We start from the raw sequence: 115,343 nt of genomic DNA on the forward strand, positions 1-115,343 counted from the left end.
TCTTTAAGCTGAATTGATTCGGCGGTTTCCCGAATGTACTCGATCATCCGCATGCTCTCGTCCATATCTTCGTTTTCCTGTGTATAGTATCCGATTTTCACAGTCTGCCCCTGGTCCAGACTGCCGGCATCTACTGTCTCCCGGCCGGCGATAATATTAAGCAGTGTGGATTTCCCGCTGCCGTTGCGTCCGACAATTCCAATCCGGTCCCCCCGTTTAAACAAAAAGGAAAAATCGGTTAAAATCGCCTGGCTGCCAAAAGATTTTTGAATGTTTTGAAGCTCGAGTACTTTTTTGCCAAGACGGGCGCCGCCAAGGTCCATTTGAAGGGATTCGCTGCTGTGCTTCTGTTTCACTTCCGCATCCAGGACTTCAAAGCGCTGAATACGGGCTTTTTGTTTGGTTGTGCGGGCTTTGGCTCCTTTGCGCATCCAGGCAAGCTCTTTTTTAAACAAGCTTTCTTTTTTGCCCTGCTCAAGCGTCTCGTTTTCTTCCCGAATAGCTTTTGATTCGAGGAAGTCTGCATAATTGCCTTTGTACTCATACAACTTTCCGCGCTCAAGCTCCCAAATTTTATCCGCGACGGCATCGAGAAAATACCGGTCATGCGTAACAAACAGCACCGCTTTCTGCGATTTCTTCAAGTATTCCTGAAGCCATTTAATACTGTCATAGTCCAAGTGGTTCGTCGGCTCATCCAAAATAAGCAGATCCGGTGTTTCAATGAGCGTTTTAGCAAGAGCAGCCCGCTTTTTCTGGCCGCCGGACAGTTCAGACAGCTTTTGCCCAAAATTCGGCAGGCCCAGCTTTGTTAAGATCGTTTTGGCTTCCGCACTTGTATCCCATGCGCCCAGGTCAGCCATTCGCTGCTGCTGCTTCATAAGCTCCTGCTGCACCGATTCGTCTTCGGCATTTTCCTGCAGCCGAAGAAGCGCCCGCTCATACTCTTTAATTGCCGAAAAAACCGGTGATTGGCTGGCATATAAATAATCCATAATAGTCAGGTTTTCATCAAAGTCCGGATTTTGGGACAGGTAGGAAATCGAATAGTCATTCGGATGGTCCTTTTTTCCTTCGTCCCAGTCATCCAGGCCGGCAATCACGTTTAAAAGTGTTGTTTTGCCAGTTCCATTGATACCGAGAATACCAATTTTATCTCCTTCTGTGATCGAAAAAGAAATATGCTGAAACAGCTCTTTTTCCCCTACTGTTTTTGTTACGCCTTCCATTGTAAAAACGTTCATGGTTTTCCCCTTTTCATGCTGGTCTTTTTTCATTTTACCATTCTTACCTGTATAATGGACCCGAGGTGGTTGAATTGGTTAAAACGATTTTGCTCTCCGGCTACAAAAGCCATGAGCTTGGCATATGGGATCAAAAACACCCTGGCATTTCCGTGATCAAACTTGCCCTTGAGGGGCGGCTGCGTACGCTTATTGACGAGGGGCTTCAGTGGGTGATTATCGGAGGACAGCCCGGCGTGGAGCTGTGGGGAGCGGAAGTGGTTTTTTCCTTGAAAGAAGAGTTTCCGGACTTAAAGCTCGGTGTTCTAACCCCTTTTTTAGAGCAGGAAAAAAACTGGAAGGAAGAACGGCAGGATTACTATAACAGCATTATCGACCAGGCCGATTTTGTAGATGCCGTATCTAAAAAGCCGTACATAGGGCCCTGGCAGTTCAAAGCGAGAGATGAGTTTTCACTCGACAATACGGACGCGCTTCTGCTCGTTTACGATGAAGAAAGAGAAGGGTCGCCCAAGTTTTTAAAAGCAGCAGCGGATAAACGGACGGAACAAGGCGATTATGCGGTTTTCATGATCACGATGTATGACCTGCAGACAGCAGCGGAAGAGCTGCAGGAGCGGGAGCGTACCGACTTTTATTAAATCGGCAGCATGACCCGTAAAAAAAGGAACCTGATTCAGGTTCCTTTTTTGATTGCATCGTTTTATTTATATTCCACTGTAATATGAGCGGCAGCGTTCTCTGCCTGTTCACGCGCTTGCCCGACTGTTTCAGCACTGTTTAGCACAACAGCCATGCGGCGGCCTTTTTTTGTTTCCGGCTTTCCAAACACACGCACCTGCGTGTCGGGTGCTGCCAGTGCTTTTTCAACCCCTTTAATTTCATAAGAAGACTGCTCTTCCCAAGCTTTGATCGTACGGCTCGCGCCAGGTGAAAGAAGGCGGATTCCTGGAATCGGAAAACCAAGGACAGCCCGGATGTGGATGGCAAACTCAGATAAATCCTGGGTTACCATGGTCACCATTCCGGTATCGTGCGGACGCGGTGATACCTCGCTAAAGTAAATGCCGTTTTCGGTAATAAACAGCTCCACGCCAAATAAACCATAACCGCCAAGCGCATCTGTTATTTTTTGAGCAATTGCTTCTGCTTCTGCGATCTGGCCCTCCGTCATGTGATGCGGCTGCCATGATTCGATATAATCGCCGTCTTCTTGAATATGGCCGATTGGCGCACAGAAGGCCGTGCCGGAAACGGAACGGACGGTTAACAATGTAATTTCGGATTCAAACGTAATAAACTCTTCTACAATGACCCGTGTTTTTTTCGCCCGTCCTCCTTCAAGCGCGATATTCCAGGAAGACTCTATCTCTTCTTTTGAGCGGCAGACGCTTTGTCCTTTGCCGGATGAACTCATAATCGGCTTAATCACACATGGTGTACCGATCGTCTCTACCGCTTCCTGCAGCTCTTCAAGCGTATTGGCAAAAGCATATTTTGCAGTAGGCAGTCCCAGTGTTTCGCTGGCAAGACGGCGGATTCCTTCGCGGTCCATCGTTAAATTTGCGGCTTTCGCTGTTGGCACGACATGATATCCTTCTTCCTCCAGCTCGATTAGTGTCTCAGTCGCAATGGCTTCAATTTCCGGAATAATAAAGTCGGGCTTTTCCTGTTCAATTAGGGCACGCAGCGCTACCCCGTCCAGCATATTGATTACATGGGAGGAATGGGCAACCTGCATGGCGGGCGCCTGCGCGTAACGGTCTACCGCAATCGTTTTTACGCCAAGCCGCTGTGCTTCAATCACCACTTCCTTACCCAATTCTCCCGACCCGAGCATCATAATCGTTTTTGTTTTTAATCCAGTCATCTTCATATTCTCCTTAACATCCGCCATTGGTGGCTTTTTCTCTTCTTTTTCTGTTTCCGAATCCATTATAACACGCAAATAACGAACATATTCATTTGAATGCCAATAAATTATTCGCCTGACGGAACACGTTAACTTTTTAAAAAAGAGGGAAAACAGAAAACAGAATAAGAAAGCGGGTGACGGAATGATACAGAGCGATACAAATACATGCCTGTTATGTGAAAACGAGCAGTCTTTAATACCAATCAAACAGCACTTTATGTGCAGCGAATGCCTGGATGAAGGAAATGACTGGCGGCTGGCACAATGGGAATCGTGGTTTCAAAAGCGGATCAGCCGGTATTTGCATTTATGCCATAAATGCTTAAAAACGGATGATATCGAAGCAGTTCATCAAGCCCGGGTAACAGGAAGAAAGATCCTGGCTTTACTCCAGTTTTTAAACGTACCTAAAAATCATTCTGTTATAAAAGGGTTAAAAAACATCCATTCTTTGCTTAACCCGGTGCGTGAAGCCGATGTGTTTTTAGAGGCATTTGAGAGCCGGAACCATAAGGTTCACCAGCAGCTTTTTAAAAAGGTCCGCAAAAAACGAAAAAAGCTGCAAAAAAAGCTGCAGCAAGGCCTGCCTCCATTAATCGAAAAAGCGAGCCGCCGGCTGTCAGCTTTTGCTGCGGAGGAAATGCCTTTTTACGCATTATCCATTGACCCGGAGGCCCAAATCCTTTTGTTTGAAAACCAATTCAACGATAAAATTGAGCGATACAAGCAGTCCGTGGACGCATATGGGAAGCGGGCACCTGAATCCATTAAAGCTCTTCACAAAGTACGAATTCAATCTAAAGCGCTCCGCTACATGTACGCAGAGCTCGGCAGCTTGCTGGGACAGGACTTTTCAAAAAAAGAAAAGCATTACAAAGACATTCAAAGCCAGTTTGGCGAGATTAACGATGTGCAGGACTGGCTGAATAAGCTGGATCGTTACCAAAACAAGCTGGATGCTTCTGAAGAAGAAGTGGCTGCTGTCGAAAAAAAGTGGCAGAACCGATTAAAAGTGCTTCTCGAGGAAGTCGAACTTATACTCGTAGAAAACCGGGCAGGCTAATGTATGCCAATCCTGCCGCGCATTGAAATAATGATAAAAAAGCCGCCAACAGGCGGCTTTTTTATCATCCCTTATTTCGTATACGGGCAACTTCATCCGCCACAAACTGTACATTCGTGCCGACAATGACTTGAATACTGTTCGGGCCTACAATATGGGTGCCCGGCACACCGGTTGATTTGATTTTTACTTCGTCTACTGCTTTCATATCTCTGACTTCAACGCGCAGACGGGTCACACAGTTATCAATGGAAACAACATTGGCGTCACCGCCCAGCCCTTCGTAAATGACGGCTGCCATTTTCACGAATCGGCTTCCTGAAGCAGTATCTTCAATTTGTGCTGTTTCTTCTTCCCGCCCCGGTGTTTTCAAATCAAACTTTTGAATTAAAAACCGGAACATAACGTAATAAATCAGGCCAAAGACAAGACCCTGTAAAAGCAGCATATACGGCATGTTGGCGAGCGGCAGCCTTGAACTGAGTACAAAATCAACAAGCCCTGCACTAAAGCCGAAGCCTGCGGTCCAGTGGAAAAACGCAGCTACTGCAAGAGACAGCCCGGTCAATGCCGCATGCACGACATATAGCGCCGGTGCTAAAAACATAAAGGAGAATTCCAGCGGTTCTGTCACACCAGTGAAAAAGGACGCGAATCCAGCCGCAAGCAATAGAGACGCAGCCTGCTTTTTCCGCTTCGTTTTGGCTGTATGATACATCGCCAGCGCCGCAGCCGGAAGACCGAACATCATCACCGGGAAAAATCCCGCCTGGTACATCCCAGTTACACCTTTTTCACCAGTTCCGGACCAAAAATTGCCGATATCATTAATCCCCGCTACATCAAACCAAAAAACAGAGTTTAAAGCGTGGTGAAGACCGGTTGGAATCAGGAGACGGTTGAAAAAGCCGTACAAGCCGGCACCAATAAAATCAAGCTTGCTGATCGCCGTTCCAAATGAGACGAGTGCTGTGAAGATAACAGGCCAGACAAAAAACAATACACCGGAGATAACAAGCATCGCCACCGCCGTCATAATCGGCACGAGACGTTTGCCGCTGAAAAAAGCAAGCGCATCATGAAGCTGCACATGACTAAACCGGTTATACATCACAGAAGCCACAATACCCGATAAAATACCGATAAACTGATTCCCGATTTTTTCAAATGCCGCATTGACGTTTTCAGGGTCCGTCCCTTGCAGCATGGCCACCGAATCGGTTGACAGGAGTGTAGTAACTACGAGATAAGCAACCAGCCCGCTTAGCGCTGCCGATCCATCTTTGTCTTTTGACATGCCAAGCGCAACCCCGACTGCAAACAAAATCGCCATATTATCAATAATGGACGATCCCGCTTTAATTAAGAAAGCGGCGGCCGCATTGTCTGCTCCCCATCCGGCCGGATCAATCCAGTAGCCGATTCCCATCAAAATCGCGGCAGCCGGAAGTACAGCTACCGGCAGCATTAACGAACGGCCAATATTTTGCAGATATTTCATCATGAATATCCATCCCCCTTAAAAAGTAAATTAGAAAACGGTTTCGTTAACAGCACTTTATCACGCGTTAAGTATAGATGTCTATACCAATTAATGAAATTTTAAAAGTATAACCCCGTAAATTTTGAGAATAAAGCTGACAATTGGTATAGACAACTAGTTTTTAATCGGTTACACTGAAATTAAACATATACAAAATGAGGTGCTGTAAAATGAAGGAATATGTGATAAAAGGCGGCTCCGTTTATGCAGAAAACGAAGTATTTTCTCCTGGATTTGTTCATATAACAAACGGGAAAATTGCTGCTGCAGGCCCCTTGTCAGCGTGTCCATCTGACGTGCCGTCTATTTCCACTTCTGCTGAGTCAATGATTCTGCCTGGAGCCGTTGACATTCATATTCACGGTGCAGCCGGTGCCGATACAATGGATGCCACACAGGCTTCCCTGCATAAAATGGCGGCGTATCTTCCATCCGAAGGCACTACCACTTTTTTGCCGACGACTATGACACAAGCAAAAGAAGCAATTGAACAAGCGCTAAACTGCTTTTCACATTATGAACAAAAGCCGGGTGAAGCAGAAATAGCGGGTATTCATTTAGAAGGCCCTTTTATTTCTCCAAAACACCCTGGCGCCCAGCCGCGTGAAGCGATTCAGAAGCCGGACGTAGAGCAGTTTCAAAAATGGAATACGCTCTCCGGTGAAAAGGTCCGCCTCGTTACACTGGCACCCGAAGAAAAATACGGAATGGACCTTGTCGCTTATTTAACACAATCAGGTGTTACCGCATCCGCCGGCCATACCGATGCTACATTTGATGAACTCTGCAGGGCGGCCGAAGCCGGACTGACCCATATCACCCATCTCTATAATGGAATGCGGGGCATGCACCACCGTGAACCCGGTACTGCCGGAGGTGCCTTGCTTCACAGCGGGCTTTATGTGGAAATGATCGTGGACGGCATTCATATCCATCCGCAGATGGTGCGTCTTGCCTTCGAACAAAAAACAGCGGACCGGACTATATTGATTACGGATTCTATGCGCGCTAAAGGCGTACCGGACGGAGAGTATGAGCTTGGCGGACAGGCGGTCACCGTCCAAAACGGGAGGGCTGTTCTTGAAGACGGTACCCTGGCCGGCAGCACGTTATCTATGCAGGGAGCCATTCAAAACATGCGGAAGTTTACGGACTGCACGATACGGGATATTGTTAAAATGACCGCTGAAAATCCAGCTAAGCAGGTACGGCTGTTCGAGCGAAAAGGAAGTATTGCACCAGGAAAAGACGCCGACCTTGTCGTGTACGATGGACAGTTTTGTGTACAAAAAACGATTTGCCGCGGCGTTGTGGCATTCGAAAAGGAGAGGGAAAAATGAAGATCATCCGCGTTTCCGACTATGAAGCAATGAGCAAACGAGCCGCAGATGTTTTAATAAAAAAGATCAAAAAACTTCCCGCTCCTGTTATCGGCCTGGCGACAGGATCTACACCGAAAGGGATGTACGAGCAGTTCATTTCTGCACATCAAAATGAAGGCATTTCCTTTCGGCATGTGACGACCTTTAATTTAGATGAATATATCGGACTGCCGCCGTCTGATCCGAACAGCTACCATTCTTTTATGCAGGAAACCTTTTTTCAGCATGTTGATATCCCATTTGAAAATATCCATATACCTAATGGAGAAGCGTCTCTTTTAGAAAATGAGTGTACCCGGTATGAAGCGCTCATTGATAAAAAAGAAATCGATGTGCAGGTGCTCGGCATCGGCGAAAACGGGCATATTGGCTTTAACGAGCCAGGCACATCCTTCGACCAAATCACCCATGTGACGACACTGACCGATTCTACCCGGCAGGCAAACGCCCGGTTTTTCCAATCGGCAGAAGCAGTTCCGAAGCAGGCGATTACAATGGGAATTGCATCTATTATGAAAAGCCGTGAGATTCTTTTGCTTGCCTCAGGCTTGCGAAAAGCAGAAGCAGTCGCGCGCTTGTTTTCAGGAAATATCTCAGAAGATTTCCCGGCGTCTGTACTGCACCTTCACCCATGTGTTACAATAATAGCAGACAACGAAGCGCTTTCATTGTCGAATATGGAAGGAAAAACGATATGATTGACAAACGCTCGCCTGTGCCAATTTACTATCAGCTTGAACATGTGATTCGCCAGCAAATCGATACGGGTGAATTACAGCCTGGTGACCTCATTCCTTCTGAACGGGAGTATGCCGAGCAGCTTGATGTCAGCCGGATGACCGTACGGCAGGCCATTACAAACCTCGTAAACGAAGGACTGCTGTACCGGCAAAAAGGCCGCGGCACGTTTGTGGCAGAACAAAAATTAGAACAAAACCTTTCTGGACTCACGAGTTTTACCGAAGATATGAGATCGCGGGGAATGGTCCCTGGCAGCACACTGCTTGCATTTCAAATTGTGCCGGCGGACAAAAAAGTGGCAGACCGGCTGTCGCTCGCTGAACATGCGCCTGTGTATGAAATCAAACGAATCCGGCTGGCTGATGAAGTGCCAATGGCCCTGGAGACTGTATATATGTCTGCCAACTTAATCAAAGGCTTAAGCGAAGCCATTATTACGGCTTCTCTTTACCACCATATAGAAGAAGAACTCGGCCTTGAGATTGGGCGTGCCGTTCAATCAATGGAGTCTGCGATCGTCAGCGAAGCAGAGCGGCCGCATCTGCTTGTGCCAAAAGGAGCGCCTGTTTTGCTCATTGAACGGCATACCTTCTTAAAAGACGGTACACCCCTTGAATATGTGAAGTCATCCTACCGCGCGGACCGCTACAAGTTCACGATCGACATAAACCGGTAAAGGAGCGGGATATGATGATGTACTTAAAATATGTTCACAGAGTTGCGGATATGCTTGTTGATGCAGCGCATAAACAAACAAGCCAGGCGGATATTGCTGCTGAATGGATTGTCAAAAGTGTCCGGCGAGGAGGTATTGTTCACGTATTCGGCTGCGGGCATTCGCACATGCTGGCGGAGGAACTGTTTTACCGGGCTGGAGGGCTCGCCTGCATTCAGCCGATTTTTTTAGAAGATGTGATGCTTCATAAAGGAGCCGTGCGCTCTTCGACATTTGAACGCCAAAACGGCTATATTGCTTCTTTGGAGGACCAGCTCGATATTCGGCCGGAAGATGTACTGATTGTCGTATCCACATCAGGCATTAACCCGGTTCCGATCGACATTTTGCTTCGCGGCCGAAAAGCAGGCGTGAAAACAATCGCTATTACTTCCTTAGAATATAGCCGAAGAGCCCAGACCCGGCACGAGGAAGGAACGACCCTGCGTGATGCCGCTGATCTTGTCATTGATAACAGCGCTCCTTATGGAGATGCGCTGTTATCAGACAAAAAAGCGCCAGCGCCGTTCGGGCCGGCGTCCACCCTGCTCAGTGCCGCCCTGTTAAATGGCATTATGGCTTCTGTGATCGCCAAAATGATTGAACGTGGATTGGAGCCGCCGATTTTTTTAAGCGGCAATCTGCCGGATGCCGATGAACATAACCGTATGCTGGTTGAACAATATAAAGAACGGATTCCTCTGCTTCGTTAAAACGCCCTTCCCTGCGGAAGAGCGTTTTTTTAACGATACTGTTCCCGTATTTGCAGGACGGCAAGCTCCTTCATTTTTGCTTCCACCATCACATCAATGGATGAATTCGGCAAATGCTCGATAAAATAGCGCCAGTCATCTTCTAAAATATAATTATGGTGAGCGCGATCTGTTTTCCCGTCCCGTCCGGAACTGATATGCATTTTCGGCGGGATTTCTTTATGCTGCCACGTGTCGACGGCACGCTGGATTACTTCGTCAATTTTCGCGTCTTCTTCATGGTTACATGCATGATGATGAATATCAAAACAAGCCGCTGCACCGGTTTCGCCACACACATCAAGCACATCATGGATGGTAAAAATCTTATCATCATTTTCAATCCGCATTGTTTGTTTGATCGCTTCCGGAAGCTGATTAAACGTTTCGGCAAAACGTTTCTTTGCTGATTCCTTATCTCCATACGCACCGCCGACATGCAAAATCATATCGCGTCCGCCGGTAAGATCCAAGAGTTCCTGATGGTGAATCAAGTCTAAAATCGACTTTTGCACCACTTCCTCGTTAGGAGAATTGATTAATGTATACTGGCCTGGATGAACAGATAAACGAACATCGTATTCAGCTGCCAGTTCCTTGATTTCATCGGTAATTTTTAAAACATCTTCATCTTTCCCCCACTCCCATGTCACCACCGGATGGGTGGCGAGCGGTATAAGGTTGCTGCTCATCCGGTAAAAATAAATCCGGTTGGCCACATTCCATTTTATGATTTCCAGCGTTTCATTTAAGTTATGAAGCGCCAGTTCTTTTATTTTGGCCATTCCTTCAGTTTCGGCTGTTTTCAGCCGGCACGTTTTAAATTTGGATGGCATCGACATATTGATGCAAGCATATCCGATTCGCATAGATAAACTCCTTTTTGGTTTCGTTTCTTTATCTTTTCCCTAACCGCCCGGGGATGAACCGCTTCACTATACATGAATTCACGCTTTTCCGACAAGAAAGAATTGGCTATACTATAAGTGAAGATAACTTTAAAATATGCATAATAGATTTCAGCTAATTTCATCGTTCTGAAGCACACTCAATAGATGCTTTTATATAAACGTTTTTAAGCGATAATCGAAACAACCGTTTCGTTCATTTGATTTATTTTCAATTATCTGGTCACCTGTGATCACCCAGGTCACTTTTGGGATGGCTGTGATTCTGAATCCTGTTTTTCATTTTAATTTATTGTGATCCTATAATAAAAAAGCGCCATTTTCTTCAAATAAAACAGCCCCTTTAAGTTAATAAAGCTTAAAGGGGCTGTTTTTTATCTACACAATTCTCTGCTGGCCAGAGAGTAATTTTTCGAATCCCTCACTAGGCCTTGGTTTTCCGAAAAGATAACCTTGTGCAAACTGGCAATTATATTCAAGAAGCATATTTATCAGCTGTTCTTCTTCAACTCCTTCCACAATCACCTGGAGGCCCGGACTCTTGCCTATTCCAATAATAGCTTTTAACAAATCTTGATCAGCCGGATCACTCAGACTATCAATAAACGATTTGCCTATCTTGATCATATCAATCGGTAAAGTCTTTATGACGCCCAGTGAAGAATAGCCTGTACCAAAATCATTAATTGATGTTCGGGCACCCAGCAGTATGCGCTTAATTCTCATTATTGTGTGGAATGTCCGTTTCTGTCTATGTGCAGCCAGCTTGAATAGGACTGTCCAAACCCATAAAAAAGATAAAGCGGTTCCAGAACCACTTTGTCTACAGTCTGTGACCAGTTAAAACAGGTCTTTTTTAATTTTTTTTTCAAAAAAATCAAATTTTTTCATACAATAGTAAAAAGCATTATAGATGGAATTGGAAAGTTAGTCTCAGAATAATTTAAGGTAAAGAGGTTAAATAAGTGGATAGAATAGAAATTTTTAAAGAAAATTATCATAAAGAGCTTGAATTGAGAGAGTATCTGCAAAACCGTTTCTCCACAAACGTTACAATTGTGACCTTATTAGTAGCTGCTTTGCTATACTGCATTAAAAATGCCGGCTCCATTGAATATACTAAATATTTTTATTCTGATTTCTTTTGGATTTTTTACACCTCCCTAATCTTTTCGGTAGCTACTTCTATCTATATAATTGTGATTTTGTTAATACACTTACTTGGAGCACCTTATAAAAGAATACCTTCTTCTCAGATACTAAATTCTTACTATCAAGATTTAGTAAAGTATTACAATGATTATCCCGAAGCCGAAGGAAATCCTGATAGTGAGTTCGAAAAATCTATGACTGAATATTATATTGAGATAGGTACATATAATATGGAGGTCAACGAGAAAAGAACAAAAAATATGGGCAACGCACATATTGGTATAATTGTTTTAGCGGTTACTATTTTAATTTCTTTGATGTTCTATGTCCCCACCTTTCTTGAAAAGGATGCAAATGTTCAAAAGTTTGAAATTGTTGATCCGAGTACACCCGAAGATCCAGCGATACCTAAAGAAAAAGATATAAAGGAGAATGTTAATGATCCAAAATAACTCTAGAAAAACCGGTCCGCAAAACAGTAAAAAAACCCCTCCTCCGCCTAGAAAACCGGATCCTTCGATTTTTAAAGAGAATTCCGTTAAACCTGGCCGTATTAACAGTAAAAAAAAATAACTTTTATTTGTAAAGCCCCAAAGCCGACATTGCCGACAGCTTTGGGGCTTTTTCAAAAGTATTTTGACAGCGCCCTACAATTTATTGTAGGGTTTTCTCATAGGGATGACCGTTTAGTACATGAGAGGAGATGTCCTTATGTCGAGTTATATTGTTTTAGATAAGAAAAATCCAAACGACAAGTCGGAACTTCCCCGCATAAAGATAACCGTTGAATTAGGATATGACGAGCGTGGTAAACGAATCCGGCGCAAAAAGACTGTTGCACTGAAAACTCTTTCGGATCGTGCTATTAAAAAAGCAATCACCGAATTTGAAATTGAAGTAGCAACCAGCGGCCCGATTGATACAAATAATCTTAAATACCGGGAAGCAGTTGCATTGTGGCTCGAGAACCATGTATCACATCTTTCCTTCCAATCGCAAAAGACGTATGAGCAGAACATTCAGCCTGCTGTTGAGTTTTTTGGAGATATTAAACTGAAGGATTTGAAGAAATTCCACATTGTCGAGTTCATGAATCATTTAACGGCTTTAGATGAGAAATCTGCTGATTACAAAATGAAGATGAACCGCTTGATGCTCCAGAAGATGGTTGAATGGGATTTGATGCCTGAAAACGTTGCGGCAACCATTAAAAAGAAAAAGCAGGAAAAGAAAGAAATGCTCTTCTATAGTGAGCAGGAAGTAAAGCAGCTGTTTGAACTGCTTGAAGAAGCAATGCCAAAACACCGGCTGGTTATTAAGATGGCTGTTCTTTCCGGAATGCGCCTTGGAGAGATTCTGGGCTTAACGATGGAGAATGTAAACTTCTCGGATAATACGATTACAGTTAAGCATACGCTGGTTCACGATACGAAAAAAGACATCTATTACCTGGGCGCCCCTAAGAATAAAAAGAAACGTGTAATCCCGATGTCAGCTGACTATATGGCAGAGCTGCGCGGATATATGAAAGAAGTGAAAAAGAACCGGATGATGTATGGATCCGAATGGCGTGGGATTGAAGGAATGGATTTAATTTTCTGCCGGCCGGATGGATACCCGCATCTTCCGCAGTCATTCTTAAAATATTTTCACAACTTTACAGAGAACCATGGCATGAAGCGGATTCGATTCCACGATCTTCGCCACACCCATGCTTCCCTTTTATTATCGAAAGGTGTTAATATTAAAGTCATTCAAGAACGGATGGGTCACAGTACAATCACATTGACTATCGACACGTATTCGCATTTAACGAAGGAAAACGAGCAAGAAGCGGTAACGAAATTAACGAGCATCTTTTAAAGTTTTAACTTTGTTAGTGCAAAAATTTAACCGTAATCAATTTTAGAATAAATGAACCAGAATGAAGAGGAAAGTAATGAAAACAAAATTACTTGCAACCCTTTTTTCTCTCTCTACTTTGGCGGGCTGTACCTTTAATGATGCAACAAATGATATTTATCTGATACCAGAAGGCTATGAGGGGTATGTTTATGCATTTTATAACGTAAAGAACGCCCCCGAAGTTAAAAAAGAAGGCGATTACGAGATTTATACTATAAATAAGGAGGGGTACTTCGTCACCTCTACCCCGGATATGGATTATGGGACAATAACAGATAAATACTATTACGTGGATACAAACGGCCAAAGAACCAAGATTGACGAAGAGTGTATTAGAGGAATTGGAACTGGCGGATATGAAAGTGATCCGGATAGTGCGAATAAAATTGACATCAAGTACACTGGAGTCGAGGTTAAAAAAAGTGGATGCAGTCAAGAATTTGCAGAATTCGGTAAAGGGATGGGTACTGAAAATTTAGATTTAGTTCTTTCGGAAGTAACAGAAAAATACTATGGAGTAAATTGACCAATATTAACATTAAAGGAAGCCAACGTTTTTTATATTTCGGTCCCCTTTTGGTCACCTAAAACAAAAAATAACGCAAAAAAACACCAGAAACCCTTGATATACAAGGGTTTCTATTTTTATATCCAGATAATTATAAATTATACGGACTTCACATAATTATTTTACAGTAAACAATTGAAAAACATGAATCTGCCGGCGATTTCAGCCTTACATGAAGCGTTATTACAGCTGCATCAATCAAAAGAGCATATGCTTGATAAAGAGCGCAACTTGTCTCTTGCCCACTGTAGAGACGAAGAATCTTTAGAGTGTTTTTTGGCGATCGGCCTTTTAAAAGAAAACCGGACCGTCATGCGCAAGCTATCTTCACAAGAAAGGAAGCGCGCTATATTATCGATTGTTTTGCCAAAACGATTAAAACAATGAAGAATACAGAAGCGATTGAAGCCGGCAGCCGGAGGATGATTTATTGGTGGATGTGATAGAAAAAGGCGGAAAAGAATGGACTCTTCCGATTATGAGAGAAACCGAGTCTCTTCTTTTTCAATATCGAAGTGTATGCGGCGAAACAACAAAAGTAATATATTTCCATTACCAATCTTTATTTAGAGCGAATTCAAGAAGATCGCATGCACCATCATCTCCAAAATATCCGTTTTTAAGCATGCTTGAGATTCGCTCTCTCGTGCATCGAGAAATAGCTAGTTGAACAACCGTACATCTCGATGCAAATAAAAACAGCACTCATTTTGAGTGCTGTTTTTCCTTATAATGGATCATTCCCTGGGCGCTGACTCTGAGATCGATAGTAAGCAGTTCATACACTGGATGATCCTTCTCAACTCCGGCCCGTTCGAGCTGTTCTCGGACTTTTTGCATGAGTACCGTTTCAATTTCTTCGACTGTGCTGTTTTTTTCCAAAACCTGCATATACACATCAAGCCAGTTCAAAACCATGCTTGCAGCTTGCTTCGGCTGATCGCTCATTCCATAATGACTAAAGAAAAATCGTTCCGGATGAAGGGCCATCATTTTATCGATAGACTGCTTCATCAAATGTGGATCAAATTGATTCGGTGAGGTAGTCGGCATAAAAAGCTCGGTTTCTTTGTTTTTTAGCTGGGCATATTGAATACCTGCTGTGTCGCCGGTAAACACACCAGCCGATTTTTCATCCCAGATCGAAAAGTGATGGTTCGCATGCCCTGGAGTATGAAGAAACCGCAGAATGCGGCCGCCAAGATCCAGCTCGCCTCCGTCTTCCATTTCAATGATTCTTTCTTTCGGCACCGGCACAATCGGATCGAATAATTCATCGAATTTTTGACCGTATACCATTTTTGCACTGGCAATCAGCCGGCTCGGATCTGCCAGGTGGCGGGCGCCTTTCGGATGCACAACCAATTTTGCATTCGGGCAGGATTCCAAAAACAAGCCGGCGCCGCCCGCATGATCAAGATGAATATGCGTGACAATCACATAATCAATTTCTTCAGGCTGTATTTGAAGTTCCTTCAATCCATCGAGCAAAAACGGAACAGATGGGCTGGCACTTGTTTCAATAATCGCTTTTTTCGACTCGTGAAACACATAGCAGCTCGTCCGCTCTTCAAACCCGGAATCGTGTAAATCAATTAACGATAAGTCAAACCCTAATGAAACCGCCGTCATTTTTTTGCCTCCTTTTGAAACGAAACGAACTGCCCCAGGGAGCAGTTCGTTCCATCCGTACAAGTATAGGAATTATTTTGAAACAGGAACGTCCGTTACCCATCCAAACTCGTCTTTGATCTTGCCTTTTTGAATGCCTGTAATTGTATCGTAAATACGTTTTGACAATTCACCTGTCTGGCCGCCGTTCAGCACCATTTTTTCTTCTCCCCATAAAAATTCACCAATTGGAGAAATAACCGCAGCGGTGCCTGTTCCAAAGGCTTCTTCCAATTTCCCGTCACGGTAAGCCTGTGCGACTTCATCGATTGAAATGCGGCGTTCTGAGACCGGTACATTCCAGTGTTTTAAAAGCTGAATGACTGAGTCACGAGTAACCCCGTGCAAAATGCTGCCATTTAGCGCAGGTGTCACCACTTCCCCGTCAATTTTAAAGAATACATTCATGCTGCCCACTTCTTCGATGTATTTTTTCTCCACACCATCAAGCCAGAGCACTTGTGAGTATTCTTTTCCTGTTGCTGCTTCCTGCGCTTTTAAGCTGGATGCATAGTTCCCGCCTGTTTTCGCTTCACCTGTTCCGCCTTTTACCGCGCGGACAAACTCATTTTCCACGAGAATTTTAACCGGCGCAATTCCTTCTTTGTAATACGAACCGACCGGCGACATGATAATCATGAAAATATAATTTTTCGATGGAGCAACACCTAAAAACGGTTCTGTAGCCACAATAAATGGACGGACGTATAGAGATGTGCCTTCCGCTGTCGGAATCCATTCCTGGTCTACCTCAATCAGCTTTTTCAACCCGTCAATCACAAAGTTACCATCAATTTGCGGAATGCAAAGACGTTCATTGGAGCGGTTTAAGCGTTCCATGTTTTTTTCCGGGCGGAATAAAAAGACTTTTCCTTCATCCGTCAAATAAGCTTTCATTCCTTCGAATACCGTTTGTCCGTAATGGAACACCATAGCCGACGGATCAAGGGTAATCGGCTGGTATGGAACGATGCGCGCATCATGCCACCCTCTGCCTTCCGTATAATCCATCATAAACATATGATCGGTAAAAAAACGGCCGAATCCAAGGTTGGATTGATCCGGTTTTTCTCTTTTTGTGTCAGCTAATTGTACGGTTAATTCTTGTGTCATCTTCAAGGACTCCTCATGTGTAAAAATTCGTCAGCACAGGGGCTGATGTATGTACTTCTTCTATCATACAATTTTTTAGAATATTTTCACACTATAAAATCAAATTTTTTCAATATGCTCTGCTTTCTACTATAATAGATAAGAAAGAAAAGGTGAACTGATGTGCCTTTGGGCATCATGGCCGGCTCATCAGGGGCTTGAAAGAAAAATGGAGCTGGTTAAATGAATATAAACGATCTAAAAGCTTTGTTTGGAGAAAGAACTCCGGATATATTGGGCGGTGAAAACCTAGTCAAGTTTTCAGTCATGCTGCCGCTTATTCAAAAAAACGGCGAACTCCATGTGCTTTTTGAAGTCCGTTCCCTTTTAATGCGGCGGCAGCCCGGTGAAATTTGCTTTCCGGGCGGCAAAATCGATCAAGGTGATGAAAGCCCCGCTCATGCAGCCATTCGTGAAACCAAGGAAGAGCTGGGAATTTCGGCAGAACATATAGAAATCCTGTTTCCTCTTGATTACATGATTTCGCCGTTCGGGACAGTCATTTACAGTTATGCCGGCTTCATTGACATATCCCGTATGCAGCTGAACGAAGCGGAGGTCGGTGAAATATTTACCGTACCGCTTTCCTTTTTGCTGCAAACGGAGCCGGAGCTTCACTACGTGGCACTTAGGCCGGAGCCGGAAGAAAATTTCCCCTATCATTTAATTGCACAGGGAGAAAACTATGACTGGCAGACGAAGAAAATGGAAGAATATTTTTATCTTTACGAGAACCGGATTATATGGGGGCTGACCGCACGAATTTTAAAGCATTTCCTTGATATCCTTCGTTCTCATCCACATATGCTTGACAAATAGTTAGAATATACGATAATAAAAACAAATATATCAAAATGATGGGACTAGTATACAGACAGCTGCCGGATTAGAGAGGGAGTTCATCGGCTGAAAAACTCCTGCGGAAAAGCACTGTAGAACCTGCCCTAGCCAACATTGCTTATGGAAACATAAGCCGGTCTTTCCCCGTTATGGATGCAGAGTGGGCGCAATTTCGCGTCAAAAAAGGTGGTACCACGGAAAGCATACCCGTCCTTTATGGACGATTCGGTATGCTTTTTTTTATGGAAAAGGATGAGATAATCGATGAAAAAGCAACGTATTGTCGTAAAAATTGGCAGCAGTTCTTTAACAGATGACAGCGGAAACATTATGGAAGAAAAAATCGCAGATCATACATCTGCGATTGCGGCGATGAAGCAAGCAGGACACGAAGTCATTGTTGTATCTTCCGGTGCTGTAGCAGCCGGCTTTCGGGCGCTTGGCTATCCCGCGCGGCCGAAAGTAATGGCCGCGCGCCAGGCCTCGGCGGCTGTCGGACAAAGCTTATTGATTCAGCGGTATATTGCCCACTTGTCGCCAAAAGGCATTACAACCGCCCAGATGCTGCTTACAAAAGGCGATTTTTATTCAAAAGGAAGGTTTCAAAATTTCTACACGTCGATGAGTGAACTTTTAAGCCGCGGGGCTGTGCCGATCATCAACGAAAATGATTCTATTTCGATTGAGGAATTAACGTACGGAGACAATGATATGCTTTCGGCACTTGTCAGCGGCTTCCTGCAGGCGGACGGCCTGGTCATTTTAACGGATATTGACGGCTTGTATGACAGCAATCCGAAAACAAATCCAAATGCAAAACGGTTCAACTTTGTTCCCTCTATTACGGAAGAAATGCTTCAGGCAGCGGGCGGAAGCGGCTCGTCTGTCGGCACAGGCGGCATGAAATCAAAATTGCTGGCTGCAGATAAAGCCCAGTCTCTTGGCGTTTCTGTTTTTATTGGCAACGGAACGGGCGAACGAAAGCTGCTTGATATTATTGAAGGAAAAGGGGCCGGCACCTATATCGGCTCGCCGATGCAGCCGCATATGCAGCGAAAAAAACAGTGGCTTGCTCTTCATGCAAAGCCAACCGGAACGGTTACGGTAGATGCAGGAGCCGAAAAAGCAGTGTTAAAAGGAGGGAAAAGTCTTCTTCCTGTCGGCATCCTGGCTGTAGAAGGCTTGTTTGACGCATTGGATGTAGTAGATATACGCAGCCAAAGCGGTGAATTAATCGGCCGCGGCCAGGTCTTTTACTCATCGGTAGATTTGGAAAAAGTAAAAGGGCTGCCCGGTCCTGAAGCGAAGGCTTATTCCATCAACGAACGGGCTGAAGTGATTCACCGCGATAACTGGGTAACATTAAAAAATGAGAGCTAGGAGTGGAAAACATGAGTGAACTATTACAAAAAGCAGCACGGCTGAAAGAAGCATCTTTTGATATGGCCATGAAATCAACAGCCGAAAAAGACGAAGCACTTCTGCTGATTGCGGATGCTTTAATCGAACAGACCCCTTACATTTTAGCGGCAAATGAGCAGGACATGGCTGCTGGGCGTGAAGCCGGCTTTACCGATTCTCTGCTTGACCGGCTTCAGCTGACGGAAGAACGTTTAACTGCTATTGCTGAAGCGGTGCGCCAGCTGACAAAGCTAAACGATCCAATTGGTGAAACGGTCGAATCGTGGACGACTGAGCATGGCCTTGAGATAGAAACGATCCGAGTGCCGCTCGGCGTGGTCGGCATGGTATATGAAGCGCGTCCAAATGTAACAGTTGACGCAGCTACCCTTTGTTTAAAAGCAGGCAATGCCGTTCTGCTCCGCGGCAGCACTTCTGCGCTCGAATCCAATAAAGCGCTCGTTTCGGTGATGAAAAAAGCACTCGAGCAGTCTGCTCTTTCCGCAGATGCGATTCAGCTTTTAGAAGATACAAGCCGCTCCACTGCAGCTCAAATGTTTAAGCTGAATGAATATTTAGATGTATTAATCCCGCGGGGCGGCGCCGGCCTCATTCAATCAGTGATTGAACAGGCAACTGTCCCAGTTCTTGAGACAGGGGTTGGAAACTGCCACATTTTTATTGATGAGTCGGCTCAGAAGGACATGGCTATTGATATCGCGTTAAATGCGAAAACACACCGTCCTTCTGTTTGTAACGCAGCAGAAAGCCTGCTTGTTCATCGAAACTGGCCTTATCAGCGCGAGTTGTTTGCGGCTCTTCAGGAAGCCGGCGTAGAAGTACGGGGCGATGATAACCTGGCCCATTCCTATGAGTATATTAAAGAAGCATCCGAAGAAGACTGGGGACAGGAATACTTGGCTATGACGCTGTCTGCAAAGCTTGTTGACAGTACAAAAGAAGCGGTGGCTCATATTAACCGTTACGGCACAAAGCATTCAGAGGCAATTGTGACGGACAATGAAGAAAGTGCGGAGTTATTTTTCCGTGGAATTGATGCAGCAGTTTTATACCGGAATGCGTCTACCCGGTTTACGGACGGAGAACAATTCGGTTATGGAGCAGAGATTGGCATCAGTACCCAAAAACTGCACGCACGTGGTCCTATGGGGCTGGCGGCCATTACAACCGTAAAATCCCTTGTTCGCGGATCCGGGCAAATACGTCAATAAAAAAGCGGCGAGAGATTTCTCTCGCCGCTTTTTTATTTTGTTTATACTCTCAAACGACAGGGAAAAATCCTGCTGCTTTTTACATAAACGCTTTGTCAATATAGTTGCTTTGTTTTAAAATCAATCCATCTTCTACAAGCGCTTCCCATAATACGCAATCAAGCGCGTAAGGCGCTTTTACCTGAAGCTCCTTCAGCCTTTGTTTTGTTACCGTAAAAGAGTGCGAGAAGCCGTCTATAATAAACAAACCGGAAACGTAATCCTCCTGTTTGTCCCAATTGAATAAAAGAAGCGTGTCATAATTCCAGTCTGCCAGCTGTTTTTCCATGCAGTTGATTACGTGAAAAAAGAAGCTTTCCTGATCCATTACTTTAGCCAAATACCCGCGAAGCATTCCAGATGTATTCATATCTCCCATCCCCCTATAATCCTTGCTGTCTTATAGTTTTTTCTTCCCTTTGCCTATTCCTTTTAAACGAGAAAAGCGCATCATGTTTTGATGCGCTTTTCACTTTATTTTACCTCATTAATAACAAGCTGTTCACCGTTTTCTTCATAAACAAATGTTACACTTTGGCCAGGTTCCATGGATTCAAATTTTTTCATCGTTTCACTTTCAGCTTCTACTTGGTAAGCATTTGGTACGCCGTCTACTTCAATTTCTACTGTATGCGGATCGGCTACACCGTTAAATGTCCCCGTTGCTTCTTTTCCCTGCACCGTTTCAGTCACTTCTTCCGTCGCATTTTCTGTAGCCGTTTCAGCTTGTTCCGTCAAATCGCTTGCGCCCTGTTCAATGGCTGCGCCGGCATCAGCCGCTTTTTCTTTTACCGTATCGGCAGCTTTGCTGGCTTCATCCTGCACACCCTGTGTAGCTTGATCCGCTTCCTCAACGGCTTTTTCGGTTGACTGGGCTGCATTATCAGCTGCCGTTTCGGCATCGCTGGCCGTTTCATCTGCTGCTTGCTCTGTTTCTGTTGTTGTTTCTGTTTCTTGCTGCTCGGTCTGCTGCTCGGTCTGCTGCTCAGTTTGCTCTGTTTCTTCCTGAGGCGCCGTTGTTGTTTCTTCGGCTGTGTTTTCGTTCTCCTCCGGTGATGCATTCTCAGAATCAGCTGAACAGCCGGCAAGAAGTCCTCCAGCCAGTAAAGCGGCTCCCATAAAACCTGTTGCTTTCCTCATTATGTAGCTCCTCCTCATATATTGTTACCTCACACTATACTTGTTTTTTGTTTTGAAGAAAAGTAATACGATAATAATAGAGGAGAAATGGATGATTTTTACTATTCTGATGGTCCTGCCAGTCAAGGCGGATTCGGCCGGTAACCTTTTTTTAATGGTACAAAAATGGAGTTCATCTGTCTTTGAAGGTTGAACGGATGCAGCTTTCTTTGGTTTTTCCTGTTTCGGTTCATGCTGTTGCGTTCAGTTTGTTCAATCAAGACAATGCCTCTTCTTTTGCCCATTCAAGCACCTCTTTCAATTTAGGAAATAGTCATGCCGCTTCTCTTACTATCATACGGTACAAGTATGAAGAATATGTAAATATGTTATTAAAGATTGTAAATTTATCAATCACCTACCTTGCTTAGCCGATCAGTGATGTACCTCTCAACTTTCTTTTTCATTTCCGTGAAAAAGCGGTATAATTATGTGTTGAAAGATTAAAGAGGTGTTTTTAAAATGAAAAAAACCATTTCACCCGCGTTTGATCCGTGGGAAAGCTATATGGATATTGATCAGTCCGGCTCTGCCCGGCTGTCTAATATTGAGTTTACAACGACGACACTCTGCAATATGCGCTGCGAGCATTGTGCGGTCGGCTATACTCTTCAAACAAAGGATCCTGAGGCTCTGCCTCTTTCGCTGCTCCTGTCACGCCTGGAGGAAATTCCACATTTGCGCGCGATCAGCATCACAGGCGGCGAACCGATGCTTTCCAAAAAATCAGTTGAACAGTATGTAAAACCATTGCTCAAATATGCCCACGGACGCGGTGTTTATACCCAAATGAATTCCAATTTGACGATTGATGCCGGGCGTTATGAAGAGATTGCGCCTTTTCTTGATGTTCTTCATATTTCCCATAACTGGGGCACTGTAGACGATTTTGTGGAAGCCGGGTTTGCCAATATGGAACGCAAACCTTCCTACAGCCAGCGTGAAAAGCTATTTGGCCGAATGATCGAAAACAGCCGGATTTTATCCGAGGCAAATGTGATGGTATCGGCCGAGACTATGCTGAATAAACGGACTCTTCCCCATCTTGAACACATTCACAAACAAATTGTCGGGGAAATGAAATGTGCCCGCCATGAGGTTCATCCGATGTATCCAAGTGATTTCGCCAGCGCGCTTGAATCTTTGACGCTTGACGAAACCCGCAGCGCGATCCATCACTTGCTTGATGTTCGTGATCCAGGTGTGTGGATGCTGTTCGGAACGCTTCCGTTTTTTGCGTGCAGTTCGAATGAGCGCGATCGTGAACTTCTGACCCGCCTGCACCAGGAACCACTGGTGACCGTGCGCAATGATCCGGATGGACGCTCGCGATTAAATGTGAATATTTTTTCCGGTGATGTGATCGTAACCGATTTTGCAGATGCACCGTCGCTTGGCAATATTGCAGACAACTCTCTTCAATCTTCTTTTGAAACGTGGAACCGTTCTGCATTGGCAAAGGAAATTGCCTGCCATTGCTCGTCCGTACGGTGTTTAGGCCCGAATTTACTTGTTAAAAAAGCTTATTATCCAGATACAGATTTTACAACACAAACAGCTTGGACAGAAAGAAAGGGAGTACAGCAATGAAAAAAGAAAAAGCGATTTTTGCCGGTGGATGTTTTTGGTGCATGGTCAAGCCTTTTGACCAATGGGACGGTATTGAATCCGTCATTTCCGGTTACACAGGCGGCCACACGGAAAACCCGACGTATGAGGAAGTAAAGGCCGGCGGTACCGGCCATAAGGAAGCAGTTGAAATCATCTATGATGCCGATATTATTTCATATGAGCAAATCCTTGAGGTATACTGGCAGCAAATCGATCCAACCGATGACGAAGGACAGTTCCAGGACCGGGGTGACTCTTACCGGGCCGTTATCTTTTATCTGTCTCCTGAGCAGCAAAAAGCGGCCGAGGAGTCAAAACGGAAACTGGCAGAGAGCGGTATGTTCAAAAAGCCGGTTGTGACGCCTATTTTACCGGCCGGTCCGTTTTATCCGGCGGAAGACTACCATCAGAATTTTTATCAAACGCACGAGGAAGAATATAAAGCGGACCGGGCACAGTCCGGCCGCGATGAATTCCTAAATGAGCATTGGACAGACCATGAAACGAAGCATTAAGTCAGATGCTGTTGCCGGCTGGATTAAAGATCAGATTGTGCACGGCAAATGGGCGATTGGCACGAAAATTCCAAGCCAGCGTGTTTTGGCAGAAGAACTGTCTGTAAACCGCAGCACGGTCGTGGCGGCGCTCGAACAGCTGAAAGCGGCCGGGATTATCGAGGGCGTAATGGGAAAAGGAACGATTGTAGCGAGCAATACATGGTCGCTTCTCGCCTCCCTGCCTGCAGAAGATAAAGCACAAGCTTTACCAGCAGATACCGGGATTATTGACTTGAGTAAAGGTGAGCTTGCCGAGGATGTGTTTCCGGAAAATTATTTAAACGACGTGCTCAGCCGGCTGTCTGGAAAAATCCATTCACTGGGGTATGAAGAAAGGGGCGGGTATGAGCCGCTTCGCGAGGCTATTGCCGGTTATATGACCCGGCAGGGAACCAAGGTAGCGCCGCCTTCTATTTTAATTGTGTCCGGTGCTATGCAGGGGTTTGGCTTGATTGCGTCCGGCCTGCTTGAGCGGGGATCTTCTGTTTTACTCGAAGAGCCTTCTTATCTGTACTCCATCCGTACTTTTCAGTCGCTTGGCATGTCACTCAAAGGCATTGAGATGGATAACGAAGGAGTAAACCTGGATTCACTGCAGAATACTTGGACGTCCGGCCAAAAAGGAGCGCTTTATACCATTCCCTGCTTCCATAACCCGACCGGTATTTTGATGAGCGAAGCAAGAAGAAAAGAAGTTCTGTCTTTTTGCAGCACGAACCGCCTGCCTGTAATTGAAGATGACATTTACCGTGATTTATGGCTCGATGAACCGCCGCCGCCTTCTTTAAAATCAATGGATGAGACCGGTAACGTGCTTTATATTGGCAGCTTGTCAAAAACCTTGAGTCCCGGCCTGCGGATCGGCTGGATCGCCGGCTCTGAGTCCGTTATTGAGCGGTTGGCAGACTTGAAAATGCAGGCTGATTACGGAACGAGTTCACTCTCGCAGCGTGTAGCAGCTGAATGGCTTGGTGAAGGGCTTTATGAGCATCACCTTGAATTTGTCCGGAAAGAGCTGAAAAAGCGGCGGCAGGCGGCTTCTGAGTCACTTCAGCGACACCTGTCAGATGTCGCGCAATGGACAATGCCGACCGGCGGCTTTTTTGTCTGGCTTCGTTTGAACCAGCCTATTTCTTTAAGAGAGTTATATACAGAAGCACTAAATGAAGGGATTTTATTTCATCCAGGAAGTATTTATACAGAGGGTACGTCACGGGCGATTCGGCTGTCATACGGATATGCCCGCCCTGATCAGTTTGAGGAAGGCATCAAACGGATGAAAAAATGGATTGTTGCTTTATCAAAATAACTAAAGGAGTATCACACATGGTCATTACAGAACATACACTTGAAAAAATAGAAGATCCATTTGGAATTTTGGAAGGAGATCGATACGAATATCGCCTTTTTGCTTCCGTAGATGAAGAAGATGAGCTGTATTCACCAGAAGGCTTTTATATCCGCGTTTTGTACGCAGTAACGGAATCTGGCCAGCACATAGCCGGTTTGTTTTTGCATAACCGCACAGATGACAGCGTATTGGATTTTGAACTAGAAGAAGATGAAGTGGAAATGGTTCGCGAATACTGCGCTGCCCACCTTTCCTAAACAGTAAAAACCCCGTTCGCTCTATCAATGCGGACGGGGTTTTTACATAACTTCACTAACAGCCGTTTCCGTAACGATCAATCCCTTCCTCCTTATTGGGCTTTTTGAATATATAACTTCATCTGCTCTTCTGTTAAGTTGTGCATAAAACGGTAAAACGGAATTTTTTTAATGCCAAACGCCTTGCACATTTCCAAATAATATTCATATGCTTCCCGGTACATCTCCATATTTGCCACCCTTTCTGTTATATAACAATTTGTTTTTGTGTTAATTAATATATAACAGAATGAAAGGGTTGTCAATTTCTTTCGATAAAAAAAAGCAGAAAGATTTCTGCTTTTTTAACGAATCATCACTTCGTCTTCATCCTCTGGATCTACGGCCTGATCAATAAAAACCTTTGTGCGTAGGAACCATTTATGTGTTTCATCGGTTTTAGGGCTCTGTAAAGGAATCTTGATAGAAAATGGAATCCTATGTGCCTCGCTTGCTTTTATATTCCGTTTAAATGGCAGGATCACTTCTTGAAAATGCTTCTCATGCCATGAAAAATCACTGTCTTCCTTTACTTCTTCATACTGAAGATAAAGCAATAGTTGAACTTTATCAATCGGCTCTTCCACTTTTCCTCCCTTTATGTGGACATAACCGTTTATTGTTTCTCCCGGCGATACCGTTTTTTGATCTATCATCGTATCTACTTTGACGCTTCCTATGCCAATGCTTGAGAAAAAATCTTTCCACATGTACAGTTCCTCCTGTTTTTAGTTTTCTTTTCCCTGAACAGGATGTTTTTATAACTTTTTTTATTTATTTTATTTGAATTTTGCACATAATGCATTATTAATAAAATAAACGGCAAGCGGTCAAAATTCTTTTTTCCATATTGGATAAAAAAACTTGGTTCCTTTTTTATTGTATGGAAGCAGTTTCATGTCGGCGATCAAATGAGATAAGTATGCAAGCATTAAAACAGTTTGAAGCCCCTGAATCGGGAACCTTTGGGCAATTTCAGCGGCAACGAAATAAAACAGAATTAATCCGATAAAAGAGTGCGTCCATGTCCGATGAGAAACAACAGAAGCAAATATAATGAATAACCCATTGTAAACAATCCATGTTTCCTGTATGTACCATCCTGCATATGCGGCGGCCGCGCCTGTTAAAAACAATGATGTTCTTTGCTTAATAAACAGTCTTGGCAGAAGCAGCAGTCCAAGACTGACAAGAAAGCCGGTTACCTGTTTTACACCGAACAGCATAAAGTAACTGTATAAAGCCAGCAGCACACCGGCTGCCGCAAAAAACAACACGAGCCATTTCTTTTCTACCGTAATTTTATTTGCCAGCTTTCCGTTCACATCCAGATCGGGAACTAACGCGGCAACTGCTCCGGCAAAACCGAAAAGAGCTGTTTCAACGATTGAAGACTGAGACCAGACAGCTATGCCTACCCCTGTAGCAGCCCCAATCGCCATATGAGAAGATCCTTTCATGATTCCTCATCCTTTCATCATATAAAAAGCCGCCCTTTTACCGGACGGCTTTTTACTTTTATAAATTGTCCATAACTTGAAGCATCCAGTCTTGTACTGCTTCAATATGCTCTGTAGAAATTTCCATTTCGCATAATACAGTGCCCTTGCCGATAATTTTCAGCACTGGAACAATAGCCGGCTTTTTAGGGTTGTAAGAATAAACAACCGTATCGATGTGTTTGATCGGTATCCTTGTATTCGTTACCATCCCTGTGCTTTTTAAGTACCCATTTTCTACTTTCACGCAGTTTTTCTTCCAGCTGTAGGATGATTCGGTTACAACTGCCTGCGCCTGCTCGTCTGTAAAAATTGCCATCTTTATTGATAACTCCTTTTTGTTCACCGCGACTACTTAAAAATAACAGCTTCTATTCCATTTGTAAATACCATTCTTAAGTTTACATAATATTATTACGGTTCATTTTTACACAAAAAAATAAAACGGAACTTATTCCGTTTTACATTACTTTTGCTTTGATAAACACTTGTGGATTCTGCGCTTTTATCGCTTTTACGAAACGGTTTGGGTTGCGCAGGATAAAAAAGTAAGAAACATTTGAGCGGGTATAAACCGCAATCCGTTCCTTTTTGACGTAAGGACGGATAATATATTTTTCAAAGAAGGATGCATCCTTTGATATTTCACCCATTTCAAACACTTCCACAATCTCATTCGTTGGAATAGAGGTTTCCTGGGTGCCATTTTTAACAACAAGCACTCCTTCTTCTACTTTATGTCCAGAGAATACACGGCTTGCCCATACTATTCCAGCAATCATTGCAACGACAGCTGCTGCCATATAGATCATACTCATCCTCCTGATCTTTCATTATTCATCTATTTGCCACCCTTATTTTACTCGTTTTTTCTAAAAAAACACCTATTTCCTTCAGAAAAATGTAGCATTTTTGTGACAAATAACCATAATGATATTGACAGCGCTTGCAATTTGTGCTTTTAAAAAAAGACTTTAAAAATGTAAAACAGGTGAAGCATTTGCTTCACCTGTTATGGTTTCATTCAGAATTATTGTTTTTCAACGTTAGCAGCTTGTGGGCCACGTGGTCCTTCAACCACTTCAAATGTCACATTTTGACCTTCTTCAAGTGATTTGTAGCCTTCACCTTGAATAGCTGAGAAATGAACGAATACATCGTCCTGTCCTTCAACTTCGATAAAACCGAAGCCTTTTTCTGCGTTAAACCATTTTACTTTACCTTCTAGCATGTTATGTCCTCCTCGCGCTTAATACGCAAATCTTTTCTTGCTGTTTGCTGCTATTTCAAGATGAAGCACGTAATGTGATATCATTTGAAACGAACGAACAACTGTCTTTACTATATCATCTTTTTTTAGGCGGTGCAACCGCAATCTTTCCATTTTTCTCAATTTCAAGCATCCTTGCTATCTGCAAAAGATGTGCTGGAATATCCCACTTTATCGTACGGTCCGGGTAGACCCACATGCGGATGATATCAAGCTTATCAAGACCGGTCTCAAGCTTTGACACAACCCATTTCATTCGGTCAAGCCCTGGATTTGCCATAATAAACAAGCTTGGGTTTTCAGCTTCTCCCTGAGCACGAATCAGCTTTTCAATCTGGTCTCCTGTATTGCCCCGCAGCTGGTTGTTGTCATAAACCATGCCTTCCTGCTGGCGTTTTCCGCGTGAACCTTTACACTTTATGTAAGCGTACCAGTCCCCTTTAGCGGCGATTAGATCATGGCTCCCGGCTGCGGCTTCAAGCTGGACCGTCCATCCTTGAGCCATTAAATGCTCCGTTACGGCTTCAAGTACTTCTTCCTGTGTTAGAACAAATTCATCCGGCACTTTTAATCGTTCAAGACTAATCGGCACACGTTTCCCCCCTTTTTCTTTTCATATTACATTCCACCTGCATGCCTGGTTTCCCTTCTCAGCGCAGAATTTTCCGCATAATCTGCACGCGATTTTCATAAGGAGGATACAAAAATGGCATGGAAAGCGACGATTTTTTGCGCAGAATACTTTTTTTATGGGAAAAAAGATCGAAGCTTGCTTTTCCATGATAGGCATTCATGCCGGAAGATCCGACGCCGCCAAACGGAAGATGCGGACTTGATACGTGAAGAAGCGTATCATTGATCGTAGCACCGCCAAACGGAATGGAAGAAATAAGCTTTTCTTCCATTGCTGCCTCTTTTGTAAACGCGTAAAGCGCCAGCGGTTTAGGAAGCTGTTTGACTCTCTTAATGGCCTCATCGAGCTCCGCATAAGTAAGGACAGGCAAAATTGGACCGAATATCTCTTCTTCCATTAATACATCGTCCCACTCGGCTTCAACCACAGCAGGCGCAATAAACAAGTCTTCCCTTTCTGCTGCGCCGCCCATAAGAAGGCGCCCGTTCGTCCGCTCGAGCATAGCGTGCAGCCGGTTAAACTGCCGTTCATTCACAATACGCGCAAAATCAGGACTTTCCTGCGGCGCTGCTCCGTAAAAATCATGCACAGCAAGCTGCAGTTCTTCCAAAAAAGCGCCCTTTGCATTTTGATGTACGAGTACATAATCCGGTGCTACACATGTCTGGCCGGCGTTTGTAAATTTCCCCCATGCAATCCGGCGGGCGGCTTGTTTTAAATCAGCTGAATAGTCTACGAAAGCCGGACTTTTGCCGCCGAGCTCCAATGTAACGGGAATCAGCTGCTTAGCTGCTGCACCCATTACTACTTTTGCTGTTGAGGCACTTCCGGTAAAAAATATATAATCAAAAGGAGCCTCTAGCAAAGCGGTAACCGTTTCTTTTCCACCTTCCTGGACACCGATAAACCCGGGCTCAAAAAGTTCTTCTAAAAGGCTTTTAATCACAGCAGAGGTGTGCGGGGTGCTTTCGGAAGGCTTGACCACAACGGTATTTCCAGCTGCAACGGCACCGATCAGCGGTTCAAGGACCAATTGAAACGGATAATTAAACGGGCCGATGATAAGAATACTCCCGTACGGCTCCGGAATAATATAGCTTTCCGCCGGCTGCTGGTATAAAGGTGTAGCGACTTTTTCCGCCGCTGCCCATTCCTTCAGATGATTCTGCATGTATCGAATGCTTTCATATAAGAAACCGATTTCTGTTGTATACGCTTCAAAGGCACTTTTGCGTAGATCTCGGTGCAGTGCTGCTGAAATCTCGTTTTCATACTTTTTTATCGCTTGCTTTAACTCTGTTAGGCGCTCGATTCGCCAATCGATACTTTGGGTGACGCCTGAATCAAAAAAATTCTTCTGGGCCTGCATCATATCGGCCACATTCATGCTTATCAACCCCTGTATGTATATTTCTTTTAGTTTAACAGTCTCCTATAGGAGCGTCAAAAAACACCTTCAAATTTGGGGTAAAGTGCGCTATGATGACACAGAGGGGTGAAGGTTGTGAACATATTGCTTTGGACAGCTGGTGCCGCCATTCAAGCAGCAGCAATGTCGATTTTTTTATTTCCGCACGCCATTTCTTCCGGCGGTGCAGCAGGTATCAGCATTATGATGAATCATGTGCTTCATACTCCCTATGCGGCAACAATCTGGGGAGTGAACGCCATCATGATCGTCCTGGCCTTTAAATGGCTTGGCTTGAAAACAGCGGCCGGCACCATGTATTGTGTATCGGTTACAGCGATCATTATTCATTTTTTAACACCGGTTTTTATTGTTCCACCCGCAACAATTTGGCTTGATCTTCCGGCCGGCGCCCTTTTGTTTGGAATTGGGCTTGGCATCCTGTTTAAAGCCGGTGCTTCTTCCGGCGGCATGGATATCGCGGCGCTTATTCTGTCAAAATGGCGGAACTGGGCACCGGGACGAACATTATTCTACATAAACACGCTGATTTTAATTGCAACGGGAATCGTGGTTGATGTTAAAACCATCCTTTATGCGATTGTCTGTCAATGGATTGCATCACGGGTGATTGATTTTATTCAATCTGCTGCGGTTCATCCTGTGCAAAAAAAGGCACTTCCGAAGCAGTAGCTTCGGAAGTGCCTTTTTTATTTGTCGTTCATCGCTGTTTTTAACGTTTCAATATTTTGTTTCATAATCGACATATAATCCTGTTTCTGTTCAATATCTTCTTCTGTCAGTGTAGCGAGGTTGTGAAGGCGGAGAGAATCTGCCCCAATTTCGTCTTGAATCACCTCAGCAATTTTAGGCGTTACGTTTTGCTCAAAAATCATGTAGTGAATATTATGCTCTTTCGCTGTATCAGCCAAATCTTTCAGCTCTTTCTGTGACGGCTCATCCGTAGACGATATGCCGGCCACACTCAGCTGTTCAATACCGTATGATTTTTCCCAGTAGCCATACGCTGCATGAGACACGAGAATTTCCTTATGTGCTGCTGTATCTGCCATTGTATGGAAATCTTCATCCAGCTGCTCAAGTTCGGCTGCCAGCGCCTCATAGTTTTTTGTATAAAGAGCTTCTTCATCCGGGTTTAGTTCAACCAGTTCTTCCTTTACAATCTCGGCCATTTGTTCTGCTAACAGCGGATCCAGCCAGATGTGCGGGTCCACTCCACTGTGGTTATGCCCATCTTCTGATTCATGGCTGTGCTCTTCTGCTGCTTCTTCTGATTCATGATTATGCTCTTCTGCTGCTTCTTCCGATTTACCGCTATGTTCTTCTGGCCCGTGGTCATGTGCCGAATCAAGGTCCACCTGCTCACCTACATTTACCACATGCACATCTTCAGAAGAAAGGGTCTCGGTTACCTTATCTGCAAACGGCTCCAACTGAAGGCCATTATACAGGAATAAATCAGCTCCAGCGATATCTAATATCGTTTTGGATGTTGGCTCATACGTATGCTCATCTGCTCCGGCAGGCAGCATGCTTTCTACTTTCACCGTATCACCGCCGATACGCTGGGTAAAATATTGAAGCGGATAAATCGTTGTATAAACCGTCAATGTGTCATCCGCTTCTTTTTTTGTATCCGCTGCTTCATTTTCTTTATTTCCGCAAGCTGCCAGCATTAAAAGCAAGCCAGCTGCCGCTGCTGTCCATTTTTTCACTTGTATATCCTCCAGAATCAAATGTTTCTTTAATAATATAGTAATCATTCCGATTTGTAAACAGTAATTGTTACGATTTAAAAAAGCACCCGCCAAAAGGTGGGTGCCTGCTCGTTATTTCGTTAAAATAATCGGCTCGCCTCTCGTGACAATAACCGTATGTTCTATTTGCGCTACCCGGCTTCCGTCTGGTGTTACAAACGTCCATCCATCTCCTGACTCTTTAATCATATCGGCTTTTTCTGAAACGAACGGTTCAAACGCAATCACCATTCCTTCTTTTAAAAGCGCATTATCCCACGGATCAAAATAGTTTAAAATATGATCAGGTGCTTCATGGAGTGATTTGCCGATTCCGTGCCCGGTTAAGTTTTTAATGACCTCAAATCCATTGCGGCGCGCTTCATTTGCGACTGCTTTCCCAATTTGGTTTTGCTTTGCGCCTGCTTTGATTTTCATTAAGCCTCGCTCAAAAGCCTGCTCTGCCGTTTGGCATAATTTCGTTAAAACAGGATCGCCCTCGCCTACCACAAAGGAAATACCGGTGTCAGCAAAGTAGCCGTCAAGTGACCCGGAAACGTCAATATTTACAAGGTCTCCTTCTTGAATCACACGGCTTCCAGGGATACCGTGGGCCACTTCGTTATTTACACTAATACACGTAAAGCCTGGAAAATCGTATTCCCCTTTTGGCCCTGAAATCGCACCATGCTGCGCAAACAGGCGGCCGCCCAGTTCATCTATTTCTTTTGTAGTCACGCCTGGTTTTGTGAAAGCGCGCATTTCATCGCGAATCGACGCGACGATTTTTCCAATTTTTTGGAGTGCTTGAATATCTTCATCTGTTTTTACAATCATTAAGTCCATTCCTTCACTTTTAATTTTCCATTACTTATTATAGCAGAATGTTAAGAATCTGTTGAAAATATGTATGGATCATGTTTGATGCACCCATGCAATGTTAAACTAATACTATAAGCCGATACCATCCCGACTGAAGGAGTGATTTCGATGACGAAATGCATCATTTTTGATTTTGACGGTACCCTTTCTGATTCTATTCAAATATTTATAAAGGCATACAATGATTTTGCCGAAAAAGAGGGTTATAATCAAGTTTCGATTGAAGAACTTGATGATTTAAAAAAAATGAGCATTCCTGAGCGCTGCCGCCATTTAAATTTCCCAATGCGCAGCATCCCATTTGCGGCTCCGAAGCTGTACCGCTTTATACGTGAATCAAAGGCCTCTCTTCCGCTGTTCCCAGGCATTAAACAAATGCTTGATGAGTTAAGCAGCCGCGGCATTCACATTGCGATCATTTCATCTAATGCATCAGATATTATTAACCACTGCTTAAAATCGAATGGGATTCATTACATTCATGATATCTTTTCTTCCAAGTACATCTTCAGTAAAGATAAAATGATCAAAAAATTATTGAAGCAGTACAATTATTCACAGGAAGAGGTTTTTTATGTAGGCGATGAGCAGCGTGATATTGATGCCTGCATGAAAAGCGGACTGCGGGCCGTCTGGGCGTCGTGGGGATATGACCATGAATCTCTCATTTCCGGCGAAGCGTCCAAAGCGGCTGTCCCAGACGATATTGTTGATTTTGCGCTGCGGACATAAAAAAGGTGCGGATCTTTAGTCCGCACTTTTTTAATGAACTGAACTTGCGGTGCTCTGCTTTCTTCCTCTTGCCCAGTGGATGCAGATCAGAAGCGTAACACCGATAATGACAGCCCCAAAAATATAAGGAAGCCCCATATTTACGTCAAACAGGGTACCTGCAAGAGCCGGCCCAATCATATTGCCAATGCTCATATAGGCGTTGTTCATACCGGCTGCAAATCCCTGCTCGCTTCCTGCCATTTTTGAAATGGTTGTGTTAATGGAGGGGCGCAGCAGGGAAGCAGCGGTAAAAAACACAGCTGAAATAAGTAAAACGGACGAGAAGCCGGTTGCAAATAAAATACCGAGCATCGAAACTCCTGCAACAACGAGCATCGTATTCATGACACGAACTTCCCCAAATCGTTCCAGCACACGGTCAAGCACAAACGCCTGGACAATCACACCAATCAAGCCGCCGATTACCATTAAAATTGAAATGTCTGACGGGCTAAAGCCGAACTTTTGGTCGGTAAATAAGCTGATGGTAGATTGATAATTAGCCAGTCCAAAAGAGAGTGTAAACATCATAACAAGCAAAATAAAATAAGGCTTTTTCAAAGAAAGCGCAAGCTGTCTCACAAGCGGATCCCGTTTTTTTACAATGGCTTGTACATGTTCTTTCGCTGGTTCACTCAAGAAAAAAACGGAGATCAGCGCTGCCAATGCCGCTACCGCACCGGCAATCAGAAACGGCGCCCGAAGCCCGAATGCTGCCAGGAAGCCGCCGACACCCGGTCCCACTACAAATCCAAATGACATGGCCGCTCCAAGGCGCCCCATCCCTTTCGCCCGCGTTTCAACTGTTGTAATATCAGCTACAAATGCCATCATCGATGGAATCATAAAAGCGCCTCCGATACCGCCAATCACGCGGGATGCATATAAAAGAGCAAGGTGATTAGAAAAAGCGAATAAGAATTGGGCGGCAGAAAACAGCAGAAGACCAAAAATAATAGATTTCTTTCGTCCGTATCGGTCTGATAAGTCTCCAGCCAGCGGTGAAAATAAAAACTGGGCAAACGCAAACGTTGCAATTAAAAATCCAAACGTTTTTCCGCCGGCCCCAAATTCATGAATAATGGTTGGCATGATCGGAATCACCAGGCCAATTCCCGTCATGACGATAAACATATTCATCATTAAAATCAGCAATGGAAACTGCTGAATATCTTGTCTTGACATGTACATCCTTCTTTCTTGTCTTAATAAATCGTTTTAGGCATTTTGCCGACTGCCTGTTCAAGCTCTTCAGCCATCGCTTTCATATGCGGCAGGCTTTTCAAATTAAAAATCATCCCTGTCAGGACGGCGGCACGCGGGTTTACTTCAAGTAATTCTTTTTCTAAAAGCGCGATCGAGTCGAGTGCAAAAGAAGCATCCTGTTCCCCTTCCGCCAGGGCTTTCAGTTTTTTAATAAAATAAAGGGGATGAACACTTTCTGCATACAAACCGGCTTCCTTATCAGACCCGGAGGCTTTAAAAAACGGCTCCGGCTTGTTCTGAAGCATCCAAAGAGCTGAGGCGTTCAACTGGTGAAATAAATGCCGGGCCAGGCGGTCAAAATCGTGCTGGACATCCTGTTCAATAATTTCTCCTAAGTACGATATCATCATTCCCTTTATGGAAGTGTTCAAATCTGGTGCATATGGAATGATTTCTTCTCCGTAGATAGCAGCAATCTGTCCCTCCGTCCGCTTTCTCAGCTGAATACTTTCCTGGCGGACAAAATCATGTAAAGATGAATCTTCAAGGCCGCGTATTTCTTTTAGCTGCATCATAAAAAATTCCTGAAAGGCATAATAATGCCGCGCTCGAATGGCCATCTCCCGGATAAAATGTTCTTCATGGCTGTCTGACTCGTTTTTCGCCGCTGCAATTTGATCGTGCAGCACCTGATAGTAATACTCGAATATATCGGATAACAGCTCTTCTTTTGATTTAAAGTACGTGTATAAACTTCCCTTTGACAGCCCGCATACATCCGCAATCTGCTGCATGGACGTTTGCTGAAAGCTTGTTGTTGAAAAGAGCCTCATCGCCGTCAGCAGGATTTTTCTTTTTTTGCCATTCATTTCTCCACCAACCGAATAGTTTTTTAATTGACCGCGAAGTCAATCTTAGCATAGGCTGTCCTAAAACACACGAAAAATGTTTCGTAAAACGAAATAAATATTAAAAAGATACCCGGACGGTTTGTCCGGGTATCGGGTCACTGCCTGCCTGACTTCAGCAAGTCACGTATTTCCGTTAAAAGCTCTTCTTCTTTTGTTAAAGAAGGCAGTGCTTCTTCTTCTTTTTTTTCTTTTGTGTAAAGCTTATTAAATAATTTAACAAACAAAAAAATGGAAAATGAAATAATAACAAAATCCACAACAGTTTGAATGAAAATACCGTATTTCACCTCAGCCTTGCCAAATGTAAAAGACAAGCCTGAAAAGTCGATTCCGCCAACTAACAGCCCAACAAGCGGCATGATCACATCAGCCACAAGCGAAGAAACGATTTTACCAAAAGCGGCTCCGAGGATCACCCCGACGGCTAAATCCATCACGTTGCCCCGCATCGCAAATGATTTAAATTCCTTCAGCATGGTTCTTCCTCCTTTCTGCTTCACTGTTTTATATCCTGCAAACAGGCATAAAAAACATTTTAGCAGAAAAGGAGCTTATTTTTCAGCAAGGTCGTCCTTTTTCATTTTTTCCCTTCTATTCCATCTTTGCTCGGACTTAAAAAGCTTAATAAACAACGTAATAAAAAAAACTGGGACTGCATAAACCAATACATACAGAAAACCGGCCAGCCATTGCATATTCCCGCCCCCTCTGTTGATTGACTTTCAGTTTTTATATTATATAAGGTTTTTCTGTTTTATTGCAATCTGATTTGAATTTTGCACATAATTAAATAAACACATTAAGAAACTTAAAAAGCTTCACGCTGTGAAGGCGTGAAGCTTTTTAGTCAGGCTTCTTCTTTTTCCGTTACAAGAAGCTGTTCTACAGCGCCCTGTTCCTTTTCGTCTACAACAAAGGAACCATTTGAATAACGGTCTACTTTTTTCAAAGTATGGACAGCCACTTTTACATCCGGTCCTTTTTTCATCCGTACATAATAGTCCCGGTCTTCATCAAGCTTTGCTGCACCGACAATACGGTGTGGATTTGTTTTCAACTCACGAAGCAGCACGACGCCGCGCTTGGCACGCGTTGTCTGCTCGAATTGATCGAGCCCGCCCCGTTTTGCCGATCCGCGGTTTGTAACGGCGATAAACGACGATTCCTCTACGCTGTCCGATACAATAACCGCAACGGTATAATCTTCATCCTTTAAGCTGATTCCTTTTACGCCGGCTGCACGCGGTCCAACCACAGGTACTTCTTCTTCTGGAAACCGCAGGCCATAGCCGTAATGCGTAATCATTAAAATTTCACTGCTGCCGTCTGTAAGGGCCGCTGCACACACTTCATCGTCACCCTTGACATTCATAGCCGTCAACGCCCGTGAATAGCGCTGTACGCTCAGCTGCGAAAGCTCTGTCCGCTTAATCATGCCGTCTTTTGTGGCCAGCAGTACATATCGCTCGGCAGAAAAATCACGTACAGGAAAAGCCGCCACAATCGATTCATCCTTAAAGCCGCTGACCATGCCCGATGCATGCTGGCCGGCGTCTTTCCAGCGAATATCCGGCAGCTCGTGTACCGGTAAATACAAGTAGCTGCCTTTATTTGTGAAAACGAGCAGTACATCTGTTGTATTCATTTCGCGCTTAAATAACAGCCCGTCCGATTCTTTCATGGCCGGAAGCCCGCCAGAAGCGGAATAAGAGCGCGTACCGGTCCGTTTAATGTATCCTTCCCGCGTAACAGAAACGATTACATCCTCACTTGGGATCATTGCTTTTTGATCGATTTTAATTTCCTGGATCTCTGCTTCGATCACGGTGCGGCGCTCGGTCGCATAAATTTTCTTCATGTCTTTCAATTCACGCTTAATAACCGATTCAAGCTTTTTCGCACTTCCTAAAATGGCTTCCAGCTGCTTGATCGTTTTTTCAAGCTCAGCCGACTCTTTTTGAAGCGCGGTAATGTCTGTGTTGGTTAAGCGGTAAAGCTGTAATGTCACAATTGCTTCAGCCTGCGGCTCCGTAAATTCAAATTGATCCATCAAGCGGTGCTTAGCATCCTGTTTATCTTTTGAAGAGCGAATGCAGGCAATCACCTCGTCCAAAATAGACAGTGCTTTGATCAGCCCCGCTACGATATGGTGGCGGGCTTTTGCCCTCTCTAAATCATAAGCTGACCGGTTGGTTACAACTTCTTTTCTATGTTCAATATAAGCATCGAGAAGGCGGTGCAGCCCCATCAAAACAGGACGCTTATTGGCGATTGCAACCATGTTAAAGTTATACGAAATCTGCAGGTCCGTCGCTTTAAATAAATAATTTAAAATCAGCTCTGCATCTGCTTCTTTTTTCAAATCAATCACGACCCGCAGTCCGGTCCGGTCAGTCTCGTCCCGAACCTCGGCGATACTGTCGAGCTTTCGATCGATGCGCAAATCATCCATTTTCTTTACAAGTGATGCTTTGTTTACTTCATATGGTATTTCTGTAATGACAATCCGCTGACGTCCTCCACGCATATCTTCAATTTCCGTTTTGGCGCGGACAATCATTTTTCCTTTTCCGGTTTTATACGCTTTTTCGATGCCGTCTACACCTTGAATGATACCGCCGGTTGGAAAATCCGGACCCGGAAGAACAGTCATTAACTCCTCCACTGTGCAATCCGGTTTTTCCATCCGCATAATCACAGCGTCAATCACTTCATCAAGTCGGTGGGGAGGAATTTCCGTGGCATATCCTGCTGAGATCCCTGTTGATCCATTCACAAGCAGATTTGGAAATCTTGCCGGCAGCACAACCGGCTCATTGGTTGTTTCATCGAAGTTTGGAATAAAATCAACGGTTCTTTTCTCAATATCTGTCAGCAATTCACCGGCAATCGCTGACAGTCTTGTTTCCGTATACCGCATCGCCGCAGGCGGATCCCCATCGACTGACCCGTTGTTGCCATGCATTTCAATGAGCGGTGTCCGCATTTTCCAGTTTTGACTCAAGCGTACCATTGCATCATACACCGATGTATCACCATGAGGGTGATAATTACCGATTACATTTCCGACCGTTTTGGCGGCTTTCCGGAACGGCTTTTGGTGTGTATTCCCCTCTGTATGCATAGAAAACAAAATACGGCGCTGTACCGGTTTGAGTCCATCCCGGGCATCCGGAAGCGCCCGTTCTTGAATAATATATTTACTATACCGCCCGAATCGGTCGCCAATGACGTCCTCAAGCGGCAAATCTTGAATGTGTTCACTTTCCAATTCGTTATTCCTCCCTGTTGCCAGCCAGCTGCTCATTTTCTAAAAGCGCGGCTTCCTCTTCCAATCCGAACGCCACGTTGGATTCGATCCATTTTCTGCGCGGCTCTACTTTATCCCCCATCAAGACGGTTACACGACGCTCCGCCCGTGCGGCATCATCAATGGTTACCCGGATCAGCGTTCTTGTTTCAGGGTTCATCGTTGTTTCCCATAGCTGGTCGGCATTCATCTCACCAAGACCCTTGTAACGCTGTATGGTGGTTCCTTTGCCCATTTTTTTGAGCAGCGCATCGAGTTCACGCTCAGTCCACACATATTCTGTTACTTCTTTTTTTCCGGTTCCTTTTGATACTTTAAAAAGCGGCGGCATGGCAATATACACCTTACCGCTGTCAATGAGCGGCTTCATATACCGGTAGAAAAACGTAAGCAGCAGCACTTGGATATGAGCGCCGTCTGTATCGGCGTCTGTCATTATCACAACTTTATCATAATTGGCATCATCCACGGCAAAGTCCGGGCCAACCCCGGCGCCGATTGCATGGATAATAGTATTAATTTCCTCGTTTTTAAAAATATCCGCAAGCTTTGCTTTTTCTGTGTTAATAACTTTTCCACGAAGCGGCAGCACCGCTTGAAACTTGCGGTCACGTCCTTGCTTTGCAGAACCGCCGGCCGAGTCTCCTTCAACCAGGTACAGCTCATTACGCTCAGGATTGCGCGACTGGGCCGGCGTCAGCTTTCCGGACAGCACCGATTCCCCTTTTTTGCGCTTTTTGCCGTTCCGGGCATCCTCCCGGGCTTTGCGGGCAGCTTCTCTCGCTTGCGCCGCTTTGATCGCTTTTTTGATCAGAAGCGCACTTACATCCTGGTTTTCTTCAAGAAAATACAGCATTTTTTCAGATACGACTTGATCGACTGCCGAGCGGGCTTCCCCGGTTCCAAGCTTTCCTTTTGTCTGCCCTTCAAACTGGAGAAGATGCTCAGGGACGCGCACCGATACGATGGCCGTCAGCCCTTCTCGAATGTCCGTTCCTTCAAGGTTTTTATCTTTTTCCTTCAGCAGACCGTTCTTGCGCGCATATTCATTAAATGTACGCGTCATAGCTGCCCGTGCACCCGCTTCATGTGTACCGCCGTCTTTCGTGCGCACGTTGTTGACAAACGACAGCACGTTCTCAGAAAAACCATCGTTAAATTGAAAAGCGAATTCTGCTTCGATCTCGTTCTGTGTTCCTTCAAACGACACAACTGGATGAAGCGCGTCTTTTTCTTCATTTAAGTATTTAACAAACTCTTCAATCCCGTTCTCAAAAAAGTATTCTTCTTTTTGTTCACGGTCTTTTCGCTTATCTTCTAACGTAATTTTCAAGCCCTTTAACAAAAATGCTGACTCTCTTAACCGTTCGCTCAGCGTGTCAAATTGAAAAACGGTCGTTGAAAAAATTGTTTCATCCGGTTTGAAATGAATTTGTGTCCCGGTTGATTTTGCTTTCCCTTTTTTCTCAAGTGTCGTAACTGGACGGCCGCCTTTTTCAAAACGCTGCTCGAATTGAAAGCCGTCCCGCCAGATTGTAACCGTGAGCGATTCAGACAGGGCATTGACAACAGAAGCCCCTACCCCGTGCAGGCCGCCGCTTGTTTTATAGCCGCCTTGTCCAAATTTTCCGCCTGCGTGAAGCACAGTTAAAATCACTTCCGTTGTCGGCTTGCCCGTGCGGTGCATGCCCGTTGGCATTCCGCGCCCGTAGTCACGCACACTGATTGAATTGTCTTTATGGATCGTAACGTTAATCTCGGTTCCATGTCCGCCAAGCGCTTCATCAACCGAATTGTCAACGATTTCATACACCAAATGGTGAAGCCCACGGCTGTCTGTCGACCCTATATACATTCCAGGGCGCTTTCGAACCGCTTCAAGTCCCTCAAGAACCTGGATGGAGTCTTCATTGTAAGTTGATTGTTTTGTTGCATCCGCCATGAACTAAATCTCCTCTCTTTCCAACACCCGTACATAAAACGTATGTTCTTAACTATGATATCATAAAAAGCAGCGGTTCACCAATCTCTTTGCTAATTCCGTTTTAAAGAGTACGTTACTTTTCCTCGAGAATCAACCGAAATAATTTTACCGCCGCCGTAACCCTCATGGTAAAATGAATGAGAATGTCATGCACATGATTATACAACACAAAAAGGGAGAATGAGAAATTGATTCCAGCACTTGTACTTATTATCGCCTACTTACTGGGCTCGATTCCTTCCGGTTTAATTGCAGGGAAAGCGTTTTTCGGCATAGATATACGGGAGCATGGAAGCGGGAATTTGGGCGCAACCAATTCGTTTCGCGTTCTCGGAAAAAAAGCCGGCGCTTTTGTGACAGCGGCAGATATTTTAAAAGGAACAGCCGCTGCCTCTATTCCGATTATGTTTGATGATACAGGGGTTCATGCCCTTTTAGCCGGCCTTGCCGCAGTGATCGGACACATCTTTCCCGTATTTGCCGGATTTCGCGGCGGCAAAGCAGTTGCCACATCAGCGGGTGTGCTCCTTGCGTACGAACCGCTTTTTTTCCTGCTTTTAATCGCGATCTTTTTAGTTGTTCTGCTGACCACAAAGTATGTGTCTGTCGCATCCGTAACTGCTGCTCTAGCTGCCTTTATTTATGCGGTCGTCCACACTTTTTATACGCAGGATATTCCGTTTTTAGCGGTTGTGGCCGCTCTGGCTTTTTTCGTTGTTTACCGGCACCGGGCAAACATGACACGCCTTCGTAATGGGACAGAGCCTAAAATCCCATTAGGCGGGCGCAAATAAAAAACGGCTTGACTGTTGAAGTCAAGCCGTTTTTTGCCGAAACAATTCAAAAACAGCGAACTATTTTGAGTCCTTCTCTTTCCATGCTACACTATGAAAAAAGAATGGAGTGGTAACAGTGAACATCGATATAACAAATGAAGCTTTAAATTGGTTTAAGGAAGAAATGCAGGCGGCAGAGGGAGATACCGTCCGCTTTTATGTGCGTTACGGCGGCTCAAGCCCTCTTCATGAAGGGTTCTCACTTGGCATGACAAAAGACGAACCACTTGAACCAGCCGTAACCGTTTCTCATGAAGGTGTGACCTATTTTGTTGAAGAAAAAGATGTCTGGTACTTTGACGGCCACCATTTAAAAGTCACTTATGATGAAAAGCTGCAGGAGCCTGCTTTTGAGTACATAAAAGATTCCGCTGCTAAAGATCAAATCGTTTAATATGGCCAAACAGTTTTTCATTTTTTAAGACAACAAGCTGCTTTTCACCAAGCAGGTCGAAATGAGGCCGGGATGGATTTCGCATATCGATCCATTCCGGTTTTAACCCATACTTTCTTCCCCACTCCGCCAATTTCTCAGCATCGGTACAGCCCGCTTTTGTTACGGTCCGGCAACCCGGGAACCGATCATCCTTCCAATAGTGGGTTAAAAAGGCCACTTTGCCCCGTGCAATCTCTTCTTTCCACTTCTCCACTTCTTCCCGCTTTACTCCGAATGCCATTACTTTTCCTTCTTTTCTTTCTCATACACTTCATGCCACTCGGGAAAAGCTTTTTTAAATTTGATGGGGCGGAATGTTTCCTTGTCTACGACGGTATGTACACTTGAGCCGGTTACACAAACGTCGCCTGCTTCGTTCACAATTTCGTAGCCATATGTCGTGCGGATGCCTGTATGTGATTGGATCCATGTTCGAACAAGCGCCCTCTCTCCGTAACGAAACGGCCTCTTATAGGAAAGCTGGATATCGGTTACCGGGGAAACAAATCCGGCTCTTTCCATATCGGCATAATGAAAGCCTAAATCTTTAATGAGCTGGGTTCTTCCAATTTCAAACCAAACAACATACTGGCCATGATATACAACCTGCATGGCATCGGTTTCCGCATATCGGACTTCTACTTGCGCTTCTGAAATAAACAAAATCAAAACTCCTTAGTAAATCAAATTCTTTACCTATTTTACCATGTTTTGAACGGGCGTTTATTGATTTTGCTTTTACGGGTACAGACAAAGAACGCGTAAACAAGTTTTTCTGCGTCACACAGTGTGTAAAATCCTGTTTAACGGCGATGAAGAGATCAGCCTCCTTCCTGATTAAAGACGCGGCGTAAGGGAAAAGATACAGCCTGACAGCGGAATGCAGGTGTCCTGGCAAAGCATCGGCCGTTTTCATATACATGTTTCCAGTAAAAGTGACCATGCCGGCGTCGAGCCCGAGCTTATCCCGAGTGCCATTGAAGAAATCGCTCGTAGAGTGATTAAGGTCCGGCAGTTGAGCGATCATTCAAATGGGCCGTCTGTCGATATGGGATTAATCAGAGGCAGAACGTCCGCCCATGAAAAAACGATGGCTTCCGCCCGGCTTTTAAAAGAAGCAAAAGAAACCAGCAGGCATATTGTACTGAACATTCACGATGAGTATACAGGCAGCGCCTTAGACGCTTTTTTTACTGCAGACAAGCGCACTCTGATGGAGCTTGTCGGTGAATTCTCATATAGTGAAAGCAATGAGTCTCCCCTGACCGGTTCACTGATAGAGTGGACTGTTTTACTTTTATAAACGATTACCTTAAACGGACGGAGGATAACTCTATGACAATAGACCACATTTGGAAAAATCAACGAAATCATGCGAACAAGCAGCGCGCTCACGGATCAAAAGGAATGACAGCGAGCGCTACTGAAGAATCGTCCTTTATTGGTGCAGATGTGTTGGCGAAAGGCGGGAACGCCATGGATGCCCTGGTGGCTATGCAGTTCGCTTTGGCCGTATCTGAACCGTTTAACACAGGGCTTGCAGCCAGCGGCTTTATTCTTTATTACGATGCCGAAACGAAAAAAACGTCCGTTGTAAACGGACACTCGATTTCACCGAAAAGAGCGCATAAAAATGTTTTTGTAGATGAGCACCAGGATGTGATTCCGTTTTTAAAACGCTCCACCCCTGGTACGGCTGTAGCAGTTCCCGGGATTTTAAGAGGAATAGAAAAAGCGTTAAATGAATTTGGAACAATGTCCTGGCAGGATGTCATTGCTCCAGCCATTGATTTGTCCGAAAAAGGAGTCCGTGTGAATTTAACCTGGAACACAGGGCTGCAGCGCTTCAGCGGCCGGCTTGGAGAGAAAGCAAAAGACTTTTTTTATCCAAATGGCGTGCCGCTTACTGAAGGGGAAATTGTCGTGAACGAAGACTTAACGAAAACCCTTAAAATTTTGCAAAAGCATGGAGCAGATGCTTTTTATAAAGGAGAAATTGCCGATAAAATTGTTCAAACCGTTCAAGAGTTTGACGGTTTCATGATAAAAGACGACTTGTCCGCTTATGAAGCAACTGTGTCTGAGGCGATCACCGGTACTTATAAGGATTATACGGTTACGGTTCCCGCTCCGCCAAATGGCGGCGGCTTTGCTCTTCTTTATATGCTTAAACTGCTTGAAAAGCTGGATATCGGCCAATATGGCCTTCGTTCGTGGGAAAAATATTATCTTCTTGCTGAAGTGATGCGCATTATGACGGCTGATAAGCTTGCGTTTATGGGTGATCCTGCTTTTTATGATATCCCGTTAAAAGGCCTGTTAACAGAGGAATATTTAGAGGAACGGTTGAAGCTGGTAAACTTTAAATTCCGGAATGAGGATGTAATGGAGGGTAATCCGTGGCTGTATGACGAAAAAAAACCTCATGATAAAAACGCCAGTACGACAGATCCCGGATACGATACCACTCACTTTATAGCTGTTGATGAAAAAGGCAACATTGCTGCCTGTACCTCTTCGTTAGAGCACTTCTTCGGCTCTGGTATTATGGTGCCTGGCTGCGGATTTTTATTAAATAATGATATGACTGATTTTGATCCGGATCCAGCCGGTTTAAATTCCGTTGAACCTGGCAAATATCCGGTCAGCATGAAGACGCCGACAATTGTTTTTAAGGATGGCGAGCCGATTTTAACACTTGGCTCACCCGGCGGGCCAACCATTCCAGCATCCGTGTTACAGACGATGATCCATGTGCTTGATTATGGGCTTGATTTAAAAGAAGCAATTGAAGAACCCCGCATTTATAACGGCACAGGCCCGCTTATTTGGCAGGAAGAAGGCATCCCTGAAGAAGCAAAGCAGACGCTTGAGCGCATGAACTATCAATTTGATTCCATTGCGCTGTCTATAGGAAACGTTCAAGCAATTTTACTAAACCCCAAGACGGGTGAACGCATTGGCGGCAGTGATTCCTCTCGTCCAGGAATTCCCGCTTCCCAGAACCCTGAATAAAAAATTCCCGGCGTATCAGCCGGGAATTTTTTTGTGGCAAGAAAACAGCCCAAAAAGCCGCCAAGAGCAGCCGGTTTGCACCATACTTTTTCTTGTCTATATTTGTCCGGCTAACTGGGCAGATTCAATTGCAGCCATTTCCTTAAGCATTAAAACCGCTGATTGAAGAATCGGAAAAGCAACAGCGGCACCTGACCCTTCTCCCAGTTTCATTTGAAAATCAAGAAGCGGTTCTTTTCCTAACAATTCAAGAATAGTGGAATGGCCGGGTTCAACCGAGCAGTGAGCCATGATCATATAATCCTTTACATTGTTTGATATTTTCGATGCAGCAAGTGCCGCCGTCGATGCAATAAAACCATCTACAAGAGTCGGTGTTCTATTCGCTGCAGAAGCAAGCATTGCCCCTGTCATACCGCATATCTCCAATCCCCCTCCTTTCTCTAATACGTCAATTGGATCATCTGCATTCGGCTTTCTTCTTTCAAGTGCCAGGCGGATCACCTGTTTCTTATGTTCTCTTCTGTTCTCTTTAATTCCGCTGCCTGCACCTTTCATCTTTTCGATGCTGAGCCCGCTGAGCGCGGCAACCGTACTGCTTGCGATTTGCAAAACCGATCCCCATCTCTCCAAGGATTAGACATTTACCGCCGCCGTGAATCATTGCTTCTGCCTGCTGACAGCCTGTTCGATTGCTTTGACCGCTTCATCCCGGCTCGCGTTTTCGTTTAAAAAGTTAGCCGCCTCGTATTTAATCTTCTTGTTTAACAGCTTCTCCTCTTCCATATCTACTGCTATCCCGATATCCACTAAACACATTTAGGCCCCAATGAATTTACCGAAAATATTGATAGCCGCTTCCCCATTTAAAAAATTGCCTATCATTTGAATCGTCACTTTCTGCGGAAAAGCAGACACCCCTTTAGATACGACTCCATGATCGGCCGCAAATACAATCACACCCGGCGGTGAAACAACAGGAACCGATTCTCCCGCTCTTTCGTCCAGGCTCGGTATATGTACAGCCATTATCTTGCTTTCCATCAATCCAAAAACATTCTTTCTCCTTTTTATCTGCATACAGCTTCAACAAAAAGCCGCTAGCAGCCAGAAACAGCCTTGCCACATTTATTTTACAATGTAGGTGGAGACCAAGAAAAAGCCGGCTCCTGATTGGAGCCGGCTGCATTCAAATATTAGTTGCCTGCTTTAACACTTTGCAATTTGCCGCGAAGGACCATCTGCAAAATACCGCCATGACGGTAGTAGTCAACATCTACTTCAGAATCAAAACGGACAAGCGCTTCAAATTCTGTTTTCTTGCCTTCTTTATTTGTAGCTGTTACTTTAACGATTTCGCGTGGTTTTACACTGTCTGTAATCGCCACTTCGAATGTTTCTTCTCCTGTTAAGCCAAGAGTATCGGAATTCTCGCCTTTTTTGAACTGAAGCGGAAGCACACCCATCATGACAAGGTTGGAACGGTGAATACGCTCATAGCTTTCCGCGATAACTGTTTTTACGCCAAGAAGGTTTGTACCTTTTGCTGCCCAGTCACGTGAAGAGCCCATGCCGTAGTCTTTGCCTGCCAATACAACGAGGCCTGTTCCCTGCTCCTGATACTTCATGCAAGCATCATAAATCGGCATTACTTCGCCTGTCGGCCAGAATGTTGTGTATCCGCCTTCTGTGCCTGGAGCAATCTGGTTGCGAATACGGATGTTCGCAAATGTACCGCGCATCATGACTTCATGGTTTCCACGGCGTGAACCGTAAGAGTTGAAGTTACGAGGCTCTACGCCTTTTTCACGCAAGTATTTGCCTGCTGGTGTATCTTTGCCGATTGCACCCGCTGGTGAAATGTGGTCCGTTGTAACAGAGTCACCGAATTTACCCATCACACGAAGGCCGGCAAGTGCCTGGATCGGCTCTGGATTTGGTGAAAGATTTTCAAAGAATGTTGGGTTCGCAATGTACGTGGATTCAGAATCCCAGCTGTAAAGAGCATCATCGTTCGTTTGGATTTGATTCCATTTTGCATTGCTGTTAAATACTTGATCGTATTCTTTGCGGAACAATTCAGGTGTTACCGTGCGTTGTACTGCTTCTTTTACTTCTGCTGTACCCGGCCAAATGTCTTTAAAGAAAACATCTTGTCCGTCTTTTCCTTTGCCAATCGGATCTTTTTGAAGATCGATGTTTACGTTGCCTGCAAGCGCATAAGCCACAACAAGCGGCGGAGACGCAAGGTAGTTTCCTTTTACAAGCGGGTGAATACGTCCTTCAAAGTTACGGTTTCCTGAAAGAACAGACGTGACAAGAAGGTCAGAATCAATAATCGCTTTTTCAATTTCTTCTTTCATTGGACCTGAGTTTCCGATACATGTTGTGCAGCCATAGCCGACAACGTTGAAGCCGATTTTCTCCATGTATGGAAGAAGGCCGGAATCACGCAGGTAGCCTGTTACAACTTTTGAACCTGGCGCCAATGAAGTTTTTACATACTTCGGCACTTCAAGACCAAGTTCAACCGCTTTTTTCGCAACTAGACCTGCTGCCAGAAGAACATATGGGTTTGATGTATTTGTACAAGATGTGATCGCTGCAATACCGATCGCCCCTGTTTTCATTTCTGCTGTTGTGCCATCTGCAAATGTAACGGTTGCTGTACGGTCAAGCTCTTCCTTTGTTAAGCCAAAACCATGGTTGCCTTGCGGCGCGCTTACAGCTTCCTGGAATGATTTTTGCATTTGAGAAAGCGGAATTAAGTCCTGCGGACGTTTTGGTCCAGACAAGTTTGGCTCAATTTGGGCCAAGTCTAGCTCTACTACTTGTGTGTAAACAGGATCTTCGTTCGCTGGCGTAAAGAACATGTCGTTTTCTTTCAAGTACTGCTCAACGACTTGAATGTGTGCTTCATCACGTCCAGTTAAACGCATGTAATCAAGCGCTTCTGAATCCACTGGGAAGAATCCGCATGTTGCACCGTATTCTGGCGCCATGTTTGCAATCGTTGCACGATCCGCAAGCGGAAGCGTAGCAACACCTGCACCGAAGAATTCAACGAACTTACCAACTACGCCTGTTTGACGAAGCACTTGTGTTACTTTTAGTGCAAGGTCTGTCGCTGTAGCGCCGTCTGGAAGCTCACCTGTTAGTTTTACACCTACAACCTCAGGAATTGGGAAGTAAGATGGCTGTCCAAGCATACCTGCTTCTGCTTCAATTCCTCCAACGCCCCAGCCAAGTACACCGATACCATTGATCATCGTTGTATGCGAGTCAGTTCCAACCAATGAATCAGGGTATGTTTCAAATTCACCGTTTGCTCCTTCTACTGCATGAACAACGCTTGCGAGGTACTCAAGGTTTACCTGATGGACGATACCAGTTGCCGGCGGAACCGCACGATAGTTATCAAATGCTTTTTGGGCCCAGCTTAAAAATTCATAACGTTCTGCGTTACGATCAAACTCAAGCTCCATATTGCGCTCAAGTGCTTCTTGTGTACCGTAAGCATCTACCTGAACAGAGTGGTCGATAACAAGGTCAACTGGAATCTCAGGATTGATCACTTGTGGATCGCCGCCGATATCTGCCATTGCTTTACGAAGTGATGCCAGGTCAACAACAACCGGTACGCCTGTAAAGTCCTGCAGGATAACACGGGATGGCTTAAATGGAACTTCTGCTTCTGCATCCGCATCTGCTCCCCATTTAGCCAGGTTTTCAACATGTTCTTTTGTAATGACATAACCATCAAATTGACGAAGAACAGATTCAAGTAATACTTTAATTGAGTAAGGAAGACGGGATACGTTTCCGATACCTGCTTCCTGAAGTGCTGCCAGACGGTAGTAGTTATAGCGCTTACCGTTTAAGTCAAAGCTCGCACGGGCGTTAAAAACATCAGTAGTCGCCATTTTGGTTCCCCCTCTTAACTAGTTGAATATGTACTAAAACGATTGGAAAATAAATTTTTTGTTTTTTCTAATTTTCCACCCCCTTTATCTTAGTACATTCATTAACATAAGTAAATAAAAAGAAATTTATTGCTTCCGATAAGAAAAACAAATCACTTAAAAAATGATTGTTGCCCCGTCCTTTTAAAGTATCCCCTACCCAGCCGTGTTTTTTCAAGAAACAACTAGTTATATTTCCAGTCAAGCGCGGGCATATGCTTAAAATTCATTCCCTAAATGGTGCTCAGTGCCCAGCGCTGGTGGTCTGCTTGCCGTCCGGTCGAGTGTTTTCACATTGTTTCGCTCTTTTATTTTCTAAATTAATTCCCGGAGCTTTATTTCGAACTTATCAATCTTATGCAGTTTGCATGTATAATGAGGCCGGGCAAGCCCTTCTGCCAGCTTTTCACCTTCTACATTAATGTTTCTGGGAAGAACAAAAAACATTTGCCATCATCCCTGTCTCTCCCGCTTCATCAGTCACTTAACACATCACTGTTACCCCATTTTTGTGTGGTTAAACTGGCAGCTGTTTCTGAATACCGCGTTTTGAAAAACAGGGCTGCGGGTAAAATTATTTATAAGCAGGCGCCCAAGCGGCAGCTTCTGTAAGAAGGAGGATTTTCGTATGTATACTAGCAACGTAAATAAAAAACAAAAAAGCGGCGGACTCGGCTATCTTTTAGTGGGGGCAGGAGCCGCAGCATGGTGGCTGTCCAAAGAAGGAAATCGTTCCAAATTAGACGGCTTGATTTCCCAGGCGAAGCAAAAGTTAAGCAGCTCTCCATCTTCTAACGAGCCATCTCCGCTTCAAAAAGCAGGCGATTCACACTCAATTGATGTCTCTGATCATAAAATGGTTGGAGAAGGACCCCAATTTGCTGTTGATTACTACAACAAAAAACAAAAATAAGCTGTTTAATTTGTTTCATTTCAATGAAACGAGTTGATTTATCAGCGTTCCTACGAGGGTAGATGATTTTTTGCTTTTCAGTCTCCCTATTGTTCCCCCACTACTACAGGTGAACAATAGGGGAGACTTTAAATTTAGGACAGATACTCTAGACCTTTTTATTTTTCTTCTATGGATCTTTTGACCAACCTTCGCGGCTTTTTAATGTACCCAGTTTTAGATCATGCTTTTCCGCTAATGCAGTAAGCGTGATTTGATTGTTTTCCATTCTGATCTGATATCATCCCAGTTCGCCACTTCACATCACCACTTGTTTTTAAGCAAAGAAAAAAGCAGCCCGCAGGCTGCTTCCTTCCACTCTGTATTTAGCTAATTACTTCCTCAAAAACTGCTTTTAGATATTCATCAAACTTATGTTCATTAAAGAATCCACCTTCGTGACATACCCAATTACCTTCGGATACTAAGGGAGATATAATATCAATTCGCTGACGGTCTTCTCCAATAATCTTAAAAACCTCAATAGAGTTTTTGTCTCTTTTGAACCCAAGAACGTGTCCCTGGATTCTTATTTCCGAGAAAAGTTCATCTTCTGGATAATCACTATATACTTGGATATCTCCATAAGTTGCTGGTATAAAGTCCTCTACGCTTTCACCAAACTTTTCGACGCGATCATTGATAAAAGATACAGCACGATCTGTTAACTCTTTCCTCTTTACATCATTTGCATACTGCTCTCTTAAACTCGCTACGAATCGGCTTTCAAAACTCATACAAGCACCTCCCTTAGTTTATTATCATTATTTCGACAAAAGGAGATATTTTCCTGCATCAAACATATCTGATTCCGTGAAATGGCTGCTCAAGCGAGATAATCTCATGCAAACCAAACAGGAAATCGATTTAACCGCGGTTTAAAACATTAGAGAGTATCCTGGTATCAAAAGCGGCCGTTGCGGCAATGCTTATTTTAAGAGTTCCATCAAAATATGGCCTTTCTTTGAATCCCTTAACTGTGGGAGAAACCAATTAAACCCGGCCAACTGGCAGGGTTTAATAATATCTGCAATTTAATTGAGTCAATCACATCCTTCGTTAACTGTCACACCCACTAGTTGATGAAAAACGATTTAAATTTATTTTTAAATAAAATGTAATGGAATAAAAAAGAATAACCCGTGCAGGCTGCTTCATGATAAAAGCAGTTCCTATAGGTTTTTAAAAAGACATTTTACACTTATCTTTCACAAAATTCTCTTTCCATCATTTTCAGCTTTCTTTTCATCTCTCGAATATCTTCTTTCATCTCTCGAAGATCATCTTCCATCCGTTTAAGCTCGTCTTCCATCCGTTCACGCCGACTTCTACGGTCGCGGTTACTGCAGTTAGAGCACATACCATACTCTCCTTTCATTTTTTATTGTCTTACACCATTAGAATATGAAAAAATGCTAGACATGCTTGGGAGATTATCCACAATTTAAGTAATAAGTAAAAGAAAAAGAGGACTGACTAAAACTTGCAAAGATCGCATTTAAGCACAAAAAAGATTTAGCCCTAAAATCAAATCCCGAAAAGCAGACTGGGTTGCTCTTCACTTCTGCATGCCGGCTTTTATGCTAGAAAAACGGTTGGGCGCCGGTAAGGCTGTAGGCGCTGTTTAATGTTGAGTATGCTTTCCCGGAAGGGCGCCTTGCTCTATGGAAGATCCCTTAATCGATTCATCTTCAGACTACAATAACTTTGCCTGATCTATATCTTTATAATCAATAGTGACGTTTCATCCCAAAAAACATAACGGTACTTGGCACCCTATCCCCCTTCGGAAATGAAAACTTTGAAGAGAAAAGTATGTTGCTTCAAACAAATAATTCATCATAATTTATATAAAATAATTAAGTATACCCCCGAATAATAAAGTGCTGTTTTTAAACCGGAAAGATACCTAACAAAGATTAAACTTGCAAACAGTGGTAAGATTAAGATTGAGGATTTATCCTATGGACAAAATTTCTAAAAGTGGCTTGGAAGAAAGGTGTCACCTTTTGTCTAAAATAGATTTAAAAGGAGCGTTTGTAAATGAAAACAATGACTAGACTCACTTTCGCCAATAGCCAAAAAGAGCTGGATCATAAAATTGAACAAATTACACAAAATCATGAACAACGAAATCCCGAATGCAAAGTCGAGATTTCTTACTTAGACCCGGAATTAAAGGATATTCGTTTTCTAAAGGACCAAACCACACAATTATTAATTGGAATACGAATAGTTGAAAAAGCAAATGGCGATAAATAAGCAGTATTAAACATGTTTATTTATTTTGAAAAAAAGAGGTGTAAAAGTATGGCAGGTAAAAACAAGTATCATACTGGAGAAATAGTGAAAATAAAAACAACGGATGAGTTAGTAACCATAAATAAATGGCATTATGTACAAAATATGAAGCAATACTCTTATACCGTAAAAGAGTATCCATTAACTTTTTATTTCGAAGATGAATTTCACAGCCATAATTAAATTAATCAGTGCGGTTGACGAAACCGCAGCCAAGTCGACTCTAGAAAAAAATATTTATGAACATGCATTGAGCCTCAATGAGCCTCAAAAAAGCACCCAAACGGTGTGAAAAAAGCCACCTAGCGTATGATGATAAATATAAACGTAATAAAGGTGGCTGCTTTTGTGATAGAAGTGAAAGATCTCTTTCTCAACCAGCCTGTCCCTTTCTGAGACAGGTTTTTTATTTTACACTATAAAGGAACGTATATTCTTAAAAAACTTTATTTATCTGCAAACCCAATCAACTTCAGACAATTTGAGGACGTGACCGGGAACCTTCTTACCCTCTCAGAATTGCGTTTATTTCTGACCGGAGCTAGAGGCCATGAGAGAAATAACTAACTATATCCTAATCCTCCTCCCAGGTTATACAGGGATCCGTAGAGGCCAGGGCCTAGGTCTTACATGGAATGAAGTTGGTGTAAAGAACAAAACAGCCCTTATAAAAGGACAAGAGAGACGTATGGGTCTCGTCCACTCAAAATCAAAAATAATTATCGGACCGTTTTGGTAGATGATATTGTTTTTCAGCAGCCGGAAAAGTATAAAAGATGGTGTGAAGAAACAAAGCTAAAAAATAGAGCACGATTAACGGACGATGATTATATTTTTATCTCTATCAAGGTAATACCCCAACCAGACCTGTGACCGTCTATACTCTTTTGAACAGCTGCATCAAAAAAATAGGGGTAAAGCGAATTACCCCACATGGGTTACATCATACTCACGCGTCTATCTCAATTAGCCAGAAAGTGCCGGTAAACGTCATAGCTGCTCGTTTAAGATGGTCCTCTCTACTTACACTGTTCATCATACCTGCAGCTCTGTTTTCATGTTGGCTGCTCCTTATAGGTAAATCAAAAAAGGCATAAACACAGGACACTATTTCGCGTCTTTTTAGTGCCCTCTGCTTTTATAAGGCGGCAACTAAAAAAACATGTTTAATGTTCTTCAGGCTTAAACCGTTCATCCTTTGCTTCATTGTGCCCTTCCTTAAATAATGGTTGTGTGTTTGAAGAAGACTTTAAGGATTTTATCCCATTTTCAGATAAGGTGTCTAATATTTTTTGAATATTCCCTTTCGTGGCAGGAGCCTTGCCTGGTTTTACGGTAATTGAAAATAAGCAGTTCCCTGAATTCAGGAAACCGTATTTGAATTTTCATAAGCAAAACAAGCCCTATAATAAACAAAGTACCGCCATAAAGCGCCTGCTATTCCGTTTTATCACTAACAGATCAATTGATGATTGTACCAACTGCAATCCTCATAACCGCTTATGCAACGGGCATAAGTGATGATTTTGAAATTTACTGCTTGTTCAGCCCCATTAAACAAAGCATTAGTCGCCAAAACAAGCAAATAAGAACAGCAAAAAGCCGCCGGAAATCCGGCGGCTTTTACTGTTCTCTTTTTGTGTATTCGCCAACATAATATAAAATGTCAGATACATACTGGTCACTTTGATTATAAGCGAAGATCGCCCGTTTCATATCACCATCGGCAGCACCGTTTTCACTTAAATAATGGGCAGCACTGTAGATCGCATCTTCCACATTGAAAGGATCTGCTTTCCCATCTCCATTGGCATCCACCCCGTATCCGCCATATTTTGCAATGACAGCCGGATCTGTTTTTTCCTCTTCCGGGATATCACCTTTACCGAGGCCGCTGCAAGTCGGGTGCTCCCATCCTACAAACGTGCACGGCATAAACTGCATCGGACCTTCCGCGCCTGCTGGAGAAATCATTGGATCCATCGTTGAAAATTTTGTTTCTACACGGTGGTGAGCAGCAAGAAGCTCCCACGGAATTCCATACTCTTCAGCTGCCGCTTTATAGATCGGCATGTACTCTTCTGGAATCGACTTAGACTGCAGAAATTTCGGCGCTTTGTCTGTTATTGAAAAAACGGCCATTAAGAGAAAAGCGGCCAGCAGGAATGGAATCGCCAAACAGCCATACGCCCGTTTTTTCAATCTTCTTCTTTTTTTTGCCATGATCGTTAAACTCCTTAAATGCTCTTGCTTAACTCATCATAGAAAAGACCGGACGAAACTTCAAGCAAAAACAAATCTCTCTTCTTCATAGAAGAGAGATTTGTTTTTCTTTATAAGTTCAGAAGACACCCATCTATTTTCCTTGTTCCTGCAGCCTTTCTTCCACCAAACGGAAGTGATCATTTCATTTCTCCGCTGCATTGTCATGAGCGAGCGGCCAGGAGAACGTTCTATCAAGTAATGGAACTTCCTGAAAGCATGTCGCCTGCATCAAGCTGCTTTAGTCCGGGTGTTTTTGCAGCCGCTTCTGCCGCCTTTTCCCGAAGCTTCAATTCTTCGTTTTTCAAATCCGCCAGCGATTTTGAAGCTTCTGCTTCCGCTTTTCGAAGACGGCTGCTTTCAAACTGCCAGCCGTTTGCCGTTGCGCGTGCAGCTGTCAGCTCCGCAATCAAATCTGCTTCATAGTATGGATACTTTTCCATCACTTCGTCTGCCATTTTCTCATAGGATGCTTGCAGCTTTTTCTCGAGCGTGTTTTTTTCAGTGTGCCAGTACGTGTTTGACAGCCAGGCGCCGGCAGCAGATAAAACACCTCTTTTTTCCCTATTTGTATCTATTTTTTCTGTTACCCGAATCAACTTTTCTCTAAGCCGTGTATTCGATATGCTCACGTCCCCAAGAAAAGGGCGGGCGGCATCGGTTTTCAACAGTACAATAAGCCGCTCTCTTAAGTTTTGGTAAACGGCTTCAGCTCTTTTTTCTGAGCTCTCAGCCAAAGCCAGCTCCTGCTGAATGTGCAAAATATGCTTTTCTTCTTTTTGCTGCTCAAGCTTCAACTCGTTAATCTGCCTGAACAGCAGCAAATAAGCAGACTCTCTTGTAACCCATTCTGATGACAAAATTGATTCATCATTTGCTTGAGCGCTTTCATCCGGTGTATACAAAATCAGCATTGCCGCAGGCAGCAGCCAGCTGCCCGAAAATAATGTTTTCAGCGCTGCTTCCGTCGTAAATAGGGCATCCGGGTGGAGAATCCACATTTCTTTTGGAAAGCCCGGCGGCACCTCCTTTTGAATCGGAGAAAGGATCTCGCCATACATGAATAAACCAGAGCGGATGCCCATTTCGAATACAAGCGTTTCTAGGCCGATCCCCTGCTTGATCTCTTCAAAAGAAGCACTGCGGTGTATATGTAAATGCTCGAAAATCTGCACTTTTTTAAAATCCGGCAGTTCTTCCCAATAACGGCGGATATTTGCTTGAAGAGACTCTTTCCCTTCTTCCGCTTTTTCATTTTTTAAAAAGCGCTCAAACAACTGGACATATTCGTAATGAAGCATAAATTCAAGCTTGCTGGATATAAAAGAAGCTTCAAATTGTGCTTCCACCGCTTTATTTTTTTTCGCTCTTCTTTCAAACCATTTATTCTCAATTTCCGCACTGCGCGCGGTTACTTTTTCTCTTTCATTTAAGCGTGCGGCCGGCAGTTTCATCAGCTTGGCTAATGCCAGAAACACATCAAGCTGAAGCACTTGATCCGGAATCTCATTTCTTTTTTTTATTTCAGCTGCAATGGCTCCAAAATAAGGAGCAGTTTCTTCTTTAGAAAAACGGCTTTTTGCTTTTAATGCCAGCAGTTCTTTTGCCTGCATGGAATGCAAAATCGCGTGAATCATCCGAAGCTTCGGACCTGTCACATTTGCTACCGCTTTGCCGATCGGCTTTAACTCTGTCATGTTGATCCGCTCCATTTACTCCTTTTTTTCTGATTTTACACGAAAAAAGTATGGAAAGAAAATGAAACCCTTTCTTTCTTTTCACACCCATTGTTTTAAAAGTATATCTTTTTTTCCTTTTTATAGTTGCTAATTGTCTGCCATTTTTTTAGAATAAAGATACAATTCTGATTTGTAAGCGATTCCAGAATTGAAAACGGCCTAGGGGAGGGCTTTTATGGAACAGAAAGTAGAACGCGTTTTACAGCCGCAAAAAAACTACGATTATGAGAAAATTGCGGCCAGTCCGGAATTCAAGTCACTGATCCGCAAGAAAAACAAGTTTTTACTGCCCGTTACCATCTTTTTCTTACTGTTTTATTTTTCATTGCCCCTTTTAACTTCTTTTTCAACCGTGCTGAATAAACCGGCGGTTGGCGATATTTCGTGGGTATGGGTACTGGCTCTGGCACAGTTTATTATGACCTGGACGCTTTGTATGGTGTATGTTAAAAAAGCGAACGGATTTGATGCCGATGCAGAGAGCATTGTAAACCGCCACAACGATACGAAAGGAAGTGACCGCCCATGAGTATGATAGGGCTTTTTTTCTTCGTTGCCATTGTGGGGCTGACTCTGTATGTGACGTATCTGGCTTCCAAGCGGACAAACTCCGCCAGTGAGTTTTACACGGCTGGGGGAGGGCTGACCGGCTGGCAGAATGGCATTGCCATTGCAGGTGATTACTTATCGGCGGCTTCATTTCTTGGTATTGCCGGTGCCATCGCCCTAAATGGCTTTGATGGCTTTTTTTACAGTATCGGCTATCTGGTGGCGTATCTCGTTGTCCTGTATATTGTAGCTGAACCGCTTCGCAACTTAGGCAAATACACCCTTGCCGATATGATTACAGCCCGTTTTAATCAGCAGAAAATTCGCGGAGCTGCGGCCATTTCTACTTTAACCATTGTTCTCTTTTATATGATTGCCCAGCTTGTTGGGGCTGGTGCATTAATCCAGCTCTTGCTTGGCATTGATTATTGGGTAGCTGTTTTGCTTGTCGGCATTATGATGACCACATACGTGCTCTGGGGCGGTATGGCGGCTACCAGCTGGGTGCAAATCATCAAAGCGGTTCTTCTCATGATCGGTACGGTTTTGATTTCGTTTCTTGTTTTACTAAAGTTTGATTTTAATATCCTGAAAATGTTTACCGACATGAAATCCGTTACACCTGCGGGTGAAGCGTACTTGAATCCAGGCGTAAAATACACAAACGGGCTGGATACAATGTCTATGATGATTGCCCTTGTGTTAGGAACGGCCGGCCTGCCGCATATTTTAATGCGCTTTTTCACTGTGAAAGATGCCCAAACAGCGCGCAGTTCTGTGGTTTATGCTACCTGGATTGTTGGAATCTTTTATATTTTAACGATTTTCCTTGGCTTTGGCGCCGCTGCTTTTGTAGGCTCTGAAAAAATTGTGGCAGCCAATGCAGCCGGCAACATGGCCGCGCCTCTACTCGCTCAGGCGCTGGGCGGCGATCTGTTAATGTCCTTTGTATCTGCTGTTGCTTTTGCAACGATTTTAGCGGTTGTGGCCGGTCTCGTGCTATCCGGTGCATCTGCTTTTGCTCACGATATTTACGGTCAGATTATTAAAAAAGGAAATGTCACCGAAAAAGAGCAAATGAATGCAGCCCGTTTTGCTTCAATCGGCGTTTCCGTTTTTTCAATTATTTTAGCTCTTGGCGCCCAGACGATGAATGTAGCGTTTCTTGTATCGCTGGCCTTTTGTATTGCCGCAAGCGCAAACCTTCCTGTTATTATTTATACAATTTATTGGAAGAGATTTAATACAGCCGGTGCGCTGAGCGCTATGATTACAGGTCTTGTAACCGCCCTTGTACTGGTTGCGTTAAGCCCGAATATCTGGAGTCCTGAAGGCACAGCCATTTTAACAGGAACCGCTCTATTCCCGTTAACAAATCCGGCGATCATTTCTGTGCCGGCCGGTTTTATCGCAGGCTATATTGGATCAATCGTTTCGGCTAAAGCAGATGCACGCAAATATGCGGAAGTAGCCGTTAAAGCCAATACTGGATTAAAATAAAAGCACGGAGCAGACGGAACGGTCCGTCTGCTCCGTTTTTTCATACAATAAAAAAACAAGGAGGTTTTCGATTTGCGTAAGTTTCTCACAGCCGGTTTATGTATCCTTCTGGCTGCTGCGATCGTTCCCCTGCCTTCAAAGGCGGCTTCAGATCCTTATTTATCTGCACTGGCTCATGTAAAAAACAGTAAACAAGTAATCATTGCAGAAGGAAGTACAAAATCGATCACAGCCACGATCCGCCTTTACGAGAAAACAGGGCGCCACTGGCAGCTAAAACGGATTTCTCCGGCAGTTACCGGGAAAAATGGCTTATCCTTCTCCAAACAAGAAGGAAACGGCGCCACCCCTACCGGCTTTTATGACATTGGCCGCATGTTCGGCTATGCCCACAAACCAGCAGGTGTCCGGAGCAGCTACACGGTCACAAACCGGTTTCATTATTGGATTGATGACCCCTCTTCACCAGATTATAACAAATGGATTTATTACCGGGGTGACCCTGCTGGCCGCTGGAAATCATTCGAGCGCTTAAACCATGAATTATACAAACACGCTATCGTCATTCGCTACAATGAAAACCCAATCGTCAAAAATGCAGGCAGTGCCATTTTTATTCACCGCTGGCGGACAGGATCGACGCCAACAGCCGGATGCCTGGCGCTAAGCGAATCGCATTTACTGGTTTTAATGAAATGGCTGGATCCTGCTAAATCACCGAAAATTGTCATCGGCACACCTGACTCGGTCCGTTCTGACCTCGTTCAGGCCTCTGCTGATTAATTGAGAGAATGATTCATCTGCCGGATAAGCAAATCAATATAAAGCAGCGTTTTTCCGCTCATATCTTTGCTGTTAAACCCGGTAATTTCACTGATGCGCTTCATCCGGTAAGCAAGCGTATTGGGGTGCACATGCATCACACCCGCCGCCTCGTTTATATTGCCGTCATGGGCTAAAAACATATAAAGCGATTCAATCATATTTGCATTATGTGTTTTGTCGTATTCTTCAAGCGCTTCAATAACCGCATTTTTTTTGCCAAGGCGGATGGAGCGAAACTGTTCAATTGATTGAAAAATACCGAGCTGGTCAAAACAATGGGGCAGTGTAATGGTTGAAAAAATCTGTTTCATTTTTAATACACGAAGCGCTTCCTGATAGCTTTCCTGTACATGCAGCGGGTTTTGTACAGCCGTTCCTGCCGCCCCGACCGGCGAAAGGCCAAGCCGTTCCGCTGATTTAGACGTAAAATCAGTAATATAGGAGCTGACCGTTTCTAAATCAGCGGGTTCTTTAAACCGGATCAGCAGAACCAGCTGCTCCCCGTCATAGGTTCTGGCAATACTGGCCAGCTGTTGCAGGGTTTCGGTCAGATAATCGATTTGCCGCTCCAGTGTACGGTCAATGGCACGGCCGAAATCAAAAAGAATAACCAGTAAACTGCCGGTCAAGGAAAGTCCGTATGCTTTGTTGGCCTGTTCCATTTCATTGCGCGTGGCGAAATGTCCGGTCAAAAGCTTCCAAAAAAACTCCTGATGGCTTTCTTCCGCTGCACGCTTTCTTTTTTCATGCTGCAAAAGCTGGTTTCTTACCGCTTTCGCCGCTTCCTTTAAAATCGCCATCTGTTCATCTGAAAAATGAGCACCTGACTGGGCCCAGATAAAGCCGATCACTTTATCCTGTTTTCGTACCGAAATGGCCACCCGCTCACCGAGAGAAACTTGTCCAATTGCAGGAATCACAACGGGTTCCTCTGTTTCAAAAAGAGTCGGGATCGCTCCGCTTTTCCATAAGCTGTTTATCACGTGCTCGGGTACTCTTCGTCTCATAATGGTAGCAATTCGAACGGGATCAATTTCTCCTTCGTGTCGGCTGTAGGCAATAATCTGGTGATTGGCATCTTCAATCGTAATCGGGCAAAGAAGTGCTTCACTGATTCGGTCTGCCAGCATTTCAATTGATTCATACTCGTGGGCAAAATAATGTGTTTTCTCGTTTGACATATCCATCCTCCGGTGCAATAGGCTATATTTATTATAATCGCCGCCCGATTAATTGTAAAAAAAACCGAAAAAAACAGGTCCTGTTGCCTGGTAGATGTATATGCTTCAACGTGAATGATTTGAATTGGGTAATGTTCAACCTTAATGGTGAATCTGGCTTCTTCTACTGACCTAAAAAATGGGCCGGTTTAGTTCGCGACTATCGTTATTCCATTACCTTTAACTTTTTAAGACAAAGATAAAACCAATAGATAAGAGCCAAAGCAGATAAGTAAGCCACATAAGTCCAAAAAACATTCCAGCCGTTCCTATATATAATAAGCCCTGTAAAAACTAATATACATTCAAGCAGGGTTATACATAATGCAGTGAAAAAAATAAGCAAATGTGGATGTTCCTTTTTCATTATAAAAAAAATCAAATAGCACCCTATTATAGGGTATATACCTATATTAAACGGAAGTGCCGGCAAGGTTTTCTGTACGGTAAAAGGATATATCTCACCGAAATTAAAATAAATCCAAAACTCATTGATAAGATAGGCAATAACTGATGTAAAAGGTCCGATCAATGGGATTATTTTTTTGTTTTTTGAATGAAGATGCATGATTCCAATGATCCAAGGAACTATTAATATCATTAAAGAAAAGTACATCTTATTTGAACCTCCATTGTGTTACCTTTCTTCATCAATGAGCTGCTTTGAACGAATTTTGCCTATACATAGCTTAACCAATTTACAGTTATGCGATACTCCGTTAAAAATACTCTCCGGCGTTTTACGCCCAGCCCCAAATCAGCTGTACATACGGCTGGGCTGGCAGTTTTGACCGAACCGACAACACAGCTTACGGAAAAAACCCCTTGAAGCTGCACAGCTCAAGGGGTTGTCTATATATGAGTATATGGACCTGCTGCACGATTTACACTCTTGGTAATGTACTTAGAAAACATCAGCTAAATATGATTGAATAAAATCGGGTAATAGCTGAAAAAATAATCCCTCATATTTAATATCGAGTAAGCCAGCAATAAACAGTAATATAATCATTAAAATTAAAATAGGTTTCTTATTCTTTTTAAATATCGACTTCAAAAGGCTCCCTCCACTAAAATGTTATAATAGGAAGCTTGTTCCTGTGCGAGGCCGCAAGCTTATCCCTTTCTTTTGTCCACTTTTCAACTTTAGACAGCTGACTCTTTTGACTGCCCGTTTTTTGAGCGCGCAGCTTACCTATCTGTCATTCAAAGTCTACTCATGATACATACTGCCGCATCAATACTTCATTTCCAATACCACTGGACAATGATCGCTCCCCATAACACCAGCATGGATTTCTGCTTTTAACAGAGATTCGGCCATTCGTTCGGAGACAATAAAATAATCGATTCTCCAGCCGATGTTTCTCTCTCTTACCTTACTCATATAAGACCACCATGTATAAGCGCCTTCTCTGTCAGGATAAAAATACCTGAAACTGTCGATAAAGCCCGCTTCCAGCAATGCTGTCATCTTGCCCCGTTCCTCTTCCGTAAAGCCTGAGTTTCCCCTGTTAGACCTAGCGTTTTTCAAATCAATCTCCCGGTGCGCGACATTCAAGTCTCCACAATAAATGACCGGCTTTACACGATCCAGCTGGATTAAGTAATCGCGCACCTCCTCTTCCCAGATTAAACGATAATCAAGACGGGAAAGATCCCTTTTGGAATTAGGTGTGTAAACATTGACTAGAAAAAATTTATCAAACTCAAGGGTAATGGCCCTGCCTTCCGATTCTTGTTCATTCGCACCAATCCCATACTTCACTGAAAGAGGCGGAATTTTAGTAAAAACGGCTGTGCCAGAATACCCTTTTTTCTCTGCATAATTCCAATATTGATGATAGCCTTCCAGGTCAAGATTGATTTGACCTTCCTGCAGCTTCGTTTCTTGAAGGCAAAATATATCAGCGCTTACTTCATTGAAATAATCCAAAAATCCTTTTCTCACACAAGCTCTTATGCCATTCACGTTCCATGAAACCAGTTTTACCATGTATGTTTGTCTCCTCGCTGTCCCTTTTAGTAAACTCCATGGTTACTATACTAGTTAATAGAAAGAAAAGCATCCAGTGACGAATTTTTTTGGTAAAACAGTTTGTTAATCGCGTTAAATAAAGCAGAAATGCAATTGGCCATGTATGAATAAAACGGGAACGCTATAGAAACTCTTAAAACGCTAATCTTTTTAACACGTATATCCTTAGTATCGTTACATTTTATGGATTATCATTGATGTTTTCTTTTTCAGTTAAAACAGCTTAGACGTTAACGGCAAACGAGTAAAACCTGTAAGCAATATACTTACCCTATCCGTTTTGTTGTAAAGTGACTGTCTCAAACATAAAAAAGCCAGCTTAAAAAAGCAGCTGGTTGTTTCTATCGTGCAAGAATTTTTTCATTTTCTTCTCATTCAGCCCATCGACAATACGGTCTAGTTTCTCTTTACTAATTTCTAAAGCATATGACCGAAATAGGCCTTAAAAAATTTGTTCATTTGCACTAACCAAGCCGCTTCCTCAATCTCACAATTCGGTTGGTTTGGTTCATACTTTTCATTCATAGGCTCTCATTTGTATTACGTAAAACAGTGCCAAATGCCCTTTTAGATGTAACATCTGAATGAATGTAGAACCGCTTTTTTATGGAAAATATTATATAAAACCAAAAGCACTGTTCAATGAGCCGATTTATTTTTAATATGTGTATAGATCCTATAAGAATGTCTTACTAAATCTAAAACAAATAATGGAATCTTAACAGGGAATTTATATAAAGTTTTCCGGTAAAACTTATAATAGGCTTTGACGATATCATTCCATTTTTCATCTTCCTGCTCTTTGTAAAAATCAGATACATCTACAACATATCCCTTTCCGTCATTCATCATCACATTTTTCCCATGTACATCCACAGGTGTCAGCCCTTGACTTCGAGCATAATCCAAAGCTTTATTGATGTCTATGATGACCTGTTCCGGTATCCTGATTCCTTTTGCAATTGCATTGTACAGGGTAATTCCTTTTAGCCTTTTTAACACAAGGAAGTTCTCTCCCTTATAGACTAATTGAGAATAAGCGGGATGGTGCCCAATTCTTTGGTAAACCTCCGCTTCTTTTTCTAATCCTTCCAAGTTTCTGGCGTAGATTTTTACAACCCAATCTTTATTTGAATGATGAAGAAAAACAGCAGCATAGTTACCGACACCAAGACACTTCCACTCTTTTGGTGTGTAAAGAACCATAATGGGTTCGAATGGATTTTTACTTTTCATTTTTACGTTATGTATAAGCGTTTTTTCAATTAGCGCAACGTAACTTTTCATTCTTCAATACAACTCCGTCCGTAACATCACAGTGCTTTCTTTAAATAATGGCAAAACCTTTATATTATATTAGTCCTCATCGCTTTAATTAAACAGGCTTTTTTTGCCTATAATGAAATACATCCCCTTATTTATTCAGGAACATAACATCAATGATACCGGAGTAACAAAAATTCCTCAAAATGGAAAATAGATCATAAAAGGATATGTACAATCTTTGAACCATATGTTCCTGAAATAGCCAGCCGCCAAAGGGAGCCGGCTATTTCCGCCGGCCCTCTCCTTTTTCCAGGGAGGAAACAAGCGGCAGGAGCTGCTTGTAAATACGGACAATTTCCTCTATTTTCATCCTTACCAGGCCACTGGAAGAAGGCGCCACGAAGTCCAGCGTACCTTGAACGACAGAAACGGGCTGGGGGCCCCATGCAACCTGCTTCCTGCCGCTATATTCCTGATAAACCCCTTTGCCGACAAAACAAACAATTGCAGGCCGATAATGTTCTATCTTTTTCTTTAACAAAACCCTGCCCTCCTGATACTCTTCTTTTGTAATTTCATCAGCCGTTTTCGTTGGCCTCGCCACAATATTTGTTAACCCGTACCCTAACTCTACCAATTGACGGTCCTCAATTGCTGTAAATTTTCTAGGGGTTAATCCCGCTTCAAAAAGAATTTTCCAAAAGCGGTTATTCGGATTCGCAAAATGATGTCCCGTTTCCCCAGAGCGGACACTGGGATTGAAACCGACAAAAAGAATATCAAGATTTTCTTTTAAATGATCTTTAATTGGTTTCACCCTTCAGACCTCCCTCTCTTTTAATCGACTCGTTTACTCTCTGTACTATTCCCTGTTTTTTGATGTGATAAAAAACAGAACCCTAATTCTTACTTGTCGGTACAGTTTTTCAATTTTGCTTTATTGTTTCGGATAACTCAAGCAGCCGTAAAATTTACAAAAGCTAGTTTATCAGATCGATATCGTATTCATTGAAAAGGTACACCGGCCCAATCAGGAAAGCTTGTCCTATAACGAAGTGGTGAAAACAGACACAGACCTCCACAGAGTTATATATGAAGGGACCTCGGCAGATACATCGTTTGGCAATGCAAACTTCATGCTTCAAAGTGATGTGACCAAAGCACAACCACGGCCTTGGAGAAAATGCTCGTTCTGATGTCCAGAGCACTACAGAAGATTGCAACACTACTTAAAGTGGCAGGAGCTCTGAAGAAGCACAGAAGATCATTGACAGTGAAGGTGAATGAACTTCTGAAGCTGGTATAGCTGGTGCGCAGTTCATACGTTTATTATCACTTGCGACGGCGAATCACCTGGCACAAACGCTGCCCTAATATTCATGAAAAATAAACTGGAATCTAAATCCTAAATTGGATTGAAGCAAGCCCTGCTTAAGGAGGGGTGTTTGTTAGGCTTTGAAAATGGCCGGCTCAGGCTTTTGCTTTTCGGCCAGCTGTTCATGCTGCACCTCAAATAACGTAGTTACATTCCTTTTTGGTTAAATTCTTCCCAATTTTTCCGTATATGATCGTATGATAAAAACAGAAAATCCCTTGACGTTATGCAGGGCGTAAAGGATGCAATTGGATCGGGCAGATGGATTGCATTTGAATGAAACACCTCACACCTGCATATGGACGTTTTAAAACAAGCAGCGGAGCCTACACAGCAGCTGCCTCTCTGGCAAAAACACCTTTTAAACAGCCAGCTGCGGGATGGCTGTTTCATTCGCAACGAAAAAAACCCTTGATGATCAAGGGTTTTCACAAGTGTTGTCTAAGGTGTGCCCAGCGGGGAACGTGCCCCGATGCCTGGAACCTGCTGAAGTATATGACTATTGTTGATAAAGGAGAGCAATAAAAACAGGCTGGAAGTCGAAGAGGATCTGGACAATAAGAGGAACTTAATACTTTCTTGCGCCGCATTTCGGGCAAATATACACATCTTCGGCATCAAAAATGGATCCGCACTTTGTTTTTTCAAGTACAATCATAGCGCTGCGAAGCTCCGCCCGTTGTCCTTCCCAACCACATTCACACTTGACGTTGTTTGTTGAGCCAAATTTGTACAATCCATAATTCATACTGATTCACCCCTTAATTAGCGTATTCAGATATTATCTTATCTGTATGTTCATTTTACCGAGATAGACATTACATTTCAATATCACAAAAATTAAATTTTTGTAAATCTTAGAAAATATTTTTTTAAACTAAAAAACTCCGGATCCAAATCCGGAGTTTTTTAGCTTTGTTTACTATTTGGAAAGCGATTTTACATCCTGGACCATTTCGTCAAACGGCACTTCTTCCCCGTCCTGTTTATTTCCCGGATAGCTTTTTACAACAATTCCTTTTTCATCGACCAAGTAAAAGCTTGTTCCATGAATAAACTGGTCTGATTTCGGATCTGGCAGCGCAATGGCTTGAAAGCTTTTCTCCGCAAATGCGCTTATCTCTTCCTCTTCATATCCTGTTAAAAGGTTCCAGTTCGATTCATCCGCTTCGTAATGTGAAATATAGCTCTTCAACGCCTGTGGTGTATCCCGGGCCGGGTCAATGCTGAACGACACAATTTCATAGTTTTGAACGCCTTCCTCGTTCAAGCGGTCCTGCAGCTCGCTCATATTTCTTGTCATGGGCGGGCAAACCGTCGTACAGCTTGTGAAAATAAAATTGGCAAACCACACTTTCCCCTTCAAATCAGCCAGACCAACTTGTTCACCATTTTGATTGGTGTAGGTAAAGTCTTGGACTTCCACATCCATGTTGCCTTCAAACTGACGGCCGCATGCACAAAGCAATAAAACAGCAGCGGCCATAATAAAAACGGACTGAACTATTTTCACATAACTCCCTCCAAGCACCTTTTATCTTTTTATCGTAGAGGAAACCTTCTTATTTCTCAATGTGCTGCTGCGGCCTGATCTTGAATACTTTATGAACGTTTTTATCTTTCTCCTGTAAAAACAAATGCGGCTTTGCTTCCGGTATCGGACTGGCCTACCTCCAGACGAGCATCAATCCGCTCTTTCAGCTCTGGCACGTGGGAGATAATACCGACCAGGCGCCCGTCCGCTTGTATATCCATTAACGTTTCAATGGCCTGGTCCAGCGATTCCGGATCAAGCGTGCCGAATCCTTCGTCCACAAACATCGTTTCAAGCGATACGCCGCCTGCATGGTTTTGGACCACTTCCGCCAGTCCGAGCGCAAGAGCAAGCGCCGCTTTAAAGCTTTCTCCCCCGGACAGTGTTTTCACATGCCGGCTGGCACCCGTATATTGGTCAAACACGAGAAGATCCAGGCCGCTTTGTGCATTTCCTTTTGACCGCTCGGTTAAACGCTGCAGTAAAAAACGGCCATTTGTCATCGCTGAAAGCCTCGTGTTGGCTGCGGTCAAGATATCTTCCAAAAACGATGCCAGTACATATCGTTCAAACGTTACCTTCAGGTCATTTTTTCCGTGCGTTACTTCAAACAAATGGCCAGAAAGGCGGTACGATTCTTCAGCCTTCGCCATCCGTGCCGCTATCTCTTCAACCGACTGGCGGATGCGCCGCGATTCTTTTGCACAACCAGCAACAGAAGAAGCCTCATTTGCCCATTGAACAGCTTCTTCATTTAACGCTCCAATCTCTTCTTCAAGCTTGCTGATGTCTGCCCGCTCATATCCTTGAAGAGTAGTGTGCAGCTCCTCTATCAGTAAAGCAAGCTCGCGTACTTTTTGTTCGAACTTCCGGACCTTTTCTTTCATTTCTGCAAGAGATTCGAGCCATTTCTTCGCTTCCTCATATTGTTCGGCGGACCCAAAACCAGCCTGCTGCCGCTTTTGCTCAAAAGCCGCTCTTACTTCACGATAGTCCTTTTCTGCTTCCTGAAGCGTTTGCCGGCGCTCCTCCAAAACAGACAGGGCTGCCTGCATAGCTGTACGGGCGCGCTGAACGCTTTCTGCTGCCTGTTCATAGCGGCGCTCTAAAACGGCTGCTCTTTGCTCTATACGTTCAAGCTCTCTGGCAAAGTAACCGCTGTTGCGCATCGGCTCGGGAACTGACTGTTCAAGCTGCTGCCGTGTACTCTGTGCTTGAATAAAAGCTGTATGATCTGCCATTTCCTGCTGTCTCGTTTGTTCTAATTCGGCTTCAAGCTGTTGTTTTTGTTTTTTCAGCTCATCCAGCTGCCCTTCCAGTTGCTGCTTTTGCTGAAGATCCTGGGCAGCTTGTCTGCGTGTTTGCTCGGCTTCTTTCAATCGCTTCTTCGCTTCTTCTGTCCCAAAGTCAGACGGAAGCTTAGCTTTTAGCTTGTCCACGTTTTCTGCTGCATGCCCCAATGCAAAACGGGATTCCATCCACTTCTGCTCCGCCTGCCGGTTTTCCCGGCTAAGAAGATCTGCTTGCTGCTCCGCTTTCTTTAATGCCTGCTCCCCAAGCGTTGCTTCTCCTCCTGCAGCCGGGTTAGGATGATGCATAGAGCCGCAAACGGAGCATGGTTTGCCTTCCTTCAGTTCGCGGGCCAGCATCGCTGCCTGGCTTCTGTGCCACTCTTCCCTTTTATGCTGCAGTTCTTTGGCAGCTTCAGCCGCGGCTGAGGCTGCTTTCTGCGCTTCGATTTGGGCTGCTTGTTCCCTTTTTTGAAGGTCGCCCATTTCTTTTTCGGCATCAGCTAACTCTTGAAATTGTTCAATCAACGCGGTTAATTTCTCAATCTGATAGCCTGATTCCAAGTATATTTCTTTTGAAGAATCGAAAGTTAGCAGAGACGCTTCTATCTTTTTCCCGGCGGCATCCAGCTCTTCGTTTTTCCGGAGAAATTCGGCAGCGGCTTGTTTTGTTTCCTTGAGGCGCCCTTCTGTCTCTCCTGCTTTTTCTACGGCATCCTGATAGACATAAACCGCTTCTTTTATCGACTGAAGATGCTGAAGCTCTTTTGTGCATTCATCCCGTTCAGGACGGCGGCTTTCTTCTGCTTTCAGCCGTTCTTCCGCTTCTTCAAGCAGCTGCTGTGTGTGTTGCATCTCCGCTTCCGCTTCACTTTTTCTTCCTTCGGCAGTGTGCACAGCCTGGCGGGCCCGCTTTTCCATCATTTCATAGGATTGCAGCTTGTCTGCCCGCTCGGCTTCATCGATTTTCTGGCGGCATCTCTCCATACCTTCTTTTTGTTCATCAAGCTCTTTTTGTTCCAGCCGGGCCTGCTCCAAACGATCAAATTGGGCGTTTCGAGACAGCCCCCGCTCCCGTTCTCCCAGTAAAAAATCACGGCGTTCGCTTAAACGCTGCACTTTTTCCTGCAAGCTTTTATGCCGCTTATCCATTTCTACAAGATCGTGCTCAAGCTGATCAAACACTGCCCGTCTTTGAATGGGCTCAGCTTCGAGCAGCGCGCGCATCGTGCTTGAGTAAGCAGGCAGACTTTTCAAAAGAGCCATCTGCTGGTCAGCAGCCCGGCCGGCTTCCTTTTTCAATGCATCGGATTTTTCTTTTAAAATATCCTCTACCCGTTTATAAAAAGAAGTTTGAAACAGCTTCTGCAAAATTTTCTCTTTTTCCTGGCTGCCGGCCATTAGCAACTTTTGAAATTCTCCCTGCGGAATCATTAAAATCTGCCTGAACTGATTGGCTTCAAGACCGACTAATTCATTTATTTTTTCGTCCGTATCCCGTACATTTGAAGCAAGGAGCACTTCTTTACCGTCTGCTTTTTTTTCATACAGCTCAGCGGTAGCACCTGCTGTTGTCATACCGCCTCCGCGTGCTTTTGGCTTTTCCTGCTGAGGGGTCCGCCGGATTAAAAACGTCCGTCCTTTCAACTCAAATAAAAGCGATACTTCCGTCAGCTGTTTTGGATCTGCAAATTGGCTTCGCATTTCCGAAGCGCTTCGGTGATCCCCGCTTGGCTTGCCATACATCGCAAAGCTGATGGCGTCAAATATCGTTGTTTTCCCTGATCCCGTTTTGCCGGAAATCACAAACATTTTTCGGTTTTCGAGCGCCGAAAAATCAATCACCTGCCGGCCTGCATACGGACCAAAAGCAGTCATTGTCAGTATCACAGGCTTCATAATCCGTTTTCCTCCTGTTTCGCCTCTTCTAAAATAGAAGTCATATACGTTTTTTTCTCTTCTGAAAAACCGAGCCCCGTCATCGCTTCATAAAATTCCGCAAACAGATCGAGCTCGCTTTGTTTTTCCCTCATAGAAACAGAAGATTCAAATGACAGAGGGGAAGCAGCTGCTTTTTCAAGATGGAGAATATGAGGGAATTTATGCTTTAGCTTGGCCATCGGATCAATAAGGGCTCCTTCATCCCTTAACCGTACCTTGATATAATCCTCTGAAGCTTCTCCTTCCATCAATTCATCAAAAAAACCGGTGACGATTTTCATATCGCGCACAGGTGCCAATGCTTTTTTGGTAATCGAAAGCTTCTTTTCTCCATTTATTTCCACGATGGAGACACTTTTCGTATGGGACGCTTCTGAAAACGAATATTTCAGCAGTGACCCTGCATATTGAACCGTCTGGTGGTGAATGGCTGCCGGATTGTGCAGATGGCCAAGCGCCGTATAGTCAAAAGGAGCAAACAGCTCAACACCGACATTTCCTGTTCCGCCGACTGATAAAATCCGCTCGGAATCACTTGTTTCCCCTCCTGTGACAAACGCATGGCCCACCGCCACATGAATGCCGTCCCGATCCATTGTTTCGCTTAAACGCCCGGTTAAGACTTTCATCGCATCATGGTGAGTGCGAATGGAATCGTCCTCGTATAAATAACGAACTACACCCGGCTCCACATAGGGAAGACAATGGAAATGAACACCTTCAATAACCGGACAGAACATGTTTTTCTCCATTTTCCCAGCCAGGTAAAAGCGGTTTTGCCGAAACCACGTTGAACCGAATGCCAGCCGGTCTGCACTGTCGTGGTTGCCCGAAATGGCGACGATCGGTATATTCATTTCTACGTTAATTGTAAAAAGCGTTTCATTCAGCAAATTAACCGCCGAAGCTGGCGGAACCGACCGGTCATACAAATCTCCCGCGATCACCAGGGCATCCGGCTGCTCCTGCTCCAGCAGACGAACCAGCTCCTGCAGCATAAAACGCTGATCCTCGATCATCGATACGCCGTGAACCATTTTTCCGAGATGCCAGTCAGCGGTATGAATAAATTTCATTTCGGTTTCCCCCTACTGCGTATGTATGTTCCGATCATAGCAGATGAACAAGTTCTTGAAAAGAATGAACAAGCAGTTTCTTGTTTGCTATAATAGAGTAAAAGAAAATCATGTAATGGGGGTTGCAGCATGCTGGAAGGCTGGTTTTCTTACTTTATCGTTGCCTGGACAGTGATCCTTGTCGGCTTGTTTGCCATCGGCGGCTTTTTTATGTTTCGCAAGTTTTTAAAACGAATGCCGAAACAGGATGGCCGTTCCGACATGGACTGGGAAGAGTATTACGTTGATAGAACACGGAAACTATGGGGAACAGCAGAAAAAAATATGCTCGAAGAATTGGTTTCTCCTGTACCTGAGCTGTTTCGGGATGTAGCCCGCCACAAAATTGCCGGTAAAATCGGAGAACTCGCATTAAAAGAACGGGCCCGTCATGTCTCAGCCGACTTAATTATCCGCGGCTACATTATGGCTACACCGAAAAGAGACCATAAGTTTTTACGCAGGAAACTTCAGGAAATGAATATTGATATTGCTCCCTATCAGCATTTGTTTGAATAAAAAAAAACAGCCTTGGCATCAAAGGCTGTTTTTTAGGTTATGGGTATAGGCTGATCGGGCAGCTGCCGCTTCAGCGTCATATATTTTTTATACATCGCCATGCGCCACGGCAAAATCATCGCAAACGCCAAAATAAAAAACATGCCGCCAAGCTGGCCTACATCAATCGTTGTCGATAGTACAAGCTTTCCAATAATCCGGATCACAAGCAGTGACATTAAAATAATCGGAAAAGCTTTAGAACGTTTTAAGTAAATGTCCTGACCGCGTATTTCAAAATTTGATGTTTTAATGAGCAATAAAGAAAACAAACACCCTACAGCGGCTGCTTCCAGCAATTCAAGAGGTGTAACCCGAAACATTGGAAATACAAACATCAAAGCGCCGGTACTCATAAAAAGCGGAGGCATAATAATTTTTCGGGCTGAAGTCGGTTTCTTCGCTGCTCTCATACGAACAAATAAAGCACCCAGCCCCATCATGACAGCTGCTAAAGACGATATGGCAACCATCCAATCCATCTTGATCATCCCTTTAATACAAATTAAAAACCGGTAAATCCGCCAAACAGCGGCGTGAGGATCATAATAATCTGTGTCATCCAGTCAAAAAAGAGAATAATCCCCATTCCTATCATAACATAACCGCCGGTTTTTACAATCTTAGCACTGTGTAAACGGATCCATTTCATTCGTCCGATAAAAAAAGAAAGGACAAAAAAAGGAATGGCGAAACCAAGCGCATAAGATACCATATACACCATAGCAGAGTCCGGGTTGGTTCCTGCCATATAAATAACCGCAAGCAGAATGGGACCCGTGCATGGCGTCCAGCCCGCGCCAAAGGCAAGGCCAATGAGAGAAGAGCCGGCATATCCAACAGGTCGATTTTTAAACATCACTTTCTTCTCAGACATCATAAATCCCGGCTGCAGGATGCCCGTGACCACCAGGCCAAAAAAGATAATAAAAATGGCGCCAAGCTGACGAATAAGGTCATCCCATTCTTTTAAGAATTGGCCAATAAAAGAGGAGCCAAAGCCGATTAAAACAAACACAAGGGAAAAGCCGAGCAAAAAAAAGAGGGTATGCAGCATACTTCTCCTTTGCAACATGGCATTATCGTTTTTTAATTCATTTACACTCATACCGGTAATATACGATAAAAAGGCAGGATACAGCGGCAGGCAGCACGGAGAAATAAAACTTAGAAACCCGGCGCCGAAGGCTAAAAACACGTTCAGCTCACTCATGAATCGATCACCCTTTCCTTTTCATTGTAACAGAAACGGTATGGGACGGAGCGGCAACATTGGCAAGAGGAGAAAAAAGTTCAAAAACGACAAATTTTTTTGAAAATAAGTAAATGATTGGGTATACTAGAAAGTGTAAAACCTTAGATAATAATGGAAAGGGTTGTCCGCCGTGAACAAAGAAATACTGCTCGACGCCATAGAAGCGAAGCGGACTGAACTACTAAATGTGGCTTTTGAAAACGGACTAACCTCTCCTTTAGCGATTGAATACAGCCAGGAATTAGACCGTCTTTTAAATTTATACGATGAACTGCATATTCAGCACACTAAAAAAACACGCGCAAAATAAAAAAACCGTCCATACGGACCGTTTTTTTATTTTTTCTTATAAACACCAATTAAGCCGTTGTCGATAAACATTTGGTCAAATTCAGCCACTACTCTGTCTCCAGGCACGATTTCGCTGCCATATACATTTTCATCGGTAAAAAGAATATCTCCTGATTGAGCGCTTGTGCCTTCATAATTCATTTCCCCGTTTTTGTACCATACCCGTTTAACGGTATATACTACTTTTTCAGGTTTTACGTACTCTGCGATGTTAAAGCCGCCGTCTTCCCAGTATGTACGGATACGGTCACCCACTTTTAATTCAATTTCTACATCTGACTGTTTAAAACGAATCGTTTCACCTTTGCTGGAAGTGGCGCGATAGTAGCCTTTTTCAATGTTGGGGGATTTGAATGTAACAATATAATGTTTTAACGAAATGCCTTCTTTTTCGAGCATTTCATAAGGAGTACCAGTTAATTCGTCCTCAGAGGCAAGAGCCGGGATGCTAACACCAAACAACAAGAACGGAAGAATAACTAAAGATAAAAACCATTTTTTCATTTCGCATCTCCTCCTTTTCTCTCATACCTTTCTATACCCCATCCCCTTTGAAGATAAGCCTTTGTACAGAAAAAATTTGTGGGTTTTATAGTTTATTCATCCCGCTATTTATATTATATTCACGTATTCAGGTGAATATGTCCCACAACAAACATCCCTTTTTTCTTTTAAAAACAAAAACTACAAACAAAAACTGGTTAATGACAAGAGCAAACAGCCTATTTTTTGCTTTTATTATATGTTTCCAGTTCCACTGCCCCATACGGCGAAAAGCGCCGGTTACAAAACGCTTCAGCAACAAGGCTTATTTCATTGCATATATACACATTCACCCATATAAAAAGCACCTTCTCTCGTTAATATGGCTTAACAAGAAAAAGCGGCTGTCCTGGTTCGAGAAAAATGAACCGAAACAAAGCAAAAGGGCGTTTTCCCCGGTATGAACAATCGATGAAAATAAGCTCTGGCAAAACACACAATTTATTACGTAATTGGGAGCCAGGCAACCTGTTATTTCCATGCTTAAAAAGTTTCCAATGAACTTGGTGCATGCCGGTAAAAATCGAACTAGACTACAGCGTAAAAATGTTTCAAAGGCTGTCTGTCAGGGCCAGAACCCCGCCGTACAGATGAAACGAAACAACTTATTATTCTCTTTTCCGTAAAAAGATTATCGGTCGAGACAAATGCTTGGTCCCGTGCGTTTCCCCGTTCATATCTTATAATAATTTCTTTTCTATTTTTCTGTAAAAGAGGTGTAATAATATTAAATGGTTACAGTTTCGGTTACAACGATGGCAATGGCAGTGGAGGCTTTTGCGACGGCGGTTACGCAGTCACTTTGCAGTGTTTTTAGTTTTGTTGATTACTTTGTTACTATTGATGCTTGTCTCAGCATTTTTTAAATCCGCATAGTTCGCATGTTGAAAATGATAGAATCTTGGTTTATCTTTTGCAACGGAGGCGGGTATAGAAACGAATGTATAGTCCAAAAGCTTCGCATTTATACATTTTTGCTTTGCTGCGGTCCCCTCTGCGGTTTTTTGTATGCGGTTTATTTTCACTCCGCAGCAGATAGTAAATCTTCACACTTATAGCCATTATTGCTGTGGCATACCTGCAGCTTTTATGCGCCTTTTTTCCGCGTAAGAAACTTTTCCGCTGACGTATACGCGCATATACTTGTAGCTTGAAGCAGGGAGTTTTCGAAAGTTGTTTTTCTATTTCCAACTGATATTAGATAATTTATACTCTTTTCTCAAATATACGCGGACTGTTTTTGTAATTGTAAATAAAGCATTCCACGAGCGTATCCTTATAACATCCAGCTAAACTCCGAATTCGCTTCATATCCGGCACATTTACTGCCTGGTCAAAGAACCCTGCCCAGACAGCAGCGCAGAATGTGCCTTGTATATACTATGGATTTGTAGACGTCAACTGGCTCGCGCAGTTCCTTTTCCTATAATCGAGTCACTTATTCGTAAAAGTTTTCTGTTTGAAATCACAGCCGTTTGGAAGATATACAGACAACGCAGCGATCAATACCCTGTACCATATTCATCAGTTTGCTCGTGGGTGGATCGGCTGTATTTTCACCTAAACCGTTCATAAATACGGGAGCCTATGCAATTATTTATTTACCGGAGATACCTTGAATAAACAGCCCTTATACAAAAAAACACCGGTGGTTACTGGACAGGCGGCCTTACCAATCATTTGATGCGGAAAAGAGTGCGTTTTTCATCAACCACATGTCTGTCAAGATATTTATAGAAGAACCATTCACCGGCGGCAATAGCAATCGCTGGGATAGGAGAAGCTGTAAGAACATCGCCATTATTGGTAAACCGTGATTTTCCCATAAGCCAAACTGCAAAGAAAGTGAAGATTGCATCACAAACGGCTGCAGGGAAGTTTCTCTGGAAATGAGTGTGACCATAATCACTGCCAGACAAACAAGTCACCGAGTACATAAGCAACTATGGTAAGAACGGCACTCATCAGAAGGGTATCACTACATTCACTATCATAAATTCCTATAAGTATAATACTGAGCACCACAATTGTAGAAACCGAGCATGGATTCATTGTTTAAAATAAGCCCCCGCCAATACTGCTCCTCGTTTTATTTATTTTTTCTTCAACATCCATTCGATTTCAGCAGGAGACGTATTCCACCCGGTCGTGTAGCCATCTTGTGTGCCTTTTGTGTACGGCTTGTTTATCAAACACGAGTGTGTTTCCGCATGACTATGCCGCTTCTATTTATTTTGGGGCATGGATAAAAACACCGTGCTTATCCTTTCTGTAGAGCTGGCGCTTTCTTGTATCCTGAAGGTGAACACATGAATCATTGCCATTTATTCGTCTTGCTTCCCGCTGAAAAGGTCTTCTGCACGGCCCTCTTTTTAAAGTCGTTGTCTTCAAATAACATATAAAATGAAAAGAAATGAGTATAATGAACGGAATGCATGCTGCACCTTCGTGACTGGCTGGCGTTTATTTTGACATGAAAGGAAGAGCTTAGTGAAAAAATTTTTACTCGGATTTCTTACTTTTTATCTTTTGTATACGGCAGGGATCAGTGTGTATTTGCTCAATCTTGAGCCGGGTTACGTTCCGGCTGAGTATGCCGGAACAAGCGCAGACCCGAAGCAGTTTATGACGGAAAAAGAGATAGCGGAAGCACATCATTTAGACTTAATCGATTATTTTACGTTCTTTTTGCAAACGCCGCTGGATGTAGTAATCGTACTGTTTTTCATGGTGATTTCAGTGAAACTGCGTGACCGGGCAGCTGCACGCTTTCACAAATCCTTTTGGCAGACCGGCTATTATTATTTCTTTTTCAGTGCCCTCTTGACGCTCTTGTATTTGCCGCTTGATTTCTTTTTTTATCAGCTGTCGCGAAATTATGGCCTGTCGAGCCAATCCGCTGCTTCCTGGCTTGGTGATCTCGGCATCAGCTTTGGCCTGGACCTTTTCATGGGCATTCCCCTCGTCTGGCTGCTTTTTTTCGCGATCAGAAAATTCCCGAAAAAATGGTGGCTTGCTGCCTGGGCGGCGTCCCTGCCGCTGACAATCCTCTTGATGTTTATTGCGCCCGTATTTATCGCGCCTCTGTTCAATGACTATAAACCGCTGGAAAACCAAAAAGTCAAGGCGGAAATCCAGCAATTGGCCGATGAAGCCGGTGTTGGGGACGCGAAAATTTTAGAAATGAATATGTCCAAGCAAACAAATACGATTAATGCCTTTGTCAATGGCTTCGGCAGCAACATGCAGATTGTGCTCGGCGATACGGCGATTAACGAGCTGACTATCGATGAAATCAAATTTGTGGTAGCGCATGAGATCGCCCATTATAAAATGAACCATATTTATAAAGGGCTCGTGCTGCAAATCATCGTCGGTTTCTTTACTGCCTTGGCTACCTTCTTTCTATTTAACTGGCTGCGCAAAAAGTGGGGGCACCGTTGGGGAATTAACGATCCGCATGATATCGCCGTCCTGCCGCTTCTTATGGTCTCCTTCAGCCTCATGTCCTTTCTGGCTTCTCCGATCGGCAACTTTCAAAGCCGCCTTTATGAAATGGAATCGGACCGCTATGCGATGGAGACAACAGGAGACAAAGAAGCAGCCATTAGTGCTTTTCAAAAATTGACGAAAAATGTGAAATCAACCGGCTATGAACCGGCTATCATCCACTTTACTACCGGATCGCATCCACGCATGACAGAAAGGATTGATTTTTTCAACAAATATAACAATAAAGATTCTGGCCAAAGCAATTCTCCTTCTTGAATGGAAGAAAAACATTCTGGGCAGCAAAACTTAAAATCACATTTGTACAGTGTTTTCTGCCAGTCATGGGAAACATTTAGTCCCATACGTACAACCTGCCTGCTGAAGCCTCCATTGTGAAGAGGCACAGCGGGTCCTGTTTGCTGGATCCTAGATGCTTACCCTTTACCACTTAATGAGTGAAGCAAGCAAATGCACAGAACGGCTTAACGTGAGATTAATCAACCGCAGCGACTTGATAAATTCAATTGCAGGAAGCAAGGCGATTACTCAAGCGCAAGAAAAGCCCCGTCCGGTTTAGTTCGTCGGGGTTATTCTACTTAACACTTTTCGAAAACAGTGTCACACTGCGGCTCATTGACAACTGGACAGGGCAGCGTTGACCTGACATCAACCGAGTCAGATAGGGTGCCAGTAAGCATGATAATAAAACCGAATTAAAAAATATATGCACAAAAAAGCCACCGAATATTAAACCGATGGCTACACTGTCATTACCGATCCGTCGATAAAAGCGTATCGCTGAATGTATAGCCAAGATTTTTACCGTCACTCCCGTAGACATGAACGTCATTCAAGTCAGTCAAAGCACGATATTCCGCATAGTAGTAATAATGATTGACTACCATCGAGCCAAGTTTATTAACCGCCAATTGGCGTACTGCATCGTCGTCTGTTGACGCTATAGTCGAATATATCTTTGCGACATGCTGATCCGGCACGATTTCAACCCGGTCAAACAACGCAATGCCGTCGTTGCTTGCAAAATTTGACCGGAATGTTTGAGTAAATGTCTCCGACAAAGCTTCGTCTACCGTACCAGGATATTCTTGTGCCGGCTCTTTCGCAGATACAAACACGATTAATGCTGTTATCAAACTGAATACAATAAGCGCACCGATCATTTTAATTTTTGCTGCTTTAATCACATTTATCGTCTCCCTATTCTGTTTAGATAAGTGTAGACGAGCAATATTAAATTCATACATAAGAAGACGCTTTACTACGTTATTCGTTGTTCTATCACACTTATCGTAAAAAAGTTTTTTATTGCGCGTATATTCCGGGCAGCAGATGCGGCATATTCAGAGTAGGTACTCTGGAAGGGCAGCGCTAATAAAAAAGTAACGGCCACGCACTGGCGCTGGTGTTATCTTCTTCCGTTCCTGCTCGGTTATATGCGCTAGGATAAAAGCTATGTCAAGCTAAGGTTTTAACGGTATAACTTCTTCTTGTAAAGAAATACGATAACAGCCTTGAACTTAGGAAATTTATTCTGACCTTTGAAAAAAAGGTCATATCCATCCTGCCCTTCCTCACAGGCACATTCCACGCAAATTTACCAACTTCTTTGAGCCAGTTAAAAGCAGCAGCCAACAGGGTTTCCCTGTAACCTTCCACCCGTTCAGGAAGATAACCGTTTTTGTGAATCGAGCGCACCCCAAGGGTTTTTAATCTTTTCTCTTTGAACAGAAGCAGTCCGGTACGTTATTTTAAGCCATAAATATACAGCAGCCCTTGTAAAGCCAGCTCTTTATTACGTTCTTTTATGGTTTTACGTTTTGCCATGTTTAACAGCTCCTGCTCTTTTAGTAATACAGCAAAAGGAACATACATTTGTCTCTTAGAAGCTTTTTTATCCTGCAGAGAATAAGGTCTATAGCGTTTTCGAGAGCTTTCTCACCGTATTTCCCATGTTGTTTGACCCAATTTTGGATAATGGAATATTACTTTGCTCTGAGGGAAAAATACACCTTAAATTCGCTGACATTTAAAGTTTACTGAACCATCTAGCAATAAGTTTACAAATCCTATCACAAAACTGGAGGTTACAGCATGAAAAAATTAGCATTTCCTATCATTACTCTTGTTTTGGTTCTCGCACTTGCTGCATGCGGCGGAAACAATGCAAACGAGGGTAAGAAGGAGAAAGAAAATAAACAGGAAGCACAAAGCTCGTATGAACAAATAAAAGAAAAAGGCGTCATCACAATTGGCACTGAAGGTACATATTCTCCATTTACTTTCCATGATAAGTCCGGAAAATTAACTGGGTTTGATGTCGAAGTTGCAACAGAAGTGTTTAAACGTTTAGATATTAAGCCGCAGTTTGTTGAAGCAAAATGGGATGGCATGATTGCCGGGCTTGATGCGAAACGCTATGACATGATTGCAAATCAGGTTGGAATCAATGAAGAGCGCAAAGAAAAATATGACTTTTCTGATCCTTATACCGTTTCAAAAGCTGTTCTAATTGTAAGAGAGGACAACAACGAGATTAAATCGCTTGATGATTTGCAAGGCAAAACAGTTGCCCAGTCTTTAACAAGCAATTACCGCCAGACAACAGAAGAGCATGGAGCCAAAATTACCGGAGTAGAAAGTTTTAACCAGGCGATAGATTTAGTCATCTCCAAGCGCGCTGATGCTACTTTAAACGATAGCCTTTCTTATTTAGATTTAAAAAAGCAGCGTCCTGAGCTTCCAATCAAGATCGCCTATACGGAAAACAATGCTGCTGAGAGTGCTTTTCTTTTCCGTAAAGACAATAAAGAATTAGTTGATGCTGTTAATGGTGCTCTTAACGACATGAAAAAAGACGGGACGTTCGAAAAAATATCTAATAAATGGTTCGGTGCAGACGTATCGAAATAAAGGAAGAGATCGCATATGTTCGGGGAGGAACGTACAGAACGAATTATAGGAATCCTTAGTGAATCCTTTTTTCCTATCTTAATGGCGGGTTTGCAGTACACCATTCCTTTAACACTCATCACTTTTACCCTTGGCCTAATTTTAGCTTTCTTTACAGCTGCAGCAAGAATTTCCGGATTTATGCCGCTTGTTCTTTTAACACGTTTTTATGTTTGGATTTTTAGGGGAACGCCATTACTGGTTCAGCTGTTTATCATTTTCTACGGGCTTCCAAGCGTAGGAGTTACCCTTTCTCCATTTGCGGCAGCTGTTATTGTTTTCACCCTGAATAAAGGGGCATACAGTTCGGAGATCATACGTGCCGCCATATTATCGATTAGTAAAGGCCAGTGGGAAGCCGCCTATAGTATCGGTATGACAAAATCTCAGGCTCTTAAAAGAATTGTGCTTCCGCAGGCGGTTCGTGTTTCCCTTCCACCGCTTGGAAACTCTTTTATCAGTCTTGTTAAAGATACTTCTCTTGCGGCCACGATTACGGTTACTGAATTATTTCAAAAGGGACAGCAGATTGCAGCTGTTACGTATGAGCCCCTCTGGCTTTATATCGAAGTAGCCTTCTTCTACTTAATATTCAGTACTGTGCTTTCTTATTTTCAGGCCAGGCTCGAAATACGGTACGGCCGCGGCATAGCGAAATAGTGGAGGGTAAGCGATGATCACAATTGATAATTTGTACAAACGGTTTGGTGCACTCGAAGTATTAAAAGGAGTAAGTCTTTCTATTGAAAAAGGAAAAACAGCAGTCATTATCGGGCCTTCAGGATCTGGAAAGACAACGCTCCTCCGCTGTTTGAACCTGCTAGAGATGCCGGACAAAGGAACCATTTCTCTAGGAAACAAAACGTTAAATGTAACGGCAGGCACCAGGCTTAAACAAGCGGAAATTGTTTCTTTTAGAAAGCAGACCGGAATGGTTTTTCAAAGCTATAACTTATTCCCTCATTTGACGGCTGTTGAGAATGTCATGGAGGGACAAGTAATCGTTTTAAAACGTTCTAAAGACGATGCCAGAAAAAAAGCTTTATCTTTATTAGAAAAAGTCGGGCTGCGTGACCGTGCGGATATGTATCCGTTCCAATTATCCGGAGGACAGCAGCAGCGTGTCGGGATCGCACGCGCAATGGCTATTGATCCCGAGGTTCTTCTTTTTGATGAGCCAACATCCGCTCTCGATCCTGAGCTGGTCGGTGAAGTATTAAAGGTAATGAAAGACCTGGCAAATGAAGGAAGGACAATGGTAGTCGTAACCCACGAAATGAAGTTTGCGAACGAAGCTGCCGACCAGATCATTTTTATGGACGGCGGTGTTGTAGTTGAACAAGGTACACCTAATGAAGTGTTTAATGCGACTAGAAACCCGAGAACTCTTCAATTCTTGAATAAAGTATCTGAACGATAACTCCATATCCTGTACTATGTGCAGGAATTCCCCGCTTTCGCAGGTACAAACAACATTAACGCCATTGCCAAACTGAATACAATAATCGTACCGGTCATTTAACTTTTTCTGATTTAATCACGTTTAACGTCTCCTTTATTCTGTTTAGATAAGTGTAGACGCGCACTAAATAAAGTTTATTTATATAAAATCATTCCTTATGGGTAATAAAAAATAGGCTTGCATCTGCAAGCCTATTTTTTATTTATATACATAAGTTTGGATTAATTTATTAGCACTTATCCCTTGCCCTGATGACAACCAAAACATGCATATAAACTGCTCGCTCCTGGCCATAATCTACTGGAGGCTTTCTAACGCCTGCTTCACTGTAGCAAAAGCTTCAATTTTAGACGGATCAACACTCTGACTGCTAACCACTGCTTGTACGACTTCGGGACGTAGGCCTGTCGTAAGGACACGGATTCCCATTAGCTGAAGTGTTGCCCCTATTTGATCAAAATATTTTGCAATTTCTTTATTAAGGTTAAAAATTCCTGAAAGGTCAGCGATAACATAGTCAACATCCATTTCCGAGATTTTTGGGATAACATGGTCTGCTATATATTTCAATCGGTATTCGCTGAATTCTCCAATCAGAGGAATAACGACTACATCGTCTTTAACAGGTACAATAGGTGCTGATAATCTTGCCAGTTCTTTTTGGTTTTCCTCTTGCAGCTGATCGGAAAGGCGTTCAAATGCGAAGATGGTTTCGTTTAAGCTGCTATCTAATAAGGTGTTGATCTGTTTTATGATAAAAACATTTTCGTTTAGAGATAAACCAAGCTGTGAGCTAATTTTTGTAAACAGTTCAAGGAAAACCTGCCGGGTTGGAGGATACCGAACGGCGATTTCTGAAATAGTTCCTCCCGACGAGACTTGCATAGCTGCATTTTGCTTACTCCATTTTATAAGAGCCTCTGGAATCGAATCTTTCTTTTCGTCCAGCACTAATTCGCTTAAAAATCCCAAAAGTTCAACATACATAATGACAGCTTGTTCTTTCTCCCATTCAGGAATTTCTAACTTCATTTTATGAAGAACCGCTTCAACAATTTCACGAGCTAGAGAATTTGTGTTTTTTCTTAGGTATTCCGAAAAGCCAAAAAGTAATGTCAAAAAGTCTCCCACCTTCGTCTGTCTTGATGACTTCATTATATAACTTAAATGAAGAATGACAATATAGTAGTACCTTTTGGCTTTCCTCCCTGAATTCTCCAACCTTCTTCAGTTACCCGTTCCTTTTTGTATTAAAAACGCCGCTCAAAGGCGATATGGATTTTGGCTGCAAAAAGGGTCACCCAGATAAAGTGCTCTAGCGTGATTTATTCCCTTTTGCTTACTCAACAGTTCTTTAAGTAATAGTTAAAATTCTCCCTATACTTTTCGTAATGATATAATTTCTTTTTCTTAAACTCTCTTTGAATTTTTTTTGATACAATCCACTTCAAAATGCTGATCGTTATACCATAGCTGTTTCAGGCTGCTTGTTCAATAGTATGCCGGATTCTTTTCGCTGTTTTCTTTGACTCATTTTCGTCATATTGGGCACTTGCTAGTCAACTACTTAGTTTGAACCAAGCCAATTTCGTTAATAATCGGAATTTCTTTTTTTAGTAAAGATAGAAAAGTTTCTTCGAGTTTGTTATCGATTTCACAAATCGTTATGGCCTCACCATTAATTTTCGAACGTTCATTAGCCATACGGGCGATGTTATATCCATTTTGATAGAGAAATCCGGATAAGTCGGCAATAACTCCTTTTTTATCGGTATGACGTATCACAAGTGTTGGCCGTTCTCCTGAAAACTTTAATGGATAATCATTAAATTCCTGAACCTCCACTTTACCACCGCCTAAAGAACTGGCTAATACCTTTACAGTACGGGAAGGTCCTGTCAGTTCCACGAGAACAGTATTTGGATGATAACTTCCAAGCACCCGTTTTGTGAATTCGTATTGTAATCCTTTTTCATTAGCGAGTTCTTTGGCGTTTGGAATGCCATCATCCATTGTCGTTAACCCAAGAACACCTGCTAATAGAGCTAGATCTGTCCCATGGCCCTGATAGGTTTTGGCAAAGGAGCCCATTAGCGAGAAATTTACATATAAAGGATTCTCATTTAATAGCTGGCGGGCAATGTTACCGATTCGGACAGCTCCGGCTGTATGAGAACTTGAAGGGCCAACCATTATAGGACCGATAATTTCATAGGCACTTTCGTATTTCGCTGGCCCACAACTACTCGTTTTTTCACCGAGAATCTGTTCTTTTAATTTTTGCCCTGTCGGAGTTCCGGCAAGACCCCCTATTCCGGTTTCTCTTAATGATTCGGGCATCTGCTGCCCAACTTCATGCATAACATGGATCACTTCATCTGGAAGAATGATGCTTGTTACCCCCGCCAGAGCCATATCTGCTGCAGCTTGCGCTGTAATGGCATGTAAACCGTTGCGAATGATGCAAGGTATTTCCACCAGACCAGCAACTGGATCACAAACCAATCCGAGTGAATTTTTCAGAGTAATTCCAACGGCATTTCCTACCTGTGCCGGTGTTCCGCCGGCAAGCTCAACTAATGTTCCAGCTGCCATTCCGGTTGCTGACCCGACTTCAGCCTGGCATCCGCCGGCAGCCCCCGATATCGAAGCTTTATTGGCAATGACTAAACCGAGAGCAGAAGCAGTAAATATCGACTGTATAATCTGCTCACGGGTGAAGTTTCCGCTGTCAAGGGCGTGAACAAGTACGGCTGGCAAGATTCCCGCTGAACCGGCTGTTGGCGTCGCTACAATCCGCCCCATTGCCGCATTTACTTCCGATACCGCCAGCGCATTTGCGGCAGCATTTAATGTTGTAGGATTGACAAATGAGTTCCCGTTTTTTGCATACTGATAAAGACGGTTTCCATCTCCACCCGTCAAACCAGTTCGGGACATAACAGGACTCATTGTCCCTTTCCGGACAGCCTCTTCCATTACCGTAAATTGTTCCGACATTTTTGTGATGATCGTCTCTCTAGAATAACCTTTCTGTTCCATCTCAGTTTTGATCATCAATTCCGAAATTGTTGTTTTTTCCTTCTCTGCTTGTTCAATTAATTCTTTTAGGCTTGTAAAAGACATGTGATCACTCCTTTAAAAAAGACGGCTCCCACGCTTGAAGCATGAAGAACGTCCCTTTGTTTACTTTATTCTGGCCCCAAATATTCTGCAACACCTGCCATTGCTTTTGCTGCAATGAGCAAGCTGTCTTCGTTAATGGTGAATGTAGGATGATGAGGATGAACTGGACCTCCGCCCGCTTTGCTCCAATAAAACATATTACCAGGGATCTTCCCCAAATAGTAAGCAAAATCTTCAGATCCAGATATTGGCGGCGTCTCTACTGCCGCTTTGATTTCATTCATTTCTCCATACACATTTCAGCTTTTACTCATACAATTGCGGAGCAGTTTGAAGGAGTCTTCTGGCCGATAATGCGATAAATTCCAATATAACATGGAGTGAATTAATAATGAAAATAGAAGAAACAAAGCCATATCTAAAAAATTGGTGAAAACTCTACAGCTATTGTACATGGGCGGGAAGGATTTAAAGCTTTTGGAAAAGAAAAAGTAGATGGAGAAGAGGAAGCAGCACTGCTGTTTCAATGTGGTGTTTACAATTTCACAGGAGAAAAACGGTTTTATTATGACTTTGTTACACAGTTTACAAATGAAGATGGTGAGACGGAGCAGCTGCATTGTGAAAAAGCAGCCTAACTGTGACGGCTCGCCCAAGTACATTCTACAAGAAAATATATGAATCAAACTTTAAGATATTGCCTCACTTTGCGTTCATTCGAACTTCTTTTTAGATCGCAGGTAACACTCAATCAAATAATTTAAAATGGAACTTCTGACGAATGTTGGGATGTTTTGCTTGCAGCCAGCTTGTTAGCAAGGCATCATCATACTTAGCAACTATCAAAGGAGGCAAAAACAGTATGAAAATCATTGTTACCAGTTTATTCGTACAAGATCAAGACAAGGCACTTGAGTTTTATACAGAAACACTGGGCTTTGTAAAAAAGCACGACGTTCCCACCGGAGAATTTAGGTGGATAACGCTTGTTTCTCCCGGTGATCAAGACGGTACCGAGCTTTTGCTCGAACCGAATGTCCATCCGGCTGCGCAAGAATATCAAAGGAAGATATTTGCCGAAGGTATCCCAGCAACAATGTTTGGCGTTGCAGATATTCGTAAAGAGTATGAACGATTAGTGGAAAACGGCGTAAAGTTTACTATAGAGCCCACAAAAATGGGCGAAGTCACAATAGCTGTCTTCGACGATACATGCGGCAACCTTATTCAGATAGTGCAGAATTAATTTTACATCGAAATAGTTGTTCAGTGAAGTTTTCTTATCAACAATTAAACAACAGCTTTATTTTAACCCTGTTCTAATTTTAGGACGGGGTTATACATTTTTCAGGTTTAAAAATAAATGACATTGTTGTCATTCTCCCCTTGATCCAGATAATTCTGAATGGACATATGAGAAAAAATGATTTTACTGCTGGCATGAAACTGCGGTTAAGATTTTGTCCGTATCTGAAATTAAATAAAAAAGCTCTGGCACACAGACCAAAGCTCCTGCTCCTTCTCTTTCACAATTATTTTCTATCATTTTTATAATACCCAGTTCCGTTACAATGATGGCATCCGTTGCCGTTGCAAGGTGTGCAGATATATAGTTTCATTATTTCCCCTCCTTTTTTATAGCAGTGATACAACCTTTTTTCTCGTTTCAACTGAGGTACTTTCATTCTTTCAAAGTCTAAAAACTCTTTACCTAAAAATCCTGTTTTTTAAATAGTAAATATTTTCTGCCTTTTTATTATTTCCAGCCCGTCATATAATAAACATTTATTGAGAAAGATAGTTATATTTACACAAATAAGTAGGGTTTTTTTGGATTCCTATAACAATTTGTCAGAACTTTACCACGAAAAATCTTTTGGGTGCGGATACCTCAGCAACAGCAAAAGTGTACTTAATAACTTTTTGATTATTTTCTATCGGAATCTTAAGCATACAAATTAAATTTAACAATACGTTGTTTACAAAAGAATAATTCTCGATACATTTTACTTACTGTACAATAAAAAGCTTACAAACACCGCCCTGTATAATTAAAAGACTTTGTCTGCAAGCTATTTAAAGGTTTTGAGTGAGTTATTATTAACGCTGAATGTAAGCTTAATCATTTCCTGTTCTACGGAAAATTAATAACCTGCATCTAGATAATAAACTATATCCTATAGGGTACTTAACTTTGAAATAATGATCCTACTCATCTCAGCTAATGTTTCATTGACAAGATCAGTGATGTTTACTTCTTTCTGCATGTTTCCTTTCCAAGCATCCAGTTCCCATCTCACCAATTGGTCGTAGTTTTCTACTATCAGCCTGCTCCACTCAAATCGTTCCTGCATAAATTGATTTAGTGTATTTTCTACAGGTAGATTTCTCTTCAGAAGCTCAACCAGTACAATCACATCTTCAATGGCAAGTGATGCTCCCTGACCTATATGCAGCGCTGTTCCGTGAGCTGCATCGCCAACTAGCAATACTCTTCCTTTATTCCAAGGCCCCGAAATAAGATGGCTGAATATCGGCCGATAAACGACTTGTGAAGGATCTATTATTTGATCTGCATATTCTTTTTATAATGCCTCCAAACTCAGAAATTCGTTTTTTCAGCAAAGTATGCAATCGATCTGCAGGCATTTTAGGGTTTCCTGGTTCGGGTGTGGTGACCAGCAGGTACATTTTATCGTCAGACATAGGGCCGAAGCCTGCTTTTGCTTTACGACCGTAATAGAAAAGGCCTCTAGCCAGATTTTTGAACGCGGAAGAGTACAGCGCCAGACCCCCTCGCAATCTTGTTGAGACACATCGCCAAATATCATTTTGTGTACAACGGAATTGGCACCGTCTGAACCGAGAAGCAGATTATACTGGCCGGGAATCCCGTTGCTCAGTTCAACAAAAGCTCCCTCAGGAAGAGGTTCTATCCTGTTTACGATTGTTCCCCTATAAATCTTGGTTTCCGTTTGGTGAACAGCATCTAATAAAAAACTCCTTCCCCATGGCTCATATTTGGTAAGAATTTTCTTTAGTGCCGGACTGATATAAGCAACACGGTCTTTCCCGCCTTTACCGCGAATTAATATTTTGTATCCTCAACGTTATTGAAGGGTAATGTTCGTATTTCCATTCCTCTCAATCCGCAATCTGCCATCATTTCAATAATCGCTTTATTACGGGCTTCATGATAGCTTTTATAGCTAAATGCTTCTATCATCTTATAGATGTCTTGGGCTTCAAAACCGGTCATTCTCCTTTTTGGCGCTTTCGGTATTTCAACTTTCTCATTTGAGGCGAGCGGAGCAAGGAGTTTACTTTAAAAAAGACCGGATCAGTATAGAAGCTGACCTGGCCTTTTGTAATAAAGAAAGCTGCACTGCTGTTACGTATTTTGCACTTGTTTTGTTGTCCAGGATTCCACATTCCAAATGTCTGTAGCAATGTCCTGATAAAACTCAGGCTCATGGGAAATCAAGAGGATGCTTCCTTTGTACTCTTTAAGCGACCGCTTTAATTCATTTTTTGCATCAACATCCAAATGGTTGGTCGGTTCGTCAAAAACGAGAACATTGCTTTCCCGGTTCATCAGTTTACAAAGCCGCACTTTTGCTTTTTCGCCGCCGCTCAGTACGGATATTTTACTTTCAATGTGTTTTCTTGTTAATCCGCATCTTGCTAATGCCGCCCGGACTTCGCCTTGCGTTAAACTCGGAAATTCATTCAGCACTTCTTCAATGCACGTGTTATTGTTTTCTTTTTTTACTTCTTGCTCAAAATAACCGATATACTGATAGTCTCCCCGCTCTACGCTTCCGGAAAGAGGGTTGATTTCACCGAGTATGCTTTTTAACAAAGTGGTTTTTCCGATTCCGTTTGCCCCGACCAAAGCAATTTTTTGGCCGCGGTCCATCGAAAGGTCAAGCGGCTTGGAAAGTGGGTTATCGTAGCCGATCACTAACTTTTCCGTTTGGAAAATTAGCTTCCCGGATGTTCTTGCTTCTTTAAAACGGAAATCAGGCTTTGGCCGGTCTCCTGCCACTTCAATAATATCCATTTTATCCAGCTTTTTTTGCCGGGACATCGCCAGGCTGCTTGTTGAAGCACGTGCTTTGTTTCTCGCTACAAAATCTTTTAAGTTGGCGATTTCCTGTTGCTGCTTTTTAGCGGCTGCCTCTACTTGAAGTTTTTTTGCTTCATAAACTTTTAAAAAGTTATGGTAGTCTCCGACATAGCGGGTTAGTTCTTTGTTTTCCAAATGATAAATAATATTCACAACGCTGTTTAAAAAAGGAATATCATGGGAGATTAGAAGGAACGCATTTTCATAGTCCAGCAAATAGCGTTTTAACCATTCAATATGCACTTCATCCAAATAGTTGGTTGGCTCATCGAGGAGTAAAATATCAGGTTTTTCAAGAAGAAGCTTAGCCAGAAGAACTTTTGTCCGCTGCCCCCCGCTTAAATCATACACATCTTTTTCAAGCCCTATCCCATCTAAGCCGAGTCCTCTCGCGACTTCTTCCACTTTTGCATCAATGGTGTAAAAATCATTAGTTGTCAGTGTATCTTGAAGCGTTCCAACTTCATCGAGCATTTTTTCCATTTCTTCTGGACTTACATCGGCCATTTGGCCGTAAATATGATTAATAGTTGCTTCCATGTCAAATAAATATTGAAAAGCTGTTTTCAGGACATCACGAATCGTTTTTCCTTTTTCTAAAACAGCATGCTGGTCAAGATAACCGACCCGCTGATTTTTGGACCATTCAATTTTTCCATCATCCGCCTGAATTTGTCCGGTAATAATATTCATAAACGTCGATTTGCCTTCGCCATTAGCGCCAACTAATCCAATATGTTCCCCTTTTAACAAACGAAAAGATACGTTTTGAAAAATAACGCGATCGCCAAAATCATGACTTAAATCTGTTACGGTTAGGATGCTCAATTATCGTTTCCTCATTTCGCTTCAAAATTTCTATTAAACTTTAATAGTACCATATTATCTTACATTTAAACAAGGGAGTGTTCTGATCTCCATTGCCCTAAGCCAGCATAGCAATAATAGTTTTATTTCTCGCCTTTTGTTTTGATAAAAAAGTAATCAAACGACTAAATCATACCGAAAACTTCATCAGCGCTGAACTCTTCCATTATTTTTTTTATTGCTTTTGGCAACTCCATTTTCCGCATTGATTTTCATTTTAATATCCTTATTAATGTACCAATTAAAAAAAGCCGTAATCATCTTAGCCGTTGATCTACACTTTGCGGTTGTAAGCCTCTCTGCTACTTAAAGCGAATGTATACCCTCAAATCATCTGTGTGGATTCTATTTATTGAGTTGTTGTATCCCACGCCTTTTCTCGAGAAATCCCTTTAGCTGCTTTTATTCCTGGCGTTTGTTTATCGTCTTTTTTTCGTATAGCCTTTAAGGGCCCAGTGAAAGTCACACTCTCCCATAGTATTTCTAACAACACAAAAAACCGCCTCTTTTGGTGTATCTTTCACCAGAAAAAGGCGGCTATCTTAGTTTTTATGAAAAATCAACCGAATTTTGCTCATTTTTGCAAAGAAGGTTTCACCTTTTCCACAAAACATATAAATGAACAACGCATTAAACTGGCTTAAAAACCGTCCAAAGCCTTGATGTAGAAGCGTTTTACTTCTTCTCCATCTTGTTCATTTGTGCCATCATTTGGTTGATTTTCTTTTGTGATGGTTTCATACCCATTTGCATCATCATCATACGCAGCATTTGTTCGTTAATCGGTGGATTTTTCTTTAAGTAATCCATCATGTAACGGCGTGCGATGAAAAATCCGAGGGCTACACCAGCAGCAAGCGATATCATCGATACTTTTATGTGAAAAATATAGCTTATATTTAGGCTATTGTCTACCGTTATTATAGTATTTCATTAAATATTGGTTTACCTTTCGCCGTTAAATAAACAGCAAGATAGAAAGAGTTCCAGTGATTTACCTACGAAAGTTTAAAAAAATATTATAAAAATTTTTCAAACGGCTTTTGCGGGGTCCGGGTACGGTGGCCCCCCGTGTGGCCCCCCCTTTTTTGCGGCGGCTGATCTCCGTCAATTTTTGGTGTGGTGTGCCCCTCTCCCGGCCCGCTTCGGCTTGCTTGTGCTTCGGCTTGCTTCGCGGCTGGCTTGCGTGGGCTTGCTGTGTGCTTCGCCTTGCTGTGTGCTGTGTGCTTGGCCTTCGCCTTGCCTTGCTTGCCCTTGCCTGTGCTTGGTGCCTGTGCCCTTGCCCTGGTTGCTGTGTGCTTGGCCCTGGTCCTGGTGCTTGGTCCTTCGGCCTGGGTGCTGTGTGCTTCGGTGCTTCGGTCCCTTTGCCTTTGGCCCTGGTGTAGCTGCTATGTACTTCGGTATATACTCCCTTTTGGGAATACGCGGTTTTATTTGCGGGATAATGCCGGATATTCACCGGAAAAAGCCCTGTTAAATGAACGGAAACCGCGTATTCCATTAGAGAATACGACATTACTATCAGATAGTTCTTTTTAATTCTCTTTTACTGATTTCTCTATACAGAATTGACTTTCCGACACCTGTTCTAGATTCTATTTCTTTAATAGTGTGCTTTCCTTCTTTCCAAAGATCTAAAGCATGTTCCACCTGACCTTTTGCTTTTCCTTTCCGTCCTAGCTTTATGCCTTTTTCCTTTGCTAGTTGTATTCCGGCAGTTCTTTTTTCAGCAAGCAATTCCCGTTCATTTTCTGCAAGTGCAGAAAGGATGGTCAAAAACATTTTTCCATTTCTGTGAGTGGCTTCAATTCCTAATTCAATTATGTAAAGTGAAATATCTCTTTGCTGAAGATCTGCGACTAGATCCAATAACTCTCTTGTATTCCGGCCAAGTCTATCAACCCTAGTAATAATTAATTTATCGCCAGCTGCCATATCATTCAGTAACTTTTCTAATTTCGGTCTTTTTAAAGTAGATCCGGTGAACTTTTCCTCTACGATCACATCACACTTATAAGATTTCAGCTTTTCAATTTGAGTATCTAAATTCTGATCTTGTGTACTTACACGTGCATATCCATAAATCATATAAGATCATCCCTTTTTTCTTACTTTACAGCTATTATAATTTAGGGAATGGATTAAGGGAAGAGTTAAAGTCAATAAAATCAAGCCTGGCCGCCGTTTCCCTTTTTCTATACTTTTAGGGAATGATGAAAATACCTATTCAAGACTGGTGGATAATGTTTCTTTCTGTTCATTTTATTGGTTGTTATTTCTTTAAATCTTCATTTGCATATGGCATGCTTTAGAAAAAGAAAAAAGCTGGTGAGAATATGACAACAGACAGAAGAAGAATAAACGGAGATGAAACTTGGAACCGTCTTCGCGAATGGACAAAGGGACAAACGGCTGCAGAAAGGTTGGCTGGCCATATTTTAAACTCAGAGGGTTTTGAATCCATTGATCCTTCTCATCCATTAGGAGGGCCGGACGGAATCAAGGACATCATCTGTACCAAAGATGATGATAAATAGGTAGCAGGTTGTTATTTCCCGAGAGGACAGAAAACTTTTAATACTATAAAGAATAAATTTTTGAATGATCTTCAAGGTGTAGATGCAAATGGTGTTGATGGTTTAGCCTTTATAACAAACCAAGAACTCAGTCTATCAGAAAGATCAACTCTGAAAAATTCAACTCAACACCCAGTAGAGATTTTTCATTTGGATAGGATTGCTGCGATATTAGACAGTCCGAGTAATTACGGAATTCGATTAGAATTCCTAGATATAGGATTAACTATCGAAGAACAACTTTCCTTTTTTGCTAAGCGTGATCTGCAGTACAAACACATGGCTGATACGTTAGAAAGACTGGAAAAATTCATGGAATTCACAAATAAACAAGGAGAAGAGTCTGGAGAGGATGACTATGAACCTTTTGAAGTTCGAACAAACGATATGATTTCGGAAATAATAGAAGAACTCTTTGATAAGATATGGCATGAACGGCACTTAGTTTTAAAATACAAAGTTGAAAACGGCCTAGACACCGTCGATCCAAAAATTTGGGCTGATGCCCTTGCAGCAGCTAAAAGAGTTCAAGAGAAGTACGGAAGAGAAAACTTAGGGCCATATGATGATTTTGAATGGGGAATGTTGAATGGAAAACTTTCTGCACTCCGTTGGGTATTAGGAGATGAATGGGACTTCTTAGATACATGAATAACTAGAAATAGTTGTTGTAAGTCTGTCGGATGACAGCATTATGTCCCTCCCATGCATTCGGCTTTACTACAAGAAACTAGAATAATAAGGAGATATAGGGTCATTGGCTAGTTATAGGACATGATTCTAGCATACGTAAAATGTATGCACCGGTTTTAGTAACAATAAATGTTTTCTAAGGGCCATCCTAACGCATATAACTTTTAATAAGTGGGTAGTTAACTAATATTAAGCACTCATTCCCTCATGAAAATTTTCGGTTATTCTTATAATTACTTTCTCTAAAGGTAATTTTTGATTAATTAAATAAATCTGGAAATATGTTAGGCTAATTTAGGTACTTAAATTACTAAATTTGGGTGCTTAAATCCATACATAGAATGAGGGATAGGTATTATGACTAAGGTGAAAGTAAAAAAACCATTGTACAAAAAATGGTGGGTATGGGTACTTGCTATTTTTTTCATTGGGGCCGTTGCTAATTCTGGGGAAACAGAAACAGAAACTGCTGAACCGTTCGTGGACGAAGCAAAAGAATCAAGAGAGAAACTTGAACAGCTTAGAGAAGTGGATGCGGTTATAGAAGACGGTGAGGAACTGGTAGGCACTGACGTTAACGAAGATGGACAAGTCGGTGACGGTGAAGCCACTGAGGAAGTATCAGCCGAAGAACCTGTAGCAGAACCAGCCGAAGTAACTGCACCAGCTTTTGAAAACCCGGCCACTAAGATTAACAAAGACGAATTCATGGCTAATGTAAAGAAACAGGCTGAAACGGATTTTCCAGACGATTACATGACACAGGACTTTGTAGTAGAAGAACAAGATTCTGCATATGAGGCGATGGTGGCTATTGTACCGACTAGCGATGCCGAAGTACGGATTATCGAAAATGCAATTGCTGACTTCCCTAACGACATGATGACAGCAAAGTTCGTTTACGATGAACAAATGAAAGCAATGAATAATTAATCAGTGGGGCTTATGCCTCACCTGCTAATAAAACTTAATTCACCGAGAGAATCAGGAGGGACTTCTAGAATGGGACTGACTTATCAACTATACGCCCATGATCCACATAACCTTTCAGCCACTTACTTTGGAGATGAACTAAAAAGACCGTTTCAGTACAAAATTAAGCTTGTATCTAAAAAAGCAAAATCTTTTGGAGACACATTGGATTATATAATCACTGAAATGAATACCGAGGTAGAACATAGAGTTTCACAAGGACAACTTATCGACGCTATGGCAACAGCTGGTAACGATAGTAATGAGGTAGCGAAAATTTTATTTGGTGATCAGTTTGACCGGTTTCTTAAAAAACAGAACTATTCGAAATATGACGATTTTATTATCGCGAATAAAGAGTACTTTGCCTATCAAATGAAAATGTTCAATGCCGAACCGGAACACTTATATACAATATTAGCCATTAATGTGCATGTGTTTACCGCAGAATTATTAATTGGCGTTTACTCAGAATTAGTTAGGCAACATTCGCAAAAGAAATAATTAGATTATTACTAAACCGTCCCTTACATTAACATTTCGATTTAGGGACGGTTTTTTGACTAAGCAAATTTACTACATATTAAAAATAATTTTTCTACAACCTCTTCTTTTATTTGAAAATAAAAAGCCTACTAGTTCTGCTAACGTAACGCTTTAATTTAAGAATAAGACTGCCTATTGGCAGCCTTCTTTATGCCCTTTATTGGTTTAATTTATAAGTTACGGCACTACACAAACAAAAAAAGACTATCTATTGACAGTCTTAGATAATTTACAAATCCTCATTGTCCCGTTTCAAGTTTAACTTGGGCTAATGCAGCCCTTAACTCTCTTTCAATATCTTCATCACTATAGCCGTCTCTTGTCATATCCTCTACCATTTTATCTGCTTCATAATACTCATCAACAAGTTTATACTCTTCACGTGTAAGTCCGTATGTGTTTGATGAACAACCTACCAGCATTAAACTAAAACTTAATCCTGCTATTGCGATACCTCTATATAATTTATTCATTTTCATTTTAAACTTAACCTCCAATTTTTAATGATGACCAAATTACAATACTAGAAACCATAAAGTGTAAAAACAAACACAAAAATGTCACAACATGGCAGACGCCTATCTTACCAACCCTGTTAAAACATCTTTACTTCCCTGAAGGATATTTTTAACCTGACATTTCCGGCTAACTTTACGTAGCTAAACCTATACTTTTCTTTTATATCGTCAAAATTTCGGAAAAATAAAGTGTTGCAGCTTATGTGCTTTAAACAAAAAAAGACCCTCACTAGAAAGCGATAGGGTTGGAGAGTGGAAAGCTTTATATATTCAATTATCCTATTATCAATTCGATTTTCCGCCATTGATTACACGAAATCTTTTTTTTAATACATCTCTACTCTGTGTATGTGCATATAAAGGCAGCTTATCTTTCGGCGTTGAAGCAATTTTCATGATTCTATTTAGCTGTTCTCGAAATTCTTTATCCCTCAACTTTTCTTCTTTTGTCTTTTTGAACCTAAACGGTAATTTCAACAATACTTCCTCCATTTCTGTTTTTAGGAATATCTTGCATTTATGTATTCATTTTACCACGTTGAAAGAGAAAGCTTTCGTAACTCCCTATAACTCCACTGAATATGTTTGTTCAAATTCCTTTAACAAACCCTACGCATATTCACCGCTACTACAGCATTCATCACACCTATTTGTTTAAAATCATTTAACAAACTAACCCGCCGTATAAACAAAAGAATGAGGGCAACCCGCCACAGCTGCAGATCACCCTCGTTATATATGTATTTTTTATGCCTTCTAACGCACCTACTATAAACTTCACCTTTATTCCGGTCTTCAACCGGATTGTCTTTGCTTCGCAAATCCAACGCACTTAATAACTATTATTTATTTCTGTTATAGCAGCTATAGATCTTAGTTGGTTTAGTTCTTGCTGCGGATGAAGCTTTAGCGAAATCCGTTTCCCTGTAAGGGAAATAGTATCGTTATTATCGTCATCCAGCGTTAGTTTAGCGTTTGTTTATTTCAATATATAGCACGCTTGGAATAGCCTTAGTTCTACAAATTTCAGATTACGTTTTTGTTAAATTTTCAGCTGGCCACAAACAGGACATATTTTGAGGAAATCAAGTGAATCTGTAGAACTTAACCTACTCCAAGCGTCTATATAAGTGAGAAACGCTTTATGATTTACAGTTTCTTCAGCAAAATCGTCGGTAGCTGCGTTTTTCTCCTTCTCCTTACCGGCTGCCGCCTTTTTTGTGTAACTATCTCAAAAAAATTGGAGGTTCCGCATGGTCACATACGATAAAAGATCATTAATTACGCTACTAGATCCCGCGACGATCACAGCGTTAAAGAACACATACAAACTAAGCCTAGGACACCTGGCCGCAAGACTAAACTGCACCCCTCAAAATGTTTTTTATCATCTCGAAAATAATAGCTTTAAGGACTATCAAAAGGAAATCATTCTTGATCTACTACTTGATTACGGCCTGGAAGCAACTGAACTCATCTTAATTAACTCGATCGTAAACAGAAAGGCAGGCACTTATGAATAAGGAACGCATGGACTTTATAAGAGACTATTTTAAAAATCAGCATGTGACAGCTGAAATACCAGCATTTGTTTCAGAGACAACTAAAGGGAAAATAACACACCGATTCAACGGAAAAAGATTAGGTTACGATTTCAAAAACGGCGTTGCTGTAATTGATCGTAAGGACATTCAGAAATTCCGCGAGTACTACCCCCACATTATCATTCACGATGGAAAGGAATAGACCATAACCATGAAATTAAAAGAGAGAATTACAGTGTTCACCGAAGAATATCATCAAGGATTAGAAAAAATACAAAATCGTATTACTGAAACTACGCAATATGTAGAAGATTTAGCTTTGAACATACGTTACATTAAAGCTGAAGAGATTGCAGCCGCGGTTAAAAAGAAAGTCTTAACTGGCGATGACAGCCAGGAGAGAAAATTGCGACGTTCTCTAGAAAAATATGAAATCGAACATCAAGAAAAAACTGAAGAACTAATCGTTTTAAAAGTAGTATTAGACGAGTACAAGCAAGACAAAGCCGATGAAATCAGCATGCTAACACGCTTGCTTCAAGAGGAAAAGCGACTTGTCAGCACTAAAGCGTACACTAAGATGATGGCGGTAAAAAAAGCATATGTTGAAGCTATCCTCGAAGAATCGGAGATCCTACACGTTTACAATCAGCTTGACATACAGCTGCAAGAAATTGAAGTAAACGCCGGTCGCCGCACTCATGTTTACGGTAACTTAGCGATTGAATCAGCAGATTCTTTTTCTGATAAATACCGATACAATAATGTCTACTTAGGTGTAACAGCTGATGAAGTTAAACGCCTAATCAAACGCCAAACGCCTGCCGATCAGCTTGAATACTTAGAACGATTCAGCAAATAAAAAACGCGACTATTCCAATTTTGGTTTAGTCGCGTTTTTTTTTAGTATCTATCTTCAAATTCATGCCATTCATGTCCACAGCTACACTGATAGTGCCAAAATTCTCCCTGGTAACTATGTTTCCAATCACCATCTTTATTAATGTGAACTTCCCCACCACACTCATCGCAATTTTTAAAGTATTCATCACTCAAAAATAAATTTTGAGGTTTTACATTTCGATATTGTTCAGCTATCTCTTTTAATTGGTTATCAATAAAGGTTTTAAAACTGCAATAAAAGCCAAGATTTGCTTCAGTCGCACGGCCAGCAATTTCTTCATGTAGTTTAGGTCCCATAGAAAAGTTTGTTTCATCCGTGATAAAAAAGTAAGAGTCACATAAGTCTGAATGACTTGTAGCAAATTCGCAGGCTGAAAAAAATATAATAGCATCTGCCATTTCATTAATTTTACCTTTCCCTTTACCATCACCAAAAAATGGTGGAGAATGATTTAGCGAAAGGTCAACAACTAATTTCTCGACATCGGAAGATCTTGGCACTGTAAATCTAGGCCTTTTCATGAAGAAATCATCCTTAAACAAGAAATCACTAATTATTTTAATTCTCTGTTTAAATACATACTTATGGATTCTATCCTTGATTTTCAAGGCTTGCTGCAAAGCTTTATTGTAATCCTCTAGCTGCTGAGGATTTTCTATGAATTTTGCGAACTTTAAAGCATCTAGAAGAGGTTTTCTATTTTGTTCAATAAAAGCCTCTTCTTTTTCAGCAATAATACGTTGCCACTCAACCCGTACTTGTTCAGGGATAATAAAAAGGATCTCTGGATTAAAAATCATGTTACGGAGAAAAGTTTCGTAAATATATACTGGATAGTGATTTTCCTGTGATAAGTGAATAAAAACGTTAGTATCTAGTATTAATCCATACTTGTACTTAGCCATATAAAGATCCCCCTATAGAATGATGCTTGAGAATCGCCGTATGATGCGATGAGAAAGCTGTAAACGGGCAACTTATCCGCCTAAATACAGTAGAAACCGCATCATATAGCGATTTTTGCGTTTTATTTGAGTTCTTGTATAAATTTGTTTTTCAACTTTCTCAAAGATCCATCCAAATCTTCTAATTCTACAACCATATCATCTAAGCGTTCGCCAACTCTTTCTTTAACCCAATCAAAAGTTAAGGCCTCTGCTTCGATTATTTCTTTTAAAATTTTGTAATCCCTGTCAAAGTCTAAAACATAAGGCCTCACATCATCAGGGACACTGTCTAAAAACTCTAAAGACTCCTTTGCAGATCCCTTGTCTTCATAATCCTCGACATAAGCAGTTAAACCATATACTCTTTCGATTAAAATCGAAAATGCCTTATCGAGATTTCTATATGCTTCTCCGTTAATATGGACAGCTAAATTCTTTAATTCAGTCTCTGCGGAGTGAAGAAAATCTAGTTTTTCTGTCTTTTGTTTCTGTAGTTCCTTTTCTGTCTTTACATGAATTAAATCACTTCTGAATAAAAATATTTTATTAGCTACTTCATCCAACTTAGAAATAAGACTGTCAGAATGAAGGATTTTTTGCGGTAAAGCGTCTATTTTACTTTTATTCATTTCAAAATTTAATGTTTGTTTTACACCAAAGTACGTAAAAAGACCACCAGCTATGCCGCCTATGATACCGCCCCAAAATCCTAGCATTGCATCGTCTGGTCTTATCCCAAAAACAATGGCAGCTATAACTAAAATGCTGGCTAGAATCTGATATATCCGCTTCCTAGAAAGTTTATTATTAATAATCAAACAGCCCCCTTTTATAAAACGCCTTTTAAAGCCCCTTACAGCCGTTTTACAGTATATCAAACTCTATGATTTTAATACGAATAATCATGTTATAAAGTTCCATTTATAGCACCATATTTTTCGTATTTTATTCTCTTTATAATCTCATAGTCTATTTAAGTTATCTTACAGAAATATAGGTATTTTTTATATTTTACGCTTGACTGGTTTGACGCTTTTTGGCTGAATCGGGCTAGAAATAAGGAAAACGAAAGGACACAAAAACGCCTACCTACAATGACAAGTGAATAAATAAGTGTCATTATAAGTAAAAGGCGTTGTGAATTTCTGAATCTGGGAGTCATAAGGTATCCGCAGTGTCACCCCTTTTAACGCTGGAATTTCTTCCAAGCAATCCTACTGTTTCAAGTAGCCCTGACAGTTTCCCAGCTTCTCTGATTTTACGCTTTGGCTTTTCAACCAGTTAATCCCCCTGCCGATTAAGCAGGACAAAGAAAAGAAAGACGGTACTTATGGCTTGCCCTACGGTGTCGTAACACCCTACCCATCCTAACGTACAGCACTTTATGGTAGCTTTCACCATTCAGCTACGAACGATAAAAGGGAATCGTTTATTTGCAGCCTATCCCCTTTTAATTGCGTTGGCAGGGTCATTACCTGACGATGTTTATTAACGTGTGTTTATCGGCAACCCACACGTAAAATACCGCACCTAAAAAAGGCATCAGTTAAGAAACCTTGTATCACCAAATTTTTTTTGATAATATAAGGATACACGGTATTTCATTATTTAGTTGTATTGGTTTGCGACTAAAAATGACCACTGAAGGGTTAGTGTTCCAGCACCAGCCCTTCTTTTTTTATGCACTTTTTTAAAAAGGCAAATTCTCAAAGCTTTAATTTTAGCTAGGTTTTCTGCCAATATTCATAAGAGGACTACAGGAAGTAGCACGTTTGCTTAATGCTTCGTCTGTCAGCGATTCTAAATATCTTTGAGTAGTGACAATACTGGAATGACCTAAAAGGCGTGACAACGAATATATGTCGATACCGTTCATCAAGCACGTTAATGCAAAGTAGTGCCGAAACGTATGTGGTGAAACTCTTTTGCCTTTTACTCCCGCCCTTTTTCCTGCTTTCTTGACTATTTTGTCTAGTGAAACGTGGGAAAGCTTTTGCCCCTGATAAGACAAAAAATAAGCGTCCTCCTTCAGTATTCTATTCCTTACAAAATTATTTCTTATTCTCTCGTACTTAATTAGCACCTTCTTCAATGCAGGACTTATGTAGGCTATTCGTTCCTTATTACCTTTACCGTTAACAAGAATCGAGTTCTCTCCCACGTTCTCATAGGTCAGAGAACGTATTTCAACCGCCCTAAGCCCACAATCAGCCAGCATGGCTATAATCGCCTTATTACGGGCTTCATGATAGCTTTTATAGCTAAATGCCTCTATCATCTTATAAATGTCTTGTGCTTCAAAACCGGTCATTCTCCTTTTCGGCACCTTTGGTATCTCAACCTTCTTCATTAAGTTCTCCTGCCAGTACCCTTCACCCACGCACCAGTTAAAAAACGCCGCAACCATTCTGTACATAGAAACCACACTTTGCGGCTTCAGTCCCGATTGCTGCTTAAAACGGATATATGACCGTAAGTCCTCTAGGTGAATACTTTCAAATTTAGTGATGCCACGCTTTTCAGCTAAGTATAATCGGACGTTTTTTAATTCCTGTCTTTTATTAATCATCGTCTTTTCTGTAAAACCTTTTGCCAGACAGTGATAGATGTACTCGTCCATAACATCTTTTAAATCCACACAAAAAAACCACCTTTCCATGTTAATCAATTAACAAGTAAAGATGGTTATCGTTATTTAAAAGAAAAATTAACCTAAGCAAAGCTAAAATAGTGATAAAGGATTAACCTTATCAACAATTTAAACAAATGAACACCGGATTAAACTGGCTTAAAAGCCGTCCAAACCCTTGATATAGAAGCGTTTTACTTCTTCTCCATCTTGTTCATTTGTGCCATCATTTGGTTGATTTTCTTTTGTGATGGTTTCATACCCATTTGCATCATCATCATACGCAGCATTTGTTCGTTAATCGGTGGATTTTTCTTTAAGTAATCCATCATGTAACGGCGTGCGATGAAAAATCCGAGGGCTACACCAGCAGCAAGCGCCAGGACAGCCGTAAGCACATACCCAAACATAAACGTGTTCCTCCTTCAAGTTATCTATTCAAAGTGTACTAAACCAGCGCCCATTATACAACTAGAGGCTGTAAATTTTTGCAGAACCGTGACAAAAAAAGTCCGGAACCGAGGTTCCGGACAGCTTTTTTATTTATTTTTCTAAAAGAGCTTTTACGCGGGCCACAACGTTTTCCACTGTAAAGCCGAATTCTTTCATTACAAGATCACCAGGTCCAGAAGCGCCAAATTGATCGATTGCCAAAATGTCTCCTTCATCGCCTGTGTATTTGTGCCAGCCAAATGAAGAACCAACTTCAACAGCAAGACGTTTTTTCACTGATTTTGGAATAACGGATTCTTTGTACGCAGCATCCTGCTGTTCAAAGCGGTCAAATGACGGCATGCTGACAACGTTCGCGTGAATACCTTCACCTTGAAGGACTTTTTGTGCTTCTACAGCAAGACCGACTTCTGAGCCAGTTGCCAAAAGAAGGACGTCTGGTGTTTTTTCCGCTTTTACAACCGTATAAGCACCTTTTTGGACACCTTCATGCGCCTGCTCTTTTGACCCCGGAAGAACCGGAAGATTTTGGCGGGTCAACACAAGAGCTGTTGGTGTTGATTTGCTTTGAAGCGCCACTTTCCAGGCTGCTGCTGTTTCATTTCCGTCTGCCGGACGAATCACAGACAGGTTTGGCATGCTGCGGAATGAAGAAAGATGTTCGACCGGCTCATGTGTAGGACCGTCTTCACCCACTGCGATACTGTCATGTGTAAATACGTATGTGACAGGAAGACCCATCAGCGCTGCCAGACGAATGGCTGGACGCAGGTAGTCAGAGAACACGAAGAATGTTCCGCCAAACACTTGCAGACCGCCGTGAAGAGCCATTCCGTTCATCGCAGCACCCATCGCAAATTCACGGACACCAAACCAGATGTTGCGGCCTTCATAGCTGCCAGGCAAAAAGTCCGCTGTGTTTTTGATCGTTGTTTTGTTTGATCCAGCCAAGTCGGCAGAACCACCGATAAATGTTGGCACAGCTTTTGCAATCGCATTTAACGCTTCACCAGATGTGTTACGCGTTGCGTTTGATGTTCCTTCTTCATAAACAGGAAGAGCATCTTCCCAGCCTTCTGGCAGCTCGCCATTGATCGCTTTTTCAAGCTGTGCTGCCAATTCGGGATAACTTTCTTTATACGAAGCAAATAATTTGTCCCACTCACCTTGCGCATGGGCACCACGCTGAACCGCTTCCTGTTCAAAACGCTCTTTTACTTCTTCAGGAACATAGAAGTCTTCCTCAAATGTCCACTTGTAGTATTCTTTCGTCAGCTTCATTTCATCTTCACCAAGCGGTGCACCGTGAGAAGCTGATTTACCGGATTTGTTTGGAGAACCGTAGCCGATCACTGTTTTTACTTCAATGATGGTTGGTGCGTCCTCATTCTGTTTCGCTGATTCAAGCGCTTTTGTAACAGCTTCAAGATCATTGCCGTCCTCAACGCGAATGTAGTTCCAGCCGTATGCTTTAAAGCGGCCTTCCACACTTTCAGAGAATGACTTATCAAGGTCTCCATCCAGTGAAATATCATTCGAATCGTAAAGAACAACAAGACGGCTTAATTTCAAGTGCGCCGCAAGTGATGCTGCTTCTGATGCTACACCTTCCATTAAGTCACCATCACCACATAGCGCATATGTATGGTGGCCAATCACTTCATGTCCCTCTTTGTTGTACACAGATGCCAGGTGGCGTTCAGCCATTGCCATACCTACTGCCATCGCAATACCCTGTCCAAGCGGCCCAGTTGTCGCTTCTACGCCAGGTGTATGTTTGTATTCAGGGTGTCCTGGAGTTTTACTTCCCCATTGACGGAAATTTTTGATTTCATCAAGCGAAAGACCGTAGCCAGCAAGATGAAGCAAGCTGTATAACAACATGGAACCGTGACCTGCTGAAAGTACGAATCGATCCCGGTTGAACCATTCTGGATTTTTCGGATTGTGATTCATTACTTTTGTCCAAAGCGCGTACGCCATTGGCGCTGCACCCATTGGCAAACCCGGGTGGCCGGAATTTGCTTTTTCAATTGCGTCGATTGACAGCGTACGGATTGTTGTGACCGCAAGCTGATCTGTCTTATCAAACATCAGATTCATCCTTTCAAAAGGGGATTTACCCTTATATATTAAATGTCTTTGGCACAATATACAACAAAAATACAGAACAATGTGAAAAAAGAGACAGCTCTCACCGTCTCTTTTTTCCATTAATTCATTTTTCTGCGCTTTTGAATATCTCGCACTTTTTTCGGTGTTACTTCATTGCCGTTTGGATCAAATACCCGGACGTGTTCGACTGTGTCCCGCATTGACGTACGGAAAACACGTAAATATTCCTGCCGAAGCGCAGTTTGTTCCTGCAGCTCTTCGTCTGTCAGGGCCGTTCTTTTTGCTTTTTGGGCCAGTTCATTTATGCGTGCAATCTTGTCAGATGATAACATCGTTTCCCGCTCCTTTCCGATACTTCCAATACCGTTATCGTACAGAAATGCACAAGGGTTGACAAGAAAAAAGCTTATTGGTCAACAGCCTGGCTTTCTGCATGCTCCATATAACGGCGATGGACAGTCGCGCGGGAAATTTCATAGCCGAATCCCCGGAGTGTTGCCGCAATTTCTTCATATGTAAGTCCGTTTTCACGAAGGCGGACAATTTCAGAAAGAGGCACTTCCTTCCGGACACGTCCCATTTCATTGCCCCTGTTTTTTAAATTTTTTTCGGGACGGTATCCTTTTTGAACTGCCCGCTTCATGCCGCGCTTAATTTTTAAATTATGAATTTTACGCTGGTACTCTTCCACCATACTGACAATTTGAAGAACCATTGAATCCGACTCGGACAATTGCAGCTCGCCGTCGTCAGCGATGCTTAAAACCGAGACACCTTCTTTCCACAAACAGTGAATCAATGCAATTTTCGCATTGCCCCGTCCAATTCTTGTTTCATCCTGAATCAGTACCGCATCAATTTCTTCCTGTTTTACAAGGTCAAGCAGATCAAGCATACCCGGCCGGTTCAGCTCGTATCCGCTGGCCCGGTCCCGGATCACGCTAGCCGCTTCGAATCCCTTTTCATGCGCAAGCGCCAGAAGTTCTTCCTCCTGACGTTCCAGTGATGTTTCCTGCGCTTCTTTTTCTGTGCTCACCCGGCAGTAAATAGCCGCTTTCTTCATCATGATCATTTCCCGTCTGCCAGTTGAAGCCCGCTGTTCTTTTTATCCGCAGGGACTGGAATCGTTAACTCTTCTCCCGGCACTATTTTTGTTGTAATTAAGTCGTTTTTGTCCTGGACCCATTTTATAAACTCAATTTGGTCCATGTTATGTAGGTTTTTATAATCTTCTGCCAAGCTCCAGAGTGAATCTCCTTTTGCCACTTTTATCGCTTGATAAGTGGGTTCACCGGATCCTGAAAAGCTAAAGTATAACGCCGCTGAGGCCATCATCACCGCTAATAATAACATAAATGAATAGTTTTTTGCTTTTCCCACTAAGAACACCCTTTCCTCGAATACTCGTTCGTGATATAATCCATTCTAAGGCGAACGATTGTTTCAGTCAAGCGATAATTCGAACTTACGTTTGTGAAAATTTAGAACACATGTTATACTATACGTAAATATTTCCTAAGTGAGGTGCAAACATTGACTAAGTTATCAAAACGCCAGCAGGATATTCTCGATTTCATTAAAGATGAGGTTCGTCAAAAGGGCTATCCGCCATCTGTTCGTGAAATTGGAGAAGCTGTTGGACTCGCATCAAGTTCAACGGTCCACGGACACCTTGCCCGCCTTGAAGCAAAAAATTATATTCGGCGGGACCCGACAAAGCCTCGTGCAATCGAGATTTTAGATACAGACAGCTCAGTGCCTAAACAGCACCCCGTTAATGTACCGGTTGTCGGAAAAGTAACGGCTGGCCTTCCTATCACAGCGATCGAAAATGTAGAAGAGTACTTCCCTCTTCCGGAACGTCTTGCTCCACCGGATGAGCAGGTATTTATGCTGGAAATCGTAGGTGAAAGTATGCGTGAAGCTGGGATTTTAGACGGCGACTATGTAGTGGTTAGACAGCAGCAAACGGCGAAAAATGGTGATATTGTTGTGGCTATGACTGAAGACGACGAAGCAACAGTGAAGCGTTTTTACAAAGAAGCTGACCATATTCGCCTGCAGCCGGAAAACTCTTCAATGGAGCCTATTTTACTGCCGAATGTGACCGTTCTAGGAAAAGTCATTGGTGTATATCGCCAAGTTCATTAAGCTTGTTCATCCTATGTAACAAAAGTGCGCGGCATGAAAAAATCCCCTAAAAAAATTTTAGGGGATTTTTTGGTATATAAAAACACCCTGTTCGAAAACAGGGTGTTTCTCGAAAATTTGCGGCGTTCAAGCCATGCTCCACAACATGCTCCTATAAAGGAATGCTTGATCGTCTTACGCAAACGAGCTCATCGCATAAACTATATTACACGCTACTGTGTAATATGTCAACTTTATTTTTATTTACGGCCACTTGATTCCGCCCATTTTCTTTTGCCTGATACAGTGCATCATCTGCCAGAGCCAGCAGGCCGTCTATCCCTTCCTCAACAAGCCCTGTTTGAATGCCCACACTGATCGATACATAATCGGCAGCTGTTGAACGAGCATGCTCGATTTGCGGTTCCCGAACCTTTTGGCAAATCGTATTGCCCAGCTCTCTCACCCATTCTTCTGTTTGATCAAACAACACAACGATAAATTATTCGCCGCCATAGCGTGCTGCAAAGCCAGCGTGAGAAGGAATATGCTGATGAATAGTTTGGGCAGTGGACCGGATCACGACATCCCCTCTCATATGGCCATAAAAATCATTGTATTGCTTAAAGCAGTCAATATCAATCATCATAAAAGCAACAGGGCGCGTCCCGGCTGAACGTTTTATTTCTTCTGTTAAACGGTCCCTGAAGCCTCTGCGATTTGGAATGCCTGTCAGTTCATCTGTCAGCATAAGCGCCTGCAGCTGTTTATTGGCTTTTTCAAGCTGAACATTCATCTCGATATTTTTTTGGATTTGCTCTTCTAAATCTTTATTTGCGTTATGCAGCAGCCAGTTTTGATAAAAATCCTTATAGTAATGGGCATAAAGCATTCGTGAAGTAAGCCAGCAAAAAAATAAAAAGACCGTTAAATTAATATAATGGCCGGCTATAACATCGGCAGATGACTGAAAAAAAGGCAGGCCGCCATATACAACCAAAACAGGCAGGCTGTAGATCCAAAGCATCGTCCGATTTGTGGCATGAAATAAAATCGACACACACATAACATTCACGGCAAATGCCATCACATGGCCGTAATGCCGCTGGTCTTCAAGTGTCACAACGCCTCCCCATGTAAGAAAAAGAACAACGACAGCCAGCAGCCCTTTTCGGTACCAGCGAGTGTGGATCGAATCGGCACTGCCACCTTTTTCAAAGAACCGGACCATGGTTAAGTGAGCGATGCTTAAACCGGTCAGCACAAAATACATGGTTAAATAAAAGTCAAATGAAAGAATGTCTCTTCCTTCTGACACAGCAGTTGAAAGATTGAAAACAATCAAAAGCATTTCGAAAAAAAGGACCAGTTTGGCGAACAGCTTTGTCCGCTGCATGTTTTCTTTAAACAGTTTATGTTCCAGCTTTTTTTTCTCTTCCGCGGGCAGTCCTGCAGGAAGACGCAATAATGTCATATGCATTCTCTTTTCTTTATATCGTTCTTTTTTCCTATTCCCAATGATATTCATTGTACAAAATTCTCTTTCATTTATCAAAATGAAAAAAGAGACAGGCTTGTTTTTGCAAAATGCCTTTTCTTCTCTTATTGTTAAAGCAGCAATGAAAAGGAGCTGAAGAGAATGAATAAAACAGCTTTGATCACAGGTGCCTCAGGCAGCCTTGGGCTGGAATTTGCCAAAATATTTGCGGAGGCCGAATACAACCTTGTTCTTGTAGCCCGCAGCCGGGAAAAGCTGGAGGCCTTCGCCGATGCTTACTCAGATACAGAAATGAAATTGATCGTAAAAGATCTTAGCCGGCCGGGAGCCGCCAAGGAAGCAGCAGACGAAGTGCATCGATCCGGCATTCATATTGATGTACTTATTAATAACGCTGGGTTTGGCCTGTTTGGCCCTTTTGACGAGCTCAGTTTAGAAAAGCAAACAGAAATGATGCAGCTGAACGTGATTTCACTTACTGAACTTACCCACTGTTTCCTGCCGGGCATGCGCGAACGAAATTCCGGCCGCATTTTAAATGTAGCCAGCACAGCGGCATTTCAGCCTGGCCCGCTGATGGCCGTTTATTTTGCAACAAAAGCATTTGTTTTGTCTTTTTCAGAAGCACTCGCCGAGGAATTAAGCGCCACCAATATTACGGTAACCGCGCTTTGTCCAGGCCCGACAAAAACAAACTTCGGGACAGTGGCAAGCGTGGAAAAAACGAAGATGTTCAGCCATCCTATGTTAGCTGCACAGGTGGCCAGAGAAGGTGTGGAGGGTCTTTTGAAAAATAAACGAGTAGTCATTACAGGGAGCAAAAACAAAGCCGGCGCTTTTGCAGCCAAGTTTCTGCCGCGGAGTACCACTGCCAAAGTGGCCAAGTCTATTACACAAGGATAAAAGCATAAAGAAAACGCCAGCCCGATAACGGCTGGCGTTTTTTAGTTTCCGGCTCCCCGGTATTTTGTCACTCCAACATTCCACATAAAAATAGAAAACAGAAAGAACACAAGGCCGATAACCGGTGTTAAGAATGCATACGTATACCATTCTTCCCGCCCTAAAAAATAAGCGGCCGGGTATACACCTACAAATGCAAACGGCAAAATCCAGGTGAGAACGAACCGGATTATATTGTTGTAAATATTGACCGGATAACGGCCGTAATTCCCGATATTGTACATCATCGGCATAATACTCGTCGGGCTGTCCGACCAAAAACTGATACTGGCAATCAAAACAAAAATAGACGCATACACAAGCGTTCCGCCAAGTACAAGCAGGACCATCACAAAAGGATCGTACCAGGCAAATGACAAGTCAAGCCGGCTTCCCGCATAAATCATAACAGCGGTTCCCGTGATGACGCCAAACAGCGATTCAAGCTCCATCCGCTCAAGCACGATTTGAAAAAGACTGTGAATCGGGCGGGTTAAAATACGATCCATTTCTCCTTTTACGATATATCGATCATTAAAATCCCAAATATTAAAGAAAGCACCGAATATGGCAAAAGGCACAAGGAAAAAGCCGTAAATAAAAATAATTTCATCCCGGCTCCAGCCGCTGATCATCGTTGTATGGCCGAAAACAAGCAAAATAAAAATAAAATTAACTGCCTGGGACATTAAATCTGATCCAATTTCGACAATCATATCTGTCCGGTAGGTAAGCCGCGTTTTCATGTATTGGGCGGCATATTGAAAAAAGAGCCCTATATATTTCATTCTTTATCCCCCCTGTACAACAAGCTGTTTTCTGGCGATCAGCCAAATCATTTGGATAGGGAGAATTAAAATAAGCACCCAGATAATCTGAAAAAGAACGGCATGAATAATTTGGGGCTGCGTAAAGCTTTCTGTAAAAATCATGCTCGGCACATAACTGATCCCTTGAAACGGCAAATAATTCATCACCTGCTGAGCCCAGGCCGGAAAAAAGCTGATGGGCAGCAGCAGGCCGGAAAACAAGTCAATTACCACGCGTTTTGCCCGAATAAGCCCGGTATTGTTATAAAAGAAAAATGTTAAAATACCGGTGAGCAGATTGATTTGCATGTTAATCAAAAAGCTGAAGACGAGCGAAACGGCAAAAAGCAGCCATGTTGCCGGGTTGGCGGAAAAGGCAATCGGAAAAATAAGCGAGACAATGATCATGCCCGGCAATGAAAAAAATGACAGGCGAAAAATTCCTTCTCCAAGTCCCTGCATCGTTTTCATCAGCAGGTAGTTGTAGGGACGTATAAGCTCGACCGCTACTTTTCCTTCTTTAATTTCCTGTGCAATTTCCCGGTCGATATTGTTAAAATAAAACGCCCGCGCCATCCAGGCAATGGCTACATAAGACGTCATCTGCAACGCACTCATGCCTTCAATCGACCCTTTTTCACCGTAAATGGCGTTCCAAAGAAAGTAATACGCGCCAATATTAATGCTGTAAATCAAAATGCCGCTGTAATAATTCGTCCGGTATGCCAGCATCATTAAAAAGCGAATCCGGATCATTTCGATGTATTTACCCATTTGTCACGCCTTCTTCATAAATATTGCGAATAATATCTTCAATCGAAATCTCGTGCACTTTTAAATCAGTAATTTTATGGGCAGCCGCCACGCGGCCGATCACTTCGGAAATCACATGCTCTTCATTGAGTACATTGGCAATCCAGACATTTTGACGGTCTCCCGGTGTCCATGCGCCGTCCAGTTCAGCCAAAAGCGGCTGAAGTTCTTCTTTTGTAACACCCGCATTGGCAAACTGAAATTCAATTTGCTTGCCTTCTCCCCAGTTAGAACGCAGGCTTTCAAGCTGGCCATCGTAAATGATTTTGCCTTCATCAAGCATGACAACCCGCTCACACAGTGCTTCAATATCACTTAAATCATGTGTAGTCAGCAGCACGGTTGTGTTGTATGTGGCATTCATCTCCTTTAAAAATTCGCGAATCTTTAGTTTCACCAATACATCAAGCCCAATTGTCGGCTCGTCCAAAAACAACAGCGGCGGGTTATGCAGAAGTGCTGCCGCCAGCTCACACCGCATTCGCTGGCCAAGTGACAGCTTGCGGACCGGCTTGTCTAAAAGCGGGCCGATATCAAGAGATTCGATTACATGACCCATATGCTTCTTATATACATCGTCCGGCACATTGTATACTTTTTTCAGCAGGCGGAACGATTCCTGCACAGCAATATCCCACCAAAGCTGTGAGCGCTGGCCGAAAACAACACCAATCGAACGAACAAATTGTTCCCGCTCTTTATGCGGGTCCATTCCGTTCACGCGGACAATGCCGGATGTCGGTGTTAAAATGCCAGTCAGCATTTTGATGCTTGTTGATTTTCCAGCCCCATTTTCACCGATATAGCCGACCATTTCCCCCCGTTTTACGGTAAAGGAAATATCGTTTACAGCCGGAACCACTTTATACTGGCGCGTGAATAAATCACGAAAAGCTCCTTTTAATCCGGAGCGGCTCGAATGCGATTTAAACTCTTTGCGCAAATCTTTTACTTCAATCATATTTTCCACGATACACGTCTCCTCTTCTTTTACACCTTCAATAGTTTACCGGAGAGTACAGAGAGACACAAATAATTTTTCTTGAATACTAAAACGCTGCTTCCAAACAAAAAAGCCATTTTCTCCATAGAAAATGGCAGATTGTCTTTATTTTTTGATGTTCAGGCAATCAGCTGGAACCGTGCGTCCTTTTTGAATGTATGCGTCCATATTTTCACCTGGTACCATGCTGCCGCCGGTCGCCCATACAAGATGAATCGGCTGGCCGCCTATCTTTTTTTCTCCAGCCAGGAGCACAGGACCGATCATGCCGGCTAAAGCGGACGGTTCAAGTTTGATCTGTTCTGTTTCGGCAAGCCTGTTCAGCATGGCAAACAATTGGTCATCATGCACCGTGCAGCCGCCGGCTATAAAGGGTTCAACAAGCTTTCCGACAAATCCGGACGGACGGCCGACAGCAAGGCCATCTGCTTCCGTTTGATTCGTTAAGCCAATATCCTGTACTGAAATACGATCATGCAGTCCAGTGGCAAGCCCGAGCAGCATACAGGCGCTTTCTGCCGGCTCAGCGAAAAAACAGTGAACGTGCGGGCCAAAAGCAAGATGGAGGCCGAATGCCACACCGCCCGGTCCTCCCCCAATGCCGCATGGCAAATAAACGTAAAGAGGCTGCTGTTCGTTCACAAGAATTCCTTTTTCATCAAACTGGCGCTTCAGCCGAAGCCCTGCCACTGCGTAGCCTAAAAACAGCCGGTGCGAATGCTCATCATCTATAAAATATGCGCGCGAATCCTGTGCAGCCTCGTCCCTTCCTTCGGCAACCGCTTTTTCATAATCCGCTTTATGTTCCACCACAAGGGCGCCTTTTTGTCGAAGCAGCTCTTTTTTCCATTTCTTTGCGTCTGCCGACATATGCACGGTTACTTGAAACCCCATCCTGGCGCCCATTATGCCAATGCTGAGTCCAAGGTTTCCCGTTGAGCCGACAATGATTCGATACGATGAGAAAAGGGTTTTAAAAGCCGGACCATTAAAAGCACGGTAATCATCTTCTTCTCTGATCAGATCTTCTTTCAGTGCCAACTCTTCGGCATATGTTAATACTTCATAAATCCCGCCGCGCGCCTTGATCGAACCGGAAATCGGAAGCTTGTGATCTTCCTTTAGCCATAAACCGCCATCGATCTGCCGGTCTGCCGCCTCCTCCAGCCATGCTTTCATCTCCGGGATTGGCACGACGGGCGATTCAATAAATCCTTTTTCTTTCTCCAGCTCAGGAAAAAGGACTTCCAGATAAGGGGCAAACCGCTGGAGCCTTTTTTCTGCTTCTTCTACGTCCTGGAGCGAAAACAAGGGCGGAACCCGGTTATGCCGATTTCGGTTTACCCATAGGACATTTTGACGCTGCTGCAGGCTTTCAATCACAGCCACCGCAGGTTCGCTAAATGACATTTGTTTGTCTTTTTTCATTGTACCCACCCCTTTTTAATAATGCCCTCTCCAAATTTTCGTTTTAATGCTTCTACTGTCGTTACAAGAGGTTCAAGCTTGTCCGCTTCTTCCTGAAAAGAAAACAAATCCATTTGCGTTTCCAGCGTCTGCTTATGGACAGCATTTTGTGCGGTAATGCCCAGCAGCCGGACTGGCTCTCCTGTCCAGTGCTTGAAAAAGATCGCTTCCGCTGCTGAGAGGAGCTCTTTTTCTTCCTGAATATCAGCCGGCAGCGTCTGGCTTCTGGTGACGGTTTTAAAGTCACTGTAACGGATCATCACTTGAATGGTGCGCGAAACCGCCCCCTTTGCTTTCATCCTTACGCTGACCGAGCGGGAGAGCAGACGAAGCTTAGCATAAATAACGGCCGGCTCGGTAAGATTCTCGGGGAAAGTCGTGGAGTTTCCAATGCTCTTATACGACGTATTTGCTTCCGGATCCACTGCCCGGTCATCTATTCCGTTGACCCGCTCCCGCATCCGTATCCCTCGTACGCCCATGATAAACTGAAGTTTTTTCACATCTGCTTTTGCCAGATCGCCCATCGTGGCAATTCCATGTTCCATCAGCTTTGCAGCTGTTTTGGCCCCGATCCCGTGTGCTTCCACCACCGGCCTGCTCCAAAGTACACGCTCAACATCCCGTTTTCTTAATACAGTAATGCCAAGCGGCTTTTTCATATCGCTTGCCATTTTAGCTAAAAATTTATTCGGTGCAATACCAATAGAAAGTGGAATGGAAAAATCCTCCATTATTTTCTTTTGAATGCCTGTCGCAATATCAATTGGTGAGCCTAGGTGTTCACAAGCTGTAATATCAAGATACGCTTCATCAATAGAAGCATACTCAACCAAGGGAGAGATTTCGGCTATTTGCGCAAAAATCCGCTTTGAGTACATTTTATATAACGCATGATTCGGTTTGATCACAACCGCTTCCGGTACAAGCTTCAGCGCTTCCCGCAGCGCCATCGTTGTATAAACCCCTTTATGTTTACATGAATAGTTGGCTGCCACCACAATGCCTCTTCGCTCCTGCGGGTTTCCGGCGATGATGACCGGCTTATCTTTTAATGCCGGATTTTCAGCCATCTCTACACTGGCAAAAAACGCATTCGCATCGATATGAAAAATCACACGGCCATTTTTCGGATAAAAGCCCGCCATGTGCTCACCTCCCTCTTGAACCGCTGCCGTTTTTTGATTACACATGGATTACATAACGGTCAATTTTTTCTATTCTTATTTTAGCATTTTTTTCTCTCTGCCGCTTTGCCGCCGGCCTAAAGGAAAGAAGTTTACCCCCATGAAGGACTTCATGAGGGTGTTAATCAAATTCCTTATATACTTTTCCAAATTTAAGCACCTCGTAAATCGCTTTTCCATCACTCGGTCTTTCCCTTCCATAATCGATCGGAAGGATAGAAAAAAACACAAGATAAATCGAAAAATAAACAAACTGATAAAAAAAGAGATGTGGAGGCAAAATGTCATGGTAAATCAAGCCGTTCACAACAAAAATCGATAAAAGATTAAAAATGGGGCCTCCTGCATAAATAAGCGCATGCTTCCAGCGTCGGTCATGTTTCAGGTCATTGTAATGGCATGCAGAATCAATAAAATAAAATCTTCGGATTTCCAGATTTTTTACCCGGCACAGTTTGGCTCCCCTGCCAATCACAAGAGAGGTTTTGCTGCCAAACAAGCGGGCAAAAAACGCATGGCCTGCTGTATGAATGAGCAGCGTCAGCGGAAGCGTAATGAAAAATGCCCATATAAACGCACCCATATCGTCTAAACTAAACATGCAAAAACCCCTTTTAAAGGAACATTCGTAAGGAGTTTACCTCTTTTAACCCTATTAAAACGCCTGATCCTGATATAACCCATTTTTAATAATTGTTATCACATTGATATAAAAAAACTCCTTGATCGCTCAAGGAGTCAAAGCTGTTAAATTTCAATATCAACGACGATACTGTCGAGACGGCCAACTTCACGAATAAAAGCAGCGACAGCTTGATGCTCCGGGTGAGGACCGTATGCTTCAAGAGCTGCTTTGTTCTCAAAACGCGTGGTAAGGACAACCTGGTAGCCTTGATTTTTTTCTGAAAAGTTAATTCCAGCTTGAATATCAATGACACCCTCAAGGTGCTGTTCAAGAGCTTTAAAGCGCTTGACTACTTCCTCAAGCTGTTCGACAGTCGTCGTTTCTGCAAATTTAACAAGTACAATGTGGTCAATCATGTTTTATCCTCTTTTCATCATCCATTTACTGTGAATATATCATTTTTAAGCCTGGCGGTAAATATGTGTTTTTATCCCGGTTTTCTTTTTGATAATTGTCGAAACCACTGCTCATCATCGGTCATGATAGCCAGATCAATCATCGCGTCCCAATCTTCTTTTGCAAGGGTTAAGCCGACAGCCATAATTTTTTTGCTTTCCACTACTTCAAGGACTGGTTTCATAGGTGTAATTCGTTTATCCATATACGTTGATACCTGCACAATATATACTTCATTCCGCAGCCTGGAAAAATCACGTATGAAGCCGATAATCCGTTCCTGCCCATTCGCAATAATAACCCAATCACCCGGTTTAAGCATATGTCCCCCTCCTTGCCGCCACTGCTATTTATATTAGATGCATACACGCACATGAATGCGCTCCTTTTTACGATTTAAATTCTTTGTTTATTTGGCATAAAAAAGAAGCTGCTTTTACCCGGCTTTTGCCGGCCTTTAGCAGCTTCCCCATCTGTTTATTCTGTTCGTCCCGCATTTTTTTCAAGAAATTCATATCCCGATTCTGTAACGGAGTATTCATCTTCAATTGTGCAGCCGACAATGTCTCCTTCATCGGACCGGTTCACTGTAATGCCTGTTGCAAGATTATTGGAATCAAGAAAATGCAGCGCTTCTCCGAATGACTGAAGGCTTGTTTCTCCCTGTTCTGGCTTTTCGCCGTTTTTCATGATATTTAGCAAATCTAATGCGCGTTTTTCAATTTGCATGGCTGGTCACTTCCTTTTTTCTTTGTC

The 115,343-nt window shown here is 42.9% G+C and carries 123 protein-coding genes and 2 pseudogenes (1 of these 125 cut by a window edge); 46 read left to right on the top strand and 79 right to left on the bottom strand.

Annotation, left to right across the window (positions count from 1 at the left end; translation table 11 throughout):
- A protein-coding gene (locus L2D08_RS06455; protein ID WP_242232932.1) for an ABC-F family ATP-binding cassette domain-containing protein crosses the window boundary here: on the bottom strand, positions 1–1,244 show its 5' portion. Its footprint begins 634 nt before the window's first position; only the first 1,244 of its 1,878 coding nucleotides appear in the window; the start codon lies at positions 1,242–1,244; the stop codon falls past the left edge of the window.
- A 74-nt stretch (positions 1,245–1,318) separates the two neighbouring features.
- Between L2D08_RS06455 and L2D08_RS06460 the strand changes: the two genes are divergently transcribed.
- Positions 1,319–1,885 carry an SLOG family protein gene (locus L2D08_RS06460; RefSeq protein WP_242232933.1) on the top strand — a complete coding sequence of 189 codons (567 nt, stop codon included), beginning with the start codon at positions 1,319–1,321 and terminating at the stop codon, positions 1,883–1,885.
- 62 nt (positions 1,886–1,947) lie between these two features.
- Here the strand turns inward: L2D08_RS06460 and purT are convergent, their stop codons facing one another.
- Positions 1,948–3,114 (bottom strand): formate-dependent phosphoribosylglycinamide formyltransferase, encoded by a 1,167-nt coding sequence (purT, locus tag L2D08_RS06465; protein ID WP_242232934.1) that lies wholly within the window; start codon positions 3,112–3,114, stop codon positions 1,948–1,950.
- Positions 3,115–3,301: 187 nt separating this feature from the next.
- Between purT and L2D08_RS06470 the strand changes: the two genes are divergently transcribed.
- Positions 3,302–4,222: a CHAD domain-containing protein gene (locus tag L2D08_RS06470; RefSeq protein WP_242232935.1), complete on the top strand. Its 921-nt coding sequence runs from the start codon at positions 3,302–3,304 to the stop codon at positions 4,220–4,222.
- 64 nt (positions 4,223–4,286) lie between these two features.
- On the opposite strand, the gene nagE is transcribed toward L2D08_RS06470, so the two are convergent.
- Positions 4,287–5,726 carry an N-acetylglucosamine-specific PTS transporter subunit IIBC gene (gene nagE / locus L2D08_RS06475; RefSeq protein WP_242232936.1) on the bottom strand — a complete coding sequence of 480 codons (1,440 nt, stop codon included), beginning with the start codon at positions 5,724–5,726 and terminating at the stop codon, positions 4,287–4,289.
- A 209-nt stretch (positions 5,727–5,935) separates the two neighbouring features.
- On the opposite strand from nagE, the gene nagA reads away from it, so the two are divergent.
- From nagA to L2D08_RS06495, 4 genes are read left to right on the top strand one after another with little or no spacing between them, the layout of a single operon-like run.
- Positions 5,936–7,105, top strand: coding sequence for an N-acetylglucosamine-6-phosphate deacetylase (nagA, locus tag L2D08_RS06480; protein ID WP_242232937.1), 1,170 nt, complete (start codon positions 5,936–5,938; stop codon positions 7,103–7,105).
- Entirely contained in the window at positions 7,102–7,845 is a 744-nt protein-coding gene (gene nagB / locus L2D08_RS06485) for a glucosamine-6-phosphate deaminase (protein WP_242232938.1), read from the top strand. The genes nagA and nagB overlap by 4 nt, the downstream gene beginning before the upstream one ends.
- On the top strand, positions 7,842–8,564 hold the full coding sequence (locus tag L2D08_RS06490) for a GntR family transcriptional regulator (protein ID WP_242232939.1): 723 nt from the start codon (positions 7,842–7,844) through the stop codon (positions 8,562–8,564). Before nagB ends, L2D08_RS06490 begins: the two co-directional genes overlap by 4 nt.
- A gap of 17 nt (positions 8,565–8,581) precedes the next feature.
- Positions 8,582–9,316: an SIS domain-containing protein gene (locus tag L2D08_RS06495; protein ID WP_375337569.1), complete on the top strand. Its 735-nt coding sequence runs from the start codon at positions 8,582–8,584 to the stop codon at positions 9,314–9,316.
- Positions 9,317–9,345: 29 nt separating this feature from the next.
- Here the strand turns inward: L2D08_RS06495 and uvsE are convergent, their stop codons facing one another.
- The gene (uvsE, locus tag L2D08_RS06500; RefSeq protein WP_242232941.1) at positions 9,346–10,224 is read right to left on the bottom strand and encodes a UV DNA damage repair endonuclease UvsE; all 879 of its coding nucleotides are present in this window, start codon (positions 10,222–10,224) and stop codon (positions 9,346–9,348) included.
- A gap of 417 nt (positions 10,225–10,641) precedes the next feature.
- Complete coding sequence (locus L2D08_RS06505; protein ID WP_242232942.1) at positions 10,642–10,989, bottom strand: EAL domain-containing protein; 348 nt, start codon at positions 10,987–10,989, stop codon at positions 10,642–10,644.
- Positions 10,990–11,228: 239 nt separating this feature from the next.
- On the opposite strand from L2D08_RS06505, the gene L2D08_RS06510 reads away from it, so the two are divergent.
- From L2D08_RS06510 to L2D08_RS06530, 5 genes are all read left to right on the top strand, one after another.
- Positions 11,229–11,867 carry a hypothetical protein gene (locus L2D08_RS06510; protein WP_242232943.1) on the top strand — a complete coding sequence of 213 codons (639 nt, stop codon included), beginning with the start codon at positions 11,229–11,231 and terminating at the stop codon, positions 11,865–11,867.
- Positions 11,868–12,126: 259 nt separating this feature from the next.
- Positions 12,127–13,278, top strand: a complete 1,152-nt coding sequence (locus tag L2D08_RS06515) for a tyrosine-type recombinase/integrase (protein WP_242232944.1) — start codon at positions 12,127–12,129, stop codon at positions 13,276–13,278.
- 76 nt (positions 13,279–13,354) lie between these two features.
- On the top strand, positions 13,355–13,846 hold the full coding sequence (locus L2D08_RS06520; RefSeq protein WP_242232945.1) for a DUF6843 domain-containing protein: 492 nt from the start codon (positions 13,355–13,357) through the stop codon (positions 13,844–13,846).
- A 177-nt stretch (positions 13,847–14,023) separates the two neighbouring features.
- Positions 14,024–14,275 carry a hypothetical protein gene (locus tag L2D08_RS06525; RefSeq protein WP_242232946.1) on the top strand — a complete coding sequence of 84 codons (252 nt, stop codon included), beginning with the start codon at positions 14,024–14,026 and terminating at the stop codon, positions 14,273–14,275.
- Positions 14,276–14,318: 43 nt separating this feature from the next.
- Positions 14,319–14,558, top strand: coding sequence for a hypothetical protein (locus L2D08_RS06530; RefSeq protein WP_242232947.1), 240 nt, complete (start codon positions 14,319–14,321; stop codon positions 14,556–14,558).
- Between the two features lie 35 nt (positions 14,559–14,593).
- Here the strand turns inward: L2D08_RS06530 and L2D08_RS06535 are convergent, their stop codons facing one another.
- Both L2D08_RS06535 and L2D08_RS06540 read right to left on the bottom strand, forming a co-directional pair.
- On the bottom strand, positions 14,594–15,520 hold the full coding sequence (locus tag L2D08_RS06535; RefSeq protein WP_242232948.1) for an MBL fold metallo-hydrolase: 927 nt from the start codon (positions 15,518–15,520) through the stop codon (positions 14,594–14,596).
- Positions 15,521–15,592: 72 nt separating this feature from the next.
- Positions 15,593–16,672, bottom strand: a complete 1,080-nt coding sequence (locus L2D08_RS06540; RefSeq protein WP_242232949.1) for a branched-chain amino acid aminotransferase — start codon at positions 16,670–16,672, stop codon at positions 15,593–15,595.
- 222 nt (positions 16,673–16,894) lie between these two features.
- Here L2D08_RS06540 and L2D08_RS06545 point away from each other — a divergent pair, with 222 nt between their 5' ends.
- The 3 genes from L2D08_RS06545 (at position 16,895) to L2D08_RS06555 (ending at position 20,184) form a co-directional block, all read left to right on the top strand.
- Positions 16,895–17,530, top strand: a complete 636-nt coding sequence (locus tag L2D08_RS06545) for an NUDIX hydrolase (protein WP_242232950.1) — start codon at positions 16,895–16,897, stop codon at positions 17,528–17,530.
- 285 nt (positions 17,531–17,815) lie between these two features.
- Positions 17,816–18,931, top strand: coding sequence for a glutamate 5-kinase (gene proB / locus L2D08_RS06550; protein WP_242232951.1), 1,116 nt, complete (start codon positions 17,816–17,818; stop codon positions 18,929–18,931).
- A gap of 11 nt (positions 18,932–18,942) precedes the next feature.
- Positions 18,943–20,184 carry a glutamate-5-semialdehyde dehydrogenase gene (locus L2D08_RS06555; RefSeq protein ID WP_242232952.1) on the top strand — a complete coding sequence of 414 codons (1,242 nt, stop codon included), beginning with the start codon at positions 18,943–18,945 and terminating at the stop codon, positions 20,182–20,184.
- Between the two features lie 79 nt (positions 20,185–20,263).
- Here L2D08_RS06555 and L2D08_RS06560 read toward each other — a convergent pair whose 3' ends face one another.
- The 3 genes from L2D08_RS06560 to L2D08_RS06570 all read right to left on the bottom strand — a co-directional run bounded on the left by L2D08_RS06560 (position 20,264) and on the right by L2D08_RS06570 (position 21,647).
- Positions 20,264–20,593: a hypothetical protein gene (locus L2D08_RS06560; RefSeq protein ID WP_242232953.1), complete on the bottom strand. Its 330-nt coding sequence runs from the start codon at positions 20,591–20,593 to the stop codon at positions 20,264–20,266.
- Between the two features lie 104 nt (positions 20,594–20,697).
- The gene (locus L2D08_RS06565) at positions 20,698–21,363 is read right to left on the bottom strand and encodes a hypothetical protein (protein ID WP_242232954.1); all 666 of its coding nucleotides are present in this window, start codon (positions 21,361–21,363) and stop codon (positions 20,698–20,700) included.
- 122 nt (positions 21,364–21,485) lie between these two features.
- The gene (locus L2D08_RS06570) at positions 21,486–21,647 is read right to left on the bottom strand and encodes a hypothetical protein (RefSeq protein ID WP_242232955.1); all 162 of its coding nucleotides are present in this window, start codon (positions 21,645–21,647) and stop codon (positions 21,486–21,488) included.
- A 217-nt stretch (positions 21,648–21,864) separates the two neighbouring features.
- On the opposite strand from L2D08_RS06570, the gene yfkAB reads away from it, so the two are divergent.
- Genes yfkAB through L2D08_RS06590 form a run of 4 tightly spaced genes read left to right on the top strand, consistent with a single transcriptional unit; the run spans position 21,865 to position 25,178 of the window.
- Complete coding sequence (gene yfkAB, locus L2D08_RS06575) at positions 21,865–22,992, top strand: radical SAM/CxCxxxxC motif protein YfkAB (protein ID WP_242232956.1); 1,128 nt, start codon at positions 21,865–21,867, stop codon at positions 22,990–22,992.
- A complete protein-coding gene (msrA, locus tag L2D08_RS06580) occupies positions 22,989–23,528 on the top strand; it encodes a peptide-methionine (S)-S-oxide reductase MsrA (protein ID WP_242232957.1) in 540 nt (179 codons plus the stop codon). The genes yfkAB and msrA overlap by 4 nt, the downstream gene beginning before the upstream one ends.
- A complete protein-coding gene (locus L2D08_RS06585; protein ID WP_242232958.1) occupies positions 23,494–24,879 on the top strand; it encodes an aminotransferase-like domain-containing protein in 1,386 nt (461 codons plus the stop codon). The genes msrA and L2D08_RS06585 overlap by 35 nt, the downstream gene beginning before the upstream one ends.
- A gap of 17 nt (positions 24,880–24,896) precedes the next feature.
- Positions 24,897–25,178 carry a DUF6509 family protein gene (locus tag L2D08_RS06590; protein WP_242232959.1) on the top strand — a complete coding sequence of 94 codons (282 nt, stop codon included), beginning with the start codon at positions 24,897–24,899 and terminating at the stop codon, positions 25,176–25,178.
- Positions 25,179–25,270: 92 nt separating this feature from the next.
- Here the strand turns inward: L2D08_RS06590 and L2D08_RS06595 are convergent, their stop codons facing one another.
- From L2D08_RS06595 to L2D08_RS06630, 8 genes are all read right to left on the bottom strand, one after another.
- Positions 25,271–25,408 (bottom strand): hypothetical protein, encoded by a 138-nt coding sequence (locus tag L2D08_RS06595; protein WP_242232960.1) that lies wholly within the window; start codon positions 25,406–25,408, stop codon positions 25,271–25,273.
- Positions 25,409–25,522: 114 nt separating this feature from the next.
- On the bottom strand, positions 25,523–25,927 hold the full coding sequence (locus tag L2D08_RS06600) for a sporulation protein (protein WP_242232961.1): 405 nt from the start codon (positions 25,925–25,927) through the stop codon (positions 25,523–25,525).
- A gap of 120 nt (positions 25,928–26,047) precedes the next feature.
- Positions 26,048–26,677, bottom strand: coding sequence for a metal-dependent hydrolase (locus L2D08_RS06605; RefSeq protein ID WP_242232962.1), 630 nt, complete (start codon positions 26,675–26,677; stop codon positions 26,048–26,050).
- Between the two features lie 58 nt (positions 26,678–26,735).
- Positions 26,736–27,035 carry a hypothetical protein gene (locus L2D08_RS06610; RefSeq protein ID WP_242232963.1) on the bottom strand — a complete coding sequence of 100 codons (300 nt, stop codon included), beginning with the start codon at positions 27,033–27,035 and terminating at the stop codon, positions 26,736–26,738.
- 142 nt (positions 27,036–27,177) lie between these two features.
- Complete coding sequence (locus tag L2D08_RS06615) at positions 27,178–27,528, bottom strand: hypothetical protein (protein WP_242232964.1); 351 nt, start codon at positions 27,526–27,528, stop codon at positions 27,178–27,180.
- Positions 27,529–27,746: 218 nt separating this feature from the next.
- Entirely contained in the window at positions 27,747–27,947 is a 201-nt protein-coding gene (gene cspD / locus L2D08_RS06620; RefSeq protein WP_242232965.1) for a cold-shock protein CspD, read from the bottom strand.
- Between the two features lie 115 nt (positions 27,948–28,062).
- A complete protein-coding gene (locus tag L2D08_RS06625) occupies positions 28,063–28,578 on the bottom strand; it encodes a hypothetical protein (protein ID WP_242232966.1) in 516 nt (171 codons plus the stop codon).
- A 58-nt stretch (positions 28,579–28,636) separates the two neighbouring features.
- Complete coding sequence (locus L2D08_RS06630; RefSeq protein ID WP_242232967.1) at positions 28,637–30,007, bottom strand: aldehyde dehydrogenase; 1,371 nt, start codon at positions 30,005–30,007, stop codon at positions 28,637–28,639.
- Positions 30,008–30,124: 117 nt separating this feature from the next.
- On the opposite strand from L2D08_RS06630, the gene L2D08_RS06635 reads away from it, so the two are divergent.
- Entirely contained in the window at positions 30,125–30,721 is a 597-nt protein-coding gene (locus L2D08_RS06635; protein ID WP_242232968.1) for a YitT family protein, read from the top strand.
- Between the two features lie 17 nt (positions 30,722–30,738).
- Here the strand turns inward: L2D08_RS06635 and L2D08_RS06640 are convergent, their stop codons facing one another.
- Complete coding sequence (locus L2D08_RS06640) at positions 30,739–31,764, bottom strand: metal ABC transporter solute-binding protein, Zn/Mn family (protein WP_242232969.1); 1,026 nt, start codon at positions 31,762–31,764, stop codon at positions 30,739–30,741.
- A 114-nt stretch (positions 31,765–31,878) separates the two neighbouring features.
- Positions 31,879–32,622: a type I methionyl aminopeptidase gene (gene map / locus L2D08_RS06645; RefSeq protein WP_242232970.1), complete on the bottom strand. Its 744-nt coding sequence runs from the start codon at positions 32,620–32,622 to the stop codon at positions 31,879–31,881.
- A 153-nt stretch (positions 32,623–32,775) separates the two neighbouring features.
- Between map and L2D08_RS06650 the strand changes: the two genes are divergently transcribed.
- Positions 32,776–33,399: an HAD hydrolase-like protein gene (locus L2D08_RS06650; RefSeq protein WP_242232971.1), complete on the top strand. Its 624-nt coding sequence runs from the start codon at positions 32,776–32,778 to the stop codon at positions 33,397–33,399.
- Between the two features lie 30 nt (positions 33,400–33,429).
- Here the strand turns inward: L2D08_RS06650 and L2D08_RS06655 are convergent, their stop codons facing one another.
- From L2D08_RS06655 to parE, 5 genes are all read right to left on the bottom strand, one after another.
- Positions 33,430–34,626, bottom strand: coding sequence for an MFS transporter (locus tag L2D08_RS06655; protein WP_242232972.1), 1,197 nt, complete (start codon positions 34,624–34,626; stop codon positions 33,430–33,432).
- A gap of 20 nt (positions 34,627–34,646) precedes the next feature.
- A complete protein-coding gene (locus tag L2D08_RS06660; protein ID WP_242232973.1) occupies positions 34,647–35,516 on the bottom strand; it encodes a TetR/AcrR family transcriptional regulator in 870 nt (289 codons plus the stop codon).
- 137 nt (positions 35,517–35,653) lie between these two features.
- Positions 35,654–36,034, bottom strand: coding sequence for a large conductance mechanosensitive channel protein MscL (gene mscL, locus L2D08_RS06665; RefSeq protein ID WP_242232974.1), 381 nt, complete (start codon positions 36,032–36,034; stop codon positions 35,654–35,656).
- Between the two features lie 371 nt (positions 36,035–36,405).
- Positions 36,406–38,865 carry a DNA topoisomerase IV subunit A gene (parC, locus tag L2D08_RS06670; RefSeq protein ID WP_375337565.1) on the bottom strand — a complete coding sequence of 820 codons (2,460 nt, stop codon included), beginning with the start codon at positions 38,863–38,865 and terminating at the stop codon, positions 36,406–36,408.
- Positions 38,834–40,810 (bottom strand): DNA topoisomerase IV subunit B, encoded by a 1,977-nt coding sequence (parE, locus tag L2D08_RS06675; protein ID WP_242232976.1) that lies wholly within the window; start codon positions 40,808–40,810, stop codon positions 38,834–38,836. The genes parC and parE overlap by 32 nt, the downstream gene beginning before the upstream one ends.
- Before the next feature lie 233 nt (positions 40,811–41,043).
- On the opposite strand from parE, the gene plsY reads away from it, so the two are divergent.
- Positions 41,044–41,646 carry a glycerol-3-phosphate 1-O-acyltransferase PlsY gene (gene plsY / locus L2D08_RS06680; protein ID WP_242233173.1) on the top strand — a complete coding sequence of 201 codons (603 nt, stop codon included), beginning with the start codon at positions 41,044–41,046 and terminating at the stop codon, positions 41,644–41,646.
- A 118-nt stretch (positions 41,647–41,764) separates the two neighbouring features.
- Entirely contained in the window at positions 41,765–42,082 is a 318-nt protein-coding gene (locus tag L2D08_RS06685) for a HesB/YadR/YfhF family protein (protein WP_242232977.1), read from the top strand.
- On the opposite strand, the gene L2D08_RS06690 is transcribed toward L2D08_RS06685, so the two are convergent.
- Together L2D08_RS06690 and L2D08_RS06695 are read right to left on the bottom strand one after the other, a co-directional pair.
- A complete protein-coding gene (locus tag L2D08_RS06690; protein ID WP_242232978.1) occupies positions 42,063–42,365 on the bottom strand; it encodes a hypothetical protein in 303 nt (100 codons plus the stop codon). The genes L2D08_RS06685 and L2D08_RS06690 overlap by 20 nt on opposite strands.
- Positions 42,365–42,787, bottom strand: coding sequence for an acyl-CoA thioesterase (locus tag L2D08_RS06695; protein WP_242232979.1), 423 nt, complete (start codon positions 42,785–42,787; stop codon positions 42,365–42,367). The genes L2D08_RS06690 and L2D08_RS06695 overlap by 1 nt, the downstream gene beginning before the upstream one ends.
- A gap of 223 nt (positions 42,788–43,010) precedes the next feature.
- Here L2D08_RS06695 and L2D08_RS06700 point away from each other — a divergent pair, with 223 nt between their 5' ends.
- Both L2D08_RS06700 and ggt read left to right on the top strand, forming a co-directional pair.
- A complete protein-coding gene (locus L2D08_RS06700) occupies positions 43,011–43,427 on the top strand; it encodes a peptidase dimerization domain-containing protein (protein ID WP_242232980.1) in 417 nt (138 codons plus the stop codon).
- Between the two features lie 32 nt (positions 43,428–43,459).
- Entirely contained in the window at positions 43,460–45,139 is a 1,680-nt protein-coding gene (gene ggt / locus L2D08_RS06705; RefSeq protein ID WP_242232981.1) for a gamma-glutamyltransferase, read from the top strand.
- A 96-nt stretch (positions 45,140–45,235) separates the two neighbouring features.
- Here the strand turns inward: ggt and L2D08_RS06710 are convergent, their stop codons facing one another.
- The 4 genes from L2D08_RS06710 to acnA form a co-directional block, all read right to left on the bottom strand.
- Entirely contained in the window at positions 45,236–45,751 is a 516-nt protein-coding gene (locus L2D08_RS06710) for a nicotinate-nucleotide--dimethylbenzimidazole phosphoribosyltransferase (protein ID WP_242232982.1), read from the bottom strand.
- A gap of 48 nt (positions 45,752–45,799) precedes the next feature.
- Positions 45,800–45,949, bottom strand: a complete 150-nt coding sequence (locus L2D08_RS06715) for a hypothetical protein (RefSeq protein ID WP_242232983.1) — start codon at positions 45,947–45,949, stop codon at positions 45,800–45,802.
- Positions 45,950–45,958: 9 nt separating this feature from the next.
- Positions 45,959–46,168 (bottom strand): nicotinate-nucleotide--dimethylbenzimidazole phosphoribosyltransferase, encoded by a 210-nt coding sequence (locus L2D08_RS06720; protein ID WP_242232984.1) that lies wholly within the window; start codon positions 46,166–46,168, stop codon positions 45,959–45,961.
- 167 nt (positions 46,169–46,335) lie between these two features.
- Positions 46,336–49,062, bottom strand: a complete 2,727-nt coding sequence (acnA, locus tag L2D08_RS06725; protein WP_242232985.1) for an aconitate hydratase AcnA — start codon at positions 49,060–49,062, stop codon at positions 46,336–46,338.
- 667 nt (positions 49,063–49,729) lie between these two features.
- Between acnA and L2D08_RS06730 the strand changes: the two genes are divergently transcribed.
- Positions 49,730–50,014: a hypothetical protein gene (locus L2D08_RS06730; RefSeq protein WP_242232986.1), complete on the top strand. Its 285-nt coding sequence runs from the start codon at positions 49,730–49,732 to the stop codon at positions 50,012–50,014.
- A 365-nt stretch (positions 50,015–50,379) separates the two neighbouring features.
- Here L2D08_RS06730 and L2D08_RS06735 read toward each other — a convergent pair whose 3' ends face one another.
- Together L2D08_RS06735 and L2D08_RS06740 are read right to left on the bottom strand one after the other, a co-directional pair.
- On the bottom strand, positions 50,380–50,790 hold the full coding sequence (locus tag L2D08_RS06735; RefSeq protein WP_242232987.1) for a hypothetical protein: 411 nt from the start codon (positions 50,788–50,790) through the stop codon (positions 50,380–50,382).
- Between the two features lie 464 nt (positions 50,791–51,254).
- Entirely contained in the window at positions 51,255–51,413 is a 159-nt protein-coding gene (locus tag L2D08_RS06740; protein ID WP_242232988.1) for a hypothetical protein, read from the bottom strand.
- 683 nt (positions 51,414–52,096) lie between these two features.
- Here L2D08_RS06740 and L2D08_RS06745 point away from each other — a divergent pair.
- Together L2D08_RS06745 and L2D08_RS06750 are read left to right on the top strand one after the other, a co-directional pair.
- The gene (locus L2D08_RS06745; protein ID WP_242232989.1) at positions 52,097–52,315 is read left to right on the top strand and encodes a hypothetical protein; all 219 of its coding nucleotides are present in this window, start codon (positions 52,097–52,099) and stop codon (positions 52,313–52,315) included.
- A gap of 48 nt (positions 52,316–52,363) precedes the next feature.
- Positions 52,364–52,537: a hypothetical protein gene (locus L2D08_RS06750; protein WP_242232990.1), complete on the top strand. Its 174-nt coding sequence runs from the start codon at positions 52,364–52,366 to the stop codon at positions 52,535–52,537.
- 1,440 nt (positions 52,538–53,977) lie between these two features.
- On the opposite strand, the gene L2D08_RS06755 is transcribed toward L2D08_RS06750, so the two are convergent.
- Together L2D08_RS06755 and L2D08_RS06760 are read right to left on the bottom strand one after the other, a co-directional pair.
- Positions 53,978–54,577, bottom strand: coding sequence for a lytic transglycosylase domain-containing protein (locus L2D08_RS06755; protein WP_242232991.1), 600 nt, complete (start codon positions 54,575–54,577; stop codon positions 53,978–53,980).
- A gap of 233 nt (positions 54,578–54,810) precedes the next feature.
- A complete protein-coding gene (locus L2D08_RS06760) occupies positions 54,811–56,313 on the bottom strand; it encodes a hypothetical protein (protein WP_242232992.1) in 1,503 nt (500 codons plus the stop codon).
- 217 nt (positions 56,314–56,530) lie between these two features.
- Here L2D08_RS06760 and L2D08_RS06765 point away from each other — a divergent pair, with 217 nt between their 5' ends.
- The 3 genes from L2D08_RS06765 (at position 56,531) to L2D08_RS06775 (ending at position 59,187) form a co-directional block, all read left to right on the top strand.
- On the top strand, positions 56,531–56,884 hold the full coding sequence (locus tag L2D08_RS06765) for a DUF485 domain-containing protein (protein WP_242232993.1): 354 nt from the start codon (positions 56,531–56,533) through the stop codon (positions 56,882–56,884).
- Positions 56,881–58,404, top strand: a complete 1,524-nt coding sequence (locus tag L2D08_RS06770) for a solute symporter family protein (RefSeq protein WP_242232994.1) — start codon at positions 56,881–56,883, stop codon at positions 58,402–58,404. The genes L2D08_RS06765 and L2D08_RS06770 overlap by 4 nt, the downstream gene beginning before the upstream one ends.
- A gap of 72 nt (positions 58,405–58,476) precedes the next feature.
- Positions 58,477–59,187 (top strand): L,D-transpeptidase family protein, encoded by a 711-nt coding sequence (locus L2D08_RS06775; RefSeq protein ID WP_242232995.1) that lies wholly within the window; start codon positions 58,477–58,479, stop codon positions 59,185–59,187.
- On the opposite strand, the gene L2D08_RS06780 is transcribed toward L2D08_RS06775, so the two are convergent.
- The 9 genes from L2D08_RS06780 to L2D08_RS06820 all read right to left on the bottom strand — a co-directional run bounded on the left by L2D08_RS06780 (position 59,184) and on the right by L2D08_RS06820 (position 70,968).
- The gene (locus L2D08_RS06780; protein WP_242232996.1) at positions 59,184–60,410 is read right to left on the bottom strand and encodes a PucR family transcriptional regulator; all 1,227 of its coding nucleotides are present in this window, start codon (positions 60,408–60,410) and stop codon (positions 59,184–59,186) included. The two genes, L2D08_RS06775 and L2D08_RS06780, sit on opposite strands and share 4 nt — an antisense overlap.
- A gap of 205 nt (positions 60,411–60,615) precedes the next feature.
- On the bottom strand, positions 60,616–61,065 hold the full coding sequence (locus L2D08_RS06785) for a hypothetical protein (protein ID WP_242232997.1): 450 nt from the start codon (positions 61,063–61,065) through the stop codon (positions 60,616–60,618).
- Between the two features lie 621 nt (positions 61,066–61,686).
- Positions 61,687–62,445, bottom strand: coding sequence for an exodeoxyribonuclease III (locus L2D08_RS06790; RefSeq protein WP_242232998.1), 759 nt, complete (start codon positions 62,443–62,445; stop codon positions 61,687–61,689).
- A 681-nt stretch (positions 62,446–63,126) separates the two neighbouring features.
- Positions 63,127–63,774 carry a serine/threonine protein kinase gene (locus tag L2D08_RS06795; protein WP_242232999.1) on the bottom strand — a complete coding sequence of 216 codons (648 nt, stop codon included), beginning with the start codon at positions 63,772–63,774 and terminating at the stop codon, positions 63,127–63,129.
- Between the two features lie 262 nt (positions 63,775–64,036).
- Positions 64,037–64,570 (bottom strand): mismatch-specific DNA-glycosylase, encoded by a 534-nt coding sequence (locus tag L2D08_RS06800; protein ID WP_242233000.1) that lies wholly within the window; start codon positions 64,568–64,570, stop codon positions 64,037–64,039.
- A 1,126-nt stretch (positions 64,571–65,696) separates the two neighbouring features.
- Positions 65,697–65,876 (bottom strand): hypothetical protein, encoded by a 180-nt coding sequence (locus L2D08_RS06805; RefSeq protein WP_242233001.1) that lies wholly within the window; start codon positions 65,874–65,876, stop codon positions 65,697–65,699.
- Between the two features lie 174 nt (positions 65,877–66,050).
- Positions 66,051–66,641, bottom strand: a complete 591-nt coding sequence (locus tag L2D08_RS06810) for an SCO family protein (RefSeq protein ID WP_242233002.1) — start codon at positions 66,639–66,641, stop codon at positions 66,051–66,053.
- A 101-nt stretch (positions 66,642–66,742) separates the two neighbouring features.
- Complete coding sequence (locus tag L2D08_RS06815) at positions 66,743–69,850, bottom strand: AAA family ATPase (protein WP_242233003.1); 3,108 nt, start codon at positions 69,848–69,850, stop codon at positions 66,743–66,745.
- A complete protein-coding gene (locus tag L2D08_RS06820; RefSeq protein WP_242233004.1) occupies positions 69,847–70,968 on the bottom strand; it encodes an exonuclease SbcCD subunit D in 1,122 nt (373 codons plus the stop codon). The genes L2D08_RS06815 and L2D08_RS06820 overlap by 4 nt, the downstream gene beginning before the upstream one ends.
- Positions 70,969–71,097: 129 nt before the next feature.
- On the opposite strand from L2D08_RS06820, the gene L2D08_RS06825 reads away from it, so the two are divergent.
- A complete protein-coding gene (locus tag L2D08_RS06825; RefSeq protein ID WP_242233005.1) occupies positions 71,098–71,526 on the top strand; it encodes a DUF2621 domain-containing protein in 429 nt (142 codons plus the stop codon).
- A gap of 32 nt (positions 71,527–71,558) precedes the next feature.
- Here L2D08_RS06825 and L2D08_RS06830 read toward each other — a convergent pair whose 3' ends face one another.
- Both L2D08_RS06830 and L2D08_RS06835 read right to left on the bottom strand, forming a co-directional pair.
- Positions 71,559–72,047, bottom strand: a complete 489-nt coding sequence (locus L2D08_RS06830; protein WP_242233006.1) for a CcdC family protein — start codon at positions 72,045–72,047, stop codon at positions 71,559–71,561.
- A gap of 23 nt (positions 72,048–72,070) precedes the next feature.
- On the bottom strand, positions 72,071–72,778 hold the full coding sequence (locus L2D08_RS06835) for a cytochrome c biogenesis CcdA family protein (RefSeq protein WP_242233007.1): 708 nt from the start codon (positions 72,776–72,778) through the stop codon (positions 72,071–72,073).
- Between the two features lie 172 nt (positions 72,779–72,950).
- Between L2D08_RS06835 and L2D08_RS06840 the strand changes: the two genes are divergently transcribed.
- On the top strand, positions 72,951–73,130 hold the full coding sequence (locus L2D08_RS06840; protein WP_242233008.1) for an aspartyl-phosphate phosphatase Spo0E family protein: 180 nt from the start codon (positions 72,951–72,953) through the stop codon (positions 73,128–73,130).
- Between the two features lie 26 nt (positions 73,131–73,156).
- Here the strand turns inward: L2D08_RS06840 and L2D08_RS06845 are convergent, their stop codons facing one another.
- Positions 73,157–73,675 (bottom strand): hypothetical protein, encoded by a 519-nt coding sequence (locus L2D08_RS06845; protein ID WP_242233009.1) that lies wholly within the window; start codon positions 73,673–73,675, stop codon positions 73,157–73,159.
- 770 nt (positions 73,676–74,445) lie between these two features.
- Here L2D08_RS06845 and L2D08_RS24035 point away from each other — a divergent pair.
- Positions 74,446–74,580: a hypothetical protein gene (locus tag L2D08_RS24035; RefSeq protein WP_255821861.1), complete on the top strand. Its 135-nt coding sequence runs from the start codon at positions 74,446–74,448 to the stop codon at positions 74,578–74,580.
- 810 nt (positions 74,581–75,390) lie between these two features.
- Here the strand turns inward: L2D08_RS24035 and L2D08_RS24040 are convergent.
- Positions 75,391–75,633, bottom strand: coding sequence for a DUF2512 family protein (locus L2D08_RS24040; protein ID WP_255821862.1), 243 nt, complete (start codon positions 75,631–75,633; stop codon positions 75,391–75,393).
- Positions 75,620–75,766 (bottom strand): DUF2512 family protein, encoded by a 147-nt coding sequence (locus L2D08_RS24045; protein WP_255821863.1) that lies wholly within the window; start codon positions 75,764–75,766, stop codon positions 75,620–75,622. The genes L2D08_RS24040 and L2D08_RS24045 overlap by 14 nt, the downstream gene beginning before the upstream one ends.
- Positions 75,767–76,204: 438 nt before the next feature.
- Between L2D08_RS24045 and L2D08_RS06855 the strand changes: the two genes are divergently transcribed.
- Positions 76,205–77,482, top strand: coding sequence for a M48 family metallopeptidase (locus L2D08_RS06855; protein WP_242233010.1), 1,278 nt, complete (start codon positions 76,205–76,207; stop codon positions 77,480–77,482).
- A 494-nt stretch (positions 77,483–77,976) separates the two neighbouring features.
- On the opposite strand, the gene L2D08_RS06860 is transcribed toward L2D08_RS06855, so the two are convergent.
- Complete coding sequence (locus L2D08_RS06860; protein ID WP_242233011.1) at positions 77,977–78,411, bottom strand: hypothetical protein; 435 nt, start codon at positions 78,409–78,411, stop codon at positions 77,977–77,979.
- Positions 78,412–79,318: 907 nt separating this feature from the next.
- Here L2D08_RS06860 and L2D08_RS06865 point away from each other — a divergent pair.
- The 3 genes from L2D08_RS06865 to L2D08_RS06875 are packed head-to-tail and all read left to right on the top strand — an operon-like array spanning position 79,319 to position 81,596.
- Positions 79,319–80,137 (top strand): amino acid ABC transporter substrate-binding protein, encoded by an 819-nt coding sequence (locus tag L2D08_RS06865; RefSeq protein ID WP_242233012.1) that lies wholly within the window; start codon positions 79,319–79,321, stop codon positions 80,135–80,137.
- A 15-nt stretch (positions 80,138–80,152) separates the two neighbouring features.
- Positions 80,153–80,836, top strand: coding sequence for an amino acid ABC transporter permease (locus L2D08_RS06870; protein WP_242233013.1), 684 nt, complete (start codon positions 80,153–80,155; stop codon positions 80,834–80,836).
- Positions 80,837–80,849: 13 nt separating this feature from the next.
- A complete protein-coding gene (locus tag L2D08_RS06875) occupies positions 80,850–81,596 on the top strand; it encodes an amino acid ABC transporter ATP-binding protein (protein ID WP_242233014.1) in 747 nt (248 codons plus the stop codon).
- A 339-nt stretch (positions 81,597–81,935) separates the two neighbouring features.
- Here the strand turns inward: L2D08_RS06875 and L2D08_RS06880 are convergent, their stop codons facing one another.
- The 4 genes and pseudogenes from L2D08_RS06880 to L2D08_RS06895 form a co-directional block, all read right to left on the bottom strand.
- Positions 81,936–82,757 (bottom strand): STAS domain-containing protein, encoded by an 822-nt coding sequence (locus L2D08_RS06880; protein ID WP_242233015.1) that lies wholly within the window; start codon positions 82,755–82,757, stop codon positions 81,936–81,938.
- 444 nt (positions 82,758–83,201) lie between these two features.
- Complete coding sequence (sdaAB, locus tag L2D08_RS06885) at positions 83,202–83,903, bottom strand: L-serine ammonia-lyase, iron-sulfur-dependent subunit beta (RefSeq protein WP_309241334.1); 702 nt, start codon at positions 83,901–83,903, stop codon at positions 83,202–83,204.
- A pseudogene (gene sdaAA, locus L2D08_RS06890) lies at positions 83,895–84,764 on the bottom strand (L-serine ammonia-lyase, iron-sulfur-dependent, subunit alpha); the annotation flags it as partial. The pseudogene sdaAA and the gene sdaAB, both read right to left, overlap by 9 nt.
- Positions 84,765–84,829: 65 nt before the next feature.
- Positions 84,830–85,048, bottom strand: a complete 219-nt coding sequence (locus L2D08_RS06895; protein WP_242233016.1) for a M20/M25/M40 family metallo-hydrolase — start codon at positions 85,046–85,048, stop codon at positions 84,830–84,832.
- A 578-nt stretch (positions 85,049–85,626) separates the two neighbouring features.
- Here L2D08_RS06895 and L2D08_RS06900 point away from each other — a divergent pair.
- Positions 85,627–86,010 (top strand): VOC family protein, encoded by a 384-nt coding sequence (locus L2D08_RS06900; protein WP_242233017.1) that lies wholly within the window; start codon positions 85,627–85,629, stop codon positions 86,008–86,010.
- A 931-nt stretch (positions 86,011–86,941) separates the two neighbouring features.
- Here the strand turns inward: L2D08_RS06900 and L2D08_RS06905 are convergent.
- From L2D08_RS06905 to L2D08_RS06925, 5 genes are all read right to left on the bottom strand, one after another.
- Positions 86,942–87,331: an FAD-dependent monooxygenase gene (locus L2D08_RS06905; protein ID WP_309241335.1), complete on the bottom strand. Its 390-nt coding sequence runs from the start codon at positions 87,329–87,331 to the stop codon at positions 86,942–86,944.
- A 521-nt stretch (positions 87,332–87,852) separates the two neighbouring features.
- Positions 87,853–88,023, bottom strand: a complete 171-nt coding sequence (locus L2D08_RS06910; RefSeq protein WP_242233019.1) for a site-specific integrase — start codon at positions 88,021–88,023, stop codon at positions 87,853–87,855.
- Positions 88,024–88,155: 132 nt separating this feature from the next.
- Positions 88,156–89,721 (bottom strand): ABC-F family ATP-binding cassette domain-containing protein, encoded by a 1,566-nt coding sequence (locus L2D08_RS06915; protein WP_242233020.1) that lies wholly within the window; start codon positions 89,719–89,721, stop codon positions 88,156–88,158.
- Positions 89,722–90,435: 714 nt separating this feature from the next.
- The gene (locus L2D08_RS06920) at positions 90,436–90,627 is read right to left on the bottom strand and encodes a YneF family protein (protein WP_242233021.1); all 192 of its coding nucleotides are present in this window, start codon (positions 90,625–90,627) and stop codon (positions 90,436–90,438) included.
- A gap of 654 nt (positions 90,628–91,281) precedes the next feature.
- Positions 91,282–91,848 carry a recombinase family protein gene (locus L2D08_RS06925; protein ID WP_242233022.1) on the bottom strand — a complete coding sequence of 189 codons (567 nt, stop codon included), beginning with the start codon at positions 91,846–91,848 and terminating at the stop codon, positions 91,282–91,284.
- Between the two features lie 248 nt (positions 91,849–92,096).
- Between L2D08_RS06925 and L2D08_RS06930 the strand changes: the two genes are divergently transcribed.
- The 4 genes from L2D08_RS06930 (at position 92,097) to L2D08_RS06945 (ending at position 94,505) form a co-directional block, all read left to right on the top strand.
- On the top strand, positions 92,097–92,297 hold the full coding sequence (locus L2D08_RS06930; protein WP_242233023.1) for a hypothetical protein: 201 nt from the start codon (positions 92,097–92,099) through the stop codon (positions 92,295–92,297).
- Positions 92,298–92,357: 60 nt separating this feature from the next.
- Positions 92,358–92,987: a hypothetical protein gene (locus tag L2D08_RS06935; RefSeq protein WP_242233024.1), complete on the top strand. Its 630-nt coding sequence runs from the start codon at positions 92,358–92,360 to the stop codon at positions 92,985–92,987.
- A 399-nt stretch (positions 92,988–93,386) separates the two neighbouring features.
- A complete protein-coding gene (locus tag L2D08_RS06940) occupies positions 93,387–93,962 on the top strand; it encodes a hypothetical protein (protein WP_242233025.1) in 576 nt (191 codons plus the stop codon).
- A 69-nt stretch (positions 93,963–94,031) separates the two neighbouring features.
- The gene (locus tag L2D08_RS06945) at positions 94,032–94,505 is read left to right on the top strand and encodes a hypothetical protein (protein WP_242233026.1); all 474 of its coding nucleotides are present in this window, start codon (positions 94,032–94,034) and stop codon (positions 94,503–94,505) included.
- Positions 94,506–94,786: 281 nt separating this feature from the next.
- Here L2D08_RS06945 and L2D08_RS06950 read toward each other — a convergent pair whose 3' ends face one another.
- Positions 94,787–95,026, bottom strand: coding sequence for a hypothetical protein (locus L2D08_RS06950; RefSeq protein ID WP_242233027.1), 240 nt, complete (start codon positions 95,024–95,026; stop codon positions 94,787–94,789).
- A gap of 324 nt (positions 95,027–95,350) precedes the next feature.
- Positions 95,351–95,542: a hypothetical protein gene (locus tag L2D08_RS06955; RefSeq protein ID WP_242233028.1), complete on the bottom strand. Its 192-nt coding sequence runs from the start codon at positions 95,540–95,542 to the stop codon at positions 95,351–95,353.
- Positions 95,543–96,580: 1,038 nt separating this feature from the next.
- On the opposite strand from L2D08_RS06955, the gene L2D08_RS06960 reads away from it, so the two are divergent.
- A complete protein-coding gene (locus tag L2D08_RS06960) occupies positions 96,581–96,811 on the top strand; it encodes a hypothetical protein (RefSeq protein WP_242233029.1) in 231 nt (76 codons plus the stop codon).
- A 9-nt stretch (positions 96,812–96,820) separates the two neighbouring features.
- Positions 96,821–97,471, top strand: a complete 651-nt coding sequence (locus L2D08_RS06965) for a hypothetical protein (RefSeq protein ID WP_242233030.1) — start codon at positions 96,821–96,823, stop codon at positions 97,469–97,471.
- A gap of 41 nt (positions 97,472–97,512) precedes the next feature.
- Here L2D08_RS06965 and L2D08_RS06970 read toward each other — a convergent pair whose 3' ends face one another.
- From L2D08_RS06970 to yneA, 8 genes are all read right to left on the bottom strand, one after another.
- On the bottom strand, positions 97,513–98,418 hold the full coding sequence (locus L2D08_RS06970) for a hypothetical protein (RefSeq protein ID WP_242233031.1): 906 nt from the start codon (positions 98,416–98,418) through the stop codon (positions 97,513–97,515).
- A 122-nt stretch (positions 98,419–98,540) separates the two neighbouring features.
- The gene (locus tag L2D08_RS06975) at positions 98,541–99,278 is read right to left on the bottom strand and encodes a hypothetical protein (protein ID WP_242233032.1); all 738 of its coding nucleotides are present in this window, start codon (positions 99,276–99,278) and stop codon (positions 98,541–98,543) included.
- 902 nt (positions 99,279–100,180) lie between these two features.
- Positions 100,181–101,098, bottom strand: coding sequence for a tyrosine-type recombinase/integrase (locus L2D08_RS06980; RefSeq protein ID WP_242233033.1), 918 nt, complete (start codon positions 101,096–101,098; stop codon positions 100,181–100,183).
- A 185-nt stretch (positions 101,099–101,283) separates the two neighbouring features.
- Positions 101,284–101,499, bottom strand: coding sequence for a YneF family protein (locus tag L2D08_RS06985; RefSeq protein ID WP_050182786.1), 216 nt, complete (start codon positions 101,497–101,499; stop codon positions 101,284–101,286).
- A 133-nt stretch (positions 101,500–101,632) separates the two neighbouring features.
- Positions 101,633–103,636, bottom strand: coding sequence for a transketolase (gene tkt, locus L2D08_RS06990; protein ID WP_242233034.1), 2,004 nt, complete (start codon positions 103,634–103,636; stop codon positions 101,633–101,635).
- 119 nt (positions 103,637–103,755) lie between these two features.
- Complete coding sequence (locus tag L2D08_RS06995) at positions 103,756–103,989, bottom strand: DUF896 domain-containing protein (RefSeq protein WP_242233035.1); 234 nt, start codon at positions 103,987–103,989, stop codon at positions 103,756–103,758.
- 74 nt (positions 103,990–104,063) lie between these two features.
- On the bottom strand, positions 104,064–104,720 hold the full coding sequence (locus L2D08_RS07000; protein ID WP_242233175.1) for a YneB family resolvase-like protein: 657 nt from the start codon (positions 104,718–104,720) through the stop codon (positions 104,064–104,066).
- Positions 104,721–104,725: 5 nt separating this feature from the next.
- A complete protein-coding gene (gene yneA / locus L2D08_RS07005) occupies positions 104,726–105,037 on the bottom strand; it encodes a cell division suppressor protein YneA (protein WP_242233036.1) in 312 nt (103 codons plus the stop codon).
- A gap of 153 nt (positions 105,038–105,190) precedes the next feature.
- Here yneA and lexA point away from each other — a divergent pair, with 153 nt between their 5' ends.
- Positions 105,191–105,808, top strand: a complete 618-nt coding sequence (gene lexA / locus L2D08_RS07010) for a transcriptional repressor LexA (RefSeq protein ID WP_242233037.1) — start codon at positions 105,191–105,193, stop codon at positions 105,806–105,808.
- A 205-nt stretch (positions 105,809–106,013) separates the two neighbouring features.
- Here the strand turns inward: lexA and L2D08_RS24265 are convergent.
- Positions 106,014–107,315 (bottom strand): annotated as a pseudogene (locus L2D08_RS24265) (GGDEF domain-containing protein).
- Positions 107,316–107,426: 111 nt separating this feature from the next.
- Between L2D08_RS24265 and L2D08_RS07020 the strand changes: the two are divergent.
- Complete coding sequence (locus tag L2D08_RS07020; RefSeq protein WP_242233038.1) at positions 107,427–108,188, top strand: SDR family NAD(P)-dependent oxidoreductase; 762 nt, start codon at positions 107,427–107,429, stop codon at positions 108,186–108,188.
- 41 nt (positions 108,189–108,229) lie between these two features.
- On the opposite strand, the gene L2D08_RS07025 is transcribed toward L2D08_RS07020, so the two are convergent.
- From L2D08_RS07025 to L2D08_RS07065, 9 genes are all read right to left on the bottom strand, one after another.
- Positions 108,230–109,015: an ABC transporter permease gene (locus tag L2D08_RS07025; protein WP_242233039.1), complete on the bottom strand. Its 786-nt coding sequence runs from the start codon at positions 109,013–109,015 to the stop codon at positions 108,230–108,232.
- 3 nt (positions 109,016–109,018) lie between these two features.
- Positions 109,019–109,810, bottom strand: a complete 792-nt coding sequence (locus tag L2D08_RS07030; protein WP_242233040.1) for an ABC transporter permease — start codon at positions 109,808–109,810, stop codon at positions 109,019–109,021.
- Positions 109,803–110,819, bottom strand: a complete 1,017-nt coding sequence (locus L2D08_RS07035) for an ABC transporter ATP-binding protein (protein ID WP_242233041.1) — start codon at positions 110,817–110,819, stop codon at positions 109,803–109,805. Before L2D08_RS07035 ends, L2D08_RS07030 begins: the two co-directional genes overlap by 8 nt.
- 138 nt (positions 110,820–110,957) lie before the next feature.
- A complete protein-coding gene (locus tag L2D08_RS07040) occupies positions 110,958–112,280 on the bottom strand; it encodes a D-serine ammonia-lyase (protein WP_242233042.1) in 1,323 nt (440 codons plus the stop codon).
- Complete coding sequence (locus tag L2D08_RS07045) at positions 112,277–113,467, bottom strand: DNA polymerase IV (RefSeq protein ID WP_242233043.1); 1,191 nt, start codon at positions 113,465–113,467, stop codon at positions 112,277–112,279. Before L2D08_RS07045 ends, L2D08_RS07040 begins: the two co-directional genes overlap by 4 nt.
- Positions 113,468–113,627: 160 nt before the next feature.
- Complete coding sequence (locus L2D08_RS07050) at positions 113,628–114,107, bottom strand: site-2 protease family protein (RefSeq protein WP_242233044.1); 480 nt, start codon at positions 114,105–114,107, stop codon at positions 113,628–113,630.
- A gap of 146 nt (positions 114,108–114,253) precedes the next feature.
- Positions 114,254–114,547, bottom strand: a complete 294-nt coding sequence (locus L2D08_RS07055) for a Dabb family protein (protein ID WP_050182798.1) — start codon at positions 114,545–114,547, stop codon at positions 114,254–114,256.
- A gap of 71 nt (positions 114,548–114,618) precedes the next feature.
- Positions 114,619–114,909: a hypothetical protein gene (locus L2D08_RS07060; RefSeq protein ID WP_242233045.1), complete on the bottom strand. Its 291-nt coding sequence runs from the start codon at positions 114,907–114,909 to the stop codon at positions 114,619–114,621.
- A gap of 155 nt (positions 114,910–115,064) precedes the next feature.
- Positions 115,065–115,316, bottom strand: a complete 252-nt coding sequence (locus L2D08_RS07065; protein ID WP_242233046.1) for a hypothetical protein — start codon at positions 115,314–115,316, stop codon at positions 115,065–115,067.
- Between the last annotated feature and the right edge of the window lie 27 nt (positions 115,317–115,343).

The sequence above is a fragment of the Domibacillus sp. PGB-M46 genome (assembly GCF_022668875.1).
Taxonomy (GTDB): Bacteria; Bacillota; Bacilli; order Bacillales; family Domibacillaceae; genus Domibacillus.

Bases quoted from the DNA above. Each gene is read 5' to 3' on its own strand.
- L2D08_RS06590 (WP_242232959.1), top strand. From the start codon at position 24,897: ATGGTCATTACAGAACATACACTTGAAAAAATAGAAGATCCATTTGGA.
- L2D08_RS06595 (WP_242232960.1), bottom strand. From the start codon at position 25,408: ATGGAGATGTACCGGGAAGCATATGAATATTATTTGGAAATGTGCAAG.
- L2D08_RS06565 (WP_242232954.1), bottom strand. From the start codon at position 21,363: ATGAGGAAAGCAACAGGTTTTATGGGAGCCGCTTTACTGGCTGGAGGA.
- L2D08_RS06515 (WP_242232944.1), top strand. From the start codon at position 12,127: ATGTCGAGTTATATTGTTTTAGATAAGAAAAATCCAAACGACAAGTCG.
- L2D08_RS06570 (WP_242232955.1), bottom strand. From the start codon at position 21,647: ATGGGCAAAAGAAGAGGCATTGTCTTGATTGAACAAACTGAACGCAAC.
- L2D08_RS06895 (WP_242233016.1), bottom strand. From the start codon at position 85,048: ATGAATGAAATCAAAGCGGCAGTAGAGACGCCGCCAATATCTGGATCT.
- L2D08_RS06920 (WP_242233021.1), bottom strand. From the start codon at position 90,627: ATGATATCGCTTGCTGCTGGTGTAGCCCTCGGATTTTTCATCGCACGC.
- L2D08_RS06495 (WP_375337569.1), top strand. From the start codon at position 8,582: ATGTACTTAAAATATGTTCACAGAGTTGCGGATATGCTTGTTGATGCA.
- L2D08_RS06505 (WP_242232942.1), bottom strand. From the start codon at position 10,989: ATGAGAATTAAGCGCATACTGCTGGGTGCCCGAACATCAATTAATGAT.
- L2D08_RS06490 (WP_242232939.1), top strand. From the start codon at position 7,842: ATGATTGACAAACGCTCGCCTGTGCCAATTTACTATCAGCTTGAACAT.
- L2D08_RS06970 (WP_242233031.1), bottom strand. From the start codon at position 98,418: ATGGCTAAGTACAAGTATGGATTAATACTAGATACTAACGTTTTTATT.
- purT (WP_242232934.1), bottom strand. From the start codon at position 3,114: ATGACTGGATTAAAAACAAAAACGATTATGATGCTCGGGTCGGGAGAA.
- L2D08_RS07065 (WP_242233046.1), bottom strand. From the start codon at position 115,316: ATGCAAATTGAAAAACGCGCATTAGATTTGCTAAATATCATGAAAAAC.
- cspD (WP_242232965.1), bottom strand. From the start codon at position 27,947: ATGCTAGAAGGTAAAGTAAAATGGTTTAACGCAGAAAAAGGCTTCGGT.
- L2D08_RS06985 (WP_050182786.1), bottom strand. From the start codon at position 101,499: ATGTTTGGGTATGTGCTTACGGCTGTCCTGGCGCTTGCTGCTGGTGTA.
- L2D08_RS06735 (WP_242232987.1), bottom strand. From the start codon at position 50,790: ATGAGTTTTGAAAGCCGATTCGTAGCGAGTTTAAGAGAGCAGTATGCA.
- L2D08_RS06875 (WP_242233014.1), top strand. From the start codon at position 80,850: ATGATCACAATTGATAATTTGTACAAACGGTTTGGTGCACTCGAAGTA.
- L2D08_RS06470 (WP_242232935.1), top strand. From the start codon at position 3,302: ATGATACAGAGCGATACAAATACATGCCTGTTATGTGAAAACGAGCAG.
- proB (WP_242232951.1), top strand. From the start codon at position 17,816: ATGAAAAAGCAACGTATTGTCGTAAAAATTGGCAGCAGTTCTTTAACA.
- L2D08_RS06740 (WP_242232988.1), bottom strand. From the start codon at position 51,413: ATGTGCTCTAACTGCAGTAACCGCGACCGTAGAAGTCGGCGTGAACGG.
- L2D08_RS07050 (WP_242233044.1), bottom strand. From the start codon at position 114,107: ATGTTTAGTTTAGACGATATGGGTGCGTTTATATGGGCATTTTTCATT.
- L2D08_RS06630 (WP_242232967.1), bottom strand. From the start codon at position 30,007: ATGAATGTGGCCGATATGATGCAGGCCCAGAAGAATTTTTTTGATTCA.
- parC (WP_375337565.1), bottom strand. From the start codon at position 38,865: ATGAGCAGCTGGCTGGCAACAGGGAGGAATAACGAATTGGAAAGTGAA.
- L2D08_RS06560 (WP_242232953.1), bottom strand. From the start codon at position 20,593: ATGAATACATCTGGAATGCTTCGCGGGTATTTGGCTAAAGTAATGGAT.
- L2D08_RS06585 (WP_242232958.1), top strand. From the start codon at position 23,494: ATGAGCATTGGACAGACCATGAAACGAAGCATTAAGTCAGATGCTGTT.
- L2D08_RS06755 (WP_242232991.1), bottom strand. From the start codon at position 54,577: ATGGCAAAAAAAAGAAGAAGATTGAAAAAACGGGCGTATGGCTGTTTG.
- L2D08_RS06730 (WP_242232986.1), top strand. From the start codon at position 49,730: ATGTATACTAGCAACGTAAATAAAAAACAAAAAAGCGGCGGACTCGGC.
- L2D08_RS06545 (WP_242232950.1), top strand. From the start codon at position 16,895: ATGAATATAAACGATCTAAAAGCTTTGTTTGGAGAAAGAACTCCGGAT.
- L2D08_RS06945 (WP_242233026.1), top strand. From the start codon at position 94,032: ATGGGACTGACTTATCAACTATACGCCCATGATCCACATAACCTTTCA.
- L2D08_RS06555 (WP_242232952.1), top strand. From the start codon at position 18,943: ATGAGTGAACTATTACAAAAAGCAGCACGGCTGAAAGAAGCATCTTTT.
- L2D08_RS06650 (WP_242232971.1), top strand. From the start codon at position 32,776: ATGACGAAATGCATCATTTTTGATTTTGACGGTACCCTTTCTGATTCT.
- L2D08_RS06820 (WP_242233004.1), bottom strand. From the start codon at position 70,968: ATGAAATTTATTCATACCGCTGACTGGCATCTCGGAAAAATGGTTCAC.
- nagB (WP_242232938.1), top strand. From the start codon at position 7,102: ATGAAGATCATCCGCGTTTCCGACTATGAAGCAATGAGCAAACGAGCC.
- L2D08_RS06845 (WP_242233009.1), bottom strand. From the start codon at position 73,675: ATGAAAAAATGGTTTTTATCTTTAGTTATTCTTCCGTTCTTGTTGTTT.
- L2D08_RS06750 (WP_242232990.1), top strand. From the start codon at position 52,364: ATGGCAGGTAAAAACAAGTATCATACTGGAGAAATAGTGAAAATAAAA.
- L2D08_RS06830 (WP_242233006.1), bottom strand. From the start codon at position 72,047: ATGGATTGGATGGTTGCCATATCGTCTTTAGCAGCTGTCATGATGGGG.
- L2D08_RS06600 (WP_242232961.1), bottom strand. From the start codon at position 25,927: ATGTGGAAAGATTTTTTCTCAAGCATTGGCATAGGAAGCGTCAAAGTA.
- L2D08_RS06870 (WP_242233013.1), top strand. From the start codon at position 80,153: ATGTTCGGGGAGGAACGTACAGAACGAATTATAGGAATCCTTAGTGAA.
- L2D08_RS06930 (WP_242233023.1), top strand. From the start codon at position 92,097: ATGACAACAGACAGAAGAAGAATAAACGGAGATGAAACTTGGAACCGT.
- map (WP_242232970.1), bottom strand. From the start codon at position 32,622: ATGATTGTAAAAACAGATGAAGATATTCAAGCACTCCAAAAAATTGGA.
- L2D08_RS06770 (WP_242232994.1), top strand. From the start codon at position 56,881: ATGAGTATGATAGGGCTTTTTTTCTTCGTTGCCATTGTGGGGCTGACT.
- L2D08_RS06805 (WP_242233001.1), bottom strand. From the start codon at position 65,876: ATGAATTATGGATTGTACAAATTTGGCTCAACAAACAACGTCAAGTGT.
- L2D08_RS06865 (WP_242233012.1), top strand. From the start codon at position 79,319: ATGAAAAAATTAGCATTTCCTATCATTACTCTTGTTTTGGTTCTCGCA.
- L2D08_RS06795 (WP_242232999.1), bottom strand. From the start codon at position 63,774: ATGAAAAGTTACGTTGCGCTAATTGAAAAAACGCTTATACATAACGTA.
- L2D08_RS24045 (WP_255821863.1), bottom strand. From the start codon at position 75,766: ATGAATCCATGCTCGGTTTCTACAATTGTGGTGCTCAGTATTATACTT.
- L2D08_RS06925 (WP_242233022.1), bottom strand. From the start codon at position 91,848: ATGATTTATGGATATGCACGTGTAAGTACACAAGATCAGAATTTAGAT.
- L2D08_RS06940 (WP_242233025.1), top strand. From the start codon at position 93,387: ATGACTAAGGTGAAAGTAAAAAAACCATTGTACAAAAAATGGTGGGTA.
- L2D08_RS06815 (WP_242233003.1), bottom strand. From the start codon at position 69,850: ATGAAGCCTGTGATACTGACAATGACTGCTTTTGGTCCGTATGCAGGC.
- L2D08_RS06610 (WP_242232963.1), bottom strand. From the start codon at position 27,035: ATGGCAATTTTTACAGACGAGCAGGCGCAGGCAGTTGTAACCGAATCA.
- L2D08_RS06950 (WP_242233027.1), bottom strand. From the start codon at position 95,026: ATGAAAATGAATAAATTATATAGAGGTATCGCAATAGCAGGATTAAGT.
- mscL (WP_242232974.1), bottom strand. From the start codon at position 36,034: ATGCTGAAGGAATTTAAATCATTTGCGATGCGGGGCAACGTGATGGAT.
- L2D08_RS06790 (WP_242232998.1), bottom strand. From the start codon at position 62,445: ATGGTAAAACTGGTTTCATGGAACGTGAATGGCATAAGAGCTTGTGTG.
- L2D08_RS06745 (WP_242232989.1), top strand. From the start codon at position 52,097: ATGAAAACAATGACTAGACTCACTTTCGCCAATAGCCAAAAAGAGCTG.
- L2D08_RS07025 (WP_242233039.1), bottom strand. From the start codon at position 109,015: ATGAAATATATAGGGCTCTTTTTTCAATATGCCGCCCAATACATGAAA.
- L2D08_RS06655 (WP_242232972.1), bottom strand. From the start codon at position 34,626: ATGTCAAGACAAGATATTCAGCAGTTTCCATTGCTGATTTTAATGATG.
- L2D08_RS07055 (WP_050182798.1), bottom strand. From the start codon at position 114,547: ATGATTGACCACATTGTACTTGTTAAATTTGCAGAAACGACGACTGTC.
- L2D08_RS06535 (WP_242232948.1), bottom strand. From the start codon at position 15,520: ATGACGGCGGTTTCATTAGGGTTTGACTTATCGTTAATTGATTTACAC.
- L2D08_RS06785 (WP_242232997.1), bottom strand. From the start codon at position 61,065: ATGTACTTTTCTTTAATGATATTAATAGTTCCTTGGATCATTGGAATC.
- L2D08_RS06660 (WP_242232973.1), bottom strand. From the start codon at position 35,516: ATGAATGGCAAAAAAAGAAAAATCCTGCTGACGGCGATGAGGCTCTTT.
- L2D08_RS06605 (WP_242232962.1), bottom strand. From the start codon at position 26,677: ATGAAAGGATCTTCTCATATGGCGATTGGGGCTGCTACAGGGGTAGGC.
- L2D08_RS07045 (WP_242233043.1), bottom strand. From the start codon at position 113,467: ATGGCGGGCTTTTATCCGAAAAATGGCCGTGTGATTTTTCATATCGAT.
- L2D08_RS06540 (WP_242232949.1), bottom strand. From the start codon at position 16,672: ATGACACAAGAATTAACCGTACAATTAGCTGACACAAAAAGAGAAAAA.
- L2D08_RS06965 (WP_242233030.1), top strand. From the start codon at position 96,821: ATGAAATTAAAAGAGAGAATTACAGTGTTCACCGAAGAATATCATCAA.
- acnA (WP_242232985.1), bottom strand. From the start codon at position 49,062: ATGGCGACTACTGATGTTTTTAACGCCCGTGCGAGCTTTGACTTAAAC.
- L2D08_RS06615 (WP_242232964.1), bottom strand. From the start codon at position 27,528: ATGATCTATATGGCAGCAGCTGTCGTTGCAATGATTGCTGGAATAGTA.
- L2D08_RS06720 (WP_242232984.1), bottom strand. From the start codon at position 46,168: ATGGCTGTACATATACCGAGCCTGGACGAAAGAGCGGGAGAATCGGTT.
- L2D08_RS07020 (WP_242233038.1), top strand. From the start codon at position 107,427: ATGAATAAAACAGCTTTGATCACAGGTGCCTCAGGCAGCCTTGGGCTG.
- L2D08_RS06900 (WP_242233017.1), top strand. From the start codon at position 85,627: ATGAAAATCATTGTTACCAGTTTATTCGTACAAGATCAAGACAAGGCA.
- nagA (WP_242232937.1), top strand. From the start codon at position 5,936: ATGAAGGAATATGTGATAAAAGGCGGCTCCGTTTATGCAGAAAACGAA.
- L2D08_RS06825 (WP_242233005.1), top strand. From the start codon at position 71,098: ATGCTGGAAGGCTGGTTTTCTTACTTTATCGTTGCCTGGACAGTGATC.
- ggt (WP_242232981.1), top strand. From the start codon at position 43,460: ATGACAATAGACCACATTTGGAAAAATCAACGAAATCATGCGAACAAG.
- parE (WP_242232976.1), bottom strand. From the start codon at position 40,810: ATGGCGGATGCAACAAAACAATCAACTTACAATGAAGACTCCATCCAG.
- nagE (WP_242232936.1), bottom strand. From the start codon at position 5,726: ATGATGAAATATCTGCAAAATATTGGCCGTTCGTTAATGCTGCCGGTA.
- L2D08_RS06995 (WP_242233035.1), bottom strand. From the start codon at position 103,989: ATGTTATCATCTGACAAGATTGCACGCATAAATGAACTGGCCCAAAAA.
- L2D08_RS07000 (WP_242233175.1), bottom strand. From the start codon at position 104,720: ATGAAGAAAGCGGCTATTTACTGCCGGGTGAGCACAGAAAAAGAAGCG.
- tkt (WP_242233034.1), bottom strand. From the start codon at position 103,636: ATGTTTGATAAGACAGATCAGCTTGCGGTCACAACAATCCGTACGCTG.
- L2D08_RS06910 (WP_242233019.1), bottom strand. From the start codon at position 88,023: ATGACCGGTTTTGAAGCCCAAGACATCTATAAGATGATAGAAGCATTT.
- msrA (WP_242232957.1), top strand. From the start codon at position 22,989: ATGAAAAAAGAAAAAGCGATTTTTGCCGGTGGATGTTTTTGGTGCATG.
- L2D08_RS06835 (WP_242233007.1), bottom strand. From the start codon at position 72,778: ATGAGTGAGCTGAACGTGTTTTTAGCCTTCGGCGCCGGGTTTCTAAGT.
- uvsE (WP_242232941.1), bottom strand. From the start codon at position 10,224: ATGCGAATCGGATATGCTTGCATCAATATGTCGATGCCATCCAAATTT.
- L2D08_RS06690 (WP_242232978.1), bottom strand. From the start codon at position 42,365: ATGGCATTCGGAGTAAAGCGGGAAGAAGTGGAGAAGTGGAAAGAAGAG.
- L2D08_RS06960 (WP_242233029.1), top strand. From the start codon at position 96,581: ATGAATAAGGAACGCATGGACTTTATAAGAGACTATTTTAAAAATCAG.
- L2D08_RS06520 (WP_242232945.1), top strand. From the start codon at position 13,355: ATGAAAACAAAATTACTTGCAACCCTTTTTTCTCTCTCTACTTTGGCG.
- L2D08_RS24035 (WP_255821861.1), top strand. From the start codon at position 74,446: ATGGTTACAGTTTCGGTTACAACGATGGCAATGGCAGTGGAGGCTTTT.
- L2D08_RS07040 (WP_242233042.1), bottom strand. From the start codon at position 112,280: ATGAAAAAAGACAAACAAATGTCATTTAGCGAACCTGCGGTGGCTGTG.
- L2D08_RS06760 (WP_242232992.1), bottom strand. From the start codon at position 56,313: ATGACAGAGTTAAAGCCGATCGGCAAAGCGGTAGCAAATGTGACAGGT.
- yfkAB (WP_242232956.1), top strand. From the start codon at position 21,865: ATGAAAAAAACCATTTCACCCGCGTTTGATCCGTGGGAAAGCTATATG.
- L2D08_RS07030 (WP_242233040.1), bottom strand. From the start codon at position 109,810: ATGGGTAAATACATCGAAATGATCCGGATTCGCTTTTTAATGATGCTG.
- L2D08_RS06780 (WP_242232996.1), bottom strand. From the start codon at position 60,410: ATGTCAAACGAGAAAACACATTATTTTGCCCACGAGTATGAATCAATT.
- L2D08_RS07060 (WP_242233045.1), bottom strand. From the start codon at position 114,909: ATGCTTAAACCGGGTGATTGGGTTATTATTGCGAATGGGCAGGAACGG.
- L2D08_RS06765 (WP_242232993.1), top strand. From the start codon at position 56,531: ATGGAACAGAAAGTAGAACGCGTTTTACAGCCGCAAAAAAACTACGAT.